This window comes from Caulobacter sp. KR2-114 (assembly GCF_049446115.1).
In the GTDB taxonomy this organism is placed as follows: Bacteria; Pseudomonadota; Alphaproteobacteria; order Caulobacterales; family Caulobacteraceae; genus Acaudatibacter.
On the sequence record NZ_JBMSEC010000002.1, the window covers coordinates 1,100,566 to 1,208,307 of the forward strand.

The 107,742-nt window shown below is 71.5% G+C and carries 114 protein-coding genes (2 of these 114 cut by a window edge); 55 read left to right on the plus strand and 59 right to left on the minus strand.

The window, feature by feature from the left end; all coding sequences use genetic code 11:
* On the minus strand, positions 1-621 hold the 5' portion of the coding sequence (locus tag ACO2Q3_RS11415) for a TetR/AcrR family transcriptional regulator (protein ID WP_423306708.1). It extends 42 nt beyond the left edge of the window; the window shows 621 of its 663 coding nt (coding positions 1-621); the start codon lies at positions 619-621; its stop codon lies beyond the left edge, outside the window.
* A 255-nt stretch (positions 622-876) separates the two neighbouring features.
* On the opposite strand from ACO2Q3_RS11415, the gene ACO2Q3_RS11420 reads away from it, so the two are divergent.
* The 4 genes from ACO2Q3_RS11420 to ACO2Q3_RS11435 all read left to right on the plus strand — a co-directional run bounded on the left by ACO2Q3_RS11420 (position 877) and on the right by ACO2Q3_RS11435 (position 7,316).
* A complete protein-coding gene (locus ACO2Q3_RS11420) occupies positions 877-2,004 on the plus strand; it encodes an efflux RND transporter periplasmic adaptor subunit (protein WP_423306941.1) in 1,128 nt (375 codons plus the stop codon).
* 11 nt (positions 2,005-2,015) lie between these two features.
* Positions 2,016-5,186: an efflux RND transporter permease subunit gene (locus ACO2Q3_RS11425; RefSeq protein ID WP_423306709.1), complete on the plus strand. Its 3,171-nt coding sequence runs from the start codon at positions 2,016-2,018 to the stop codon at positions 5,184-5,186.
* Positions 5,183-6,586 carry an efflux transporter outer membrane subunit gene (locus ACO2Q3_RS11430; protein ID WP_423306942.1) on the plus strand — a complete coding sequence of 468 codons (1,404 nt, stop codon included), beginning with the start codon at positions 5,183-5,185 and terminating at the stop codon, positions 6,584-6,586. Before ACO2Q3_RS11425 ends, ACO2Q3_RS11430 begins: the two co-directional genes overlap by 4 nt.
* A gap of 79 nt (positions 6,587-6,665) precedes the next feature.
* Positions 6,666-7,316, plus strand: coding sequence for a glutathione S-transferase family protein (locus tag ACO2Q3_RS11435; RefSeq protein WP_423306710.1), 651 nt, complete (start codon positions 6,666-6,668; stop codon positions 7,314-7,316).
* On the opposite strand, the gene ACO2Q3_RS11440 is transcribed toward ACO2Q3_RS11435, so the two are convergent.
* Positions 7,291-7,773: a MarR family winged helix-turn-helix transcriptional regulator gene (locus ACO2Q3_RS11440; protein ID WP_423306711.1), complete on the minus strand. Its 483-nt coding sequence runs from the start codon at positions 7,771-7,773 to the stop codon at positions 7,291-7,293. The genes ACO2Q3_RS11435 and ACO2Q3_RS11440 overlap by 26 nt on opposite strands.
* Before the next feature lie 56 nt (positions 7,774-7,829).
* Between ACO2Q3_RS11440 and ACO2Q3_RS11445 the strand changes: the two genes are divergently transcribed.
* The 4 genes from ACO2Q3_RS11445 to ACO2Q3_RS11460 all read left to right on the plus strand — a co-directional run bounded on the left by ACO2Q3_RS11445 (position 7,830) and on the right by ACO2Q3_RS11460 (position 12,218).
* Entirely contained in the window at positions 7,830-8,948 is a 1,119-nt protein-coding gene (locus ACO2Q3_RS11445) for an FAD-dependent oxidoreductase (protein ID WP_423306712.1), read from the plus strand.
* Between the two features lie 370 nt (positions 8,949-9,318).
* On the plus strand, positions 9,319-9,867 hold the full coding sequence (locus ACO2Q3_RS11450) for a hypothetical protein (RefSeq protein ID WP_423306713.1): 549 nt from the start codon (positions 9,319-9,321) through the stop codon (positions 9,865-9,867).
* Positions 9,868-9,877: 10 nt separating this feature from the next.
* A complete protein-coding gene (locus ACO2Q3_RS11455; protein WP_423306714.1) occupies positions 9,878-10,468 on the plus strand; it encodes a FlgO family outer membrane protein in 591 nt (196 codons plus the stop codon).
* Between the two features lie 115 nt (positions 10,469-10,583).
* Positions 10,584-12,218, plus strand: a complete 1,635-nt coding sequence (locus tag ACO2Q3_RS11460; protein WP_423306715.1) for an NAD(P)/FAD-dependent oxidoreductase — start codon at positions 10,584-10,586, stop codon at positions 12,216-12,218.
* 10 nt (positions 12,219-12,228) lie between these two features.
* Here the strand turns inward: ACO2Q3_RS11460 and ACO2Q3_RS11465 are convergent, their stop codons facing one another.
* Positions 12,229-12,672 carry a hypothetical protein gene (locus ACO2Q3_RS11465; RefSeq protein WP_423306716.1) on the minus strand — a complete coding sequence of 148 codons (444 nt, stop codon included), beginning with the start codon at positions 12,670-12,672 and terminating at the stop codon, positions 12,229-12,231.
* Between the two features lie 383 nt (positions 12,673-13,055).
* On the opposite strand from ACO2Q3_RS11465, the gene phnD reads away from it, so the two are divergent.
* From phnD to phnE (ACO2Q3_RS11485), 4 genes are read left to right on the plus strand one after another with little or no spacing between them, the layout of a single operon-like run.
* Positions 13,056-13,979 carry a phosphate/phosphite/phosphonate ABC transporter substrate-binding protein gene (gene phnD / locus ACO2Q3_RS11470; RefSeq protein ID WP_423306717.1) on the plus strand — a complete coding sequence of 308 codons (924 nt, stop codon included), beginning with the start codon at positions 13,056-13,058 and terminating at the stop codon, positions 13,977-13,979.
* Positions 13,980-13,981: 2 nt separating this feature from the next.
* Complete coding sequence (locus tag ACO2Q3_RS11475; protein WP_423306718.1) at positions 13,982-14,848, plus strand: PhnD/SsuA/transferrin family substrate-binding protein; 867 nt, start codon at positions 13,982-13,984, stop codon at positions 14,846-14,848.
* Positions 14,845-15,747 carry a phosphonate ABC transporter, permease protein PhnE gene (gene phnE / locus ACO2Q3_RS11480; RefSeq protein ID WP_423306719.1) on the plus strand — a complete coding sequence of 301 codons (903 nt, stop codon included), beginning with the start codon at positions 14,845-14,847 and terminating at the stop codon, positions 15,745-15,747. The genes ACO2Q3_RS11475 and phnE (ACO2Q3_RS11480) overlap by 4 nt, the downstream gene beginning before the upstream one ends.
* Entirely contained in the window at positions 15,744-16,568 is an 825-nt protein-coding gene (gene phnE, locus ACO2Q3_RS11485; protein ID WP_423306720.1) for a phosphonate ABC transporter, permease protein PhnE, read from the plus strand. The genes phnE (ACO2Q3_RS11480) and phnE (ACO2Q3_RS11485) overlap by 4 nt, the downstream gene beginning before the upstream one ends.
* Positions 16,569-16,615: 47 nt before the next feature.
* On the opposite strand, the gene ACO2Q3_RS11490 is transcribed toward phnE (ACO2Q3_RS11485), so the two are convergent.
* On the minus strand, positions 16,616-17,491 hold the full coding sequence (locus ACO2Q3_RS11490; protein ID WP_423306721.1) for a PfkB family carbohydrate kinase: 876 nt from the start codon (positions 17,489-17,491) through the stop codon (positions 16,616-16,618).
* A gap of 157 nt (positions 17,492-17,648) precedes the next feature.
* Between ACO2Q3_RS11490 and phnC the strand changes: the two genes are divergently transcribed.
* Genes phnC through phnN form a run of 3 tightly spaced genes read left to right on the plus strand, consistent with a single transcriptional unit; the run spans position 17,649 to position 19,669 of the window.
* The gene (phnC, locus tag ACO2Q3_RS11495; RefSeq protein WP_423306722.1) at positions 17,649-18,428 is read left to right on the plus strand and encodes a phosphonate ABC transporter ATP-binding protein; all 780 of its coding nucleotides are present in this window, start codon (positions 17,649-17,651) and stop codon (positions 18,426-18,428) included.
* 1 nt (position 18,429) lies between these two features.
* Complete coding sequence (locus ACO2Q3_RS11500; RefSeq protein WP_423306723.1) at positions 18,430-19,122, plus strand: DapH/DapD/GlmU-related protein; 693 nt, start codon at positions 18,430-18,432, stop codon at positions 19,120-19,122.
* A complete protein-coding gene (phnN, locus tag ACO2Q3_RS11505) occupies positions 19,091-19,669 on the plus strand; it encodes a phosphonate metabolism protein/1,5-bisphosphokinase (PRPP-forming) PhnN (protein WP_423306724.1) in 579 nt (192 codons plus the stop codon). Before ACO2Q3_RS11500 ends, phnN begins: the two co-directional genes overlap by 32 nt.
* 169 nt (positions 19,670-19,838) lie before the next feature.
* On the opposite strand, the gene ACO2Q3_RS11510 is transcribed toward phnN, so the two are convergent.
* From ACO2Q3_RS11510 to phnG, 8 genes are read right to left on the minus strand one after another with little or no spacing between them, the layout of a single operon-like run.
* Positions 19,839-20,540: a DUF1045 domain-containing protein gene (locus ACO2Q3_RS11510; RefSeq protein WP_423306725.1), complete on the minus strand. Its 702-nt coding sequence runs from the start codon at positions 20,538-20,540 to the stop codon at positions 19,839-19,841.
* Positions 20,537-21,679, minus strand: a complete 1,143-nt coding sequence (locus ACO2Q3_RS11515) for an alpha-D-ribose 1-methylphosphonate 5-triphosphate diphosphatase (RefSeq protein WP_423306726.1) — start codon at positions 21,677-21,679, stop codon at positions 20,537-20,539. The genes ACO2Q3_RS11510 and ACO2Q3_RS11515 overlap by 4 nt, the downstream gene beginning before the upstream one ends.
* Positions 21,680-21,696: 17 nt before the next feature.
* Positions 21,697-22,410, minus strand: coding sequence for a phosphonate C-P lyase system protein PhnL (gene phnL / locus ACO2Q3_RS11520; protein ID WP_423306727.1), 714 nt, complete (start codon positions 22,408-22,410; stop codon positions 21,697-21,699).
* 9 nt (positions 22,411-22,419) lie between these two features.
* A complete protein-coding gene (phnK, locus tag ACO2Q3_RS11525) occupies positions 22,420-23,229 on the minus strand; it encodes a phosphonate C-P lyase system protein PhnK (RefSeq protein ID WP_423306728.1) in 810 nt (269 codons plus the stop codon).
* On the minus strand, positions 23,229-24,146 hold the full coding sequence (locus tag ACO2Q3_RS11530; RefSeq protein ID WP_423306729.1) for an alpha-D-ribose 1-methylphosphonate 5-phosphate C-P-lyase PhnJ: 918 nt from the start codon (positions 24,144-24,146) through the stop codon (positions 23,229-23,231). Before ACO2Q3_RS11530 ends, phnK begins: the two co-directional genes overlap by 1 nt.
* Complete coding sequence (locus ACO2Q3_RS11535; protein WP_423306730.1) at positions 24,143-25,246, minus strand: carbon-phosphorus lyase complex subunit PhnI; 1,104 nt, start codon at positions 25,244-25,246, stop codon at positions 24,143-24,145. The genes ACO2Q3_RS11530 and ACO2Q3_RS11535 overlap by 4 nt, the downstream gene beginning before the upstream one ends.
* A 2-nt stretch (positions 25,247-25,248) precedes the next feature.
* Positions 25,249-25,863 carry a phosphonate C-P lyase system protein PhnH gene (phnH, locus tag ACO2Q3_RS11540; protein WP_423306731.1) on the minus strand — a complete coding sequence of 205 codons (615 nt, stop codon included), beginning with the start codon at positions 25,861-25,863 and terminating at the stop codon, positions 25,249-25,251.
* Positions 25,863-26,336: a phosphonate C-P lyase system protein PhnG gene (gene phnG / locus ACO2Q3_RS11545; protein WP_423306732.1), complete on the minus strand. Its 474-nt coding sequence runs from the start codon at positions 26,334-26,336 to the stop codon at positions 25,863-25,865. Before phnG ends, phnH begins: the two co-directional genes overlap by 1 nt.
* A gap of 160 nt (positions 26,337-26,496) precedes the next feature.
* Here phnG and phnF point away from each other — a divergent pair, with 160 nt between their 5' ends.
* Both phnF and ACO2Q3_RS11555 read left to right on the plus strand, forming a co-directional pair.
* The gene (gene phnF, locus ACO2Q3_RS11550; RefSeq protein ID WP_423306733.1) at positions 26,497-27,210 is read left to right on the plus strand and encodes a phosphonate metabolism transcriptional regulator PhnF; all 714 of its coding nucleotides are present in this window, start codon (positions 26,497-26,499) and stop codon (positions 27,208-27,210) included.
* Between the two features lie 20 nt (positions 27,211-27,230).
* Positions 27,231-28,364, plus strand: a complete 1,134-nt coding sequence (locus ACO2Q3_RS11555; protein WP_423306734.1) for an alpha-D-ribose 1-methylphosphonate 5-triphosphate diphosphatase — start codon at positions 27,231-27,233, stop codon at positions 28,362-28,364.
* 479 nt (positions 28,365-28,843) lie between these two features.
* Here the strand turns inward: ACO2Q3_RS11555 and ACO2Q3_RS11560 are convergent, their stop codons facing one another.
* The 6 genes from ACO2Q3_RS11560 to ACO2Q3_RS11585 all read right to left on the minus strand — a co-directional run bounded on the left by ACO2Q3_RS11560 (position 28,844) and on the right by ACO2Q3_RS11585 (position 35,273).
* Positions 28,844-31,426 carry a TonB-dependent receptor gene (locus tag ACO2Q3_RS11560; RefSeq protein ID WP_423306735.1) on the minus strand — a complete coding sequence of 861 codons (2,583 nt, stop codon included), beginning with the start codon at positions 31,424-31,426 and terminating at the stop codon, positions 28,844-28,846.
* A 307-nt stretch (positions 31,427-31,733) separates the two neighbouring features.
* Positions 31,734-33,035, minus strand: coding sequence for a cytochrome P450 (locus tag ACO2Q3_RS11565; RefSeq protein WP_423306736.1), 1,302 nt, complete (start codon positions 33,033-33,035; stop codon positions 31,734-31,736).
* A 185-nt stretch (positions 33,036-33,220) separates the two neighbouring features.
* Complete coding sequence (locus ACO2Q3_RS11570) at positions 33,221-33,736, minus strand: SRPBCC family protein (RefSeq protein WP_423306737.1); 516 nt, start codon at positions 33,734-33,736, stop codon at positions 33,221-33,223.
* Complete coding sequence (locus tag ACO2Q3_RS11575) at positions 33,733-34,116, minus strand: ArsR/SmtB family transcription factor (RefSeq protein ID WP_423306738.1); 384 nt, start codon at positions 34,114-34,116, stop codon at positions 33,733-33,735. Before ACO2Q3_RS11575 ends, ACO2Q3_RS11570 begins: the two co-directional genes overlap by 4 nt.
* Before the next feature lie 72 nt (positions 34,117-34,188).
* On the minus strand, positions 34,189-35,025 hold the full coding sequence (locus tag ACO2Q3_RS11580; protein WP_423306739.1) for a DUF2461 domain-containing protein: 837 nt from the start codon (positions 35,023-35,025) through the stop codon (positions 34,189-34,191).
* A gap of 77 nt (positions 35,026-35,102) precedes the next feature.
* Entirely contained in the window at positions 35,103-35,273 is a 171-nt protein-coding gene (locus tag ACO2Q3_RS11585; RefSeq protein ID WP_423306740.1) for a hypothetical protein, read from the minus strand.
* 50 nt (positions 35,274-35,323) lie between these two features.
* Between ACO2Q3_RS11585 and ACO2Q3_RS11590 the strand changes: the two genes are divergently transcribed.
* A complete protein-coding gene (locus ACO2Q3_RS11590) occupies positions 35,324-36,082 on the plus strand; it encodes a hypothetical protein (protein WP_423306741.1) in 759 nt (252 codons plus the stop codon).
* A 15-nt stretch (positions 36,083-36,097) separates the two neighbouring features.
* Here the strand turns inward: ACO2Q3_RS11590 and ACO2Q3_RS11595 are convergent, their stop codons facing one another.
* Positions 36,098-36,295, minus strand: a complete 198-nt coding sequence (locus ACO2Q3_RS11595; RefSeq protein WP_423306742.1) for a hypothetical protein — start codon at positions 36,293-36,295, stop codon at positions 36,098-36,100.
* Positions 36,296-36,717: 422 nt separating this feature from the next.
* Here ACO2Q3_RS11595 and ACO2Q3_RS11600 point away from each other — a divergent pair, with 422 nt between their 5' ends.
* Complete coding sequence (locus tag ACO2Q3_RS11600; RefSeq protein ID WP_423306743.1) at positions 36,718-37,335, plus strand: hypothetical protein; 618 nt, start codon at positions 36,718-36,720, stop codon at positions 37,333-37,335.
* Between the two features lie 160 nt (positions 37,336-37,495).
* On the opposite strand, the gene ACO2Q3_RS11605 is transcribed toward ACO2Q3_RS11600, so the two are convergent.
* A complete protein-coding gene (locus ACO2Q3_RS11605) occupies positions 37,496-37,762 on the minus strand; it encodes a hypothetical protein (RefSeq protein ID WP_423306744.1) in 267 nt (88 codons plus the stop codon).
* A gap of 655 nt (positions 37,763-38,417) precedes the next feature.
* On the opposite strand from ACO2Q3_RS11605, the gene ACO2Q3_RS11610 reads away from it, so the two are divergent.
* Complete coding sequence (locus tag ACO2Q3_RS11610) at positions 38,418-39,188, plus strand: hypothetical protein (RefSeq protein ID WP_423306745.1); 771 nt, start codon at positions 38,418-38,420, stop codon at positions 39,186-39,188.
* A gap of 41 nt (positions 39,189-39,229) precedes the next feature.
* Here ACO2Q3_RS11610 and ACO2Q3_RS11615 read toward each other — a convergent pair whose 3' ends face one another.
* Together ACO2Q3_RS11615 and ACO2Q3_RS11620 are read right to left on the minus strand one after the other, a co-directional pair.
* Positions 39,230-40,405, minus strand: a complete 1,176-nt coding sequence (locus ACO2Q3_RS11615; RefSeq protein WP_423306746.1) for a glycosyltransferase — start codon at positions 40,403-40,405, stop codon at positions 39,230-39,232.
* Positions 40,406-40,607: 202 nt separating this feature from the next.
* The gene (locus tag ACO2Q3_RS11620) at positions 40,608-41,096 is read right to left on the minus strand and encodes a DMP19 family protein (protein WP_423306747.1); all 489 of its coding nucleotides are present in this window, start codon (positions 41,094-41,096) and stop codon (positions 40,608-40,610) included.
* Positions 41,097-41,244: 148 nt separating this feature from the next.
* Between ACO2Q3_RS11620 and ACO2Q3_RS11625 the strand changes: the two genes are divergently transcribed.
* A complete protein-coding gene (locus ACO2Q3_RS11625; protein ID WP_423306748.1) occupies positions 41,245-42,078 on the plus strand; it encodes a class I SAM-dependent methyltransferase in 834 nt (277 codons plus the stop codon).
* A gap of 79 nt (positions 42,079-42,157) precedes the next feature.
* Here ACO2Q3_RS11625 and ACO2Q3_RS11630 read toward each other — a convergent pair whose 3' ends face one another.
* Positions 42,158-43,324, minus strand: coding sequence for a hypothetical protein (locus ACO2Q3_RS11630; RefSeq protein ID WP_423306749.1), 1,167 nt, complete (start codon positions 43,322-43,324; stop codon positions 42,158-42,160).
* A gap of 237 nt (positions 43,325-43,561) precedes the next feature.
* On the minus strand, positions 43,562-43,771 hold the full coding sequence (locus tag ACO2Q3_RS11635) for a hypothetical protein (RefSeq protein ID WP_423306750.1): 210 nt from the start codon (positions 43,769-43,771) through the stop codon (positions 43,562-43,564).
* Positions 43,772-43,948: 177 nt separating this feature from the next.
* On the opposite strand from ACO2Q3_RS11635, the gene ACO2Q3_RS11640 reads away from it, so the two are divergent.
* On the plus strand, positions 43,949-44,422 hold the full coding sequence (locus ACO2Q3_RS11640; RefSeq protein WP_423306751.1) for a DUF4908 domain-containing protein: 474 nt from the start codon (positions 43,949-43,951) through the stop codon (positions 44,420-44,422).
* Positions 44,423-44,718: 296 nt separating this feature from the next.
* Positions 44,719-45,162, plus strand: coding sequence for a hypothetical protein (locus ACO2Q3_RS11645; RefSeq protein ID WP_423306752.1), 444 nt, complete (start codon positions 44,719-44,721; stop codon positions 45,160-45,162).
* Between the two features lie 136 nt (positions 45,163-45,298).
* Here ACO2Q3_RS11645 and ACO2Q3_RS11650 read toward each other — a convergent pair whose 3' ends face one another.
* From ACO2Q3_RS11650 to ACO2Q3_RS11680, 7 genes are all read right to left on the minus strand, one after another.
* Complete coding sequence (locus ACO2Q3_RS11650) at positions 45,299-45,718, minus strand: hypothetical protein (protein WP_423306753.1); 420 nt, start codon at positions 45,716-45,718, stop codon at positions 45,299-45,301.
* 96 nt (positions 45,719-45,814) lie between these two features.
* On the minus strand, positions 45,815-45,964 hold the full coding sequence (locus ACO2Q3_RS11655; protein ID WP_423306754.1) for a hypothetical protein: 150 nt from the start codon (positions 45,962-45,964) through the stop codon (positions 45,815-45,817).
* 36 nt (positions 45,965-46,000) lie between these two features.
* Positions 46,001-47,158 (minus strand): hypothetical protein, encoded by a 1,158-nt coding sequence (locus tag ACO2Q3_RS11660; protein WP_423306755.1) that lies wholly within the window; start codon positions 47,156-47,158, stop codon positions 46,001-46,003.
* 353 nt (positions 47,159-47,511) lie between these two features.
* On the minus strand, positions 47,512-48,960 hold the full coding sequence (locus ACO2Q3_RS11665) for an alpha/beta hydrolase domain-containing protein (protein ID WP_423306756.1): 1,449 nt from the start codon (positions 48,958-48,960) through the stop codon (positions 47,512-47,514).
* A gap of 110 nt (positions 48,961-49,070) precedes the next feature.
* Positions 49,071-49,331, minus strand: a complete 261-nt coding sequence (locus tag ACO2Q3_RS11670; protein WP_423306757.1) for a hypothetical protein — start codon at positions 49,329-49,331, stop codon at positions 49,071-49,073.
* A 10-nt stretch (positions 49,332-49,341) separates the two neighbouring features.
* Entirely contained in the window at positions 49,342-49,482 is a 141-nt protein-coding gene (locus ACO2Q3_RS11675) for a hypothetical protein (protein WP_423306758.1), read from the minus strand.
* Positions 49,483-49,499: 17 nt separating this feature from the next.
* On the minus strand, positions 49,500-49,859 hold the full coding sequence (locus ACO2Q3_RS11680) for a DUF6481 family protein (RefSeq protein WP_423306759.1): 360 nt from the start codon (positions 49,857-49,859) through the stop codon (positions 49,500-49,502).
* Between ACO2Q3_RS11680 and ACO2Q3_RS11685 the strand changes: the two genes are divergently transcribed.
* Together ACO2Q3_RS11685 and ACO2Q3_RS11690 are read left to right on the plus strand one after the other, a co-directional pair.
* Positions 49,858-50,070 (plus strand): hypothetical protein, encoded by a 213-nt coding sequence (locus ACO2Q3_RS11685; protein ID WP_423306760.1) that lies wholly within the window; start codon positions 49,858-49,860, stop codon positions 50,068-50,070. The two genes, ACO2Q3_RS11680 and ACO2Q3_RS11685, sit on opposite strands and share 2 nt — an antisense overlap.
* Positions 50,071-50,208: 138 nt before the next feature.
* Positions 50,209-50,418 carry a hypothetical protein gene (locus ACO2Q3_RS11690; RefSeq protein WP_423306761.1) on the plus strand — a complete coding sequence of 70 codons (210 nt, stop codon included), beginning with the start codon at positions 50,209-50,211 and terminating at the stop codon, positions 50,416-50,418.
* Positions 50,419-50,427: 9 nt separating this feature from the next.
* Here ACO2Q3_RS11690 and ACO2Q3_RS11695 read toward each other — a convergent pair whose 3' ends face one another.
* From ACO2Q3_RS11695 to ACO2Q3_RS11705, 3 genes are all read right to left on the minus strand, one after another.
* Positions 50,428-52,389, minus strand: coding sequence for a CocE/NonD family hydrolase (locus ACO2Q3_RS11695; RefSeq protein WP_423306762.1), 1,962 nt, complete (start codon positions 52,387-52,389; stop codon positions 50,428-50,430).
* Between the two features lie 340 nt (positions 52,390-52,729).
* The gene (locus ACO2Q3_RS11700; RefSeq protein WP_423306763.1) at positions 52,730-52,993 is read right to left on the minus strand and encodes a MoaD/ThiS family protein; all 264 of its coding nucleotides are present in this window, start codon (positions 52,991-52,993) and stop codon (positions 52,730-52,732) included.
* Positions 52,993-54,114 carry a WD40/YVTN/BNR-like repeat-containing protein gene (locus tag ACO2Q3_RS11705; protein ID WP_423306764.1) on the minus strand — a complete coding sequence of 374 codons (1,122 nt, stop codon included), beginning with the start codon at positions 54,112-54,114 and terminating at the stop codon, positions 52,993-52,995. Before ACO2Q3_RS11705 ends, ACO2Q3_RS11700 begins: the two co-directional genes overlap by 1 nt.
* A 200-nt stretch (positions 54,115-54,314) precedes the next feature.
* Here ACO2Q3_RS11705 and ACO2Q3_RS11710 point away from each other — a divergent pair, with 200 nt between their 5' ends.
* From ACO2Q3_RS11710 to purB, 4 genes are all read left to right on the plus strand, one after another.
* Positions 54,315-55,613, plus strand: coding sequence for an O-acetylhomoserine aminocarboxypropyltransferase/cysteine synthase family protein (locus ACO2Q3_RS11710; protein ID WP_423306765.1), 1,299 nt, complete (start codon positions 54,315-54,317; stop codon positions 55,611-55,613).
* A 74-nt stretch (positions 55,614-55,687) separates the two neighbouring features.
* Entirely contained in the window at positions 55,688-56,272 is a 585-nt protein-coding gene (locus ACO2Q3_RS11715) for a histidine phosphatase family protein (protein WP_423306766.1), read from the plus strand.
* Between the two features lie 57 nt (positions 56,273-56,329).
* Positions 56,330-56,509 (plus strand): hypothetical protein, encoded by a 180-nt coding sequence (locus ACO2Q3_RS11720; RefSeq protein ID WP_423306767.1) that lies wholly within the window; start codon positions 56,330-56,332, stop codon positions 56,507-56,509.
* Between the two features lie 184 nt (positions 56,510-56,693).
* Entirely contained in the window at positions 56,694-58,073 is a 1,380-nt protein-coding gene (gene purB, locus ACO2Q3_RS11725) for an adenylosuccinate lyase (protein WP_423306768.1), read from the plus strand.
* A gap of 157 nt (positions 58,074-58,230) precedes the next feature.
* Here the strand turns inward: purB and ACO2Q3_RS11730 are convergent, their stop codons facing one another.
* Positions 58,231-58,704 carry an Hsp20/alpha crystallin family protein gene (locus ACO2Q3_RS11730; RefSeq protein ID WP_423306769.1) on the minus strand — a complete coding sequence of 158 codons (474 nt, stop codon included), beginning with the start codon at positions 58,702-58,704 and terminating at the stop codon, positions 58,231-58,233.
* Between the two features lie 169 nt (positions 58,705-58,873).
* Between ACO2Q3_RS11730 and ACO2Q3_RS11735 the strand changes: the two genes are divergently transcribed.
* The 4 genes from ACO2Q3_RS11735 (at position 58,874) to ACO2Q3_RS11750 (ending at position 62,214) form a co-directional block, all read left to right on the plus strand.
* Positions 58,874-59,101, plus strand: coding sequence for a hypothetical protein (locus ACO2Q3_RS11735; RefSeq protein ID WP_423306770.1), 228 nt, complete (start codon positions 58,874-58,876; stop codon positions 59,099-59,101).
* Positions 59,102-59,283: 182 nt separating this feature from the next.
* Entirely contained in the window at positions 59,284-60,384 is a 1,101-nt protein-coding gene (locus tag ACO2Q3_RS11740) for a type III polyketide synthase (protein WP_423306771.1), read from the plus strand.
* A 4-nt stretch (positions 60,385-60,388) separates the two neighbouring features.
* Positions 60,389-61,099: a methyltransferase domain-containing protein gene (locus ACO2Q3_RS11745; RefSeq protein ID WP_423306772.1), complete on the plus strand. Its 711-nt coding sequence runs from the start codon at positions 60,389-60,391 to the stop codon at positions 61,097-61,099.
* Positions 61,096-62,214 carry an NAD(P)/FAD-dependent oxidoreductase gene (locus ACO2Q3_RS11750; protein WP_423306773.1) on the plus strand — a complete coding sequence of 373 codons (1,119 nt, stop codon included), beginning with the start codon at positions 61,096-61,098 and terminating at the stop codon, positions 62,212-62,214. The genes ACO2Q3_RS11745 and ACO2Q3_RS11750 overlap by 4 nt, the downstream gene beginning before the upstream one ends.
* 50 nt (positions 62,215-62,264) lie before the next feature.
* Here the strand turns inward: ACO2Q3_RS11750 and ACO2Q3_RS11755 are convergent, their stop codons facing one another.
* Positions 62,265-62,621 carry a hypothetical protein gene (locus tag ACO2Q3_RS11755; RefSeq protein WP_423306774.1) on the minus strand — a complete coding sequence of 119 codons (357 nt, stop codon included), beginning with the start codon at positions 62,619-62,621 and terminating at the stop codon, positions 62,265-62,267.
* 378 nt (positions 62,622-62,999) lie between these two features.
* Here ACO2Q3_RS11755 and ACO2Q3_RS11760 point away from each other — a divergent pair, with 378 nt between their 5' ends.
* Positions 63,000-64,919 carry an alpha/beta hydrolase family protein gene (locus tag ACO2Q3_RS11760; protein WP_423306775.1) on the plus strand — a complete coding sequence of 640 codons (1,920 nt, stop codon included), beginning with the start codon at positions 63,000-63,002 and terminating at the stop codon, positions 64,917-64,919.
* 34 nt (positions 64,920-64,953) lie between these two features.
* Here ACO2Q3_RS11760 and ACO2Q3_RS11765 read toward each other — a convergent pair whose 3' ends face one another.
* On the minus strand, positions 64,954-65,922 hold the full coding sequence (locus tag ACO2Q3_RS11765; protein WP_423306776.1) for a TIGR01777 family oxidoreductase: 969 nt from the start codon (positions 65,920-65,922) through the stop codon (positions 64,954-64,956).
* A 141-nt stretch (positions 65,923-66,063) separates the two neighbouring features.
* Here ACO2Q3_RS11765 and ACO2Q3_RS11770 point away from each other — a divergent pair, with 141 nt between their 5' ends.
* From ACO2Q3_RS11770 to ACO2Q3_RS11805, 8 genes are all read left to right on the plus strand, one after another.
* Positions 66,064-66,642, plus strand: coding sequence for a TetR/AcrR family transcriptional regulator (locus ACO2Q3_RS11770; protein WP_423306777.1), 579 nt, complete (start codon positions 66,064-66,066; stop codon positions 66,640-66,642).
* A 48-nt stretch (positions 66,643-66,690) separates the two neighbouring features.
* The gene (locus ACO2Q3_RS11775) at positions 66,691-67,077 is read left to right on the plus strand and encodes a VOC family protein (RefSeq protein ID WP_423306778.1); all 387 of its coding nucleotides are present in this window, start codon (positions 66,691-66,693) and stop codon (positions 67,075-67,077) included.
* 259 nt (positions 67,078-67,336) lie between these two features.
* The gene (locus ACO2Q3_RS11780; RefSeq protein WP_423306779.1) at positions 67,337-68,647 is read left to right on the plus strand and encodes a protein kinase domain-containing protein; all 1,311 of its coding nucleotides are present in this window, start codon (positions 67,337-67,339) and stop codon (positions 68,645-68,647) included.
* On the plus strand, positions 68,644-69,861 hold the full coding sequence (locus tag ACO2Q3_RS11785) for a PP2C family serine/threonine-protein phosphatase (protein ID WP_423306780.1): 1,218 nt from the start codon (positions 68,644-68,646) through the stop codon (positions 69,859-69,861). The genes ACO2Q3_RS11780 and ACO2Q3_RS11785 overlap by 4 nt, the downstream gene beginning before the upstream one ends.
* Positions 69,830-71,425, plus strand: a complete 1,596-nt coding sequence (locus ACO2Q3_RS11790) for a PrsW family glutamic-type intramembrane protease (RefSeq protein WP_423306781.1) — start codon at positions 69,830-69,832, stop codon at positions 71,423-71,425. The genes ACO2Q3_RS11785 and ACO2Q3_RS11790 overlap by 32 nt, the downstream gene beginning before the upstream one ends.
* A gap of 40 nt (positions 71,426-71,465) precedes the next feature.
* Positions 71,466-72,152 carry a vWA domain-containing protein gene (locus tag ACO2Q3_RS11795; RefSeq protein WP_423306782.1) on the plus strand — a complete coding sequence of 229 codons (687 nt, stop codon included), beginning with the start codon at positions 71,466-71,468 and terminating at the stop codon, positions 72,150-72,152.
* Positions 72,153-72,154: 2 nt separating this feature from the next.
* On the plus strand, positions 72,155-73,669 hold the full coding sequence (locus ACO2Q3_RS11800) for a tetratricopeptide repeat protein (RefSeq protein ID WP_423306783.1): 1,515 nt from the start codon (positions 72,155-72,157) through the stop codon (positions 73,667-73,669).
* A gap of 83 nt (positions 73,670-73,752) precedes the next feature.
* Positions 73,753-74,160 (plus strand): hypothetical protein, encoded by a 408-nt coding sequence (locus tag ACO2Q3_RS11805; protein WP_423306784.1) that lies wholly within the window; start codon positions 73,753-73,755, stop codon positions 74,158-74,160.
* Positions 74,161-74,497: 337 nt separating this feature from the next.
* On the opposite strand, the gene ACO2Q3_RS11810 is transcribed toward ACO2Q3_RS11805, so the two are convergent.
* The gene (locus ACO2Q3_RS11810) at positions 74,498-75,175 is read right to left on the minus strand and encodes a GNAT family N-acetyltransferase (RefSeq protein WP_423306785.1); all 678 of its coding nucleotides are present in this window, start codon (positions 75,173-75,175) and stop codon (positions 74,498-74,500) included.
* 108 nt (positions 75,176-75,283) lie between these two features.
* Entirely contained in the window at positions 75,284-76,039 is a 756-nt protein-coding gene (locus tag ACO2Q3_RS11815; protein ID WP_423306786.1) for an SDR family oxidoreductase, read from the minus strand.
* A gap of 137 nt (positions 76,040-76,176) precedes the next feature.
* Between ACO2Q3_RS11815 and ACO2Q3_RS11820 the strand changes: the two genes are divergently transcribed.
* The 3 genes from ACO2Q3_RS11820 (at position 76,177) to ACO2Q3_RS11830 (ending at position 79,200) form a co-directional block, all read left to right on the plus strand.
* Positions 76,177-77,067, plus strand: a complete 891-nt coding sequence (locus ACO2Q3_RS11820; protein ID WP_423306787.1) for a LysR family transcriptional regulator — start codon at positions 76,177-76,179, stop codon at positions 77,065-77,067.
* 214 nt (positions 77,068-77,281) lie between these two features.
* A complete protein-coding gene (locus tag ACO2Q3_RS11825; protein WP_423306788.1) occupies positions 77,282-77,770 on the plus strand; it encodes a cupin domain-containing protein in 489 nt (162 codons plus the stop codon).
* Positions 77,771-77,955: 185 nt separating this feature from the next.
* The gene (locus ACO2Q3_RS11830; RefSeq protein ID WP_423306789.1) at positions 77,956-79,200 is read left to right on the plus strand and encodes an MFS transporter; all 1,245 of its coding nucleotides are present in this window, start codon (positions 77,956-77,958) and stop codon (positions 79,198-79,200) included.
* Here the strand turns inward: ACO2Q3_RS11830 and ACO2Q3_RS11835 are convergent.
* The 10 genes from ACO2Q3_RS11835 to ACO2Q3_RS11880 all read right to left on the minus strand — a co-directional run bounded on the left by ACO2Q3_RS11835 (position 79,197) and on the right by ACO2Q3_RS11880 (position 87,811).
* Complete coding sequence (locus ACO2Q3_RS11835; RefSeq protein ID WP_423306790.1) at positions 79,197-79,517, minus strand: PAS domain-containing protein; 321 nt, start codon at positions 79,515-79,517, stop codon at positions 79,197-79,199. The two genes, ACO2Q3_RS11830 and ACO2Q3_RS11835, sit on opposite strands and share 4 nt — an antisense overlap.
* 116 nt (positions 79,518-79,633) lie before the next feature.
* Positions 79,634-80,560, minus strand: a complete 927-nt coding sequence (locus ACO2Q3_RS11840) for a LysR family transcriptional regulator (protein ID WP_423306943.1) — start codon at positions 80,558-80,560, stop codon at positions 79,634-79,636.
* Positions 80,561-80,659: 99 nt separating this feature from the next.
* Positions 80,660-82,009: an NAD(P)/FAD-dependent oxidoreductase gene (locus ACO2Q3_RS11845; RefSeq protein WP_423306791.1), complete on the minus strand. Its 1,350-nt coding sequence runs from the start codon at positions 82,007-82,009 to the stop codon at positions 80,660-80,662.
* A gap of 25 nt (positions 82,010-82,034) precedes the next feature.
* On the minus strand, positions 82,035-82,862 hold the full coding sequence (locus tag ACO2Q3_RS11850) for a 3-hydroxybutyrate dehydrogenase (RefSeq protein WP_423306792.1): 828 nt from the start codon (positions 82,860-82,862) through the stop codon (positions 82,035-82,037).
* Between the two features lie 84 nt (positions 82,863-82,946).
* Positions 82,947-83,858, minus strand: a complete 912-nt coding sequence (locus ACO2Q3_RS11855) for an MBL fold metallo-hydrolase (protein ID WP_423306793.1) — start codon at positions 83,856-83,858, stop codon at positions 82,947-82,949.
* The gene (locus ACO2Q3_RS11860; RefSeq protein WP_423306794.1) at positions 83,855-84,778 is read right to left on the minus strand and encodes a hypothetical protein; all 924 of its coding nucleotides are present in this window, start codon (positions 84,776-84,778) and stop codon (positions 83,855-83,857) included. Before ACO2Q3_RS11860 ends, ACO2Q3_RS11855 begins: the two co-directional genes overlap by 4 nt.
* A 29-nt stretch (positions 84,779-84,807) precedes the next feature.
* Complete coding sequence (locus ACO2Q3_RS11865) at positions 84,808-85,320, minus strand: hypothetical protein (RefSeq protein ID WP_423306795.1); 513 nt, start codon at positions 85,318-85,320, stop codon at positions 84,808-84,810.
* A 52-nt stretch (positions 85,321-85,372) separates the two neighbouring features.
* Entirely contained in the window at positions 85,373-85,846 is a 474-nt protein-coding gene (locus tag ACO2Q3_RS11870; RefSeq protein WP_423306796.1) for a YHS domain-containing (seleno)protein, read from the minus strand.
* 212 nt (positions 85,847-86,058) lie between these two features.
* Positions 86,059-86,628 (minus strand): DUF302 domain-containing protein, encoded by a 570-nt coding sequence (locus tag ACO2Q3_RS11875; RefSeq protein ID WP_423306797.1) that lies wholly within the window; start codon positions 86,626-86,628, stop codon positions 86,059-86,061.
* 37 nt (positions 86,629-86,665) lie between these two features.
* The gene (locus tag ACO2Q3_RS11880; protein WP_423306798.1) at positions 86,666-87,811 is read right to left on the minus strand and encodes a patatin-like phospholipase family protein; all 1,146 of its coding nucleotides are present in this window, start codon (positions 87,809-87,811) and stop codon (positions 86,666-86,668) included.
* 190 nt (positions 87,812-88,001) lie between these two features.
* On the opposite strand from ACO2Q3_RS11880, the gene ACO2Q3_RS11885 reads away from it, so the two are divergent.
* Entirely contained in the window at positions 88,002-89,354 is a 1,353-nt protein-coding gene (locus ACO2Q3_RS11885) for a chloride channel protein (RefSeq protein WP_423306799.1), read from the plus strand.
* Positions 89,355-89,464: 110 nt separating this feature from the next.
* The gene (locus ACO2Q3_RS11890) at positions 89,465-89,977 is read left to right on the plus strand and encodes a GNAT family N-acetyltransferase (RefSeq protein ID WP_423306800.1); all 513 of its coding nucleotides are present in this window, start codon (positions 89,465-89,467) and stop codon (positions 89,975-89,977) included.
* A gap of 16 nt (positions 89,978-89,993) precedes the next feature.
* Here ACO2Q3_RS11890 and ACO2Q3_RS11895 read toward each other — a convergent pair whose 3' ends face one another.
* Positions 89,994-90,875 carry an SDR family oxidoreductase gene (locus tag ACO2Q3_RS11895; protein WP_423306801.1) on the minus strand — a complete coding sequence of 294 codons (882 nt, stop codon included), beginning with the start codon at positions 90,873-90,875 and terminating at the stop codon, positions 89,994-89,996.
* Positions 90,876-90,979: 104 nt separating this feature from the next.
* Here ACO2Q3_RS11895 and ACO2Q3_RS11900 point away from each other — a divergent pair, with 104 nt between their 5' ends.
* From ACO2Q3_RS11900 to ACO2Q3_RS11915, 4 genes are all read left to right on the plus strand, one after another.
* Positions 90,980-91,966, plus strand: a complete 987-nt coding sequence (locus ACO2Q3_RS11900; RefSeq protein WP_423306802.1) for a LysR family transcriptional regulator — start codon at positions 90,980-90,982, stop codon at positions 91,964-91,966.
* Between the two features lie 354 nt (positions 91,967-92,320).
* Entirely contained in the window at positions 92,321-94,063 is a 1,743-nt protein-coding gene (locus tag ACO2Q3_RS11905) for an SIR2 family protein (RefSeq protein WP_423306803.1), read from the plus strand.
* Positions 94,060-94,695, plus strand: a complete 636-nt coding sequence (locus ACO2Q3_RS11910; protein ID WP_423306804.1) for a hypothetical protein — start codon at positions 94,060-94,062, stop codon at positions 94,693-94,695. Before ACO2Q3_RS11905 ends, ACO2Q3_RS11910 begins: the two co-directional genes overlap by 4 nt.
* Complete coding sequence (locus ACO2Q3_RS11915; protein WP_423306805.1) at positions 94,692-97,124, plus strand: AAA family ATPase; 2,433 nt, start codon at positions 94,692-94,694, stop codon at positions 97,122-97,124. Before ACO2Q3_RS11910 ends, ACO2Q3_RS11915 begins: the two co-directional genes overlap by 4 nt.
* Positions 97,125-97,543: 419 nt before the next feature.
* On the opposite strand, the gene ACO2Q3_RS11920 is transcribed toward ACO2Q3_RS11915, so the two are convergent.
* Entirely contained in the window at positions 97,544-97,999 is a 456-nt protein-coding gene (locus ACO2Q3_RS11920) for a VOC family protein (RefSeq protein ID WP_423306806.1), read from the minus strand.
* Positions 98,000-98,052: 53 nt separating this feature from the next.
* Entirely contained in the window at positions 98,053-98,625 is a 573-nt protein-coding gene (locus ACO2Q3_RS11925; RefSeq protein ID WP_423306807.1) for a TetR/AcrR family transcriptional regulator, read from the minus strand.
* A gap of 110 nt (positions 98,626-98,735) precedes the next feature.
* On the opposite strand from ACO2Q3_RS11925, the gene ACO2Q3_RS11930 reads away from it, so the two are divergent.
* Positions 98,736-99,113, plus strand: coding sequence for a VOC family protein (locus ACO2Q3_RS11930; protein WP_423306808.1), 378 nt, complete (start codon positions 98,736-98,738; stop codon positions 99,111-99,113).
* A gap of 29 nt (positions 99,114-99,142) precedes the next feature.
* Here ACO2Q3_RS11930 and ACO2Q3_RS11935 read toward each other — a convergent pair whose 3' ends face one another.
* The 6 genes from ACO2Q3_RS11935 to ACO2Q3_RS11960 form a co-directional block, all read right to left on the minus strand.
* Positions 99,143-99,868: a DUF4336 domain-containing protein gene (locus tag ACO2Q3_RS11935; RefSeq protein WP_423306809.1), complete on the minus strand. Its 726-nt coding sequence runs from the start codon at positions 99,866-99,868 to the stop codon at positions 99,143-99,145.
* 79 nt (positions 99,869-99,947) lie between these two features.
* Positions 99,948-100,193: a MoaD/ThiS family protein gene (locus ACO2Q3_RS11940; RefSeq protein WP_423306810.1), complete on the minus strand. Its 246-nt coding sequence runs from the start codon at positions 100,191-100,193 to the stop codon at positions 99,948-99,950.
* 213 nt (positions 100,194-100,406) lie between these two features.
* Positions 100,407-102,707 (minus strand): xanthine dehydrogenase family protein molybdopterin-binding subunit, encoded by a 2,301-nt coding sequence (locus tag ACO2Q3_RS11945; protein ID WP_423306811.1) that lies wholly within the window; start codon positions 102,705-102,707, stop codon positions 100,407-100,409.
* Positions 102,707-103,189, minus strand: coding sequence for a (2Fe-2S)-binding protein (locus ACO2Q3_RS11950; protein ID WP_423306812.1), 483 nt, complete (start codon positions 103,187-103,189; stop codon positions 102,707-102,709). Before ACO2Q3_RS11950 ends, ACO2Q3_RS11945 begins: the two co-directional genes overlap by 1 nt.
* Positions 103,186-104,052, minus strand: coding sequence for an FAD binding domain-containing protein (locus ACO2Q3_RS11955; protein WP_423306813.1), 867 nt, complete (start codon positions 104,050-104,052; stop codon positions 103,186-103,188). Before ACO2Q3_RS11955 ends, ACO2Q3_RS11950 begins: the two co-directional genes overlap by 4 nt.
* Before the next feature lie 389 nt (positions 104,053-104,441).
* Positions 104,442-104,831: a DUF1801 domain-containing protein gene (locus ACO2Q3_RS11960; protein ID WP_423306814.1), complete on the minus strand. Its 390-nt coding sequence runs from the start codon at positions 104,829-104,831 to the stop codon at positions 104,442-104,444.
* Positions 104,832-104,968: 137 nt separating this feature from the next.
* On the opposite strand from ACO2Q3_RS11960, the gene ACO2Q3_RS11965 reads away from it, so the two are divergent.
* A complete protein-coding gene (locus ACO2Q3_RS11965; RefSeq protein ID WP_423306815.1) occupies positions 104,969-105,667 on the plus strand; it encodes a hypothetical protein in 699 nt (232 codons plus the stop codon).
* Positions 105,668-105,878: 211 nt separating this feature from the next.
* Here the strand turns inward: ACO2Q3_RS11965 and ACO2Q3_RS11970 are convergent, their stop codons facing one another.
* Positions 105,879-106,301: a hypothetical protein gene (locus ACO2Q3_RS11970; protein ID WP_423306816.1), complete on the minus strand. Its 423-nt coding sequence runs from the start codon at positions 106,299-106,301 to the stop codon at positions 105,879-105,881.
* A gap of 271 nt (positions 106,302-106,572) precedes the next feature.
* Here ACO2Q3_RS11970 and ACO2Q3_RS11975 point away from each other — a divergent pair, with 271 nt between their 5' ends.
* Entirely contained in the window at positions 106,573-107,598 is a 1,026-nt protein-coding gene (locus tag ACO2Q3_RS11975) for an alpha/beta fold hydrolase (RefSeq protein WP_423306817.1), read from the plus strand.
* Positions 107,599-107,628: 30 nt separating this feature from the next.
* Positions 107,629-107,742: the start of a hypothetical protein gene (locus ACO2Q3_RS11980; RefSeq protein ID WP_423306818.1), read on the plus strand. It continues 699 nt past the right edge of the window; 114 of the gene's 813 nt are visible here — the first part of the coding sequence; it begins with the start codon at positions 107,629-107,631; its stop codon lies off the right edge, out of view.

The following is a 107,742-nucleotide window of genomic DNA, read 5'->3' on the forward strand; positions in this document are numbered from 1 at the left end:
CGCCTCCAGCGGCCCGCCGGTGAGCAGGAATCGCATCACCGCCTGCAGCACGCGGGCGATCTCGGCGTGGTCCACGTTGGGATTGTTGACCGCCCGCAGGGCCATGCCGTCGAACAGCATGCTCAGCACCTCGCCGCGCGCCAGGGTCTCGGCCTCGGTGCGGCCGGCGGGCGCGGCGGCGTCCAGCACCTGGCGGCCCAGCGCCCGCTCGGCGGTGTCGGCGGCCTGCACCACGGCGGCGACCTTCGGGTTGCGCGCCGCCTCGGCCATCACCTCCAGCATAAGTCCGGCGCGGCCCAGGTCGTAGTTGCGCTCCACCGCCTCGCCGCAGCGGTCGATCACCGCCTCGACCATGCCGCCGTCGGAGGTCTCGAACTCGGCGAACTTGTCGCGCATCTCGGCCAGGTCACGCTCGACGATGGCGGCGACGATGGCCTCCTTGTTGGCGAAGTAGCGGTAGATCTGGCCGACGCTGAGGCCCGCGGTGTGGGCGATCTCGGCCATGCTCGCGCCGTGGAACCCCGAGCGGCGCGCACATTCCGCCGCCGCGTCGACGATCTGCTGTCGGCGCGCCTCCACCTTGGACCGTCCTGGGTGCAGATCTTCGGCCGCGTCGCTCACGGACAAGACTCCTTGCCTATTGCAGTGCAGCATATTTTCGGGTCGGTGTTCTTGACGTAGCGCAAACCCGGACCTACCTAGCGCACAGCTTGAGAATGAACGTTCATTCTCAAGTCGTGCACATTCCCCCCCACGTCAAGGGCCTGCCACCGCGCCGGGTCCTGGACCGCTTGTCGCAGGTTGCCGATGCCCAGTCCCTCCCCCCGCGGACCCTCGCTCCGCGACGCGGTCGCCGTCTTGACCATTTGCCTTGCGATGGCGCTGGCGGCCTGCGGCGCCAAGCCCCAGGGCCAGGGCGGCGGCTTCGGCGGCCCGGCCGAGGTCGGGGTGGTGACGGTCAAGGCCCAGCCGGTGGCGCTGGACGTGGAGCTGTCCGGCCGCACCTCGGCCTTCCTGGTCTCGGATGTGCGCCCGCAGGTCAGCGGCATCATCCAGGCGCGCCTGTTCACCGAGGGCGCCAACGTGCGCAAGGGCCAGCCGCTCTACCAGATCGATCCGGCGACCTATCGCGCCGCCCTGGCCAGCGCCCAGGCGGGCCTGGCCCAGGCGCAGGCGACCCTGACCTCGGCCAGGCTGAAGGCCGACCGCTACAAGGACCTGGTGACCATCAACGCGGTGTCGCGCCAGGACAACGACGACGCCCAGGCCGCCTGGAAGCAGGCCGCCGCCAATGTCGCCGCCCAGCAGGCGGCCGTGGAGCAGGCCCGCATCAACCTCGGCTACACCCGGGTGCTGGCCCCGGTGTCCGGCCGCATCGGCAAGTCGACCGTGACCCCCGGCGCGCTGGTGACCGCCAGCCAGGCCACCGCCCTGGCCACCGTGCAGGACCTCAGCCAGATCTATGTGGACGTCACCCAGTCGGCCGCCGACCTGCTGCGCCTGCGCCGCCAGCTGGCCGCCGGCCAGCTGGACGCCTCGGGCAATCTGGACGTGACCCTGACCCTGGACGACGGCTCGACCTACCCGATCACCGGCAAGCTGCAGTTCTCGGACGTCACCGTTGATCCGGGCACCGGCTCGGTGACCCTGCGGGCGATCTTCCCCAATCCGAACAACACCCTGCTGCCGGGACTTTACGTCCGCGCCCACCTGGCCAAGGGCGTCGCCCCGGCCGGGCTGCTGGTCCCGCAGGCCGCGGTCAGCCGCAACACCAAGGGCGAGGCGACGCTCTATGTGGTCGGACCGAACAACAAGGCGGTGCAGAAGGTGGTCGGCGTCGGCCAGACGGTGGGCGACAACTGGCTGGTCACCGCCGGCCTCAACCCCGGTGAGCGGGTGATCGTCGAGGGCCTGCAGAAGGTCCATCCGGGCGCCGACCTGAAGCCGGTCCCGGCCGGCTCGCCGCCTGCGGCGCCCGCCGCCGGCGCCCAAGGCCAGCATTAGGACCGCCGCCCATGTTATCGCGTTTCTTCATCGACCGGCCGATCTTCGCCTGGGTGGTGGCCATCGTCATCATGCTGGCCGGCGCCCTGTCGATCACCCGCCTGCCCATCGCCCAGTACCCCGACATCGCCCTGCCGCAGATCTCGGTCCAGGCCGTCTATCCGGGCGCCTCGGCCAAGACCGTCGAGGACAGCGTCACCCAGGTGGTGGAGCAGAAGATGAAGGGCCTGGACGGCCTGCTGTACATGTCGTCCACCAGCGACTCGTCCGGCGCGGCCACGGTGACCCTGACCTTCAAGGCCGGCACCAACGTCGACATCGCCCAGGTGCAGGTGCAGAACAAGCTGCAGACGGCCCTCGCCCTCCTGCCTCAGGAGGTGCAGCAGCAGGGGCTGACGGTGGTCAAGTCCACCCGCAACTTCCTGATGGTGGTGGGCCTCTATTCCGAGGACGGCCGCTACTCCAACTCCGACCTGGCCGACTACATCGCCTCCAACCTGCAGGATCCGCTCAGCCGGGTGCAGGGCGTGGGCGACACCCAGCTGTTCGGCGCCCAGTACGCCATGCGCATCTGGCTCGATCCCAACAAGCTGGACGGCTATTCGATGACGCCGGCCGACGTCATCAACGCCATCAAGGCGCAGAACGCCCAGGTCTCCGCCGGCCAGCTGGGCGGCACGCCGGCGACGCCCGGCACGGCGCTGAACGCCACCATCACCGCCCAGTCGCGGCTGCAGCACCCCGAGGAATTCGAGAACATCGTGCTGAAGACCACGACCGAAGGCGCCGTGGTGCACTTGCGCGACGTGGCCCGGGTCGAGCTGGGCGCCGAGAACTACACCACCCTGGCCAAGTACAACGGCCAGCCCGCCGCCGGCCTGCCGATCAAGCTGGCGCCGGGGGCCAACGCCCTGGACACCGCCAAGGCGGTGAAGAAGCGGGTCGAGGAGCTGTCCAAGACCTTCCCGCCCGGCGTGAAATACGTGGTGCCGCTGGATTCCACCCCCTTCATCCAGAAGTCGATCGAGGAGGTGGTCAAGACCCTGGCCGAGGCCATCGTGCTGGTGTTCCTGGTGATGTTCCTGTTCCTGCAGAACTGGCGCGCCACCCTGATCCCGACCATCGCCGTGCCGGTGGTGCTGCTGGGCACCTTCGGGGTGCTGGCGGTGCTGGGCTATTCGATCAACACCCTGACCATGTTCGGCCTGGTGCTGGCCATCGGCCTCTTGGTCGACGACGCCATCGTCGTGGTGGAGAACGTCGAGCGGGTGATGAGCGAGGAGGGCCTGCCCCCCGTCGAGGCCACCCGCAAGTCGATGTCCGAGATCACCGGGGCGCTGGTCGGCATCGCCCTGGTGCTGGCCGCCGTGTTCGTGCCGATGGCCTTCTTCGGCGGCTCCCAGGGAGTGATCTACCGGCAGTTCTCGGTGACCATCGTCTCGGCCATGGCCCTGTCGGTGCTGGTCGCCCTGGTCCTGACGCCCGCCCTGTGCGCCACCCTGCTGAGGCCGCCCAAGGCGCACGCCACCCAGGCGCGGGGCTTCTTCGGCTGGTTCAACCGCAACTTCGACCACGCCAGCCAGCGGTACCAGGGCCGCGTGCGCAGCCTGGTGGGCCGCGGCGGACGGATGATGGCCATCTATGCCGCCATCGTCGTGGTCATGGGCCTGCTGTTCGTGCGCCTGCCCTCCTCCTTCCTGCCGGAAGAGGACCAGGGGATCATCTACAGCCTGGTGCAGCTGTCGCCGGGCGCCACGCAGGAGCGCACCCAGGCGGTGCTGAAACAGGTCGCCGACCACTTCCTGAAGGACGAGAAGGATGCAGTGAAGTCGGTGTTCACCGTCTCCGGCTTCTCGTTCGCCGGCGCCGGCCAGAACGCGGGCCTGGCCTTCGTGCGGATGAAGGACTTCAACGACCGTCCGGGCGGCAAGCTCACCGCCCAGGCGGTGGCCGGCCGCGCCATGGGCGCCTTCGGCCGCATCCGCGACGCCATGGTGTTCGCCATCACCCCGCCGGCCGTGCCGGAACTGGGCAACGCCGCCGGCTTCGACTTCGAGCTGGAGGACATCGGCGGGGTCGGCCATGACCAGCTGATCGCCGCGCGCGACCAGCTGCTGGGCATGGCCCGCAACGACCCGAACCTGGTGGGTGTGCGCCCGAACGGCCAGGACGACACCCCGCAGCTGTCGATCACCGTCGACCAGGCCAAGGCCGGCTCGATGGGCCTGACCACCGCCGACATCAACGCCACCCTGTCGACCGCGCTTGGCGGGACCTACGTCAACGACTTCGTCGACCGCGGCCGGGTGAAGAAGGTCTACGTCCAGGCCGACGCCCCCTACCGCATGACGCCCGAGGACCTGGGCCGCTGGTACGTGCGCGGCGCCAACGGCCAGATGGCCCCGTTCTCGTCGTTCGCCACCTCGTCCTGGACCGTCGGCTCGCCGCGCCTGGAGCGCTACAACGGCCTGTCGTCGATCGACATCCAGGGCTCGCCCGCCAAGGGCAAGAGCACCGGCGACGCCATGGCGGCGATGGAGCGGCTGGCGGCCAAGCTGCCGCCCGGCATCGGCTTCGAGTGGACCGGCCTGTCGCAGCAGGAACGCGAGGCGGGCGCCCAGGCGCCGGCGCTCTACGCCCTGTCGATCGTGGTGGTGTTTCTGCTGCTGGCGGCCCTCTACGAGAGCTGGACGATCCCGCTGGCGGTGATCCTGGTGATCCCTCTGGGGGTCATCGGCGCCCTGCTGGCCACCTCCCTGCGCGGGCTGAACAACGACATCTATTTCCAGGTCGGCCTGCTGACCACGATGGGCCTGGCGGCCAAGAACGCGATCCTGATCGTCGAGTTCGCCAAGGACCTGCAGAAGGCCGGCCGCTCGGTGATCGAGGCGACGGTGGAGGCCGTGCGCATCCGCCTGCGGCCGATCCTGATGACCTCGATGGCCTTCATCTTCGGCGTCATGCCGCTGGCCATCTCCACCGGCGCGGGCTCGGGCAGCCAGCACGCCATCGGCACCGGGGTGATCGGCGGCATGCTGTCGGCGACCGTCCTCGGCATCTTCTTCGTGCCGGTGTTCTTCGTGCTGGTGCGCCAGACCTTCAGCCGCAAGCCGGCGACCCGCGCCGCGCCCGACGGGCCCGACGCCGGCCCCGCGGCCCCCACCCCCAGCGAGGCCGTCTGATGCGCCGCCTGATCTCCATCCTGCTGGCCGGCGCGGCCCTGTCGGCCTGCACCCTGGCGCCGAAGTACGAGCGCCCGGCCCTGCCGGTGGCGAGCCACTGGCCCGCCGCCGTCACCCCCGCCAACGCCGGCGCCGCCCCGGCCGCCGACCTGGCCTGGCGCGAGGTCTACCTCGATCCCCGCCTGCAGACGGTGATCGCCCTGGCGCTGGAGCAGAACCGCGACCTGCGCGTGGCGATCGGCAACATCGAGAAGGCCCGCGCCCAGTACGGGGTGCAGCGCGCCGACCTCTTGCCGCATATCAACGCCGGCTTCGGCGGCACGCGCAGCCGCACCCCGGCCAGCCTGTCCGGAACCGGCGCGCCGCTGGACGTCACCCAGTACAGCGCCAGCGTCGGCCTGGCCTCCTACGAGGTGGACCTGTTCGGCCGCATCCGCAGCCTGAACGAGGCGGCGCTGCAGAGCTTCTTCGCCGCCGAGGAGAACCGCCGGGCCGCGCAGATCAGCCTGATCGACGAGGTGGCGACCGACTACCTGAGCCTGGCCGCCGACCAGGACCTGGCGAAGCTGGCGGGCACGACGCTGAAGAGCCGCGAGGACTCCGAGCGCCTGACCAACAGCCGCTTCCAGGCCGGCGCGGCGTCCGAGCTGGACCTGAACCAGGCCCAGACCCTCACCGAACAGGCCCGCACGGACCTGGCCACGGCCACCGCCCGGGTGAACCAGGACCTCGACGCCCTGCGCCTGGTGGTCGGCGCGGAGATCCCGCAGGACCAGCTGCCCGACGGCGACGTGGCCGGCGTGCGGCTGCGCCAGGACCTGCCCCCCGGCCTGCCGTCCGACGTGCTGACCCGCCGGCCCGACGTGCTGTCGGCCGAGCACACCCTGAGGGGCCAGAACGCCGACATCGGCGCCGCGCGCGCGGCCTTCTTCCCGAAGATCACCCTGACGGGCTCGGCCGGCACGGCCAGCCCCGACCTGTCGGGCCTGTTCGCCCCCGGCTCCGGCGCCTGGAGCTTCGCCCCGCAGATCAGCGTGCCGCTGTTCGCCGGCGGGGCCAACGTCGCCAACCTGAAGGCGGCCGAGGCCAGCCGCGACATCGCCGTCGCCCAGTACGAGAAGGCGGTGCAGACCGCGTTCCGCGACGTGGCCGACGCCCTGGCCGTGCAGGCCACCATCGACCAGCGGCTGGCTTCGCAGGAGCGGCTGGTCGCCGCCGCCGAGAACGCCCGCCGCCTGTCCCAGGCCCGCTACGAGCGCGGCGTCGACAACTACCTGACGCTGCTGGACGCCGAGCGCACCCTGTTCGCCGCCCAGCAGACCCTGATCTCCACCCGCCTGGCCCAGGCTGCCAACCGGGTCAGCCTGTACAGCGCCGTAGGCGGCGGCGCCGACCACTGATCAGCGGGGCGCGACCCCCTTGTCGGCGAACGGCTTCCTGCGGCGTCTTATAGCGGGACGACAAGCTTCGGAGCCGGCGATGATCACCCTCAGCATTTTCGAACGCTCTCCCGACCGTGGCCGCGGGCTGGCGCGGGACATGCGGGTGCGCTGGGCGCTGGAAGAGGTCGGCCAGCCGTACGTGGTGCGCCCACTGTCGTTCGAGGCGATGAAGCAGCCGGCGCACATCGCCCGCCACCCGTTCGGCCAGATCCCGACCTACGAGGAAGGCGAGCTGGTGCTGTTCGAGTCCGGGGCGATCGTGCTGCACATCGCCGAGCGCCACGCCGGACTGTTGCCGCAGGACGCGAACGCCCGGGCGCGGGCGATCGGCTGGCTGTTCGCCGCCCTCGACACGGTCGAGCCGCCGATCGTCGAGCTGAGCATGGCGTCGATGCTGGAACGGGACAAACCCTGGCACGCCGAGCGCCTGCCCATGCTGCAGGCGCGGGTGCGCGACCGGCTGGACCAACTCTCGGCCCGCCTCGGCGACGCCGACTGGCTGGACGGCGCCTTCAGCGTCGCCGACCTGATGATGGTCACGGTGCTGCGCCGGCTGGAAAGCTCGCGCCTGCTGGACGGCTACCCGAACCTGCTGGCCTACGTCGCCCGCGGCGAAGCGCGGCCGGCCTATCAGCGCGCCTTCGCCGACCAGCTGGCGGTGTTCACGGCAGCGCCGCCGGCGGGCTGACGGCCGGGGGCTCGCGCCCCTCCATCTCCTCGGCGTTGGCCAGCACCCGCTGCAGCAGGTCCAGCAAGGTGGCCACCTCGGCCTCGGACAGGCCGCGCATCGCCTCGCGATTGCCCGCCTCCAGCACGGCGCGGCCCGCCGGCAGCCGGGCGCGGGCCTCGTCGGTGAGCGCCACCAGGCTGCTGCGGCCGTCACGGGGGTCGGGCTCGCGGCGGATCAGGCCGTCGCGCTGCATCCGCGCCAGCAGCTGCGCCATGGTCGGCTGCTCCACCCGGGCCCAGCGCGCCAGTTCGGTCTGCGACAGCCGCGCCCCGTCCTTCAGCGCCGTCAGCACCGGCAGCTGCGCCGTGGCGAAGCCCAGCGGCCGCAGGCGCGCGTCGCCGATGCGGGCGAAGGCCCGGGCGATGCGGCTGAAATAGTGGCCGGGCGTGCGCATTGGATTCCACTCGGCGTCCATTGCATAGGCCCCTATGTTTAATATATAGGACCCTATGTAACTGATCGGAGGCCCCCATGGCAACATCACCACGCATCGCCATCGTCGGCGGCGGCCCTGGCGGGCTGATGCTGGCGCGCCTGCTGCAGGTCCGCGGGATGGGCGCGGACGTGTTCGAGCGCGACCCGCACGCGAGCTATCGGCCGCAAGGCGGCTCGTTGGACCTGCACGCCGACACCGGCCAGCGCGCCCTGCGCCTGGCGGGCCTGGAGGACGCCTTCCTCGCGCACGCCCGGCCGGAAGACCAGGGCGACCGGCTTTACGCCCCCTCCGGCGAGCTGCTGTTCGACCACGACGGCGACGGCTTCGAGCGCCCGGAAATCGACCGCACCGACCTACGCGGCCTGCTGCTCGACGCCCTGGCGCCGCAGACCGTGCGCTGGGACGCCCGGGTGACCGAGGTGCGGGCCGGACCGGGCGGCGCATACGAGGTGGTCACTGAGGCCGGTCCCCTCGCCTACGACATCGTCGTCGGGGCCGACGGCGCCTGGTCGCGGCTGCGGCCGCTGCTGTCGGACGCCGCGCCGATCTACGAGGGGGTCGTGTTCGTCGAGCTGGGCTTCGACGCCGCGCGGCATCCGTTCGTGGCCGGGCTGGCCGGCAGCGGCAAGATGTTCGCCGTCGGCGACGACCGCGCGCTGGTCGCGCAGCGCAACGGCCATGGCCACATCCGCGGCTACGCCGGCTGGCGAACCCCGGAAGCCGCCGCCGTGGCGCTGGCCGGTCAATCGGAGGACCAGGTGCGCGCGGCGGCTCTGGCGATGTTCGACGGCTGGGCCCCGGCCCTCACCGACATGGTGCGTCAGGGCGCGCTGCTGGGCGTTCGACCGCTCTACGCCCTGCCGATCGGCCACCGCTGGCCCAGCCGCCCCGGCCTCACCCTGATCGGCGACGCCGCCCATCTGATGTCGCCCTTCGCCGGCGAGGGCGTGAACCTGGCCCTGAGCGACGCCGCCGACCTGGCCGACGCCCTCACCGGGGGCCGCGGCTGGGACGCCGTCGCCGAGGCCGAGGCGCGGATCGCCGCGCGGGCCACGGCCGCCGCCGAGGACTCCGCCCAGGGCCTCAGGGCCGCCTTCTCACCGCAGGGCGCCGCGCGGGTGCTGGCGCACTACCGCGAGCGGGTGGCGGGATAGACGCGGCTACCGCGCGGGCCTGGCGACGAGGCAATTGGCATGGGGCAATTCCCAGTGAAGCGTCCGCGCATTCGACGAATTCCCGCCAAAGGCGACTTGCGAGATGAATTTGCGTGATGTCGCGCGAGCTCATGTGCTCACTTCCGCGAACAGGCGCAGAATCTCCGGTAGATCAATTGACTTGTTACAACTTATGAGTCTCCATTTCGCTTGAAAGTTGGGGGTCTACATGAAGTCCAGGTTGCTTTTGGTGACGGCGCTGGCTGCTGCGCTTGCCGGTTGCGCCGCGCCGCTTGTCAGGCCGAATGAACTGGCGTGGCAATCCAAGGTGGAACATGTCCACAATTGGCAGGCGCTGGCAGACCGGACAGTGGCCGATTTCGCCGCCACGCGGCACGCGCAGTTGCCGAACATCTATGTGGCGCCGGGTCCGGCGGACATGCCGTTCGCGACGATCTATCGCAAGAACCTGGAACAGGCGTTCGTGAGGCGCGGCTATCCCGTGGTGGAGAGCGCCTGGGATGCCGTGGTCGTCAACTACGACGTCCAGACCTTCCTCTATGGTCAAAGCAACAAGAAGCAGCTGGTCGACTACTGGAGCCTGTGGACCACGGCAGGGGCGGCCGGCACGCAACTGCGTCACATCTCCAGCGTCGACACCGGCGTGTTTGCAGGCTTGGTCACCGGCCCGGTGCTGGATTTCCTGGCGTCTGTGAACGACACCACCGAGGCGGAGGTGGCCGTCACCACCACCGTCACCGACAGCCGTCACCTCCACTACGTCAACACCGAGGCCTTCTACGTCCAGCCGACGGACCTGGTGTTCTACCTCACGCAGTTGCCGCCCACCGCGCCGCAGGCGCTGCCCGCCAGCATCGCCAGGACAGTCGTCCTGCCGGTTCGTGGCGACTACCGTTGAGGACCGTCACGTGAGACTGGAAGCTGCTCTTGCAACCGTGGTCGTCCTGACGATCCCCGCCACCGTCAACGCATGGCCCTGGACTGCGGCTCATCACGCGCCCACGCCGTCCGCCGCCACCCCATCGGCTCTAGGACCGCCCGGCGATCGAACCGACCTTGGCGACCTTGTCTATCTTGGCGCTCAGGCCCTGGTGGAACGGGCAGGCGTGCTGGACCGGGATCGACCGATCGTGGTCACGACCATGGTCTCCATCGACGACTTTTCGCGATCCTCCAGGTTCGGTCGGCTGGCCTCACAACTGGTCTCCAACCGCATCGCCCAGCGCGGCTATGCGGTGCGCGACGTGAACTACATGGGCGCGCTGATGGTGCGGCCGGAAACCGGTGAGCTGGCGCTGAGCCGGGACGCATCGCGGATCAGTTCACAGGTGAACGCGCAGGCGGTCGTGGCCGGGACGTACACCGTGGCCGGGCGCGAAATCTACTTGAGCATGCGCCTGATCAGGGCCGAGGACGGCATGGTGCTGTCATCGGCAGACGTGGTGATCCCGCTGGACCACAACACCGAGCCGCTGGTCATCGCCTCCGCCAGTCAGTGATCGCGGAAGGCGGCGCGCGGACGATCCCGACACACGCCCGACCTCCACGGGCGCCCCCGTGTTCCCGCCGCCAGCCCCCCATGCGCTTCGCCGCGCGAGCCGCTACATAGGCGCGATGCTGCGGATCTCGGAACTCAAGCTGCCCCTCGACCATGCGCCGGACGCCCTGCCGGCGGCGATCGCCGCGCGGCTGGGGGTGGCGGCGGGCGACCTGGTCGGCTGGTCGGTGTGGAAGCGGGCGCATGACGCCCGCCGGAAGTCGGCGATCCTGAAGGTCTACATCGTCGACGCCGAGGTGAAGGGCGAGGCGGCGGTGCTGACGAGGCTGGCCGGCGATCCGCACGTGCGGCCGACGCCGGACACCACCTACCGGCCGGTGGCGACGGCGCCGCGGGCCGGCGGGCGGCTGCGGCCGGTGGTGATCGGGGCCGGGCCGTGCGGCCTGTTCGCCGGGCTGATCCTGGCCGAAATGGGCTTTGCGCCGATCATCCTCGACCGCGGCAAGGTGGTGCGCGAGCGGACGAAGGACACCTGGGGCCTGTGGCGGCGCAGCGCGCTGAACCCGGAATCCAACGTGCAGTTCGGCGAGGGCGGCGCCGGCACCTTTTCCGACGGCAAGCTGTACAGCCAGATCAAGGACCCCCGGTTCCTGGGCCGCAAGGTGCTGACCGAGTTCGTCGAGGCCGGCGCCCCGCCGGAGATCCTCACCGAGGCCCATCCGCACATCGGCACCTTCCGGCTGGTGACGATGGTCGAGCGCCTGCGCGCCAAGATCGAGGCGCTGGGCGGGGAATACCGCTTCCAGACCCGGGTGACCGACGTCGAGCTGGACCGCGGGCCGGACGGCGGACGGCGGCTGCGCGGGCTGCACCTCGCCGGCGGCGACTTCCTGGAGGCGGACCAGGTGGTGCTGGCCGTCGGACACTCGTCGCGCGACACCTTCGAGGCGCTGTACGAACGTGGGGTGCACATCGAGGCCAAGCCGTTCTCGATCGGCTTTCGCATCGAGCACCCGCAGTCGTGGATCGACAAGGCGCTGTTCGGCCCGTGCGCGGGGCATCCGGACCTGGGCGCGGCGGCCTATTCCCTGTCGCACCACTGCGCCAACGGGCGCACCGCCTACAGCTTCTGCATGTGCCCGGGCGGCACGGTGGTGGCGGCGGCCTCCGAGCCCGGCCGGGTGGTCACCAACGGCATGAGCCAGTATTCGCGCAACGAGCGCAACGCCAACGCCGGCTTCGTGGTCGGCATCTCGCCGGCCGACTATCCCGGCGACCACCCCCTGGCCGGCGTCACCCTGCAGCGCGAACTGGAGAGCCGCGCCTTCGTCGCCGGGGGCGGCGACTATTGCGCGCCGGGGCAGACGGTGGGCGACTTCCTGGCCGGCCGCGCCTCCACCGCCCTGGGCGCCGTGGTCCCCAGCTATCGCCCCGGGGTCCGCCCGACCGACCTGGCGGCGATCATGCCGGACTATGTGGTCGAGGCGATGCGCGAGGCCCTGCCGGTGTTCGGCCGCAAGATCCCCCGCTACGACGACGCCGAGGCGCTACTGACCGGCGTCGAGACCCGCACCTCCTCGCCGATCCGCATCACCCGCGGTCAGGACCTGCAGAGCCTCAACGTGCGCGGCCTGTTTCCGGCCGGGGAAGGCGCGGGCTACGCCGGCGGCATCCTCTCGGCCGCCGTCGACGGCATCCGGGTGGCCGAGGCGGTGGCCCGGGCGATCGTCGGCGAGGCGGCGGCGGCCTGAGGCCGGGGGGCTATTTCGCCGGCGTCTTCGGTGGGCGGGTCGACTTGGCCGGCGGCCAGATCGCGTTCTCCGCCGCGCTGCGCAGCTCGATGAATTCCGCCACGGCGCTGCGGACATGGTTGCGCGTAACCCCGTCGGGGATGAAGTCCATGCGCGACAGCTCGATGTTGCGGCCATCGGTGTTCACGGTCGTATAGGCAAAGCTGATGTCCCTGGCCGCAGCCGTGGCGCGGGCCGCCGACTCCAGCGTCCACCGGGCCGAGATGCTGAATTCAGGACAGGCCTGGGCCTCGCCGTCGCCCTTGCAGTCCATGCCTTCCACCCAGACATGGCGCTCCCGGCCGAGGCTCGCGGTGATGTGGAAGCCATCCTTCGTGACCTCGACCTTGTCGACGGTCGCGCCGGCATCGGTGAGGAACTCGCGCATGTCCGCGACCTTGACCGCGGCGATCACGGGCGACGACGGCGCCTCCTTGGCGAGTGCGGTGGGGGCCGGCCCCGCCAGACCCGCACAGGTGAGACCCGCACAGGCCAAAAGACTGATCGCGGCGGACTGCAGGCGGGTCGGGAGACAGGGGCGCGTCAGATCGACTTCCTCTTGGCGGTGCGGCTTCGGGTGGCCGACACCCTAGCGGCGGCGCGGCGCCCTTGAAAAGACCACCCTGGCGCGAAGGCGGCATCCGCCGGCGATCTGCAGGCGACGGCCAGGACCGCCGTCCGACAAATGAACCGCCTGTCCCTGCGACCCCGTCCGCACCTTCACGACGGCGACACACGGCCCTGTCATCCCGTCGTCCCGCGTCGACGACCACCAGCACAGGGGCGAGCGAGCCGGTCATGTTCAAGCGTCCCTGCGCCGCCGTGCTGTTCGTCGCGGCGCTGATCCTCGGCGGCTGCGGCGGGCAAAAGCCGGGCGGCCAGATGCGCGAGGTGCGCATGGCGGTGATGAGCGGGGCCAGCGACCCGCGCCTGGCCAACCGCTGGACGGCGTTCAAGGCCCTGCTGCAGCGGGCCACCGGCCTGCCGGTGAAGCTGTACCAGAGCTCGGACTACAACGGGGTGATCCAGGCCTTCGCGTCGAACCAGGTGGACGTGGCCAACCTGGCGCCGGATTCCTACGCCAACGTCGACTCGCAGATCGGCAAGCTGGCCCAGCCGATCCTCGCCGCGCGCGATGCCGAGGGCGAGATGGGCTATTATTCGGCGGTCATCGTGAAGAGCGACAGCCCCTACCGCACCCTGGCGGACCTGAAGGGGCATTCGATGGTCTACCCGGACTTCAACTCCACCTCCGGCTACCTGTTTCCGCGCGCCAGGATGCGCGAGCAGGGGTTTGATCCGGACATGGCGTTCAGCAAGACCGGCTTTTCCGGCGGCCACACCCAGTCGGTCATGGCCCTGGAGAACGGCCAGTTCGACGCCGCCGTGGTCTACATGTCCGGCGGCACGCCGCAGACCGGCTTTTCCAGCGGCGCCGTCTACCGGCTAGCGCAACTGGGCCTGATCAAGGCCGGCGAATTTCGCATGATCTGGTCGGCGGGGCCGATCCCCAACACCGCCCTGGCGGTGCGCTCCGACCGGCCGCAGTGGTTCATCGACCAGGTGCGCGGCGCGGCCGCCGCCCTGCCCTATGACGATCCGAAGACCTGGAGCGACATCGGCCAGCTCGACGGGTCCACCTACGCGGCCGTCGACCGCAACTTCTATGCCGGCATCATCAAGCTTCGGGCCGAGGACATCGCCCGCCATCGGGGACAGTAGAGATGCGGCCCACGGCGGCGAAGCGTACGGTTCCGGCCCTGGGCCTGCTGGGCGCCGGCGCCCTCGGTCTGCTGGGCGCGGGCCCGCCCCCACCCTTCCGCATCGGCATCGTCGGCCCCTCCAGCGCGCCCTGCGCGGCGCCGGCGGCGTCGGTCCCGGCCGGGGAGCGCGCCTATTTCGACCTGCTGGCCCGGCGCCTGGACCGCGCGGTGCTGGCCTGTCCGGTGGCGAGCTATGCCGAGGGCGCCCAGGCCCTGGCCGCGGGGCGGCTGGACATGACGGCGATCGACGCGGCCAGCTATCCGCCGGTGCGCGGGGCGGTGCGCGCCGCGATGACCGTGCACGCCGACGGGACGCCGGTGCGCGTGCCGGTGGTGCTGGCGGTGAAGGCCGGCCAGGACGGCGGCCCGGCCACGCTGAAGGGCCGCACGGTGGCGTTCGGCGGCGCCAGCGCGGTGGCGCTGGCCCTGCCGCGCCAGGTGCTGGCCGAGCAGGGCTACGGCGCGCCGCATGAACTGCTCGCCCCGAACGAGGCCGCCGCAATGGCGGCCCTGCGCGCGGGCAAGGCCGACGCGGTCGCCTTGCAGGCCGCGGCGTGGCAGCGGCAGTGCCAGGCGCCCAGCCCCAAGGTGCGGCCCTGCGCCGACCTGAAGCTGGTGTGGCTTGCCCGGCCGCAGGCGCAGCGCGCCTTCGCCGTGCGGCGCGACCTGCCCGAGACGCTGCGCTTCCGGCTGCTGGGGGTGCACGTGGCGATGAACCTGGAGGACAGGCCCGCCTTCGCCTGGGCCGCCTCGCAGCTGGCCCCCGCCGGCGGCGCCGACTTCCAGCCCGCCGAGCCGCTGGCGCTCGAGGTCGCGCGGCTGCCATGAGCCTGGTCGACCCCAGCCGGCCCGAGATCGTCGCCACCTTCGAGGCCGAGCGGCGGCGCCTGCTGGCCCGCCATCGCCTGCAGAGCCTCGCCGGGCTGCTGCTTTTCAGCCTGCTGCTGGCGATCTCGCTGCAGCGGTCCGGCTTCCTGGACGCCAACATCGGCGGCGATCCCCTGGCGCGGATCGGCCTGTTCCTGCAGCGCATGACCCCGAAGCTGCGCGCCGACGCCCTGCTGGCCGACCGCCGCAGCACCGGCAGCCTGGCCGCCTGGTACTACGACCTGCCGCTGTGGCTGAAGGCGGCGTGGCAGACCTTCGAGATGGCGATGCTGGCGACCGTCCTCGGCGCCGTCGGCGCCGTTGGCGCGGGCCTGCTCAGCGCGCGCAACCTGATGCCGTGGTCGCCGGTGCGCTTCGCGGTGCGGCGCAGCCTCGAGGCGATCCGCACCCTGCCGGACCTGATCCTGGCGCTGATCCTGGTGGCCGCGTTCGGCGTCGGCCCCTTCGCCGGCGTGCTGGCGCTGATCGTCTCCACGGTGGGTGGCCTGGGCAAGCTGTTCGCCGAGATCAACGAGCAGATCGATCCGCGCCCGCTGGAGGCGATCGAGGCCACGGGCGCCAACCGCATCCGCCAGATCCGCTATGGCGTGCTGCCCCAGGTGCTGCCGGCCTACGCCTCCTACGCCCTGATCCGCCTGGAGGGGAACCTGGCCGCCGCGACGGCGCTGGGTATCGTCGGCGCCGGCGGCATCGGCATCGAGCTGCAGCGGGCGATCACCTTCACCGAGTTCGACACCTACCTGGCCATCCTGCTGCTGATCGTCGGCATGATCTTCGTCATCGACATCGTCTCCGAGCAGATCCGCCACCGGCTGATCGGGCTGGGGGCGCCGCGATGAGCCAGGACGCGCTGAGCGGGGACCCGACCCAGCCCTGGCGCGCGGCGGCGCGGCCAGGCTGGCGCGCGCGGATCATGCCGCCGCTGCTGACGCTGCTGGGCGTGGCGGTGCTGGTGAAAATGGCGGTGGACGTCGACTTCTCCCCCGCCCACCTGGCCAGCGGCCTCGAACGGCTCGGGCGGCTGCTCGGCGCCATGGTCCCGCCGACGCCTGGCGGCCAGCTGCTGCACATCCTGCACGCCCTGGGCGAGACCCTGGCGATGGCCTTCGTCGGCACGGTGCTGGCGGCGCTGCTGGCCCTGCCCCTGGGGGTGCTGGGCGCCAAGACGGTGGTCCCGCAGGTGTTCCTGCACTTCGGCCTGCGGCGCTGCCTGGACCTGTTCCGCGGCGTGCCGGCGCTGGTCTGGGCGCTGGTGCTGGTGTCGGCGTTCGGCCTTGGCCCGTTCGCCGGGGTCTGCGCCCTGGCGCTGGCGGACATTCCCCACCTCGCCAAGCTGTTCGCCGAGGCGATCGAGAACGTCGACGCCCGGCCGGTCGAGGGCGTGCGCTCCACCGGCGTCGCGCCGCTGGGCGTGGTCCGTTTCGGACTGCTGCCCCAGGTGGCGCCGGTGATGACCAGCCAGTGCCTGTACTACCTGGAGGCCAACTTCCGCCACGCGGCGATCCTGGGCATCGTCGGCGCGGGGGGGATCGGCTACGAGCTGGAAGAGCGGATCCGGGTGTTCGGCTTCGACACCGCCGCCTTCATCATCCTGCTGTACATGCTGTCGGTGGCCCTGCTGGACACCGTCTCGCGAGCGCTGCGCAAGCGGCTGGCCTAGGGCCTCCCCCCCTCCCTCGCCGGGATGACCGGAAGTGGGAATGCTGATCAGGGCGCCCACCGCCGGAACGCTCCCCGCGGCGGCGCGACCGGGGCCGAGCCGTCCAGCGTGGCGGCGATGGCCCCCCAGGCGCAGGCGTGGGCCAGGGCCTGGGGCATCGGCGCGCCGGCCGCCAGCGCTTCCAGGAGGCCCGCGGCGAACACGTCGCCGGCGCCGGTGGCGTCGCGGACGGCGACGGGCGGGGCCTGGGCGGCCAGGCGCGCGCCGTCGCGGGCGTGGGCGACCGCGCCGGCCGCGCCGTGGGTGACCACGATCCAGGCCAGGCGCTCGCCCAGCTGCGCCGCCGCCGTGGCGAACGGGCTGTCGGAAAGGCCCTCCGGCAGGTCCTCGGCGGAGGCGACGACCACGTCGGCCTCGCCGTCGTAGCCTGGCGCCGGCCAGTGCAGCACCACCGGCCCGCGCGCCGACCGCGCCCACTCGGCGGCGCCGCCGAAGGCCGCGCGGACGAACACCCCGTCGGCGGGCGGTCCGGGCCGGGCGGCGGGCGGATCGAGCTGGGGCGGCGTGGCCGGCAAGGCGCCGTCCAGGCCGATGATCGTCCGCTCGCCGGTCGGCTCCAGCAGCACCAGGGTCCGCGCGCTGGTCCCGGGTCGCCGGCGCACGCCCGTCAGGTCGAGGCCGGCCGCCAGCGCCAGGGCGTGCGTCCGCGCGCCATCGGCGTCGTCGGCGATCACCGAGGCCACCCGCACCGCGTGGCCGGCCGCCAGCAGCGCGCAGCCGGCGTTGGCCGCGCCGCCGCCCAGCCGGCCCTCCAGGGCGCCCTCCAGCGAGCGGCCGCGAAGCCGCGCGCCGGACTGCAGCGGCCGGTCCAGCCGGATCGGCCGGTCGAGCGCCAGGGCGCCGATGACGAGGAAGGTCGACATGATCGCCGCGAGCCTAGCGCGGACCGATGACGGAGGCATGCATCGCCGGGCGCCCGACCGGCGATAAATCGGCGGTTCGTCGCCTCCGCCCGTCCCGCCCTGTCACGGGCAGGTCACGCCCGGCCCCTAGATTTCCCGCCAGGTCCGGAGGACGGCGATGCTGGAACTGCAGAAGGTCCGCAAGTGCTTTGGCGACACCGTCGCCGTGGACGACGTGTCGCTGGCGTTCCGGCCGGGCGAGTTCGTCGGCATCCTGGGACGCTCCGGCGCCGGCAAGTCCACCCTGCTGCGGATGATCAACCGCCTCACCGACCCGACGTCCGGCGACATCCACATGCAGGGGCTGGACGTCACCGGGCTGAAGGGCGAGGCCCTGCGGCGCTGGCGGCGACGCTGCGCAATGATCTTCCAGCAGTTCAACCTGTGTCCCCGCCTGGACGTGATCACCAATGTGCTGATCGGCGTGGTGGCCGAGCGGCCCCTGGCCACCAGCCTGATCAAGCTGTTCCCCGCCGAGGACCGCGCCCGCGCCATCCTGGAGCTGGACGCGCTGGACATGGCCCAGGCCGCGCTGCAGCGCGCCGAGACCCTGTCCGGCGGTCAGCAGCAGCGGGTGGCCATCGCCCGCGCCATGATGCAGCAGCCGGACGTGCTGCTGGCCGACGAGCCGGTGGCCTCGCTGGACCCGGTCAACGCCGAGGTGGTGATGGACGCCCTGCACAAGGTCTGCCGTACACGGAACATCCCGGTGATCGTCAACCTGCACAGCCTCGACATCGCCCGCCGCTATTGCGACCGCGTGGTGGCCATGTCCCGCGGGCGGGTGGTGTTCGACGACGCCCCGCAGCGCCTGACCACCGAGGCCCTGGCGCAGATCTACGGCGGCTCGGGCAAGTGGAGCCGCGAGGCCGTCGTCGTCATGGAGAGCGCCGCCTAACATGTCCCTGCAGCTTGCCGACCGTCCGCTTGAGGATGATCACCGCTACGTCCAGCGTTTCCCCACCGGCCCCCGCCAAGGCGGCGACAACCACGGCCCCGAGCCGCTGATCCATGCCGACGCCCAGGTCAGCGACAGCATCCTCGGCCCCTGGACCCGGGTGGGCGCGCGCACCAGCCTGTCGGAAGTGTCGATGGGCGCCTACAGCTACATCGTCAACGACTCGTCGGCCGCCTATTCCGAGATCGGCCGGTTCTGCTCGATCGCCCGCGACGTGCGCATCAATCCCGGCAACCACCCGACCTGGCGCGCCGCCCAGCACCATTTCAGCTACCGCGCGGTGTCCTACGCCATGGGGCCAGAGGACGATGCGGAATTCTTCGAATGGCGGCGCTCGCACCGGGTGGTGATCGGCCACGACGTCTGGCTGGGCCACGGGGTGACCGTGCTGCCGGGGGTCACCATCGGCACCGGGGCGGTGGTCGGCGCGGGCGCGGTGGTCTCGCGCGACGTGCCGGACTTCACTATCGTGGCCGGCGTGCCGAACACCCCGATCCGCGAGCGCTTCCCCAAGCCCGTGCAGGAGGGGCTGAAGGCCATCGCCTGGTGGGACTGGGAGCACGAGCGCCTGGCCGCCGCCCTGGAGGACTTCCGCCGTCTCGATGCCGACGCCTTCGTCGAAAAGTACGCCTGACCTCGCCGCCCGCGGCCTGCTGGTGCTGGTGGTCGGCCCGTCCGGGGTCGGCAAGGACACGCTGATGCAGGCCGCCCGCGCCCGGCTGGGGGCCGACGTCGTCTTCGCCCGCCGCGAGATCACCCGCCCGGCCGACGCCGGCGGTGAGGATCACCTGGCGATCAACGAGGCGACCTTCGAGGCGCGCCGCGCGGCCGGCGACTATGCCCTCTCCTGGCGCGCCCACGGCCTGGGCTACGGCGTGCCGGCGACGATCGCGGAGGACCTGGGCCGGGGACGCACCGTGGTGGTCAACGTCTCGCGCGAGGTGCTGGACGAGGCGCGGCGACGCTTCGGCCGCGTGCGCGTGGTGTCGGTGCTGGCCGACCCCGACCGCCTGCGCGAACGGCTAATGCTGCGCGGCCGCGAAACGGCGGCCGACATCGACGAACGCGTCGCCCGCGCCGGCGCCTACCGGGTACAAGGCCCGGACGTGGTCGAGGTGCGCAACGACGGGGCGCTGGAGGCCGGCGTGGCGGCGTTCGTGGCGGCGGTGCGCGCGAACTAGAGGCCGGCGCGGCCCCTCACCTTCCCACGCCCTGACGGGCGCGGGCCCCTTCCTCTCCCTCGAGGGAGAGGAAAGCGCTTGGCGAGCCCAGATCAGTGACTCCTCTCCCTGCAGGGAGAGGAAGGGGCCCGATCGCATGGCGATCGGGAAGGTGAGGGGCCGCGCCGCCCTACCCCGCCGCCACGGCCTCGAACGCGAACCGCGCCAGCACCCGGAACGGCGCGTCGCGGGCGTCCTGTTTGAACAGCGCGACGCTGTCGAAGCGGTGCGGGCCTTCCAGGTCGGCGAAGTGGGCCTGCAGGGCGCGGACCAGCCGGTCGGAGACCTGCGGGTCGCGCACCGCGTCGGTCAGGGTCATGTGGAAGCGGAAGTCGTCGAACACGTAAGGATAGCCCCAGGCGAGCAGCCGCTGGTCCTGTTCGGGGCTCAGCGGCGCCTTGCGCCGGCGGGCCAGGTCGAAGTCGCTCAAGGGCGCGCGGAAGGCGTCGAAGTCGCGCACGCAGGCGCCGTGCAGGGCCTGCATGCCGGGGCTCTCGGCCGTCAGCCGCAGGGCGATGAAGCGGCCGAGGCCGGCTACCGCCAGCGCCGCCGTGAAGGCCGGCTGACGGGCGGCGAAGGCCCCGGCGAAGGCGACCAGCTCGGCCTCGCTGCGGTCCGCCGCCAGTTCGAAGGGGGCCTTCAGCGTGGCGTGGAAGCCGTAGCCGCGCGGCGAGGCGGTCAGGGCGTCGAGGTCGAGGCCTTCGAGCCCCGGCAGCGCCGGCCGCCGCAGCGCCTCGCCGGTGAAGGCGTCGCGCCCCAGCCAGGCCGCGGCGCGGCGGCCGAGCGGGTCGCCCTGATTCGGCGCGTAGTAGACGGTGTAGCGCGCGCTCATGCCACCCGCCGCGCCTCGCGCCAGACCTCCACCGGCGCGGGCCAGCCGCCGGCGCCGCGGAACACCCGCACCAGGTCGGCGCGCTGGCCGGCGGCGATCTCGCCGCGATCGGCCAGGCCGACGCTGCGGGCCGGGTTGGCGGCGACCACGGCCAAGGCCTTTTCCGGCGCCCAGCCGAAGTCGTCGATCAGCTGGAAGGCGGTGCGCAGCATGGAGAGGGGCACATAGTCCGAGGCGATGATGTCGAGCAGGTCGGCCGCGGCGGCCTCCCGGGCCGACAGATTGCCCGAATGCGACGCGCCGCGCACGAAGTTCGGCCCGCCCATGACAATCGACAGGCCCCGATCGCGCGACAGCCTGGCGGCCTCCAGGGTCACCGGGAACTCGGCGATCACGCAGCCGTCGGCGTGCGACTCGTCCACATGCGCGGCCGTGGCGTCGTCGTGGGCGGCCAGCGGCAGGCCATATTCCCGCGCCAGCGCGACGATGCTGCGGCGGTTGGGCGCGGCGGCCGAGGCGTCGCGCCAGGCGTTGTCGCCGCTGGTGATCTGCTTGATCTCGTCGGCGGAGCGACCGCTGGCGGACATCCGCTCGTGCATCTTGCCCATGTCGTGCAGCTGGCGCTGGCCCGGCGTGTGGTCGGTGACCGACATCAGCCTCAGCCGCGGATGGTCGAGGAACGGCTCGACCACGGTCAGCAGCTGCGGATTGGTCACCTCGCAGCGCAGGTGCAGCAGGTGATCGGCGCGCAGGGCGCCGTCGGCGTAGGCGGCGTCCATGGCCTGGATCATCGGCCCGACCGCGGCGCTGCGGTCCAGGCCGTCCTTGCGGCCGTGCAGGCTGAGGCTGTCGAATACGGTGGTGATCCCCGCCGCCGCGCACTGGCCGTCGTGCGCCAGGGCCGCGCCATAGGCGTCCCACAGCGCGCCTGGACGGGGCTGGTAGTGCTTCTCGAAGTTGTCGGTGTGGATGTCGACCAGGCCGGGAACCAGCCAGTCCGCCCCCCAGTCCAGGGCGCCGGCCGAGGCGGAGGCGCGCCGCTCGACGGCGGCGATCGTCCCATCCCGGAGCACGGCCTCGCCGCGCGCCAGGCCCTCGGGCGTGACGATGTTTTCGCTGAAGATGCGCAAGTCGCTCATGATCCTCTCACGGGTTGTCAGGCGGCGGCCTTGAAATCGGCGACCGGGAACAGGCGGGTCGCCACCGCGTCGCGCACGTCCTGGTCATGGAAGATGCCGATCATCGCCGCGCCGCGACCCAGGGCTTCGCGGATCAGCTCCACGACCACGGCGCGGTTCTCGCCGTCCAGCGAAGCTGTGGGCTCGTCCAGCAGCATCACCGGGTATTCGCGGATGAAGCTGCGCGCGATGTTCACCCGCTGCTGCTCGCCGCCCGAGAAGGTCGACGGCGGCAGGTCCCAGTGCCGGATGGGCAGGCGCAGCTTGGTCAGCAGCGTCTCGGCGCGGGCCCGCGCCTCGTCCTTGCCGACGCCGTTTTCCAGCAGCGGCTCCATGACCAGCTGCAGGGTCGGGATGCGGGGGATCACCCGCAGGAACTGGCTGACGTAGCCCAGGGTCCGGCGGCGCACCTCCAGCACCTGGTTCGGGCTGGCGGTGGTGATGTCGACGTAGTCGCCGTCGTGCAGCACCTTCACCGACCCGCCGGTGGGTAGGTAGTTGCCGTAGATCGAACGCATCAGCGACGACTTGCCCGCGCCGCTCTCGCCGGCCAGCACCAGGCATTCGCCTGGCAGAACCGCCATCCTCAGGCGCTCGAACACCGGGATGATCGCCTGGTCGGCGTTGTGCAGCACGAAGGTCTTGGCCAGGTCCTCGACGACGATCAGCGGCCTGGCTTGTTTGTCGGTCATGGCGGGGCCTCAGATCTGCAGGACGGAGGAGACGAGAATCTGGGTGTACGGGTGCTGCGGGTCGTCCAGCACCTGGTCGGTCAGGCCGGTCTCGACCACCTGACCGCCCTTCATCACCATCAGCCGGTCGGCCATCAGCCGGGCCACGGCCATGTCGTGGGTGACGATGATCACCGCCAGCTGCAGGTCGCGCACCAGTTCGCGCAGCAGGTCCAGCAGGCGGGCCTGCACCGAGACGTCCAGGCCGCCGGTGGGCTCGTCCATGAACACCAGCTTGGGCCCGTGGATCAGGTTGCGCGCCACCTGGATGCGCTGCTGCATGCCGCCGGAGAAGTTGGCCGGCCGGTCGTCGATGCGGCGGGTGTCGAGCTCGACCCGCTCCAGCCAGTCGATGGTCGCCTGGCGCATCGTGCCGTAGTGGCGGCTCCCCAGGTTCATCAGCGGCTCGGCGACGTTGGCGCCGCCGGAGACGCGCATGCGCAGGCCGTCGCGCGGGTTCTGGTGCACGAAGCCCCAGTCCTCGCGCTGCATGCGCCGCCGGTCCGGCTCGGACAGGGCGTAGATGTCGGTCATGCCGAAGCGGCTGGTGGCGAACTCGATCCGCCCGGCGCTGGGGGCCAGCTTGCCGGAGATGCAGTTCAGCAGGGTGGTCTTGCCCGAGCCGCTCTCGCCGACGATGCCCAGCACCTCGCCAGGGCGCATCTCGAACGAGACGTCCCGGCAGCCCAGGATGTGGCCGTACCACTTGGCCAGGTCCTGGACCTTCAGCAGCGGCGCGGCCTCGACGCGGGCGCGGTCGATACTCACCGGAGCGTTCATCAGGCGGGTTCCTTTTCGGTCTGGGCCAGCGCGTGGTCGGCCATCGGGCCGACGTGGCCGGCGGCCCGGCGCTCGGCGCAGTGGCTGCTGTCGGAACAGACGAACATCCTGGCGCCCTGGTCATCGAGGACGACCTCGTCGAGGTAGGCGTCCGTGGCGCCGCACAGGGCGCAGCGCTCGTCCCAGGTCTGCACCTCGAACGGGTAGTCCTCGAAGTCGAGGCTGCGGACCTTGGTGTAGGGCGGCACGGCGTAGATGCGCTTCTCGCGCCCGGCGCCCAGCAGGTAGATGGCCTCGCTGTGACCCATCTTCGGGTTGTCGAACTTGGGGATCGGCGAGGGCGACATCAGGTAGCGCTCCTGGACCATCACCGGGTGGTTGGCCCCCGAGGCGATGTGGCCGTGGCGCGAGACGCTCTCGTAGAGCGAGACGTACTGCAGGCCGTATTCCTCGTAGGCATGCATCGCCCGGGTCTCGGTCTCGCGCGGCTCCAGACCGCGCAGCGGCTCGGGCTGGGGCACCTGCAGGACCATGATCTGGCCGGCCTTCAGCGGCTTTTCCGGCACCCGGTGGCGGCTCTGCACGATGGTCGCCGCGGCGGTGTCCTCGGTGGTCTCGACGTCGGCCACCTTGGCGAAGAACTGGCGGATCGAGACCGCGTTGGTGGTGTCGTCGGCGCCCTGGTCGATGCACTTGTAGACATCGTCGGGGCCGATGATCGCCGCGGTCAGCTGGATGCCGCCGGTGCCCCAGCCGTAGGGGACCGGCATCTCGCGCGAGCCGAACGGCACCTGGTAGCCGGGGATGGCCAGGGCCTTCAGGATCGCCCGGCGGATCATCCGCTTGGTCTGCTCGTCCAGGTAGGCGTAGTTGTAGTAGCGCTCCGGCGCCTGGTTCGAACCGGTCTGGACGCTCATTCGGCGGCCTCCTTCAGGGCGCGGCGCTCGAAGAACTGCCTGCGCTGGCGGCGGATGGTCTGCAGGTCGGCCTGGAAGTCGACGTAGTGCGGCAGCTTCAGGTGCTGCACGAAGCCCGAGGCCTCGACATTGTCGGCGTGGTAGAGGACGAACTCCTCGTCCTGCACCGGCGCGACCTGACCGCTTTCGGCGGCGTTGTCGCGCAGCGCGCGGTCGACGATGGCCATGCTCATCGCCTTGCGCTCGGAGTGGCCGAACACCAGGCCATAGCCGCGCATGTACTGGGGCGGCTTGTCGCCGGAGGCCTTGGAGCCGCCCAGCATCTGGCATTCGGTGACGGTGATCTCGCCGATGTCGATGGCGAAGCCGAGCTCTTCCGGCACGAACTCGACCGCGACCTCGCCCATGCGGATCTCGCCGCACAGCGGGTGGGTGGCGCCCCAGCCGCGCTGCGAGGAATAGGCCAGGCTCAGCAGGAAGCCCTCGTCGCCGCGGGCCAGCGACTGCAGCCGCTGGTCGCGGCCGGCCGGGAAGCTCATCGGCTCCCGCGTCAGGTCGAACGGCTCGGGCGCGTCCGGGGTGCGCTCGTCGCTCTCCAGCAGGTCCTCGTGCGCGAACACCTGGCCGATGGTCGGCATCGGATAGGGCTGCGGCGCGTCGGCCAGCACCGCCGGAGCGGGGGCCTCGCCGTCGGCGACCAGGGCGAAGTCGATCAGCCGGTGGGTGTAGTCGAACGTCGGGCCCAGCACCTGGCCGCCGGGAATGTCCTTGAACGCGGCCGACACACGCCGTCGCACCGCCATATTCACCGTGTCCAGCGGCTCGGAGGCGCCGAAGCGCGGCAGGGTGGTGCGGTAGGCCCGCACCAGGAAGGTCGCTTCCGGCAGGTCGCCGCGGGCCTGCTTCACCGCCAGGGCGGCGAGGTCGCGGTCGTAGCAGGACCCCTCCCCCATCACCCGGTCCACGGCCAGCGACAGCTGTTCGCGGATCTGCGCGACCTCGATCTCGGCCACCGCCGGATCGCCGCGGCGCTCCTCGGCGAGCCACCTGTGGGCGTTGGTGATCGCCTTCTCACCGCCCTTAACCGCCACATAGGCCATGGTCAGACTCCCTGGATCTGGATTTGCGACGAGCGCGGCACGGCGATCAGGGCCGGGCCGCAGACGAGCAGGACGTCGACGCCGAACTGGAACCTGGCGTTGTTCTCCTGCATCTGGCCCCAGAAGCCCGCGGGCAGGCCGCGCGGGGCGACGATCACGTGGTCCTGGATGCCCGGCCCGCTCAGGGCGACAGCCTCGCCGCCGTCCAGCTCCTCGACCTGCAGGATCACCGTGGTCGAACGGTCCGGGTACTTGGCGTCGCCGGGGTTGAACGCGGCCAGCGGCGGCGCGGCGGCGATGTCGGTGACGACGGCGAAGGCCGCCTGGGCCGGATCGGGGGTCAGCGGGCAGCCGCAGTGGAAGCGCACCCAGGTCTGCGCCTCGCCGGCGCGCAGCGCCGGGTCGAGCCAGACCGGGGTCTCGAAGTCGAACAGGGTCAGGGCCAGCGTCGCGGCGGCCACGTCCAGGCCGGCCGGCGGCGCGGCGGCCAGGCCGAAGTCGGCGCGCGTTCCCGGGCGGGCGACGGCGTCCATGATCCTGCGGAACGCCAGCTGGCTTTCACGCACCGGATCGGCGAAGGCGGGGCGGATCTTGTCGAGATCGAGCGCGGCGGACATCAGGCGCCTCCCCGGCCGGTGACCATGGTGAAGAAGTCGACGGTGGTGGCCGCGGCCTTGCGCGCGGCCAGGGTGCGCCGGGCCTCCTGGGCGCGGTGCAGGCGGGCGACCACCGGGGCCTCCACCTGCGGCCGCAGCGCCGGCGACTGCATCATGGCGTCCACCGCCGCGGCGATCTCGGCGTGGCGGCGCTCGCGGCCGGCGACATAGGCCAGCCCGGTCTCGCCGCTCTCCAGCCGCACCGCGGCCCGGGTTACCGTCATCTCGCCGAGATTGAACGCATCGCCCAGGCCGCCCATGCGGCCGCGCACCAGCACCAGACCCAGCTCCGGCGCGCGCAGCGCCTGGTAGCCGGGCCGCGAGTCCAGCGCCTCCCAGGCCTCCACCAGCTCGGCGGCCCGCGCCTTCGCCAGCACCGAGAGCCATTCCTTGCGCCCATAGCAGGGCGGCTCAACAACTGGATCGACCAGCACCCTCACCTCCGACAAACCAACAACCTGTTGTATTCGATGAAGGTGATTGGTAGTGTATCCGCAGTTGGCTAGCAATATTCCAAGTATGAAGCTTATATTACTGTGGTAAAACTTGTCTAGTCGGCCGCGCGAACATCCTCCCCGGAGCTTCGTAATGACAATGAATATCCCCCTGTGGCGCGAAATTTCGAAGAATATCGAGCACCGCATTGAGATGAAGCAGCTTCGCCCCGGCGATAGACTGCCTACGGAATACGAGCTGTCCCACGAGTTCATGGTCAACCGGCACACGGTGCGCCGGGCTCTGTCCTACCTTCAGGAGAAGGGGATGGTGGAATCGACCCAGGGACGGGGCAGCTTTGTTCGGCGTCCGTCGTCGCCGATGACCCTGCACCGGCGCCCGCGGTTCAGCGACGCCGTGCGCCGCGACGGGCACGAGCCCTCGACCCGAACCCTGAAGCTGGACGTGCGCCAGGCCGAGCCCCGGGTGGCGCAGGAACTGGGCCTGAAGCCGGGCAAGCCGGTGGTCTACCTGTCGCGGCTGCGGCTGGTCGACGGCGAGCCCACGGGCCTGTCGACCCATTGCTTCAGCTTCGAGCGGTTCCCCACCTTCATCGAGATGTACCGGGTGCGCGGCAGCATCACCCAGACGCTGATCGACAGCGGCATCCCCGACTACACCCGCAAGCAGACGGTGATCAGCGCCCGCCTGCCGACCGTGCGCGAGGCGGAGCTGCTGCACCTGCCCCGCCACGTGGCCCTGCTGATCCGGCGCTATCTCAACGTCGACGGGCTCGGCCGGCCGCTGGAATGCGGCGAGTCGAGCGGCACCTCGGAGGTGGTCGTCGATTTCCCCGGCGTGATGAACGGCTAGAGCCCCCAAAGGAGCGTATCTTGGAACAGGCGTATCGCAACGCGCGCGTGGTCACGCGCGACGAGGACTTCATCGGCTCCGTGCTGGTGCGCGACGGCGTGATCGCCGCGGTGGACCCGGGGCCGGGCGCCGTCGGCGAGGATTTCGACGGCGACGTGCTGATGCCGGGGGTCGTCGACCTGCACACCGACGCCCTGGAGAAGCACTTCTTCCCCCGCCCGAACATCGACTGGAACCCGGTCTCGGCCGCCGTGACCCACGACGCGGCCTGCCTGTCGGTGGGGGTGACGACGGTGTTCGATTCCCTCAGCGTCGGCTCGTACAACGCCAGCGTGGCGCGCGACCGTGACAACATCGGCCGGCTGACGGACGGCCTGCTGGCGGCGCGGGACGGGGGCATGCTGAAGGCCGACCACCGCCTGCACTGGCGCTGCGAGACACCCTCGGACGAGCTGACCGAACGCCTGCCGCCGCTGGCCAGCCATCCGATGACGGCGCTGTTCTCGATGATGGACCACACCCCGGGCCAGCGGCAGTACCGCAACATCGAGCTGCACCTGAACAACTGGCGCGAGCGCGGCATGGACGAGGACGCCATCGCCCGCCGGCTGGACGAGATCCGCGACCGGCAGGCCCGCAACGCGGCGTCCAACGCCCGCTTCGTCGCCGAACTGGCGAAGGCGATGGGCGTGGCCCTGGCCAGCCACGACGACGAGGATGTCGAGCACGTCGACGAGGCCGCCGACCTCGGCGCCACGGTGGCGGAGTTCCCGGTCACGCGGCAGGCGGCCGAGCGAGCGCGGGCGCGCGGCATGACGGTGGTGATGGGTGGGCCGAACCTGATCCGCGGCGGCTCCTATTCCGGCAACGTGCCGGCCTCGGAGCTGGCCGACGCCGGACTGCTGGACGCCTTCGCCTCCGACTACGTGCCGCGCAGCCTGGTGGAGTGCGCCTTCGCCCTGGCGACCGCGCCGTTCGGCTGGTCCCTGCCCCGCGCGGTGGCCTCGGTGACCGCCACGGTGGCCGACGCCGTGGGCCTGAGCGATCGCGGCGCCGTGGCCGAGGGCCGCCGCGCCGACCTGCTGCGCGTGCGCCCGATCCGCGGCCTGCCGGTGCTGCGCGGCGCCTGGGTGGCCGGCGAGCGGGCGGCCTAGGGACGGAGCGGGTCGGGGCGACGCCGCCTCGACCTGCCTCCGCGAGTCCGCCACGTTCACAGGACCCGACCGGGCGCGCCTTTTTCCTTCTCCCCTTGCGGGAGAAGGTGTCTTGCGCAGCAAGACGGATGAGGGGTTGACGAGGCGTGGCCGATTGGCGCCGCCGAAGCGCCTACCGGCTGATCACGAAGGATCTTCAACCCCTCATCCGACCCGCTGACGCGGGCCACCTTCTCCCGCAAGGGGAGAAGGACCAGGCGCTTCGGCCAGGCCGGCGATCTATGAGTTTGCACACCCTGCCGGGGGGTCACCTCCGCAGGATCCGGCCCTCGAGCCAGCAAAAGTCCGCCCCCGATCGGGAGCGGCCCTCTTTGCATTCTTGTTCGACAGAGAGGCCGGCGGGCGCCGAGGGGATACGCGGGCGCCCGCCGGGCAGGGGATGCGGGGTCCCGCTTGGCGCGGGCCCCTGCCCCTGAACGCTAGAACTTCATCCCCACCGTGCCGCCGAAGGTGCGCGGATCGTTGAAGGCGCCGGAGATGCTGCTGGAGGCCAGGCTGTAGTTGCCGCTGCGGCTGGTCAGCAGGTTGGTGTTGAACAGGTTGCGCACCCAGAAGGCCACGGTCATCTGCGCCCCGTACTCGGCCACGTGGATGTTCCCGAGCGAGACGCGGGCGTTGAAGATGGCGCCGGCCTGGCTCTTCAGCTGCGGCAGGTAGATGGTGGCGCCGTTGGCGTCCTTCGTGCCGGTGCTGACGTCGCCGGTGGAGCTGTACTGCCCGTCGTTCCAGTTGCCGTCGAAGTGGATGCGGGCGACGGCGGCGTCGTTGAACACCGGACGCTCGTAGTCGATGGCGAAGGTGATCCGGTTCGTCGGCGTATAGAGCTGGTGGTACAGGGTCGGGGTGTTCAGCGCATAGCCCGTCACCACGCCGGCGCTGTTGATCTGCGGCCGGGGCACCGGGTCGGTGAACAGCGGCATCTTGACGTAGGCATAGGTGTAGGTGCCCGACAGCGTCAGGCCGGGCAGCGGGGCCACGTCGAACTCGGTCTCGACGCCGGAGACCTTGCCCACGCCCTTCATGTTGTAGGTGTCTTCGATGGTCCGGGTCGAGCCGGTGACCACCACGATCTGGCCGGTCGCGGGATTGGTGGCGAAAGTATTATAGTTCGCGCTGATGTTGTAATAGACGTTCTTGTAGTTGCCGTAGTAGCCGGTGATGTTGAAGCGCACCTTGTGGTCGAACCACTCGCTCTTCAGGCCGGCCTCGTACATCTGAATTTCTTCCGGATTGTAGGAAGAATAGGTGATCGAGCGCGAATTGAAGCCGCCGGCGCGATAGCCGGTGCTGTACTTGGCGTACAGCGAGGCGTCCGGCGTGACGTCGAAGGCGACGTTGACCATCGGATCGACCCGCTTCCAGCTCTTGTGGCGGTCGATCGGCCCTTGGGTGGTGGTCAGCTGGCCGTTGGCGTCGGGCAGGTACGGCAGGGCGTTGTTGACCACGTACAGCTCGCCGCGCTTGTCGTCGTCGTTCCAGCGCAGGCCGCCGGTCAGGTGCACCCGATCCTCGAAGATCGGCGGCGTCCAGGTGGCCTGGCCGTAGAGCCCGTAGCTGTCGGTCGAGGCGCGGCTGGCGCGGTCCACGCCGATATTCGGGTAGAGCCCGTGCACCAGGGTGGTCTGGCCGGGCTGGCCGTAGAAGTTGTTGTAGCTGCTGTTGCAGGCCGCCGGCGTGGTGATGCAGGCGTTCGGCCCCAGCACCGAGTTGCCGAACGGGGTGTAGGTGATCGGCGTGATGCCCGAGCCGACGCCGCTGGAGTCCCAGTGCAGGGTGTTGAAGGCCTGCGCCTGATCGTTGGTCGCCTCGTGGAAGTACATGAAGCCGGCGATGAAGGTCAGCCGGTTGACGTGGCCGATGGCCTGGAACTCCTCGCTGTACTGGTGCTGGTGGAACTCGGCGATGGAATAGCGCTCGAAGTTCTGCCCGGCGCCGAGGCTGTTGGTGACCGCCAGCCCCTCGGTGCCCCCGTTCTGGTACTGGTTCTGGTAGAGGTTGCGGTAGGCCGAGATCGACTTCAGCGTCAGCCAGGGGGTCACGTCGTACTTCAGCGTCAGGCTGTGGCCCCACTGGTCACCGAGGCTGGGCTGCAGGGGCGCGCCGATCGGCGCGGCGTCGATGCGCTGGGTCGCCACCAGCGACAGCGGCGAGATGGTGACGTTGTTCGCCGGGCGCAGCACGTAGCCGAAGATGGTGGTGTCGGCCGTATGGCCGATGTCGAAGGCGTAGTCGGCGGTGAAGTTGGTCGTCGGGGTCCAGCGGACCTGCAGGCGCACGCCGCGGCGCGAGGCCTCGTTCCAGTCATGCTGGCCGGGCATCGGGTTCTTCACCCAGCCGTCGTGCGACTGGATCATGCCGTCCAGCTTGACCGCGAAGTCGTGGTAAGCGGGCAGGTTCAGATGGAACTGGCCCTCGTAGCTGTTGTAGTTGCCGGCCCCGGCGAGCATCTCCATGCCGAACTTGCCGGTGGGCTTCTTGGTGGTGATGTTCAGCGCGCCGCCTTCGGTGTTGCGGCCGAACAGGGTGCCTTGCGGGCCCTTCAGCACCTCGATGGAATTCAGGTCATAGAGGCCGGCGTCGAGCCCCTGGGGACGGCCCAGGTAGACGCCGTCGACGTAGACGCCGATGCCCGATTCCCCCGACGGCTGGTTGGTGTCGGTCATCACGCCGACGCCGCGGATGTTGAGGATCACGTTGAACGGCCGGCTGGCGTAGGGGGTCACGGTCAGGCCGGGCGCCGAGCCGTCGTTGAGGTCGGTCAGCGAATAGACGTGCCGGTCCTCGACGGCCTTGGCGGTCACGACCGAGACCGAGATCGGCGTCTTCTGCGCATTCTCGGTGCGCCGCTGGGCGGTGACGATCACGGCGTCCAGGCCCGCCGTGGAATCAGCATCGGCCGTGGCGGTCGCCTCGGCGGCGAGGCTGGGCGAGGCCAGGAGCGTCATCCCGAGCGCGCAGACGCTGGCGCCGCCCAGGGCCCAGGCTTTGAAACCGATTGTCATGTAATCCCCGCGTGAACAGCTGTGAGCTTTCGTCAGCGGGGTCGGCAATAGAGCCGGGCGTTGTCAGCCCGGATTCGCTTCCGTGAATACTGCGTATCTCCTGAGGGATTTGTCGAATGGACAAATCCCGGAGTTCGGACGGTCGGGGCCGCAACGATCGCGCGCGCTATTGAGGGATGGACGTTTCTCTTCCCCCTCCGGCAAGCCCCAGGTGGCGCGCGCCGGTTCTCCTCTGGAGCCCCCTATCCCCCGCTTGCCGGGGACTTCCCCGGAGGGGGACGAGGGACAGCGCCGCACCACGCGCCGGTCACGCCCGGCGCGGGATGATCACCTGCATGTCCTCGTAGCCCTTGATGAAGATCGAGTAGCTGCGGGTCGGCTCGCGCAGCAGGCGGATCTCCGGGAAGCGCTTGAGGATCTCTTCCCAGATGATGGTCAGCTGCAGCTCGGCCAGGCGGTTGCCGACGCAGCGGTGGATGCCGAAGCCGAATGACAGGTGCTGGCGCGGATGCGGCCGATCGATGATGTAGTCGTATGGCCGGTCGATCACCGTCTCGTCGCGGTTGCCGGAGATGTACCACATCACCACCCGGTCGCCCTCGCGGATGGTCTTGCCCTGGAACTCGAAGTCCCGGGTGGCGGTGCGCGCCATGTGCGCCAGCGGCGTCTGCCAGCGGATCGTCTCGGACACCATCGACGGGATCAGCGCCGGGTTGGCGCGGAGCTTGTCGTACTGGTCGGGGTTCTTGTTGAGGGCGTAGATGCTGCCCGAGATGGTGTTCCGCGTCGTGTCGTTGCCGCCAATGATCAAGAGGGTGACGTTGGAGAAGTACTGGTCCATCGACGAGCCGCGGGTGTCGGGCCCGTGCGCCAGCATCGAGATCAGGTCGCCCGCCGCCTCGGCGTTCACCCGCTGGTTCCACAGGTTGACGAAATAGGCGCGGCAGTCGGCCAGCAGCTGGCGGCGCTCGTCATAGGTGTTCCACGGGCCGTGGCCGGGGGCGGTGGTCATGGTGTCCGACCACATGGTCAGCTTGCGCCGCTCCTCGAACGGGAAGTCGAACAGGGTGGCCAGGGTCATGGTGGTCAGCTCTTTCGACACCAGGTCCACCCAGTCGAACGGCTCGCCGATCGGCAGCGAATCCAGGATCGCGCCGGCCCGCTCGCGGATCTGCGGCGCCATCAGCGCCAGGCTGGCCGGGGCGACCGCCGGGCTGACGGTCTTGCGCTGAATGTCGTGGCCCGGCGGGTCCATGTTGATGAAGCTGTTGGCGTCGTCGCTGGAGTCGCGCTCGATGATCGCGCCCGGCGGCAGGATGCTGGCCTTGGGCGGCAGGCCGATGCCGCGCGCCGACGAGAACACCTGGTGGTTGGTGTCGACGGCCATGATGTCGTTGTACCGGGTGATCGACCAGAACGCCCCGTAGTTGCTGTCCGGCGTCCAGTGCACCGGATCCTCGGCGCGCAGGCGCTCGAAATAGGGCCAGTGCGCATCGTCGCGGAACGCCGAGGCCCAGGCCGGGTTGAGCACCTCCAGCGGCGTCTCGTACGCCCGCTTGCGGGCCAGCGCCTGCTTGTCGGTCAGCGCGGTGTTCATGCCGTCGGCCATGGGGGCGACTCCTCCGATCCCTAAGTCATTCTGAAGCGACTTCTGCGCCGGAGAAGACGCCCTCGCTCGCCAATGCACAAGTCATCGTTGAGCCATCTGGCGAAAAGGTGCTGTGGCTGGCCCCGGAACGGCGGGCGTGCAAGGCCCCCTTGAGCGGGGAAAGGAGCGAGGGCGACGGACGCCGCTCAGCCCTGCGGCGTCCAGCCGAACCGGGCGTCCAGCTTGCCGAGCTGGCTGGTGAAGCCCTCGACGGACATCTGCGTCCAATGCGGGTCGAGATGCGGCTGGATGGTGACGGTCATCGTCGCCTGTCCTGGACCGTCCGGGCGGAAGTCCACCTCGATGGTCTGTTCGTAGACGGGGCTGCCGGGCACGAAGTCGATGACGTGGGTCAGCGCCAGGCGCTCAGGCGGCTGGAAGACGCTGAAGCGGCCACGCGTGCCGTGCGACACGGGCTGGCCCATCTCGCGCATCGCGGCGATCGCCTCGGGGGCGTCGGCGATCATGTCGTAGTCCAGCGCCCCGCCCAGGCGCGCCTCCATCGCGTGCACCTCGACGCGAAAGCCGTCCGGCCCCCACCAGGACTCGAAGCCCGCCTTGGTGGTCCACAGCGCCCACAGCGCCTCCACCGGCGCGCGATAGGTCCGCGTGATAACCACCGCCGCCTGAGCTCCGCGGGCCGCCTCGCCGATCGTCGTCATGATGTCTCTCCCGGTGTCGCCGCCCCGCCCGATGCCTTCATCCCGTCCGGCGCCGTCATCCCGTCTCCGGGTGCGCCCGCCGCCTCCAGCGCCGCGCCGAAACGGTCCAGCCGCGCCTCCCACACTCGCCGATAGTCCGCCAGCCAGGCCTCCAGCTCGGCGAACGGCTCGCGTCGAAGGGAATAGAGCCGCCGCTGGCCCTGCGCCCGCACCGAGACGAACCCGGAGGCGTGCAGGATGCCCAGGTGCCGCGAGACGCCCGACTGGTGCACGCCGGCCTGGCGGACGATTTCGCCAACCGGCCGCTCGCCCGCCCGCAGCGTCGCCAGGATCCGGCGGCGCGTGGGCTCGGCCAGGGTCTCGAAGGGATCATAATGCATCTTCATGTATATACATACCGATGCATTCTATGTGCAAGCCTCCCTCTGCGGTCGGAGACTTCACATCGCCTCTCACCGCCGCCGGGCCGGCTCCACGACGACGCCGTGCAGGGCCCGCCAGCCGAAGTCCAGCAGCGGGCGGGCGCCGGCGGCGACGTCGGCGATCAGGTCCGGCAGGCCGGGGCTGGCCAGGTCCGCGGCGGTCAGTTGGCGGCGCACCAGCCAGTGCGTCCGCTTCAGCGCCGGCGCCAGCGGGCCGTCGGCCTGGCCCTCGTAGCCCTTGGGCATGCGCTTGACCGGCGCGCCGGTCTCCAGCGCCAGGCCGGTCTTTTCGAGCGCGGTCTCGACCGCGCGCCAGGCCTTCGGATCGCGGACGATCTGCCGGCGGAAGGCGTCGATCAGCGGACGATCCCAGAGGTAGAAGCCCACCGCCACGAAGGGCCCCGAGCCGGCGTAGTCATCCTGGGCCCCCTGGGCGGACGGCAGGGTGGAGGGGTCGAGCGGGTCGATGGTCTGCGGATCGAAAGCCGCCGCCTGAGGCTCCGGCTCGACATGCACATAGACCATGCCCGGCGCCATCTTGTCGCCCTCGCGCGTCAGGCTCGCCGAGACGTGGGTCTTGTACGGCCGCTTGTCCTTGGAGAAGCGGACGTCACGGTGGATGCGGAAGATGTTCTTCCTCGCCTCGCCCTCGAACGGCAGGCCCCGCGCCGCGAACGCGCTGTTGAGCGCCGCGATCAGCGCCCCCATCGCCGGCTTCAGCCCGTCGTCGTAGGCGGCGCGATGCGCGGTGAACCAGACCTTGTCGTTGTTGGCGGCCAGGCCCGTCAGGAAGTCCAGGTCCCGGGCCGAGAAGCCGGCGAAGGCGGGGACGGGCGCGTGGGCGGGCGAAGCGGCGGTGTTCGTCATGCCCGCAAGCTAGCGACTTACCGCGGCGATTGGGAAGCCGGCGAGAGCGGCCAGCCCTCCCTGGCGGCCTTCTGGGATCACCAGGCCCCCTGGCCCGGCGGCAGGACCTCGGCGGCCGTGGCGCGTACGGCGGCGGCGAGCTGGTCGAGGAGTCGCGCGGCGAGACGTTGCGGGGCGATCGCCCAGCCGAGCCCCAGCTGGCGCGCCCCCTGTTCGCCCGCCCCGCCGCCGCGCGCTGCGGTGATCATCGTGCGCCCCCCCAGACAGCCTGCGCCCAGTCTAGCGGAGGTCGGGACGCGTGGGGATTCCCTCGCTGGGCCGGCTTGATGGCGGCACGGCCTTCAGACACCTTCCGGTGATGAAACCGCGCCAGCAGGCCCCCTCGCTTGCCGTAACGCCGACATCGGCGGCGTTCTTCGCGATCGCGGTCCTCGTCGCCGGAACGGCGCTCGCGGGCCGAATGCTGACCGCGTGGGAACCCTATGAGCCACGCCCAGGTCTGGTGTGCCCCAACGATGGCCGCGTCGACTTCTCCCAACTCGCCGGACACCCGCCAGCCTGGCGATCGCGTGACCCGGAGAGACAGGCGTTTCTTGAGAAGGCCCGCCTGGCGCTCGCCGCCCGGCCCTGGCAGGGCGCGCCCGGCGTCCGGATCCAGGTGCGGGGAACGTTGGCGCCCTCCCAGAGCACCATTTCGGCGTCCAGGGCGTCGACCGGCGCCTGGATACTGACCCTCGACCAGGACAATCAGCGCCTGGGCGGCGCGGATGCGCACGCCCGGGTCGCGCTCTCCAAGACCCAGGGCGAGGACCTTGAGCGGATGCTGGCCGATCCGTGCCTCTATGCCGAGCCGGAGCTGATCGGCACGGACTTCCCCACGGCCAGCGGCGGACCTGGAAGCTGCTTCGATGGCGCGGACACCTCCCTCGACATCCGCTGGGCCGGCCGCAGACGAACCGCCGTGCAAGTGTGCCAAACCTACGGGCTGACCGGCGACCTGGCGCACTTCCTCTACGGCGCGCTGGACGAAGCGGAGGCCGCGAAGCGGACGGCGTGATGGCGCGTCGGGTGGCTAGCGGGCATTCCAGAACGGCGTGTCCACGCCTCTGGCCCAAGCCGCCTCAAACTCGTCGGCCGACATCTCTTCCAGTTCAGCGCCGCCAAGACCCTGGGCAAGGGAGAGATCGATCAAGGAAGGACAAGGCTGCCCATTCCGCTCCTCGATTTCGATACTGGCCCTGAGAACTTTCCCGTCATCGAAGATATCCACTGAGCGTGTGACCGCATCAGCCTGATCATCAATTTCGTAGAGCAGCCATGACGGCTCTCCCTCGGGAACCTCAGGTTCGGGCCAGCGCCCTCGAAGATGTCGTAGACCGCTCACAGGCAGACCGTAGCGTCTGCGGAAAGGTCCGCAACGGGTGTCGGGAACCGCCGTCGGCGTCGTGACGGAAACTGGCCCTCGTCAGAGGCAGCCCGTGGAAGAGATTCTTTTCGCATCGGAAATTCTGTGGGCGTGGGGACCGTTCAAATACAACCGTAGCAGTGCTTCGACGGATTCGGGCATGGAGAGCTTTGCAAGGCCTTTGAGAGCCAGAAGCGGGCGAACGGTATCGATGTGATGCCGCAGGCTCGCGCCGCCGAAACCCGAGAGGCCGCCAACAACGCCGATAATCCCCAGGAGGAAACCAGATGGGTCGCACCCTCTTCGCCTTTGCGCTGGCTGCTGCCGCCAGCCTTGCCCCATCCCTGGCGGGCGCCGCCGAGACCGACGCGGCCGACAAGGGCTGGATCGTGATGTCCGTGGCGGGCTGCGCGAACGACGATCCGCTTCACATGCGATTTCTCGTGAAGCGTGACCACCCGTACAAGAGCTTCCGGGTCTCAGAATCCCCGAACAACATCATCCTCCATCACGACTTCAAGGGCCCGCGCCTGAACGCGGACAGTTCCGCGCACCAGGACAACTGCGGCCCAAAGGGCATCAGCGGCCAGGTCCTGGTCTTCGAGGCTCCTTCGGGGATCTATGAGGTCGACCGTATCACGGTGGATGGCTTCATGAACGCCGGACACGTCCGCAACCCCATTGAGCCCTTCGAGGTGAAGCCAGGGCGCACGAGCTATGTTGGCGAGGTCTTCGTCCCCGGCGGGGTGGAGATCGGTCTGAGGTTTCACGAACGGGAAAGCCTGGTCGTCTCCGATCAGAGCGCGCGCGATATGCCCATCGCCCAGAAGAAGAACGCCAACGTCGCCGCTCTCTCCCACGGTGACAACCTCGCCGCTCCTGGCGCCGTCCGCGTGAGGCAGTAGTGTTGACCCGTCTCGTCGCGGTCCGCTTCGCCAGGGCCAAGGGGGAGTCGGCCTTCGCAGCGTCGGATTAGGGTCGAAGCCGGTCGGCGCCTTCGTGCCGACAACTCGAGCTTCGCCCGGTCCGCCAGAGGCGGACGTCGGGAATGTCTGCAATGGGTGGTCAGCAGCCCTTCCCGTCATCCTCCGCAAGACTGTCGGCGTCGAGGTCTTCCGCCAGTAACTCCGGATCAAAGCATGCGGCCTTCGGCATGCGTTCCGAAATGCATTCCGCGTGGGCGAAAGCCCCATGCCACAATGTTGTGGGGGAGGCTTCGTCCTTATGCAGGTTCGTGAACTTCACACGAAGTGCAAAGGGATCGTGCAGGGGCGTGATGGCGAAACCGCACAGCCAGCATTTCCAGCGTCCGGGACGGTAATGGTCGCTCATGATGGGAGGTGCGAGCGTCGGCCTGCACCGGTGGCCAGAAGGCGCAACCATCGCAAGAACGCTCTGGTCCTGACGCCGTGGCTCAAGGCGGAAGTGGCCTTCAAACGCGCCCAAGTCAATGTCCGAGAAGGGTCGAAAGCGGTCCTTGGCATCGCGCCAACAACAAGTCGGGAGGTGGCGTAGGATGACATGGCGGGCTTTGGGCGTCGCTTTTCTGGCTCTCATCGGCCTCGTGGCGTCCGGCGTGTGGAGGAACCATCGGCTAGAAACTTCTCTTAGCCGCCTCCGGCCGGGAATGACGGAGGCTCAGGCCCTGGCGATGGTTGGCACGCCGGCTTGGCGCGCCCGGTGTGGTGGCGAAGTTCCCTATGGGTTCAGCGGCGAGTGCAAGGGCGAGTTGGGGTACCGTGACTCCTTCGCGCCGCTCATCCCGACTTATTTCGTCGTCCAAATTGACCGCCAAGGGCGCGTGATTTCCGCCGACCCAATCTACAGTCCCTGACTTTCGCGAAGGGTCGTAAGCGCTCCTCGGCATCGCGCCTGCAACTGGCCCCTGAGAGCCCTCAGCGCACCCCGCAGAAAAATAGTTCGGTCTCGCGTGTCCCGTTTTCCGGCTTCGCCGCGCTTCAGGTTCGATAGGCAGCGGAGTGGGACAATGCGCGATCATAGACTTCAGCCGGTCGGGGCTGGCCGGGCGGCTTTGGGAACCCTGGCGTGCGGGTCGGGCCAGGGCGGCCGACGCGGACGTGGGCGACTTGTCCCGGCGCTGTTGGGCACGACGGTGCTGCTGGGGACCGGGCACGCCCTGGCGCAGGCGGCGCAGATTTCCACGTCGCCGACCCCGTCCGGAGGCGCCAATGCCGAGGGGCTGGCGATCAATGGCGACGGCACGGTCGCGGTCGGCGACTCGTCCGCGCCGGGCGGCGGGTTGGCGCCGGTGATCTACACCCCCGGCGGCGCCATCACCTTCCTCGGGACCATCGGCGACCCCAACACGCTGGATCTCGGCAAGGCCCTTGGCGTGAGCGCCGACGGGCGCATCGTCGTCGGCTACGTGAACAACAGCCACAACGGCGGCCAGCTGACGGCCTTCAGGTGGACCCAGGCCGGCGGCGTGGTGGCGCTGCCGTTTCTCGTCAGTTCGTCGTCGCTGGGACCGGGCATCGGCAACGCGGCGATCGCCTATGGCACAAGCCGCGACGGTTCGGTGATCGTCGGCGCCGCGCAGGCCTCCACGGGCGCCTGCTGCCAGCGTGACGCCGTCAAGTGGACCGGATCGGGGGTCGTGGATCTGGGCTACCTCCCCGGGAACTACGCCGCCGCCGGCGCGCCGTTCGGCAGCGAGGCGCACGCCGTCAGCGACGACGGCGCCATCGTGGTGGGCCAGTCCTTCGATGTCGGCGTCGCCGTCCGCATCCGGTTCTGACCGCTGCGCGGCGCAACAGGCCCCTCACGCCGCCGCTCAGCCTACGCGGACCGCCCGCCCTCGACGACGATACGCGCGGCGGTGTCGGCGCCGGTGGTCGAGACCTGTCCGGCGGCGGCGCTCGCGCGGGCGGTCACCGCCGGCCGGAGCGCCGCGTCGAGGGCGCGGGCCAGTTCGTAGCTGTCCAGGGCGGAGGGGGCCACGGCGCCCAGGCCGAGCTCGGCCACCCGGCTGGCCCAGTAGAACTGGTCGCTGAACAGCGGCGCGACCACCTGGGGCGCGCCGGCCAGGGCCGCGGCGGTGGTCGTGCCCGCGCCCCCATGGTGAACCACCGCCGCCACGCGCGGGAACAGCGCCTGGTGGTTCACGTCCTCGATCACCAGGCCGTCCGGGGCATCGTCGATCCGCGCGAAACCGGCCCATCCGGCCGACAGCACCATGCGCCGGCCGACGGCGCGCACGGCCTCGACGAGGGCGAGATTGGTCTCGTAGGGCGCCGGCATGCTGCCAAAGCCGAGGTAGACCGGCGCCTCGCCCGCCGCGAGGAAGGCGTCCAGCGCCGGCGGCAGCGCCGCCGTGTCCGGCAGGAGCCAGGCGCCCGTCTGCACGACCTCCACATCGGCCGCCCGGGGAGCCGGACCCAGCCAGGCATCGCAGGCCAGCAGGGGGCGCGCACCCAGGATATGGTCCAGCAGGTCGTCCACCGGCGCCAGGCCCAGCCGCCCGCGGTTGAGGTTCACGCGCCCGAGCGAACGGTCGTTCCAGCCGCGGCGCGCGGCCTGCCAGCGGCGCTGGATCTCCGCGGGCTCCTGCTGCGCAACCGCGCGCCCCGCGGGCGCCAGGTCGGCCGAGGGCAGCGAGACGGGGGCATAGGCGGCGATCAGATAGCGGGCGCCGTTGCGCTCCGCCACCGAGCGGGCGGCGTACTGGTGCACGCCGGCGCCGACGACGGCGTCGCAGCCCTCGGCGGCGGCCTGCAGCGTCTCGAACTGGTCGGTGATCAGGTCCGGCACGGGCGGCGGGGCGACGCCCGGCCGCGGCGCGCGCATCTCGACGCCCAGGGGCCGCGCGGCAAAGCCCAGGCCCTGCGCCCAGGCGACGAAGTTCGGCGGCACGCACAGGCGCGCCTCGCAGCCCAGGTCGCGCAGCCGCTGCGCCAGGGCCAGGGCGGGCTGCACGTCGCCCCGCGTGCCCACCGACGAGATCAGAACCCGCATGCCCCAGCCCCCGGTTGCCGAAGGCTCCGAAGACTATGCAGATATTCCCGCCCGCCAATTCTTGAATACAGATCGCTTCGCCCCACCTCCAAGGTATGGGGAGGCATTCAGCGCGGCGTCCGGGCACGCGCCACCGGCGGCGCGCCATCGAGGGACACGATCCCGCCTCCCAACCCCGCGGCCCGACATATCTGTTACCGTCTCAGAAATCGGCCGGATGTGCGGCGACAAACTTGTAGAGCAGGGCGCTCAGCGGATCAGGATAGGCAAGAAAGCGCGCGTCCAGATCGTCGAACGTGTCGTCTTCGAACGTGTTCAAGGCCTCTCGACGCTTAATGACGTCCGCCCAGTCAAGGTCAGGTCGGCCGAACCGATGGACAGCTTCAGCGACGATCTGGGCGCACTTGCGCGCGCCAATCGTCCTCAGGGCCGCAACCGCTCTAGGCGCATCACGGCCGGAGGAATTGAAGAAATACTGGTCGAAGCCGCCGTTGTTCACCTCGGCTTCCAGCTCCCAGACGATCTTGAATGTCCGCTGTGCAGGCGAAAGCGTCTGGGTAGGCCTGAGAGCAATCGTCTCGGAGATGGCAATCAGGCGGTCTTCTTCGGCCCCGCCCGGCGATGCGTGGGCCGCCCACGGAAGCGCCGCCAGAGTCAGGATGCTTGCGAGGAGGGGGCGCCGGCCGAACATAAGCCAGCATCTCAGGCGACCCCGGACCGCGCAACGGGGGACACGATTTCCCCGCCCGACCGGCCGACGCTTCCGCGAGCGCGGCGTCGGGGGAGCGCGTATCATCGCGCCCCTGTACGAAACGACGGCGGCGTGGGGCGACCAGCGCATGAGCACGGCTTCGAACCTGGCCCCGGACGCCTTCGTCGGGACGGCCGCGGCGTATCTGCGCTACCGGCCGCCCTATCCCCGCGCGCTGCTGGACGATCTGCTGGCGCGCACCGGAGCGCGCGGCGCGGGGGTGCTGCTGGACCTGGCCTGCGGTCCCGGACGGGTGGCGCTGGACCTGGCGCCGGCGTTCGCGGCGGTCTGGGCGGTGGACCTGGAGCCGGAGATGGTCGCGCTGGGCCAGCAAGAGGCCGCGCGGCGCGGCCTCGGCCACGTGGTCTGGCAGGTCGGGCGCGCCGAGGACCTGGACCTGCCGGCCGGGTCCGTCGACCTGATCACCGTCGGCGAGGCCTTCCACCGGCTGGACCAGCGCCTGATCGCGCGCAAGGCGTTGCACTGGCTGAGGCCCGGCGGCTGGCTGGCGACGCTGGGCATGGACGGTATCTTCGCCGGGCGGGAGGCCTGGCAGCAGGCCGCGGCGGCGGTGGCGCGGCGCTGGTCGGAGCGGGCGTCCGGCGCCGGCATCGCCCAGGCGCGGCCCGGCAACGCCGTCGGCCCGGGCGCCGACGCCAGGGCGCTGCAGGCGGCCGGCTTCGCCGACGTCCAGAGCCACGCGTTCGCCGAGCCGCGCGCCTGGTCGCCGGACGCGATCGTCGGCTATCTGCGATCGACCTCGGTGTGCTCCGCCCGGGCCCTGGGCGAGCATTCCGCCCCCTTCGAGGCCGAGCTGCGCGCCGTGCTGGCGGACGAGGCGCAGGCCGAGGCGGCGGCGGAGGCTGGCGCGTTCCACGAAACCCTCCGCAGCGGCTACACGATCGGCCGCCGGCCGGACTGAGCGGGCGGCGGGGTTCGACAGTCTGATCCCGCCGCTGGCCGGGCTGTTCCGTCTCTATGCAAGCGCGCCGCGGGCAGCCCTAGCGCGCCACGCCGTCCGGCGCCCCGTGAATGGCCCTCCAGGCCGCCCCTTCGTCTGGTTTGCCCGCGATCTGGTCCATCCAGCCTCGGCCGTCTCCCGTCGCCCAGGCGCCCGTCACCGCCCGGCCGTCGCGGCTCAGCACCAGGGCCTGCGTCCAGAACGGCAGGATCGCGCGCCCGTCGGTCCCGAAGGATTGGCGGCCCCGCCAGATGAGCACGGGCAGCTTGTCCGGCTGTGACACCCAGGCCGCCAGGACGACACCGTCGTCATCCACCCGCTCCACCTTCAGCTCCAGGGCTAGAGGTCCCAGCGCGTCCTGGTCGTCCGGCGCGAGAACGATCGGGGTGCGCAACACCGGCCGCGGCAACTCCTGGATGGCGTTGACGAGCCAGCCGTTGCTTTCCCGGACGGCCAGAAATCCATCGTAGCCGTCGCTACCGGCGCGGACGCACCACGCCCATTGAACGACGGCCAGCAGTCCGGTGGTCGTCGATTTCGGCGCGGGCAGGCACCACGCGGCGGTGGCCGGGCCAAGATCGGGATCCCACGACATCGGTGCGGCGAAGGCGAAGAACTCGGTCCCCTCCGCCAGACGCCGGTTGAGGATCTTGAACGGCGTCTTCAGCCGCGCTGTCCGCCGATAGTGCGCCTGGCCGGTCACGATGGCGTCGCCACCGCGCACCGCGCCCTGGGCCAGCGCCAGTCCATCCGGTTCGAGCCGGACGGCGCCGACGTAGAACGGACCATGCGGGACCTCAGGCAGCGGCGCCACAGTGGCCTGCAGCCGCGCCGGCGCAGCTTTGCGCGCGAAGGCTTCGAGCCAGGCCCCCTGCCCGCCCGCCGCGTGCCGGAAGCCATAGTTTTCCGCCTGATTCAGCGCGATCAGGGCATAGCCGCGGGTCCGCATGCAGCGGATCTGATTCAGGCCGACGTTCTGTTTCTCCAACGCGGCCTCCAGCGGGATCGCCAGCAGGCTCGCGGCCACCGCCTGCCCAGGCTTTAGCACGCCAACGGTGTTATAGCCGAGCTTGTAGGCGTCGGTGATGGGTGCGGCGCCGATCGGGGGCGGCAGTCCGGTGTTGCCGTCGCCGGGCCAGGCCTTCGCACGCTGCAGGCAGGCGTCCAGGTCGGCCTGATAGCCGGCCGCGGTCTGTCCCACCTTCACCGGCGCTTCCCACCCCGCGCCCCACGCCGATCCAGCTGCCAGGCACAGGCTCACAAGCGCGGCGCCGAACACTATACGCTTCAAATCCGAGCCCCCCAGCTCCCGGCAGCAGGCGCGCCCCGCGCCTGATCTGCGACGGCCTTCCTTCTAGGGGACAGCTCGCCGCGTCGCCACCGGGTCGAGCGAAATTCGCGGCGACACACGCCGGGCGTTGCATGATGAGCCAAGCGCCGCGGCTCAGTTGTGGATGACGCCCAGCCAGAACAGCGCCAGGAATGCATCGAACCCGGCAAGGATCAGGATGAACCCCCAGTACTGGATCGGATCGTCGCTGCGGGCGACCATCCTGGTGCTGTAGCGACCTGCATCGGGCGCCTCGCCCCTGTACAGACAGAAGCCGAGAACGATCACCACCGCCAGGGCCGATAGGCCTGCAAGATCCCTCAAGTCACCTCCGGCAATTGAATCAGGTGAACCCTGGCAGACACGATACCTGTTCCCCGCCGACCGAGCGACGCTCCCGCGGACGATGGGCGGGCGATCGGTATCGCGACTCCAGCATCACCCCGGCATCACACCCCAACCTGCCGTCAGTTCGCCACAAGGTGGCGCCATGGCTTGACCATGGCAAAGCTCGCAGGCGTGCTTCGGGTGCTGGTGGCTTCCTGCGTGATGGCGACGTCCGGGGTCGCCATCGCCGGGTCGACGCCCCTCGGCGCGGCGCGCTCCGATCCGGCCGCCGCCCTCTATGCGAAGCTCTTCCAGGCGGCGCTGCGCGCCAGCCGCGCCGCCCACCACATCGTGTCGTTCGACACCCCGGACGCCGACGCCGGCGTCGACCAGCTCTATCCGTTGGCCGCGGCCAGGGTCAGCGACGCGATCGTGGCCATGGCCGCTGCGCCGGGCGGCCGGCGCCTGCTGACGCAGGTGGACGCCGTGCGCCTGGAGCAGGGGCCCGCCGGCGGCGTGCGGGTCGAGGGCCGCACCGTGGTGATCACGGTCAACCCGTCCATGGGCGAGTCCAGCTGCCCGTCCACCGCAGCCATCGAACGGACACTCTGGCGCTCGCTGTCGTCCCCAGCGGCAACCCGTTCCTGAGCCGATCCCGCCCCTGAACCCCGGGCCGGCGGCTCCATGGACCTCCCGGCGCCTTTTTCCGGGGGTGCAAAAGGCGCCCAGGCGGAACCGGGTCATCGCCCGCCGCGCCGGCCGCCGGTTAACCAGATAGGGTCCTGAAACCCCTGCCACTTCACCGAAGCGACAGCGCGCGGCAGATTTCTTGCCCCGCGTGCATCCTGTGCAAGGTCAGTGAGGACAGCATGCAAGGCGTTGGTGGCGTGAACTATTCGAGCTTCGGGACTGCGTGGACACGATCGGCGGACCCGACGCCCGGCTTGACCGGAGCCGCGAGCACCGCGGGGGCGGCCAGTGACGGTGCGCCCGCCGGATCGTCGGCGGGCGCCAAGCCGCCGACGCCGCCCTCATTCGGCTCCCTGCTTGGCGGCGAACAGGTCACGGGCGGCGTCACCGCCACCCTGCCCGACGGGATTACCATCGGCGTCTGGAGCCTGGCCCCGACCGGCGCGGCCCAGGACGTCTCGGGCGCGACGGACGCTGCGGGCGCTTCGGACGGTCCGGGCGACACATCGGCCGCGGGCGGCGCGGCCAACCGGCCGGACTTCGCCTACATGGCCTCCGCCCTGGAACAGATGGTCGACCAGTTCATGGCCTCGGGCTTCGGGACCGCGGGCTACGGGACCGCGTCAGCGGCCGCCGCGGCGACCCAGGCCTACGGCGGCCAATCCAGCCCGACCGCTGGCCAGGGCGCCGTCGCCTGAGCCTCGTCGGAGAGGGTCTGCTCCTCGGCTGCGCGCGGCTGCACGCCGGCGCGGCGGTCGACGCCCCCGAGAGCGCCGAGGTGTTCACCGACATCGCCGCCTTCTTCGAGCGGCATCTGTCGGCGGGCTAGAGCGATCAGCCGCGCTGCGGAAATCCGTAGCGCAGCGCGTCCGCCACGCTGCTCACGGTGATCGCGACGATCAGGAGCGTCCACGCGAGACTGAACACCGCCGCCGGCGCGATGCCGAGCCCAAGGGCAAGGCCCTCTGGACGGTCGAGCCGCGCCTCCATCCGGTTCCAGTCCCGCAGGAGAGACCACAGGAACAGCGCGCGGACGACAAAGATCAGAAGCGTGGCGGCCAGCACTTCACGCAGGAGGCCGCGCCACGCCGCCTGGTCCCCGCAGACGATCGAGGTGGCGACCATCAGGCCTTCGGCGGCGGCGATGGCGAGCGCCCAGCGCACCGGCGCCCGGATCAGCCACGGTTTGCGCCCCGGTGCGGGCGCGTCCTCCACGGGCCTCGGCCGCCGCCAGGCGCGCTCGATCTCTTCCAACGTCGGGTCGCGTCGATCCACAGCCGGGAGGCTATCACGGGATCGACGGCCCGTATCCGGCCCCGCTTTTCAGGATAGGCGTGCCGACGACCCGTCTCAGAAGTACACCGCGTCTACGTACAGGCCCCGGGTCTCCACCCCCTCCGGAACGGCCACGCCGGGCGTCCACATGAAGAAGCCGCCCACGTCGCGGGCCAGGCGGCGGATCAGGTCACCGCCGGGCGAGGCTGGAGAGGTGTAGATCACAAGGTCGTCGAAGCCCTCCGCGGCCAGGCGGGCGCATCAGGCGCGCAGCAGGGCCTCGAACTGGTCCTCCGCCCCAGGCGCGAACGCGTAGTCCAGCACCACCCCGCGGGTGGAGACGGTGGTCGTCCCGGCCGTGACCGTGACGGTGCGCAGGGCGGCGCCATGCGCCCAGGCGCCGACCACGGCCGCCTCCGTCAGCCACACCCGGTCCCAGCCGTAAAGATCGGGCGCGCGCGCCATGCGGGCAGCGAAGCGCTCGACCGAGTACGGAACAAACATCTCCTCCGCGTCGTGGAAGGCGTTCAGCCGTTGCACGATGTCCGGCGCGTCCGCCGGGGTCGCCGCTCGCCCCGGGATGGCCTTCAGCGGCGCGCCGGCCAGCGCCCGGCAATCCAGGCTCGCCCGGTCGATGGTCTGACTCCACTTGTCCGGGGTGCCCGAGAAGCCGTGCTGCATGCCTAGGTTGTCGACCGCGATATAGGCGTTGGTGCCGTCGATATGGCCCCGGTACTTGTCGAGCACCTTGTTGGCGGCCCCCCACAGCCCCTTGCGCTGGTGCTCCGGCAGCACGCGCAGGTGCGAGACGGTGACGATGGTCTTCAGCGCCCCGCCGACGCGCACCACATGCTGGGCGCCGCAGCTGACCGCCGCCGGCTCGCCGTCCACCGAGGCCAGGCCGATGCTGCAGTCCTCCATCAGCCGGGTGGCGTCCATGTAGTCCTCGCCCCGGTCGAAGTGCACGGCGACATCGCCCATCACGATGGGGCAGCGGCGTTCCACGTCGGCCAGGATCGCCGCGTCAGCGGCGGTCGCCTCGCGAAAGCCGAGCTGGAAGTCGTAGCGCCGCTCGATGCGGAAGGCGCTGAAACGGTGTGGCGGGTCGGCCTCGACCGCCGCGGCCAGCAGCCAGCGCCGGTTCTTGTCCGTGCTCACCTCCACCTGGATCTCGTCATCGCCGTCCGCCTCGACCTTGACCGCGACGACCCGGCCGATGCGGGCCGCGTTCGCCCGCCAGGCGGCCTGCTGCGCCTCGGCGTCCGGCATCGGTCCCAGCTGGGCGCGGAACGCCGGAGCGTAGTGGTCCCAGTCGCCGGGGCCGGCGCCCTGCCCCTGCTGGTTCAGCATGCCGATCCACCAGTCCAGCCGGCGGCCGGCGGGCGTATCGGGCAAGGCGAGGCTGGCGGTGTCGGTCACGGCGCGCTCCATCGGTCAGGCCACACGGATCAGTAGCATACCGCAGCGCTTCGCGGCGCGTCAGCCGGCATGCTGCGCAAGGGCGATGGCAGGGTGGCCACAGCATCGGCCGGAGGGGTGCGCGCCTTCTCCCCTTGCGGGAGAAGGTGGCCCGCGTCAGCCGGATGAGGGGTTGATGAGCCTTCGCGACTAGCCTGCGGAGGCTTGGCGCGGGCGCCAACCGGAGCCGCCTCGTCCACCCCTCATCCGTCTTGCTGCGCAAGACACCTTCTCCCGCAAGGGGAGAAGGAAGAGGGCAACGCTTCATCGGGACGTGTGAGCTGGTCAGGCGCGAGGGGGAGGGACGATGGCGTTCACTCCGCGGCGGCGGGGGCTTGGGCCATGGCGTGGGCGCGGCGGTATTCCTGGGCGGCTTCGGCGAGGGCCGGCGCGACGTCGCGGGGCATCAGCACCCCGGCCGCCACCGCCGCCTCGGCGGCCGCGCGGAAGCGGGTCAGGTAGCCCGCCTCGTCGCCATAGAGGGCGTCCAGGGTGGCGGCGTCGAACGGGCGGTTGGAGCCGCGCAGGCGGCCGGCGAAGTCGTCGCTGACGGGGGTGGAGCTGTTCATCGCCACGGGAGCGTCGGCCTGGGGCAGGCGCGCCCCGCCGGTGGCGATGCCGTGGCGGTCGCGCACCACCTGGCCCTCGGCGTCGAAGTCGATCGGCGGCTGGCCGGGGGGCGGCGCGCCGCCGTTCACCCAGCGGTTCAGGTGGTGCAGGGCGGCGTCGTAGAACGGCTGCAGGTAGATGCGGTTCATCTGTTCCGACGGCGCCGGCGGCGCGACGCCGAAGTCGCGCCGGTACTTCTCGTTGCGGGTCAGCTGGGCCTGGTAGGACACGTGGGTCAGGGCCGCGGCCTCCCAGGTGCAAAAGCGCGCGGTGTCCGGCTGGCGCACGCTGAGGCAGGCGATGGCCTCCAGCTCGGTGTTGACGATCATCGCCGGCACGTCGAGATCCTCGCGGATCAGGCTCTGGCCGCGCGGCAGGCGCACGGCGGCGCCGGCGGCGTTGGGATTCACCGGCCGGTCGGACGCCTCCAGCGGCGTGCCGCTGCCGAAGTAGATCTGCAGCATGTAGCCGTCGAAGGCGTGGCCGCCCTGGTCCGGCGCCAGCGGATGGATGGCGTTGACGTAGGTGGCCAGCCGCCCGGCCGACTGCGAGGCGCCCAGGCCGATCACCTTGCGCACGTCCAGGCCGCCCAGCGGATCGACGGTGCGGTCGCGGCCGGGCCCGACCGCCCGGGCGACCTGCGAGAAGATGTCGTAGGAGGCGTCGTCGGTGGGGATGCTCAAGCTGCCATAGCGCTCGGGGTCCCAGGCCGCCAGGCCCTGCGGGTTCTCGGCGAAGCCGTGCACGCCCACCCGCTGCACCGTGGCGCAGACATAGGCGTAGCCTTCCTCCAGCACCTCGGGCCCCTCGCCGAAGAACAGCTCGTAGCCGGCGGTGACGTTGTTCCAGCAGACCACCGCCGTGCCGTTGAAGCGGGCCGGGTCGGCGGGGCGATAGACCAGGAAGCGGGTCTTGAAGGGAACCTTGCCCCGCGGCCGCGCGGGCCAGCGGCCGTCGCGGCTCATCTGCGCGCCCGGCGCCAGGGCGTAGGTGGTCGCCTCGCCGGAGAGGAAGAACTCCGCCTCGACATAGCCCTTGTCGGCCAGGTCGATCAGCGGCCGGTTGAACGCCCAGCCGTGGCGCCCGCCGGTAACGGGGCCTTCGACGGTGGATGGCTGGGCGGTTGAGGCCTCGGTGGGCGATTTCTGGGTCATGTGGCGACTCCCTGGGCGGTCCAGCCGTGTGCCCGGCCGTGTCCCGCATGCGCCTACCCTAGCGTCCCGGCGACGGCGCCGTCACCCCGCTTGCGCCCGTCCGAAGTCGGTCAGCGGGCCTCGCGGGTGATCTCCTTGATCATCAGTTGCACGGCGGACTTGCCGCCGGCGGTCCACACCCGCTTCAGCAGCGCCAGGGTGCGCGCGGCGGCGTCCTCGAACTTCCAGTCGCACTGTTCGAACTGGCAGCCGTCGAAGTGCGGGACCTCGCCGCCGCGGTAGATCAGGCGGCAGTTGCGGAATTCGCAGTCGGCGAAGTGCTCGCCGTCCAGGACGACGGTCTCTTGATTGAAGATGGTGGCGGTCTGCACGGACGGACTCCTAATCGTTGTTGGTCGGATCGAGCGGCGCCGGGCGGTCGCGTTCGCGCTGTTCGCGCTTGGCGGCGGCCTTCTCGGCGGTCTTGATGGCCTTGATCCGCTCGCGCTCGGCGCGCTCGAAATTGTAGTTCGGCTTTCGCATCTGGGGCCTCCTGGCGGCTAGCGGCGCGCCTTGCGGGCGGCGTAGCGGGCGTCGCGCTTGGCCTGCGCCTCGGCGTTGGTGAGCGCCTTGCGCGCCTTGCGTTCGCCGCGCTTGGCCTCCAGGGCCTCTGCGTCCAGCTGGGCCTGCGCCTGGCGGGCGGCCTCCTCGGCGTCCAGCACCGCCTGGCGGGCGTCGGCCTTGGCCGCGGCGCGGTCCGCGCGAACCTGCGCGCGCTCCGCCGTCTTCAGCGCCGCGCGCTGGTCGTGCAGCGGATCGGTGATCGTGGGCCGGGCCTGGAACTTGGCCAGCCGGGCCTTTTTCGCTTCGGCGGCGGCCTTGAGCCGATCCGAGAAGCCGATGTTGTGAAGGTCTGACATGTTGCTTTCGGCTGTGGCCGCGGCAGCGGAAGGCCGCCACGACGCCATGGACCTTCGCGGCGCGCTGTGCGGCGCTCACGCGAAGAGATTTGATCAAATTTTCGGAGAGGATCGCGGCGAATTCGGCCGCCAGATCCTGCAGATCAGTCGGCGAAGTTCGTCGCACCAAAGCGATATTCGATGCGCTATTCTATACGCAGCAGCCGAATAATTCCACACAAATCTTGTGCGGATCGATCCTCGGCGACAGAGAATTGCCGCCCTGCAAAGTCTTCATCTGCGGCGCTTTACGATGAAGGCCCGCCTCCGCCTGCCGCACCGGCCGGGCGACGCGGGCCGGAGTGCGGCCATGAAGCTCGTCGAACTGACCGCCGTGAAGGGCGGCCCGCTGTGGGTCAACGCCGCCCTGGTGCTGTACGTCGCCGGCGCCGAGGCGGCCGGCGCCAGCCTGTACGGTGACAACAACGTGCGCACCTCCAGCCGCCTGTGGTTCGCCCAGGGCGTCAGCCTGGAGGTCAAGGAAAGCGTCGGCGAGATCGTCGAGCGCTTCGCGGGCTGAGGGGTCGCCTCACCGCGCCGGCGGATGGTCCGCGCCCGGACCTGCGGCGCCGGCGGGGATCACCGGCAGGATCACGGCCGACGGGTGGTCGATGTCGTGCAGGATGGTCTGCACCGCGACGGCCTGGGTCGATGTGGCGCCGAAGGGCTCGCCGGTGTTGGGGTTGGGCGCGAACTGCGGGAAGTCGCTGGACGAGATCTCCAGCCGGATGCGGTGGCCCGCGGCGAACAGGTTGCTCGTCGGCCAGACGTTGATCCGGTAGCGATAGACCTGTCCGGGGACGATCGGCGTGGGATGGCTGAGCGAGTCGCGGAAGCTGGCCCGCTGGATGCCGTTGCTGAGGTTCACCGCCGTGCCGTCCGGGAACACGTCCACCAGCTTGGCGGTGAAGTCGGTGTCGGGCGCCGTGCTGCGGGCATAGAGGATCACCGTCACCGGCCCGGTGACCTCCAGCGGCTGGGCCAGGGGCGCGCTGGAGAACACCAGGATGTCCGGACGCTGCTCGATCGCCGACTGGTCGAACTGGCCCTGCGGGCCGGAGCTCCAGGCGCAGCACGAATGGCCGCCGATGCTGGGGACGGGATTGGCCGGATCGTAGGTGAACTGGTCACTGGGCGCGGCGGCCGCCGCGGCGGCGACGGGGACGCCGCCCTCGGTGGTCGGGTGGGCCACCGCCTCGCCCCTCGCCTGGAGCGGCGGCGCGGGGCTGAGGACGCCGTCGCCCATCACCGAATTGGCGTGGCCGCCGCTGGCCAGGGTCCAGGTCTGGTAGTCCGTCGACGGCAGCGGCCACTGGTCGGCCACATGCCAGCGGTTCTCGCCCATGACGAAATAGTCGACCTGCGGCCCGCCGGCGACGCCGTTGTCCTGGCCCTTCAGGACGTGGTCGAACCAGGCGATGGTCAGGGCGTTGACGGGGCTGTCGGCCACCGGCCCGATCGCCTTCAGCCGCGGGCTGACCGGGCTTTCCGGACGGCCCCAGCCGAGGTGCTCCCAAGGCCCGATGACGATCCGCTGGTTGCGCCGCGCCAGCTCGGAGCCGCCCTCGCGGCGCATGCCGTCGAAGTTGCGCAGCGCGCCGTTGACGAAGGCGTCGTACCAGCCCTCGAACGCCAGCACCGGCACGGTCACCTGGCTATAGCGGGTCTGGATGCTGAACGCGCGCCAGTAGGCGTCGTCGGCCGGATGGCGGATGGCGTCGAAGAAATACGGCGCGACCACAGGATTGTCCGGCTGCAGGGTGGGCAGGCGCGAATAGGGCGTGAAGCGCAGCCACACGGCGACGGACCTGGCCGCCGCCTTGAGCCCGGCCAGGGCCTGGGCGTCCTTGCGGTTGGCCGCGGCGGTGGTGGCGATGGTGTCGGTCATCCACGGCTCGATGAACCCCAGCCGGAAGGCGCCGTCCTCGTAGGTCCAGCCGTCGTAGTAGTCCGACGCGGTGTTGGAGGGCACGATGGCCTTCAGCGACGGCGGCGCGGCGGTCGCCGCCAGCCACTGGGTGGCGCCGACATAGGACGAGCCGTACATGCCGACCCGCCCGTTCGCCCCGGGCAGGCGCGCCGCCCACTCGACGCTGTCATAGCCGTCGTCGCGGTCGTGGGCGTACTCGTAGAACACCCCGTCCGAGGCGCCCTGGCCGCGGATGTCCTGCACCACCACGATGTAGCAGTGCGAGGCGTACCAGCCGGGGGTCTCGAACCGCGCCGGCTGCACCTGCGCGGCCTCCTTGCCGTACTGGGTGCGCATCAGGATCACCGGGACCGGCGCGGGGCTGTCGGGGCGATAGACGTCGGCGCGCAGCACCACCCCGTCGCGCATCCGCGCCTCGACATTGCTCTGTTTGCTCACCGCGCAGGGGCCGCGCCCGGCGTCGGAAGGCCAGGCGGCCCAGGCCGCGGCCGGGGCCAGCAAGACCAGCGTCGTCGCCAGGGTCAGCAATGCCCGCCCCGCCGCCCGTCGAAGTCGGCTCAACACACGCAACGCCCCCCAAAGCGGCCCATCCCCGCCAGCGTCGCCGGATGCGCGCCGCAAGTCCAGGGGACGCGCGCCGCCGGACGCGGGAAGGCCTCGGCCTGCCCCCTGGGCCGCGCGGGCGCTCGTCAGGGTAACGCCTCCCTTCCGTCACCCCGGGCGGCGCGCAGCGTCGACCCGGGGCCGGCCGGGACGTCGCCCAGACAGCGGCGATGAGGCGCCGACTGAGCTGGCTGGAGATCGTCTCGGTGGCGGGCCGGCTGGCCCCGGATCGGCGGGCGCTGACACGCCCTGGTCCGGGGTGACGAAGCGAGGAGGCTGCAGGGCTGCCGCCCGCCCCCTACCCGCCCGAGAGCGCGCCGAAGATCAGCAGCTCGTCGTCGGGGGCCAGGGGGTGGGCGATGCTGCGGGTCTCGGCCTGGCCGATGAACAGGCGCATGTGGCGGCGCACGCGGTCCTGTTCGTCGACCACCCGGAACTTCAGCCCGGGAAAGCGGCGATCGAGGTCGTCGAGCACCGCGCCCACCGTGGCGCCGGAGGCCGCCACGCGGGTGGCGCCGTCGGTATAGGCGCTCAGCTGCGAGGGGATCAGCACCTGCGCCATCAGAGCGCCGGGGCCACCGTCACGGAATAGATCTCCGGCAGGTGGGCGGCGATCTGACGCCAGCTCTCGCCCTCGTCCTCGCTGGCCCAGACCTCGCCGCTGGTGGTGCCGAGGTAGAGGCCCATCGGCGCGCCGGCGTCGCCGCACATGGCCTGGCGCTTGACCGTGAACCAGCCCTGCTCGCGCGGGAAGCCGTTGTCCTGCCGCTCCCACGAGGCGCCGCCGTCGCGGGTGCGATAGACGGCCGGGCGCCCGCCCGGGCTGACCCGTGGCCAGACGTCGGTGCCGTCCATCGGGAACACCCAGGCGGTCTGGTCGCAGCGCACGTGCGGCACGATGGAAAAGCCGATGTCGCCGATCTCGCGCGGCATCGCCTCGCCGATCCGGTCCCAGCGGCGGCCCGGCCGGTCCAGCCGGTAGATGCCGCAATGGTTCTGCTGCCAGAGGCGATCGGGGTTGGTGGGCGCCAGGGCGATCTGGTGGGCGTCCTGGCCGAACTCCGGATAGGGGTCGGGCAGGAAGTCGCAGCGCACGTTCTCGTTCAGCGGGGCCCAGCTGGCGCCCTGGTCGGTGGTCTCCAGCACGCCCGCCGTCGGGGTGGCCAGGTACATGTGCCGGGCGTCGCGCGGGTCGATGACGATGCCGGCGACCATCGGCCCGTCCGGCGTGCCCTCGTCGGTGGGCGGAAACCAGTCCATCACCCGCGGATGCTCGTTCAGCCCGGCGACGCCCTCCCAGGTGTCGCCGCCGTCGGCGCTGCGGAACAGCGACTGCGGCGAGGCGCCGGCCCACCAGACCCCCGGCTCGCTGGCGTGCCCGGGCTCGAGCCAGAAGGTGTGATGCACCGAGCGGCCGTGCGGCTCGCCGCTGGCGAAAGCCGGCGGACGGGCGGCCTCGGCCCAGGTGGCGCCGCCGTCGGTGGAGCGCTGGATGGTGGGGCCGAGGTGGCCGGTGGTGGCGGCCGCCAGCAACACCTGCGGGTCGCGCGGGTCCATCACCAGATGGTTGATGATCTGTCCCAGGAACAGCGGCCCGGTCAGCCGCCAGTCACCGCCTCCCCGCTCGCCATCCAGGAACCAGGCCCCCTTGCGGGCGCCGATCAGCAGCCGGGTTTGCGCCATGTCCGTGTCCTCCCGCCCCTAGGACGTCCCATATCACGCCATCCCGACAGGGGGCGACGGGAGGGTGTGCGGGGGGCTCTGGGGGAATGTCGCGGAACCTATCGCGGGACCTTGGATCGCCCTGTCCCCGGAACCGCGCAGCGCGGGCTTTGACCTGCGGCGGCGGCTTTGGCACTAGGGCGGGCAAAACGGAGGCGATGATGGACGCGTCGAAGCTGCGAGCGGAAACCCTGGCGGTGCATGCGGGGTGGCGGGCCGATCCCTCCACCGGCTCGGTGGCGGTGCCGATCCACCAGACCACCTCGTACCAGTTCCGCGACACCGAGCACGCCTCGGCCCTGTTCGCGCTGCAGGAACTGGGCAACATCTATACGCGGATCATGAACCCCACCACCGACGTGCTGGAAAAGCGCGTGGCGGCGCTGGAGGGCGGCGTGGCGGCCCTGGCGGTGGCGTCGGGCCAGGCGGCCTCGGCGTTCGCGATCCAGAACCTGGCCCGGGCCGGCGACAATGTGGTCAGCTCCACCGACCTCTACGGCGGCACCTGGAACCTGTTCGCCAACACCCTGCGCGACCAGGGCGTCGAGGTGCGCTTCGTCGATCCGGCCGACCCGGAGGCGTTCCGCCGCGCCACCGACGGCCGCACCCGCGCCTATTACGCCGAGACCCTGCCGAACCCGAAGCTGGAGGTGTTCCCGATCGCCCCGGTGGCGGCCATCGGCCGCGAGGCTGGCGTGCCGCTGATCATGGACAACACCGCCGCGCCCCTGCTGTGCCGGCCGCTGGAGCACGGGGCGGCGATCGTCGTCTATTCGGCGACCAAGTACCTGGGCGGCCACGGCACCTCGATCGGCGGCCTGATCGTCGACGGCGGGAGCTTCGACTGGGAGGCGGCGGGCGAGCGCCAGCCGTTCCTCAACAGCCCCGACCCCTCGTACCACGGGGCGGTGTGGACCCAGGCCGTCAAGCCGCTGGGCCCGATCGCCTATATCCTGCGCGCCCGGACGGTGCTGCTGCGCGACCTCGGCGCGGCGATGTCGCCGTTCAACGCCTTCCAGATCATCCAGGGGGTCGAGACCCTGCCGCTGCGCATGCCGCGCCACGCCGAGAACGCCGCCCAGGTCGCCGCCTGGCTGGCCGCCCGGGCGGACGTCACCCGGGTGATCCACCCCGGCCAGCAGTCCGGCGAGGCCCGCGCCCGCGCCGACCGCTACCTCAGCGGCGGCTATGGCGGGCTGGTAGGCTTCGAGCTGGCCGGCGGCGTGGCGGCCGGCCGCCGCTTCATCGACAGCCTGCAGCTGCTCTACCACGTGGCCAACATCGGCGACGCGCGCAGCCTGGCCATCCACCCGGCCTCCACCACCCACTCGCAGCTGTCTGAGGCCGAACAGGCCGCCACCGGCGTCACCCCCGGCTATGTGCGCCTGTCGCTGGGCCTGGAGCACATCGACGACATCCTCGCCGACCTCGACCAGGCGCTGGCCGCCGCGGCGGGCTGAGCGCCCTAGAACTACGGTCGCCGGCCCCTGCGGCACGGCTTGACGCCCTGCCGGCGCTCGCGCAGTGGGGAGGCATGCCGCGCCGGATCCTGCTCGTTCGACATTGCCAGTCCGAGGCCAACGCCGCCGGACGCCTGGAGGGCAAGGGGGATTCGCCGCTGAGCGAGGCCGGCCAGGCGCAGGCCGCCCGCGTGGCCGCCTTCATCGCCGCCCAGGCGATCGGCGAGGCGACCCTGATCGCCAGCCCCCAAGCCCGCGCCCGCGCCACCGCCGAGGCGATCGCCGCGCTGTGCGGCTGGACCGCGGCGCACGACCACCGCATCCGCGAGGGCGAGTTCGGCTGGATGGAGGACCGCTCCTACGCCGAGGTCGGCCGGCACATGGCGGAGAACCAGCTCAGCACGCTGGACGCCGCGGCGTTCGGCGGCGAGACCCGCGAAATCATCGCCGGGCGCTTCTGGGAGGCGCTCAGCGAGGCGCTGGCCGCCAGCGAGGGGCCGCTGGTCGCCGTCACCCACGGCTACGCCATCCACGCCCTGGTGGAGCACCGCTTCGGCCACCCGCTGGCCCTGGCCCACATCGCCAACGGCGACGTCATCGAACTGTGGCTCGACGGCGAGGCCGTCCCCGAGCCGCCGCGCCGACACCCGCTGGGCTGAGCGGCGGCATCGGGTCAGATCATTCCATCTGGCCCTGAGAGGCTCTAGGCTGGCGCGATGTCAGAGTCAGACCGCGAGCTCCGCGAAGAGCTTACCCAAGCCATCGACAAGGTCCGCCGGGAGCTCGAGATCCTGCAGGCGCCCTCCAGCATCGGCGGCTCGCCCGCCAACGGCAGCGTCATCGCCGAGCTGGAGGACGAGCTTCGCCGCCTGGAAGAGGCCAAGGCCGACCTTTAGGTGGGCCGACCTTTAGGTGGGCCGACCTCTGGGCGGGCCGACCCCAAGATGAGCGGGTCGCGGCCCGCAACGGCGCCTTTCCGGCCCGGCGAGCGCGGGCGCCTTCGCGATGGGGCTTGACCTCAAGGGGCTGTATGCTGTCCCCAGCGTGCCGAACGCCCCACCGCCGACTTCCGGAGTTCCCGTGACCGCTCTGCCCTCTCAGCCGCTCAGCCCGCTGGACGGCCGCTATCTGCCGGCCGTGGCCGCCCTGGCGGACTATCTGTCGGAGGCCGGGCTCAACCGCGCCCGCGTCGAGGTCGAGGTGGAGTGGCTGATCGCCCTGACCGACCGCGGCCTGTTCGGCGCCGCGCCTTTGGACGCCGCCGGCAAGGCGCGGCTCCGCTCGCTGTACGCCGACTTCGGCCAGGCCGAGATCGACTGGCTGGCCGAGCGCGAGGCGATCACCCGCCACGACGTCAAGGCGGTGGAGTATCTGGTGCGCGACCGGCTGGAGGCCATGGGCCTGGGGGCCGTGGCCGAGCTGACCCACTTCGCCTGCACCAGCGAGGACATCAACTCCACCGCCTACGCCCTGACGGTGCAGCGCGCGGTGACCCGGGTGTGGCTGCCCAAGCTGCGCGCGGTGATCGACACCCTGGCGACGATGGCGGCGGCGCACCGCGACGCGGCGATGCTGTCGCGCACCCACGGCCAGCCGGCCACGCCGACGACCATGGGCAAGGAAATCGGGGTGTTCGCCTGGCGGCTGCAGCGCATCGCCCGGCAGATCGAAGGCTCGGAGTACCTGGCCAAGTTCTCCGGCGCCACCGGCACCTGGTCGGCGCACCTGGCGGCCGAGCCCGACGTGGACTGGCTGGCGCTGGCCCGCGACTTCATCGAGGGGCTGGGCATCGGCTTCAACCCGGTGACCACCCAGATCGAGTCGCACGACTGGCAGGTGGAGCTGTACGATCGCGTGCGGCACGCCGGCGGGGTGCTGCACAACCTGGCCACCGACATGTGGAGCTATATCTCGCTGGGCTATTTCGCCCAGATCCCGGTGGCCGGGGCCACCGGCTCGTCGACCATGCCGCACAAGATCAACCCGATCCGCTTCGAGAACGCCGAGGCCAACCTGGAAATCTCCGGCGGGCTGCTGGCCACCCTGGCGCAGACCCTGGTCACCTCGCGGCTGCAGCGCGACCTCACCGACTCCACCACCCAGCGCAACATCGGCGTCGCGCTCGGCCATTCGCTGCTGGCGCTCGACAACCTGCAGCGCGGCCTGGGCGAGGTGTCGCTGGCGCAGCCGGTGCTGGACGCCGACCTGGAGGCGAACTGGGAGGTGCTGGCCGAGGCGATCCAGACCGTGGTGCGCGCCGAGATCACCGCCGGCCGCTCGCAGATCAGCGACCCCTACGCCCTGCTCAAGGACCTGACCCGCGGCCGCCGCGTCGGCGCGGCCGAGCTGGCCGAGTTCGTGCGCGGCCTCGATGTGGGCGAGGCCGCCAGGGCCCGCCTGCTGGCGCTGACCCCCGCCACCTACACCGGCCTCGCCGCCGGCCTCGTCGACCTGATCTGACGACGCCGGCCGCACTGCGGCGGCAGTCTCATAGGTGCTGAAACGGCCGGCAGGCCTGCCGCCGGCGCAGCCGCCGCCCCCGCGATGGCGGAGGCGGCGGCCAGCGCGACGGGGATCCGGGGGAAGGGTCGGGCCGCCGCGCGCCGTCGCCCAGCCGTCAGCCGGCCTGGACGGCGATCTTCTTGGGCTCGGTCTTCGCCGGCGTCGGGATGGTGACCTTCAACACGCCCTTGGCGAGGCTGGCCTTGATCTGGTCCGGCTGCACGCCCTCGGGCACGGCGATCGAACGCGAGAACGAGCCGTAGCCCCGTTCGACGAAGTGATAGTTCTTGTCCTTCTGTTCGGACTCGACATTTTTCTCGCCGCTGACGGTCAGCACGCCGTCGGCGACGCTGACGTTCACGTCCTTTTCCTCCAGTCCCGGCAGCTCGACGGTCAGCTCCAGGCCATCCTTGGTCTCGGCCAGGTCCATCTTGCAGCGGACGTCGGCGCCGGCGCGCCCGACGGGAAAGCCGGGACTGAAGTCCTCGAACAGGCGATCGATCTCGCGCTGGAGCGAGCCGAACACGTTGGCGAAGGGGGTCGCGGCGACGGCGGCCTGCTTCACGGGAACGTTGGCGGGAGCGTTCATGGCGGTGTCTCCGGAATGTCGTCCCTCTCGGGACCGGGCCAACAAAGCGCCGCCCGCAGGCCGGCGCCTTGACCTGCGTCAATCCGCCTCGCACCCGGCCGACGCTCGCCGCGGCGACGCGTCAGGACCGAAGCGGCGGCGACCGCCCGATCGGTGCTATAGGCCGCGCATGAGCCCGCTGACCGCCTTTGGCCTTGTCGCCGTGACGGCGATGCTGGTCTGCTATGCGATGGAACGCCGGTCGCCCTGGTGGGTGCTGGGGTTCGCCGCCTCGTGCTGGCTGGGCTCGGCCTATGGCTTTCTGCAGGGCGCGTGGCCGTTCGGCCTGGTGGAAGCGATCTGGGGCGGGGTGGCGCTGGCGCGGTGGCTGAAGCTGCGGGCTGCGCCGCGCCTCTGAAATGCCCAGTAAAATAAGGGCTCGCCGGCGCCCGGCGGCCCTTTTCGCGCCATCCGGTTGTGTGCAATCATTCGCCGGTCAGCCTGGAACGCGCCTCCGTCCTGCCCGTTACGCCTGCGCGCCGCCGATCGGCTGTCGCTTAGAGCCGCGCCTCCCGCGCGGCGTCAGTACGGAAGGCCTGGATGGCGCGCGCCCATATCAACCGGATCGGGACGGCGACGCCGCCCCACGACGTGCATTCCGCCTTCCTCAAGCTGATCGACCAGTCGCTGGCCGACCCGCGCGAGCGGCGGCTGTTCGGCAAGATGGCCGAGCGGGCCGCCATCGAGCACCGCTTCTCCGACTTCGAGCCGGCCAGCGACGGCGGCCGGATGATCGGCGACGCCGAGGGGTTCTACACCCTGGACGCCTCGCCCTCGACCGGTGCGCGGATGGCCCGCTTCGAGGCCGCCGCGCCGCGCCTGGCGCTGAGCGCCATCGACGCCCTGGGCCTGGGCGACGAGCGCGAGCGGATCACCCACCTGGTGGTGGCCTCGTGCACCGGCTTCGTGGCGCCGGGCCTGGACCAGATGATCGTCCGCGCCGCCGGGCTGGACCCGGGCGTCGAGCGCACCGTGGTCGGCTTCATGGGCTGCTACGCGGCGGTCAACGCGCTGCGGCTGGCGCACCACATGGTGCGCTCCGAGCCCGAGGCGCGGGTGCTGGTGGTCAACCTCGAGCTCTGCACCCTGCACTTCCAGCAGACTGCCCGGCTGCAGGAGATCCTGTCGATGATGCTGTTCGGCGACGGCTGCTCGGCGGCGCTGGTGACGGCGGACGAGACCGGCGTGGCGCTGGTCGACTTCCGCGCCGCCACCATCGAGGACAGCGCCGAGGCGATCACCTGGCGCATCGGCGACCATGGCTTCGACATGACCCTGTCGGGCGAGGTGCCGGGGCGCATCCTGCGCGCCCTGGCCGCCGAGCGCGAACGCAACGACGACGGCGGCCTGCTGCGCGGACGCCGGCCCGAGGACTTCGACGTCTGGGCGGTGCACGCCGGCGGGCGCACCATCCTGGACGCGGTGGAGGCCGGCTTCCAGCTGGCGCCGACGGCGCTGGACTGGTCGCGCGGGGTGCTGCGCGACTTCGGCAACATGTCCTCGGCGACGCTGATGTTCGTGCTGCAGCGGATCCTGGCCGGCGCCCGCAGCGCCGCGCCCGCCAGCCCGCCGAAGGATGGCTTCGCCGTGGCGTTCGGCCCGGGGCTCGCCGCCGAGAGCTTCCGCTTCCAGCTGGTCTAGGCCGGTGCGCAGCTTCGCCCAGCGCTCCGCCGAGGCCGAATGGATGGACGCCGACGACGTCTCGCCGGAGGTCCTCACCGGCTGCCTGGCGGACCTGGCCAAGGTCAACACCGTCACCCTGGCGCGGCCGCCGACCCTGGCCTGGCTGGCGAAGGCCACCCGCGGCCTGGCCCCCGGCTCGACCATCAGCGTGCTCGACGTGGGCTATGGCCAGGGCGACATGCTGCGCGCCGTGCACCGCTGGGCGACCAGGGCCGGCTTCCGGCCGCGCCTGACCGGCATCGACCTCAGCCCCTGGAGCGCGCCGGCGGCCAAGGCGGCCACGCCGGCCGACATGCGCATCGACTTTCGCACCGGGGACGTGTTCGCCTTTCAGCCGGATGAGCCGCTGGACTTCGTGATCAGCTCCCTGGTCACCCACCACCTGCCCGACGAGATGGTGGTGCGCTTCATCGACTGGATGGAGGCCAGCGCCCAACGCGGCTGGTTCATCAACGACCTGCACCGCCACCCGCTGGCCTTCTATGGCTTCACCGCCCTGTCGACGGTGGCCGGCTGGCACCCGTTCGTTCGCCACGACGGGCCGGTGTCGGTGGCGCGGGCCTTCCAGCGGCGCGACTGGGAGCGGCTGCTGGCCGCCTCTGCCGTGGATCGCCAGGCCGTGCGCGTGGACTGGCGCTTTCCCTTCCGGCTATGCGTGGGGCGGGTGAAGTGAGCGATCCGGTCATCGTCGGCGGCGGGCTGGCCGGGGGCGCGGCCGCCGCGCTGCTGGCGGCCGCAGGGCGGCGGCCGCTGGTGCTGGAGCGCGAGCGAGAACCGAAGGACAAGATCTGCGGCGAGTTCCTGTCGACCGAGGCGCAGGCGCACCTGGCGGCCCTCGGCCTGGACCTGGCCCGCCTGGGCGGAGCGCCGATCGGCGGCGTGCGGATGGTGGCCGGCGGGCGATCGGTGGAGCGGCCCCTGCCGTTCCGCGCCCTGGGCCTGACCCGCAAGCGGCTGGACGAGGCCCTGCTGGAGCACGCCGGAGCATTGGGCGCGCAGGTCCGCCGCGGCGTCTCGGCCCGCGCGGTCGGCGAGGGCCGGCTGGAGACCAGCGAGGGCGCCCTGACGGCCCCCCGGCTGCTGCTGGCCAGCGGCAAGCACGACGTGCGCGGCGCGCGGCGCGAGCCGTCGGCCGGGACCCTGCGCGGCATGGTGGGCTTCAAGAGCTATTTCCGCCTGGAACCGCGCCAGGCCGCCGCCCTCGCCGGCTTCGTCGAGGTGGTGCTGTTCGACGGCGGCTATGCCGGCCTGCAGCCGGTGGAGGATGGCCTGGCCAACCTGTGCCTGGTGATCCGCCAGGGCGCCTTCGAGGCCCTGGGCAAGACCTGGCCGGCGCTGCAGGCGCGGCTGGTGGACGAGCCGCATCTGGCGCGGCGGCTGGAGGGGGCCCAGGCCGTCTCGCCGCGGCCGCTGACGGTGGCCGACATCCCGTACGGCCATGTGCATCGCGGCGGTGGTCCGGACGGGCTCTATCGTCTCGGCGACCAGGCGGCGGTGATCCCCTCGTTCAGCGGCGACGGCATGGCCATCGCCCTGCACAGCGCCCGGCTGGCGGCGCAGGCGGTGCTGCAGGGCGCGGGCGCGGGCGCCTACCACCGGCGCCTCGCCGACGACGTCGGGCGGCAGATCCGCCTGGCCGTCTGGCTGCAGCGCCGCGCCGAGGGCTGGCCGGGCCGCCACGCCGCGGTCGGCGCCCTGGGCCTTGTCCCCGCCGCCCTGCCCCGCCTGGCGGCCTGGACCCGCGTCCCCGAGGCCGCGCTGCGGCGCGCCGGCCTGGGCGTGGCCTGACCGCGGTCGCCCGCCGGAGGTCCGCCGCCAAGGCGCCGCGGCCGCTCAGGTCAGCTGGGCTTGGTGCACTTCTTTCCGGCGGCGATGTAGCTGTTGCCGCACTTGACTCCCTTGCCCGGGCCGCCGGCCGGCTTGGCGGCGCACAGTTTGGAGTCGACGAAGCGCTTGGTGACGCTGTCGACGCACTTGCCCTGGGCGTTCAGCACCGGGGTCCCCTTGCTGGCCGTCACCGCCGGCGCGGGCGTCGCGGCCGCCGCGGGGCTGGCGGCGGGCTTTGCCGGCTTGGCGGGCTTGGCCGCCGCCGGCTTGGCCGCGCTGGAGGCGCCACTGGACGTTGCAGCCATGGGCGATGAAGACAATCCCACGGCGATCAGCATCGAGGCAAGCATAGTGACAGCGGTGCGCATGATCTTTCTCCCAGATTGACCATCGACCGTGGCGCCACGTTTGGCACGAAGCAAAGCTTTCCGCGTGCTCGATTCGAGTAAATCGATTCTTCTACTATTCTATGCAGAATCTGATTCTTCCATGACTCGTAGAATACTGATCGGTAGCCGCGCAATATGCACGCATGTCGGCCAATTTTGATTGTCTGGGAGCCCTCCCTGAAGCGATCCGGCAGGGGACCGTGCGCGGCGAGGAAGGCCGCCCCGTCTGCCTCCCCGGCGACGGCGGCCAGCCCAAGTTCCCGGCAGGTCGCCGCCAAGGCGACGCTTGCCGCCGACGCCCGTTGACGGTTCGCGCGGCGGCTGCAACGCCCGGGGTCCACGCCCCCGGAGAGCGCCTTGCCCCCTCGCCCGTCCACCGTCCTGGCCGTCCTGGCCGCGTTCGCGGCGCTGACCGCGGCGTCGCCCGCCGCCCACGCCGAGGCGCCGCCGTCGCCACCGCCGGTGGAGGCCTATGGCCGGCTGCCGGACGTAGAGATGATGCAGCTGTCGCCGTCGGGCGAACGGCTCGCCTATGTGCGGGTCAAGGGCGACGCGCGCGAGCTGGTGATCAAGACCGTAGCCGGCGAGGCGGTGCTGGTGGCCCCCGTCGGGCTGTCGAAGATCCGCGGCCTGGACTGGGCGGGGGAGGACCGGCTGGTGATCACCGCCAGCAGCGCCATGACCCTGGCGTTCAACGACTTCGCCCAGGGCGAACGCTTCCAGTCGCTGGTGATCAACCTGAAGAGCCAGAAGGTGCTCAAGGTGTTCGACGGCAAGGCCGACATGTACCCGATGACCTTCGGCTTCAACGGCGCGGTGCAGCGCGGCGACCGCTGGTTCGGCTACTTCCTGGGCATCGCGCGGCGCAGCACCGGCTATGCCGAGCTCTACCGGGTCGACCTGGACTCCGGCGATGAACAGCGCGCGGCGGCCGGCTATCAGCGGCCGCACGCCTGGGCGCAGGACGACACCGGCGCGATCGTCGCCACCACCGAGTTCAACGAGAGCGCCGGCGACTGGACCCTGCGCGCCGGCGGCGAGGGCGCCCCGGTGGTCGCCACCCTGCACGACAGCCTCGGCGGGATGGCCCTGGCGGGCCTCGGCCGGGGCCCGGGCTCGGTGGTGATCGACGCCGACATCCCCGAGGAATGGTCGCTGGCCGACGGCGCGCACAAGCCGCTGGTGGAGACGGGGCGGGTCGAGGGCGAGATCTTCGATCCGCGCAGCCACCGGCTGGTCGGGGCGTGGATGGCCGAGGACCGCGCGACGCAGCGCTTCTTCGAGCCGGCGCTGGCGGGACGGCAGGCGGCCCTGGCCAAGGCCCTGGGCAGTCCGCCGATCCTGCTGACCTGGAGCGCCGACTATCGCCGCATCGTCGCCTTCACCGAGGGCGACCGCGACGCGGGCACCTATTGGCTGGTGGACGGCGGCTCGGTGAAGCCGATCGCCTACGCCTATCCGGCGATCCCGGACGCCGCCGTGGGCGAGACCCGGATGATCGCCTACAAGGCCGCCGACGGCCTGGACCTGAGAGGCGTGCTGACCCTGCCGCCGGGGCGCGAGCCGCACAACCTGCCGGTCGTGGTGATCCCGCACGGGGGGCCGGAGGCGCGCGACACGGTGCGCTTCGACTATTGGGCGCAGGCCTTCGCGGCCCGCGGCTATGCGGTGTTCCAGCCCAACTTCCGCGGCTCCAGCGGCTATGGCGCCGCCTTCCGCGACGCAGGCTTCGGCCAGTGGGGGCGCAAGATGCAGACCGACATCTCCGACGGCCTGGCCGACCTCGCGCGGCACGGCGTCGTCGACCCGAAGCGCGCCTGCATCTTCGGCGGCAGCTACGGTGGCTACGCGGCCCTGGCCGGAGTCACCGTGCAGCAGGGGCTGTACCGCTGCGCCGTGTCGTACGGCGGCATTTCAGACCTGGGCGCGCTGCTGCAGCAGGAGGCGCCGGCCGACGCCGACAATCGCAACGCCTCGGTGCGCTATCTGCGCAGGTTCCTGGGCGTGGGCCTGGACGCCTCCCTGAAGGACCTCTCGCCCGCGCAGCTGGCCGGGCGGGCGGACGCGCCGATCCTGCTGATCCACGGCGCAGACGACACCGTCGTGCCGATCAGCCACGCGCGGGAGATGGAGAGCGCCCTGCGCAAGGCCGGCAAGCCGGTGGAGTTCGTGCTGCTGAAGAGCGAGGACCACTGGCTGTCGCGCCAGGCCACGCGCGAGGCGATGCTGAGCGCCGCCGTCGACTTCGTGATGCGCAACAACCCGCCGGACCGCTGACGCCCGCCCTTCCCCGCGGCCGGCCACGCGCCGGTCAGAAGCTGACTTCGACCAGGTCCGTCAGCGCCGCGTCGATCTCGGCGAAGCGGAAACGGTAGCCGGCCTCCAGCGTGCGGCGCGGCCGCACCAGCTGGCCCTCCAGCAGGATCGACGAGCGCTCGGCGCCGACCAGCCGGCGCACCAGCCAGGCCGGCGCGCGCCAGGTCACCGGCCGGCGCAGGTGGCGGGCAAAGGCGCGTATGAAGGTCTCGTGCGGCACGATGCCGGGCGCGACGGCGTTGAACCGGCCGGCCAGGTCCGGGCGATCGATCAGGTGCAGCAGGATGCCGGTCATGTCGTTGACGTGGATCCACGGGAACGGCTGGCGGCCGCTGCCGATCACGGCGCCCAGGCCAAGGCAGAACGGCAGCCGGATGATCGGCAGGAAGCCGCGCCCCTCGCCGATGCGCCACAGCCGGCCGAGGAACCCCTCGCGGCGCACCGCGCCCAGCACGATGCCGATGCGCACCTGCACGTGCCGCACGCGGGTGGCGTCGACGCCGCGGGCCGCCGCCTCCCACAGGGCGACCAGCTCGGCGGGGAAGTCGACGCCCATCGGCTGGGAGTCCTCGTCGAGTTCCGGATAGTCCGCCGCCCCGCCCAGTTCCGCCGTGCCGTAGAAGCACTTGCCCGCGGTCGAGACGAACACCGCCGGCGGCCGCGCGCTGCCGTTGATCGCGGCGACCAGGGTGCGGGTGGTCTCCACGCGCGAGCCGATCACCTCCGCGCGATAGGCGTCATTCCAGCGCCGCCGCGGATTGAGGATGTGCTGTCCGGCGAGGTTCACCACCGCGTCGCACGGCGGCAGGCCGTCCTGCGCCAGGTCCTCCCAGGTGATGCGGCCCGGCCCGGGCTGGCGCGAGATCCAGGTCACCCGGTCGCCCCGCCGGCGAAGCGCCTCGCTCAGCGCCTGCCCGATGAAGCCGGACCCGCCGCCGATGACCACATGCAGGCTGTCGCTCATGCAACCCGACTATCCACCCAGCATTGCAGAAGGGTTACGGTACACCGAGGGGCGGCGGCGTCAGCCTATCGGTTGGCGCCTCGCGACTTGACACTGACCGCCAGTCAGTAGCTAATGACCCCGGGTCAATAGGAAACGCCCATGGACCGGCCACGCCGCCGGCGCCTCTCGCCCGAGGCGCGCAAACGCGAGATCGTCGAGGTCGCCGAGCGGCTCATCGCCGCCCAGGGCGCCAGCGTGCGCGCCGAGGACGTGGCGCGCGAGGCGGGGGTGGCCAAGGGCACGCTGTTCTTCCACTTTCCCACCTGGGACGACCTGCTGGAGACCGTCCGCCAGCGGCTGGTGGGCGCCTTCGATGCGGCCCATCCCCTGCCGGCAGGCGGCGTGGACGAGGGTCCCACCGACTGGCCGGCGCTGGTGGAGACCCAGGCCGAGGCCTTCATCGACTTCACCCTGTCGCGGCGCGGCTTCGGCGAGGCGGTGTTCCATTCCGACTTCGCAGAGCGCCGGCCCCTGGCCGACAACGGCATCCAGCGCCTGTCCGGGGTGATCCGCGCGGGCCAGGCCGACGGCGCCTTCGGCCCGGTGGACCCGGCGCCCACCGCGCGCCTGCTGTTTGCGGCGATCCACGAGTCCGCCGACGCCCTGGCCGCGGGCGCCGACCGCGCCGCCACCCTGGCCGCTCTGCGCGCCCTGCTGCGCCGCGCCCTGGCGCCCTGAGCGGCCGGCCCGCCCCATTCAAGCCCCACACCAAGACAGGAGGACCCCATGAGCGAAATCCAGGTGAACGTCCGGTACATGGTCGACGACGTGCCCCCCTGCGTGGACTGGTATGTGAAGCATTTCGGCTTCGAGCCGGTCGGCCCCGCCTCCCCCGCCTTCGCGGCGGTGCAGAAGGGCCCCCTGCGGCTGCTGATCAGCGGCCCGATGAGTTCGGCCGGACGGCCGATGCCCGACGGCCGCAAGCCCGAGCCGGGCGGCTGGAACCGCTTCCAGGTGATCACAGAGGACATCGCCGCCGACGTCGCCCGCCTGACCGCCGAGGGCGTCGCCTTCCGCAACGCCATCCTCACCGGCCCCGGCGGCTCCCAGGTGCTGGCCGAGGACCCCGCCGGCAATGTGGTGGAGATCTTCCAGCCGGCGACATGGGGCTGAGCCCGGCTCGCCGGTCTCCCTGGTCCCGTCCAAGCCGGGATGGGGGCTCCTGCGAAGCGCCGCGCCCGGCCGGAGCCCCCGCCCCCCTTTCGCAATAGCGCCGCGCCCGGGGCGGAGCACAGGCGGCCGCCCAAGCGCGAAAACTCAGCGGCCTGACGGTCTCGCCGCGTGCAGGCGGGCAAATACTCGCGACTGTTCTGAAGAACAGCGTTCACGATCGGTCGAGGGAGTGGTTAACTGCCCCCAGGGGGCTGAAGACGTGAGCGACACCTTTCGCGTCATACCTGCGGGCTCGAGACTTCGCGTCGGTCGCACCGGCCGCGAGTGCCAGATTCGCGCCTATCTGGACTCCGGCTCGCAAGGGGCGGTGTACGAGGCGGGCATGGACGGGGCGTCCTATGCCCTGAAGTGGTACCACCCGGGCATCGCCGCCGACCCGCGGCTGCGCGCGCGCATCACCCGGGCGGTGGACCGCGGCGCGCCGGACGCCCGTTTCCTGTGGCCGCTGGCCGCGGTGGAGGCCGGCGCCGGGTTCGGCTACCTGATGCGGCTGCGGCCGGAGGCCTGCGCCAAGTTCTCGCGGCTGTTCTCGCCGCGCCCCGCCGAGCGGCTGGTGCTGTCGCTGCGCGACCGCGCGGCCCTGGGGGCGGAGATCGCCGGGGCCTTCTTCAGCCTGCACGCCAAGGGGCTGTGCTACCAGGACATCAATTTCGGCGCGATCTTCGTCGATCCGCAGCGGCTGTCGGTGCTGATCTGCGACAACGACAACGTCGACGTCGACGGCCAGCCGGCCACCGTGACGGGCACGCCGCGGTTCATGGCCCCGGAGATCGTCCGCGGCCAGGCCGAGCCGTCGGCGGACAGCGACCTGCACTCGCTGGCGGTGCTGCTGTTCTACCTGCTGTTCTTCCACCATCCGCTGGAGGATCTGGCGGCCTCGCAGCGGCGCATGTTCGCCCAGAGCGACGAGCGCGAGGTGTTCGGCGACCGGCCGGCGTTCGTGTTCGGCCCGGACGCCAGCCAGGCGGCGCTGGAAGCGCATGGGCTGGGGCCGCAGTGGCGGCTGTGGCAGGTGCTGCCGACGGGCCTGCGCCGGCTGTTCGAGCGCACCTTCACCGCGGGCCTGGTCACGCCCCGCGCCCGCGCCATCGAGACCGAGTGGACCGACGCCCTGCGCGACCTGCGCGACAGCTGCGTCGCGTGTTCCAGCTGCGGCTTCGAGGAGCCCTGGCAGCCGGCCGAGGGGCGCGCCTGCGCCTGGTGCGGCGATCCCCTGGCCCCCGCCCCGCGCCTGCACGTCGGCCGCGCGCGCATCGTCCTGACCCCGGGGGCGCGGCTCTACAGCGCGCGGCTGGGGCTGGGGCCGCCGGCGCCCGACGATCCCCACGTGGCCGGGGTGGTCGAGGGCGGGCCGGCGGAGCTGCTGGTGCGCAACCTGTCACCGTCGACCTGGCGGCTGCTGTCCCCCGACGGGCGCGAGAGCGCCGCCTCGCCGGACGCCTCGATCCCGGTGACCGTCGGCGATGTGCTGGAGTTCGGCGGCGCGGCCCGCGGGATCATCGAAGGGTGAGCGGCCCGGACGCCCGCGTGATCGCCGCGAGCGTCCGCGGGGCCGGGCACGTCCGGCGCGGCCAGCCCAACCAGGATTTCGCCGCCGCCGAGCGGCTCGACGACGGCGCCTGGGCGATCGTGGTCAGCGACGGCCACGGGGCGGAGCTGCACGCGCGCAGCGAGACGGGCTCGCGGCTGGCGGTGGAGGCGGCCCTGGCGGAGCTGCGCCGGATCGACTGGCGCGCCGCGGCCGGCGGCGGCGCGGCCGCCGCGCCGGCGCTGATCGACGCCATCGTCGAGCTGTGGCGCGACAAGGTCGAGGCCGACATCGACGAGCGGCCCCTGGAACCCGAGACGCTGGCCGCGTCCGAGGCGGCGGGCCTGGGGCAGTACGGGCCCTACGGCGCTACCCTGGTGGCCGCCGCCGTCCGCGGCGAGGAGATGCTGCTGCTGCAGATCGGCGACGGCGACCTCTATGTCCGCGGCCGTGACGGGCGCGTGGAGCGGCCGCTGCCGGACGACCCGCGCCCGGGCGAGGAGACCGCCTCGCTGTGCATGCCCAGTCCCCAGGCCGAGGCGCGCTGGCGCATCGCGCCGCGCCCGGCGCAGGTGCTGGCGTCCACCGACGGGTTCAGCAAGTCGTTCCCCGAGCCGCAGGAGGCGGTCGAGGCGGCCGGCGCGCTGCTGGACCGCGCCCTGGCCGGGGTCGAGCCGGCGACCCTGCAGGGCGACCTGTCGGCGCTGTCCGCGCGCGGCAGCTCCGACGACATCAGCATCGCCGCCTGGCTGGAACAGGCCGCCGGCGCGGCGGCTCCGGCAAGCGTGCAGCGGACCGATCCGCCGACGCCGACCCCGTCGCGCTGGGGGCTGTGGGCGGCGCTGGCGGCGGCCGTGGCGGGGGCGGCGCTGGCCTGGCGGGCCGGCTGGCTCGCCCCGCCGCCGAAGCCGCCGCCCGTCAATCCGCCCGTCGGCCTGCCGAGCGGCCCGGGGACGAGCGCGCCGGCGCCGCCGGACGTCCGCGGCGCGCCCTCCGACCGGCGGCCCGGGGCGCGCCATGGCGGCGCGCCCGGCGAGAAGGGTTCGGGCGCGAAGGGTTCGGGCGTGAAGGGTTCGGGCGTTGGGGGCTCGGGCCGGAAGGGCCCGGGGGAAGACGTGCATTCGGACGGGCATTCGGACGGAAAGCAAGGGGGCGCGGTGAGCGATGAGCCAAGCGATCGAAAGCCGGGCCGGTGAGGGACTGACCCGCTACGAGCTGTTTCCGTGGCTGCAGGTGCGCGCCTCCCTGGCGGAGAGCCGCAGTTTCTGGCTGCTGGTCGGCATCGCCGTCCTGTCGGGCATCCTGTTCGCGGCCAACGACAATCCCGCGCTGCTGTTCGAGAGCGAGGCCGCGGTGATCCTGGTCGGCTACGTGATCGCCCTGCGGGTGTTCCTGCGCGCCAGCATGACCCTGGTGGCCCTGGCCGGGGTGTTCGTGCTGGTGGTGGCGCTGATGGGCCTGCCGCTGGTGCACGTGCCCGGCAGCCAGGCCGAGCCCGGGCAGAGCGGCCGCGAGCCGCTGATCTATCTGTGGCTGTGGTTCTGGAAGCACTTCATCCCCGGCGAGGCGATCGCCCAGAAGGGCCCCCTGCCCGTCGCCTGGATGAACGAATTCCTGTCCAACCTGATCGCCGTCGGCATCCCGGAGGACACCTTCAAGCTGGCCCCGGTGGGACTGTTCCTGGCGCTGGGCGCCTGGCTGCGCTCGCGGGCCGCCAAGGGCTCGGCCGCCGCCGCGCGCTGGGCGCAGCGCTTCGACATGAGCCGGCCGACCACCCTGCTGATGACCGCCTTCGCCTCGGCCGCGGCCTTCGTCTACATGGAGACCGTGCACCAGTACGTGGTGATCTCCGACGTCCAGGGCGGCGCGCAGGTCGCCCGGGTGTTCCAGGTGCTGATCAACACCTTCGGGGCCGACAACATCGCCAAGGCGCTGGCCGGGGTCGACCCGCCGATCGATCCCAACTTCCTGGGCGTGATCGTCAAGGACTACGGCGCCTACAAGGGCGCCGAGCTGCTGCTGCCGCGGCTGCTGAGCTTCATGATGGGCCACGGCGCCTATGCGGCGATCGTCGCCTACGGGGTGATCCTGGCGCAGCGCCATCCGCGGCAGTGGTGGCTGGCCCTGGGCAGCGCCATCCTGCTGTCGGCGGTGCTGCACGCGGGGTGGGACACCTTCGCCTCGGAGCTGGCCATGGTGCCCATCGCGCTGGCCACCGGCTTCATCCTGCTGAGCCTCTGCATCCGGGTGGCGAACCTCGACCTGGAGGCCGGCTACGCCCCCGCCCCGATCGTCGGCGAGTCGGTGGTGCCGCGCGCGGCCAGGGCGCCCGCGGCCACGCCGCCCGCTCCCCCCGCCCAGGCGCCGCCCGCCAGTCCGCCCCCGGCCGCCGTCGCGCCGCCGAAGCCCGCCGAACCGGCGCGGCTGGAGCCGCCGCCATCGAGCATCGTCGGCGCCCTGGCCGTGAACTGCGCCGGCGCGCCGCCGCGCACGGTGCTGCTGCGCCGCGCCGAGGTGGTGGCCTTCACCGAGGAAGCGAAACTGGACCCGGAGCTGGAGGGGGTCAGCGTCGACGTGGTGGCCAGCCCCAACGATCCGCGCCGGCTGGGCCTGCGCAACGCCGGCTCGAAGACCCTGCAGGTCGCCGCGCCGGACGGGCGCGAGGCGGCGCTGGAGCCGGGGCGGATCGTCAGCCTGGTGACCGGCGCGCGCTTCTCGATCGGCGCCCTGCAGGCCGAGGTCACGGCGGTGGACGCATGAGCCGGCCGTCGCAACCCCCAGCCGTCCCGGGAGCGGGCCATTGACCTCAGCGGACCCCAAGACCTTCGACTTCTTCGGCGTCCAGCGGCGGCGCCTGCACCTGTTCTTCCTGATCGACTGCTCGAACTCGATGCAGGGCGAGAAGATCAAGAGCCTGAACTACGCCATGCGCGGCGCCCTGCCGGCGATGCGCAAGGCGGCGGACGACAACCCCGAGGCCGACGTCTTCCTGCGCATCCTCACCTTCTCCGATGGCGCGGCCTGGCGCGGCCCGGCGGCGCCGTTGCACGAGGCGGTGTGGGAAGACCTCAGCGCCGGCGGCCTGACCGACTTCGGCGCGGCCCTGGCGCTGCTGGCCGAGGAGCTGGACCCCGAACGGCTGCCCGGCCGCATCCTGCCGCCGGTGCTGATCCTGGTCTCCGACGGCCAGCCCACCGACGACTTCCGCGCCGGCCTGGCGAAGCTGGAGGCCGCGCCGCTGTGCGCCGCCGGCGCCGTGCGCACCGCCATCGCCATCGGCCCCGACGCCGACCCGCAGATCCTGCAGCTGTTCACCGGACCCGAGGGTGGCCCGCCGCTGGACGCGCGCGACGCCGGCGAGCTGGCCAACCGCATCCGCTGGGCCTCGACGGTGACCATCCAGGCCGCCGCCCGCGGCGGCGCGCGCGAGGCGCTGCGCACCGGCATCGACGCCGACAAGCCCGATCCGTTCATCTGGGACCAGTGAGCATGGCCGACGACGTCACCGTGGAAGCGGCTCTCAAGGAGCTGCAGGACAAGGGCGGCGAGGCCGCGCTGTTCGACGACGTGCGCTGCCGCGGCGTGCTGGCCGACCGCCTGCCCGACCAGCGGGCCCGCACCACCTCGGCGGTCACCGCGCTGAAGGCGGGGGTGGCGCAGCGGCTGAAGGACACGCCGCGGGAACTGGCCCGCGAGGCGGTGGCGCGCGAGATCGCCATGCTGACCCGCGACCACGCCGTGGCCCCCGCCTTCGCCACCGAGGCGGTGACCGCCTGGGCCCGGGTGCTGGGCCACGATGTGCCCGCCGCCGGCGGCGGTGGGCGCGGCGGCGGCGGCGGTCCGCCCCTGGCCGAGCGGCTGAAGGCGCTGTGGGCGAACAACGCCGTCAAGGCCGGCGTCGGCGTGGCCGCCGTGGCGGCGGTCTGGCTGGCGTTCTTCTCGCACCCGCGCGAGGCCTACCCGTTCGAACACTATGGCCTGACCCGCGACGAGTTCGCCGAGGGCACGCTGTCGGACATCACCGCCAAGGTGTTCAGCCACGCCGGGGCCGACGCCATCCAGACCAAGGCCCGCAGCAAGGACGCCCAGGCCGAGGGGCTGATGTGCATGCACAGCTACTACACCACCGGCGAGAACCCGCAGGACACGGTGCAGCTGTGCAAGGCCGGGGCGGAGGACAAGGATTCCTACGCCCGCTACGTGCTGTACCTGATCTACTGGAGCGGCGACGGCACGGGGGCGAACGCGGTGGCCGCCGACAAGCCTACGGCCGTCCAGTACCTCAAGGACGCCGCCGCGGCGGGCAATCCGTTCGCCCAGGTCGCCCTGGGCCTCAGCTACCGCAATGGCGCCGACCCGATCCCCAAGGATCCCGAACAGGGCTTCAAGCTGCTGCAGGCGGCCGACCAGCAGGGCCGGCTGCTGGGGCGGCTGTACGTCGGCGTGGCCTACCTGAACGGCCTGGGCGTGGCGAAGGACAACGCCAAGGCGCTGGCGATCTTCCAGGCCCTCGACCAGAAGAACTTCGGCGACGCCTCGTTCTATCTCGGCTTCATGGAATACGCCGGCCTGGGCCTGCCGGCCCCCGACAAGACCGCCTCGGCCGCGGCCTTCGCCCGGGGGTGGGCGCGCGGCGACGGCTGGGCCGGCCTGCGGCTGGCCGAGCAGCAGCTGCAGGGCGACGGCGTCGCGCGCAACATCGGCGCCGCCTACGACATCCTGCACACCCTGGAGGGCAAGACCGGCGACGACACCGACTTCGCGCCGATCGCCAGCCGGCTGCTGGGCGACATCTATTTCAACGGCTGGGGCCTGAACGCCCCCGACAAGGCCGAGGCGGCCAGCCACTACCGCAAGGCCTCCAACCGCGGCGACGGCGAGGCCAGCTACAAGCTGGCCGGCATGTACCAGACCGGCGACGGGGTCGGCGCCGCCAACGTCTTCGAGGCCTTCCGCCTGCTGCAGCTGGCCGCCCAGCAGGGCTATCACGCCCCGGCATCGTGACGGTTCGGGCCACGCGTTCGCGTTGCTGACACCGTCCGGCGCGTGCGGCGGCTAACCATCGCGGCTGCGGCCCAGGGAGACCCATGCCCAACCCCGAACGCGACATCGCCGAGAATGTGTTGCGGAGCGCCGGCCTGAGCGTCTCGCAGCTGGGGCTGCGGTTCGACAGGGTGGTGCTGCGCGTGCTGGGGGCGCTGCGCGCCGACGCGGAGGCGGCGGCGCCCAGGGGCCACGCGGTGCTGCTGACGATGACCGCGCCGATCCGCCAGCCGGCCGACACCGCCCTGGCCCTGCGCCCGGCGATCGCGGCCCTGGCCGCCGCGGGCGACGGCGAACAGGCCCTTACCGTCAATGGCAACGCGGTGCGGCTGCGCGGCGTCGAAGGCGTCGGCCGGGCCGCGCCGACGCTGGTCGGCTTCGTGCACAATCCCCAGTCCGACCCGGCCCGGCTGCTGGATCTCGGCGAGCGGTGGCTGCGGGGCGACGGCTGAGGCCTCTGCGCGAGAGAACCGGTCTTCTCCCCACTGGGCTAGCCGCTTCAAATATCTCGATGAGGCGTGCGCTCGTCCTTCTCCCCTTGCGGGAGAAGGTGGCCCGCGCAGCGGGTCGGATGAGGGGTTGGTGATCCTTCGAGACTAGCCCGCAGAGGCTGGGCGCCTCGCCAACCGGAAACGTTGCGTCCACCCCTCATCCGTCTTGCTGCGCAAGACACCTTCTCCCGCAAGGGGAGAAGGGCGACCACGGGGCCGCATCGAGATATGTGAATTTTGCCGGGCCACAGCGCGAACCTCCCCGAAGGGACTGTAGGGTCCTCCCGACGCCCCCCCTTTACCCTCGGGTCAGGCGGGTCATCAGCACGGTGCGGCGCAGGCGAAAGCCGAGGGTCTCGTAGAGGCCGATGGCGCCGTGGTTGTTGGCGTAGGCGTGCAGGAACGGGGTCTCGCCGCGGTCCAGGATGCGGCCGGCGACCAGGCGCATCAGCGCGGCGGCATGGCCGCGGCCGCGGTGGTCGGGGTGGGTGCACACGCCGCTGACCTCGGTGAAGCCGTCCGGCTTCATGCGCTCGCCGGCCATCGCCACCAGCGCTCCGTCGACGCGCACGCCGAAGAAGTCGCCCAGCTGATGGGTGCGCGCGAAGAACGGGCCGGGCCGGGTCAGGGTGGCCAGGGCCAGCATCTCCGGCCCGTCGGCGTCGCCCAGCGGCAGGATCGCGGCGTCCGGCGCCGGACCGGCGGTCAGCCGCTCGGCTACCATCTGCACCCCCGGATCCTGCGAGGCGACGGCCACGCCGGGCGCGTCGGTGGGCGGATCGGCCTCAAGCAGCGCCACGTCGCCCTCGGCGACCAGGGCGCCCAGCGCCGCCAGGCTGGCCTGGGAACGGTCCCCCACCGCGGCGAACACGCCGTAGGCCGGGTCGTAGCGCCGCGCGCCGCCGCGCACGATGGCCAGGGACGCCTGGCGCCCGGTGAGCGCCGACCAGACCGGTTCGTCGAGGGGAGAAGCCATGCCGTTCCCATAGCCCGGCCAGCCCGCTGCGGCCAAGAATGGCTGAGGGCGATGGCGGGGTCGCAGGCCTACGCCCCGCCGCACTGCGCCCCACCCCGCCGCCCCGCCTCAGACCTGCGCCATGCCGCCGTCGGCGAACAGCTCGGTCCCGGCGATGAAGCTGGCGTCGTCCGAGGCCAGGAAGGTCACCGCCCGGGCGATCTCGGCCGGGTCGCCCACGCGGCCCAGCGGCACCTGGCTGGCCATGCCGTCCAGCAGCCCCTGCTGCTGCGCCGCGTCGGGGCCGGCCAGCTCCACCAGGCCGGGGGTGCGCACCGGGCCGGGGCTGATCACGTTCACCCGGATGCCGCGGTCCTTCAGGTCCAGGGTCCAGCTGCGCGCCAGGTTGCGCACCGCGGCCTTGGAAGCGCTGTACAGACTGAACGCGGCCGTTCCGGTGGCGCCGGCAGTCGAGCCGGTCAGGATCACCGCCGCCCCGTCGCGCAGCAGCGGCAGCGCCTTCTGCACGGTGAACACCACCCCCTTCACGTTGCGCCCGAAGGTGTCCTCGTACTGCGCCTCGGTGATCGCCCCCAGGGGCAGCATCGAGCCGCCGCCGGCGTTGGCGAACAGCACGTCGATCTGCGCGTGGCGCTGCTGCACGGCGTCGTACAGGCGGTCGATGTCCTCCAGGCTCGACATGTCGGCGCGCACGCCGACGGCGCCGTGGCCGATCGCCTTGACCGCCTTGTCCAGCTCGGCCTGCCGCCGTCCGGTGACGAACACCGCCGCCCCCTCGGCCGCGAACGCCTGCGCGGCCGCCAGGCCAATGCCGCTCGTGCCGCCGGTCACCACCACCACCTTGCCCTCGAACCTGTCGCTCATCGTCGTGCTCCGTGTGTCTCGTGAAGCGGCGTCTCCCGCCGCCCGCAACAGATGCCATCGGGACAATGCTGGCAGTAGACGGCCCTCATGCTACTCAGAGTTCCACAAATGGAACGATGAGCCGGGAGCGAAGGGTGATGCGCGACCTCAACGACTACGCCCTGTTCGCCGAGGTGGTGAGCCACGGCGGCTTCGCCCCCGCCGGCCGGGTGCTGAAGGCGCCCAAGTCGACCATCAGCCGGCGGATCGGCGCGCTGGAGGGCCGGCTGGGCGTGCGGCTGATCGAGCGGTCCACCCGCCGCTTCCGCGTCACCGAGGTCGGCCAGGCCTTCTACGAGCGCTGCCGCACCCTGCTGCTGGACGCCGAACAGGCCGAGGCGGTGGTGGCCGAGGCCAAGGCCGAGCCGCACGGGCGGGTGCGCTTCAGCTGTCCCACCGGCCTGGTGGACAGCCTGTCGGCCGGGCTGCCGGCGTTCCTGGCGCGCTATCCCAAGGTGCGGCTGCAGGTGCTGGCGATGGACCGGCCGGCCGACCTGATCGCCGAACGCATCGACGTGGCCCTTAGGGTGCGCACCGAGCTGGTGTCGGACGCCGCCCTGACCATGCGCAGCCTGGGCCGCTCCAGCCGCATCCTGGTCGCCGCGCCGCAGCTGGCCGCCGCCTGCCGCGACCAGCCGATCGACGCCCTCGCCCGCCTGCCGACGCTCAGCCCCACCGACGAGCCGGGCGAGATCGAATGGACCCTGCTGGGTCCAGGCGGCGCGCGCCACGTCGTGCGCCACGAGCCGCGCATGACCTGCGGCGACTTCCGCGCCCTGCTGGACGGCGCCCGCGCCGGCCTCGGCGTCGCCCTGATCCCCGACCACATCTGCGCCCCGGACATCGCCGCCGGGCGCCTGGCGCGGGTGTTCCCCGACTGGGGCACCGAGGCCGGCATCGTCCACCTGGTGTTCACCACCCGCCGCGGCCTGCCCCCGGCCGTGCGCGCCTTCATCGACCACCTGGCCGGCTCCATGAAACTCAGCTGAGGACCCAGGCAGGCGGCACGAGGCGGCCGGTCCGGCAAGGTCGACAGGCGCCCCTCGCCCCACTCTGCGCACGGGGCGCAGGTCATCGGCCCAGTGCATGGCAACCATAACCTAAAGCGAATTCAGTCCAAGACGGCCCCGCCCTAGGTTCGTCCCTGTCGAAACGCGCTTCGGTGTTCCCGAAGCCCCCGCCAAACCTCAGGGAATCCGAACCATGATCCGCCCCAACGCCCTCCTCAACCTCGGCGTCGCCGCCGCCAGCCTCGCCGGCGTCCTGGCGATGTCCACCGCCGCCCGCGCCGGGGACTGCCCCGCCGCGCAGATGCGCCCGGACGCGCGCGCCTCCGGCGAGACCATGCCCAAGGGCGTGACCGACACCGAACTGTCGTCGCTGCCGCTGGCCCAGCAGATCCAAGGGCTCGACGGCCGCCGCCTGCGCCTGCGCCGGCTGGTGGTGCAGCCCGGCGGCGTGGTGCCGTGGCACAGCCACGCCGACCGTCCGGCCCTGATCATGACCCTGTCCGGGTCGATCACCGAGTACCGCTCGACCTGCGCCGTCGGCATCGAGCATCCCAAGGGCGACGTCGCCCGGGAAGAGACCGGCTATTCCCACTGGTGGAAGAACAACGGCAAGGTCCCCGCCGTGCTGATCGCCGCCGACATCAAGAACGACGGCGCCGCGCCCGACGGCGACCACATGTAGCCCGCTCGGGCCGGCCTTGCCGACCCGCTCCCGGCGACGGTTCGCCCCCTCGTTCGAACCCCGCCGCCGCCCGCCGCGCCCTCAGCCCCCCGGCGCGGCGGTCCAGGAAGGCGTGCGGCGCCCGGCGTCCCCTCGGCCGGCGCGTCGCACGCCTTTTCCGTTCCGTCCCCTTCCCGGAGCCCGCCATGAACCTCGCCTCCTCGCGCGACATCCCGCGCCCGCGCCCGGCCCGCCGCGCGGCTGGCGGCCGCAACCTGGTGGTCGGCCTGATCGGCTTCCTGACGCTGGTCGACCTGTTCGCCACCCAGGCGCTGCTGCCGACCCTGGCCCGCACCTATGCGGTGACGCCCTCGGCCATGGGCGTGGCGGTCAATGCCGGAACCTTCGGCATGGCCGCCGCCGGCCTGCTCGTCGCCCTGGTCAGCCACCGCCTGCCGCGCCGCACGGGGGTCGCCGTGGCGCTGGCGGTGCTGGCGCTCCCCACCCTGGGCCTGGCGCTGGCGCCGGACCTGGCGACCTTCGCCGGCCTGCGCGTGCTGCAGGGACTGTGCATGTCGGCCGCCTTCACCCTGACCATGGCCTACCTGTCCGAGCACGCCGCGGCCGAGGAGACCGCCGCCGCCCTGGCGGCCTACGTCACCGGCGCGGTGGCCTCCAACCTGGTCGGCCGGCTGGTCGCCTCGCAGGTGGCCGGCTCGCTGGGCCTCGCCGCCAACTTCCAGGTGTTCGCCGCGCTGAACCTCGCCGGCGCGGTCCTGGCCTGGCGCAGCCTGGCCCCGGCCCGGCTGCCCGCCGCCGGCCAGGGCGCGACGGTCCGCCCCCCGGTGCAGCGGATCGCCGCCCACCTGGCGACCCCCTGCCTGCGGGCATGCTTCGGCATCGGCTTTTCGGTGCTGTTCGCCTTCATCGGCGCCTTCACCTACGTCAACTTCGTCCTCGCCCGCGCGCCCATCGGCTTGCCGGCCATGGCCCTGGGCCTGGTCTATCTGGTGTTCGCCCCGTCGATGATCACCACGCCCCTGGCGGGCCGGATCGCCAACCGCTTCGGGCCGCGGCCGGCGTTCTGGGGATCGCTGGGCCTGGCCGGGGCGGGCCTGCCGCTGCTGGTCACCGGCGCCCTGCCGGCGATCATCGTCGGCCTGACCCTGGTCGGCGTCGGGACCTTCTTCGCCCAGGCGGTGGCGACCGGCTTCGTCGGCCGGGCCGCCCGCGACGACCGGGCCGCGGCCAGCGGGCTCTATCTGGCGGCCTATTACCTGGGCGGCCTGGCGGGGGCGGCTATTCTGGGCCAGGTGTTCGACCGGCTGGGCTGGCCGGCCACGGTGGCCGGCGTGGGCCTGGCCCTGGCGGCGGCCGCCGCCTTCGCCGCGCGGCTGCGCCCCGAGACCGCCGGCCAAGCCGCCTCCGCAGCGCCCGAACGGGCGCTCTAGTCGAACACCACCATCGCCCCGATCGCGCCGCCGTCCGGCGCGCGCAACAGGGTCAGCCGGCCGGGCCGTTCGGCGATCACGCCGTCGGCCTGCTGCGCCGGAAACGGGGTGGCCTGGCCCTCGACCTCGGCATGGCCCGACTGCATGGCCGCGCGAAAGCCGCGCCAGTGCGCCTCGCGGAAGTCGGCCGGGACGATCAGATCCAGCGTCTGGCCCAGCGCCGCCGCCGCGCCATGCCCGAAGGCCCGTTCGGCCGCGGCGTTCCAGAACACGATCACGCCGTCGGCGTCGGCGATCAGGGCGGGATGCTTGTGCACGGGGAGCCTCCAGGGTTGCACGGGTCGGCGCAGGGCGCCTCTAGTTCGCGGCGGCGGGCCGGCCGGTTACAGGCCCGCGCGCCACGGGCGCAGGTTTTCGCAGAGGCCCGCGGGCGTCAGGCCGGCGCGTCGGCGAGCGGCCGGTCGTCCTCGGGCATCGGCTCGAAGCGGGTTTTCGGCCACGGGAAGGTGCGGGCCTGGCGCACGAAGGCGCCGACTGCCGGCGAGTGGGGCCGCCCCCGCACGGTGACCAGCATGATGGTGCGGATGAACTCGGGATCGACCAGGCGGCGCACGACCAGACCCGGGTCGGTGACGCACAGCTCCGGAAAGAAGCCGAAGCCCATGCCGGCGCGGATCATCCCCTGCACCCAGTCGTCACGCTCGGAGGTGAACACCTTGCGCAGGATCACCCCGCGCGAGCGGAACTCGCGCTTGGCGTAGTCGTAGAGCTCGCAGTTGGAGCGGTTGACGTAGGCCTCGTCGTGCAGGTCGGCGCTGCAGACGACGTTCTTCGCCGCCAGCCGATGGCCGGGCGGCACCGCCACAACGAAGCGCTCCTTGAACAGCGGCAGGCTGTGGAAGCGCACGTCGGGGCCCTCCGGCAGGCCGAACAGCGCCATCTCCAGCTCGCCGGAGGACAGCATGTCCAGCAGCTCGCCCGCGGCCTTGTCCTGCACTTCCAGGTCGACGTTGGGATGGGCCGCGCCGAACTGGATGAACAGGTCCGACAGGATCTGCGGGCCGATGGTGCACATCACCCCCATCTTCAGGGTGGCGGTCTCCAGCTTGCGCAGGCTCCTGGCATGGCTGCGCGCCGCCTCGCTCTGGGCCTGGATGGTCTCGAAATAGGGCAGCATGATCCGCCCCAGCTCGGACAGGTGGGTGCGGTTGCGCTCGCGGTGGAACAGCGGGCCGCCCATCTCGTGCTCGAGCTGCTGGATGGCGCGGGTCAGGGCCGGCTGGCTGACGTTGGACTGCTCGGCGGCGCGCGTGAAGTTCAGCGTCTGGCTGAGCGCCAGGAAATAGCGGACCTGCTGCATCTCCACGGCGATCTCTCCTCGTCGCTTCTGGGACACGGCCGGACGACCGTCTCGGACTCCCTATTCGAACGCTTACAGCGAAGGTTACTTCAGCACCCGTCAGAGCGACGGGCAATCGCAGGTTCCGGCCACGTGGCCGTTGATCGGCTCGCCGGCCCGGTCGTCGCCGGTGATCAGCCGCGCGCCCCGCTCGAAGGTCAGGTACGACCACAGCCAGTCCAGGCCGACCTGGATCCGGTTGCGGAAGCCTACCAGAAAATAGATGTGCGCCACGCACCAGAACAGCCAGGCCGGGGTGCGGGTCAGCCTCAGGCCGGGCAGCTGCGCCACGGCCGCGCGGCGGCCGATGGTGGCCAGGGCGCCGGCGTCGACATAGCGGTAGGGCCCCGGTCCAGGGCGGCCGGCGACGCGACTGCGGATCACGCGGGCGACATGCTCGCCCTGCTGCTTGGCGGCCGGCGCTGTCCCGGGGGACAGCCGGCCGGCGGCGTCGGTCACGCGGGCGACGTCGCCGATCACGAACACCTCCGGCGCGCCGGGGACCGACAGGTCGCCCGCCACCTCCACCCGCCCCGCCCGATCACCCGCGACGCCCAGCCACGCGGCTGCCGGCGAGGCGCGCACGCCCGCCGCCCAGATCACGGTCGAGGCCTCGATGCGCTCGCCGCCGGCGGTCAGGCCGCCGCGGTCCATGTCGGTCACCGCCGCGCCCACCCGCACCTCGACTCCCAGCCTGGCGAGGGCCGAGGCGGCATAGGCCGAGAGGGCGGGCTGGAAGGTGGGCAGCACCCGCTCGCCCGCCTCGATCAGCAGCACCCGGGCCATGGCCTCGCGCACGGCGCGGAAGTCGCGGGTCAGCGCGCGGTGCGCCAGCTCGGCGATGGCGCCGGCCATCTCCACCCCGGTCGGCCCGGCGCCGATCACGGCGAAGGTCAGCAGGCGCCGGCGCTCGGCCGGGTCGCAGGCGGTCTCGGCCGCCTCGAAGGCGGTCAGCACCCGTCGGCGCAAGGCCACCGCATCGTCGAGGGACTTCAGCCCCGGGGCGAAGGCGCTCCAGGCGTCGTGGCCGAAATAGGCGTGGGTGGCGCCCGTGGCCAGCACCAGCAGGTCGTAGGCCGTGCGTCGCCCGCCGGTGATCACCAGCCGGCGCGCGGTGTCGACGCCGGTGACCTCGGCCAGCACCACCCGGACGTTGGCCTGGTCGCGCAGGATCGTGCGGATCGGCGTGGCGATCTGGTTGGGCGCCAGGCCGGCGGTGGCCACCTGGTACAGCAGCGGCTGGAACAGATGGTGGTTGCGGCGGTCGATAAGGGTCACGTCGACCGGCGCCCCGGCCAGCGCCCGCGCGGCCGTCAGGCCGCCGAAGCCGGCGCCGACGATCACCACGTGCGGCCGCGCGCGCGTCGGGGCGGCGGCGGCGCTGGCCGCCAGATCCTGCAGGGTGCGCATGGTCGTCTGCCTCCGCCGGTCGACGTCAGTGGGCGGTCCAGCCGCCGTCCACCGCCAGGGCGGCGCCGGTGATCGACGCGCCGCCGGGACCGGCCAGGAAGGCGGTCAGGGCGCCGATCTCCTCCACCGTGGCGAAGCGCTTGTTCGGCTGCGACTGCAGCAGGATGTCGCTCACCACCCGCTCGGGCGGGATGTTGTGCGCCCGGGCCTGTTCCTCGATCTGCTTCTCGACCAGCGGGGTGTAGACGTAGCCGGGGCAGATGGCGTTGCAGGTCACCCCCGAGACCGCCGCCTCCAGCGCCACCGTCTTGGTCAGGCCGACGACGCCGTGCTTGGCGGCCACGTAGGCGCACTTGAACGGCGAGGCCACCAGGCCGTGGGCCGAGGCCACGTTGACGATCCGGCCAAAGCCGCGCTCCACCATCTCCGGCAGCACGGCGCGGATGGTGTGGAAGGCCGACGACAGGTTGATCGCCAGGATCGCGTCCCACTTGGCGGTGGGGAAGTCGGCGATCGGGGCCACGTGCTGGATGCCGGCGTTGTTGACCAGGATGTCCACCGGACCCAGCACGTCGCGGGCATAGGCCATCATCTCGGCGATGGCCTCCGGACACGACAGGTCGGCGCCGGAATAGGCGACCTCGACGTTGTGCTCCATGGCCAGGCGATCGCGGGTGCGCATGATGCTCTCGGCGTCGCCGAAGCCGTTCAGCAGCAGCTGGGCGCCCTGTTCGGCCAGGGCCTCGGCGATGCCCAGGCCGATCCCGCTGGTGGAGCCGGTGACCAGGGCGGTCCTGCCGGCGAGGGAGCGCTCGCGGGTGGCGGCGGCGGGCTGGGGGATGGTCAGTTGCATGGCAAGATCCGTTCTGGCGTGGAAGTCGAGGGGGGCGTTGAGGACAGGCGATGAGGCGTGGCGATGAGGCGTGGCGCGGGCGCCTCACGCGGCCTGGCGCAGGCGTGCGGGCCGGTAGACGGCGCCGATGGTCGGCAGGCCGGAGCAGGCGGCGCGCCCCTCCCCGACCAGCTTGATCAGGTGGGCCAGCACCGAGTGGGCCGCGGCCGGGTGCAGCCGGCGGTCGACATCGGCGTAGAGCATCGCCACCAGGCGGCGCACGGTGGCCGGCCCCACCGCGTCCAGCGCCGCCAGGATCTGGCGTTCGCGGTCGTGGCGGTGGTCGATGTAGGCCCCCAGGAAGGCGTCGACGTCGCGGATCGGCGGGCCGTGCGCCGGCCACAGGGTGTGGAAGCGCCGCCGGCGCACCTTCTCCAGGCTGGCCAGGTAGTCGGCCATGTCGCCATCCGGCGGGCTGACCACCGAGGTCGACCAGCCCATCACGCAGTCGCCGGGAAACAGGGCGTGCTCCTGGGCCAGCACATAGGCGAAGTGGTTGGCGGTATGGCCGGGCGTGGCCATGGCCTTGATCGTCCAGCCGGGGCCCTCGAACCGCGCCCCGTCGACCAGGGCGACGTCGGGCCGGAAGCCCAGATCGTCGCCCGCCTCCAGCCGGTCGGCCCCGTGCGACGCACGCCCCGGACCGCCGCCGGCGAAGATGGTGGCCCCGCTCGCCTGCGCCAGGGGCCGGGCCAGCGGCGAATGGTCCAGGTGGTTGTGGGTGACGAAGATGTGCGAGATGCGCTCGCCCCGGGTGGCCGCCAGGATGGCGTCCAGCTGGCTGGGCAGGTCCGGGCCCGGATCGATCACCGCCACCGTCCCGTGGCCGACGATGTGCGCGCCGGTGCCGGTGAAGGTGAACGGGCCGGGGTTGCGGGCCACCACCCGCCGGATCAGCGGCGAGACCTGCTCGCAGGCGCCGTAGTCGAAGGCGAACTGCCGGACGAAGGGGATCATGACCGGACCTCCGGCGCGGTGACCAGGGTGCGGAAGGCCGCGCCCAGGCGGGCGGTGGCGCGCAGCTTGTCGATCCAGGGCAGCGCCAGGGGCGGCATGTCGGTCTTGTTGACGTCGACCACGTACAGCCGGCCGTCCCGGGCGTCGCGCAGGATGTCCAGGCCGCCCCAGTCCAGCTTCATCGCCCGGGCGAAGGCGCTCAGCCGCTCGATCTCCTCGCGGGAGAACACGTCCTCGGGCAGGGCCAGGGTGACGCTGGCGTTCCAGTTGTCGAACCGCCGGGCGACCGGACGGCGCTTGATGAAGGTCAGCACCGGACGGCCGCCGACGAACGGCGTGCGCAGGTCCACTGCGTGGCCGTCCTCGACGTTGTCGACCAGGCGCTGGTAGACCCGGGCCGGCGTCGCGGCGCGCGGGCAACAGACGACGCGGCCGTCGTGCACCCCGTTGGCCTCGCTCTTTTCCACCACCAGGCCGGTCTCGGCGCGCGGATCGACCGCCAGCGGATAGCCGAACACCGCCTCGAACACCTTGGCCACGTGGCTCTTGGAGACGTCGACGCAGTCGAAGTTCAGGCAGCGAACCGCCCGCAGGGTCGGTGGGCGGCCGAGGGTGACATCGTCGAAATAGAAGGCGGCGTCGGCCTCGGCGGGGCTGCGGGCGATGGCGACGCCCGACCAGGCGGCTGCCGCCCACACCAGGTACCAGGGGCGCGGCCGGTCCGGCGCGAACCAGACCCTGGGCGCGGCCGGGTCCAGGGCGCCGATCGCCCCTTTCAGCCGCACCGGCAGGTACCAGGCCAGCCACCGGCCGAGCCCCTTGAGGGTCTCGCGGTCGATGGCCACTTCGGCGCCGGTCTTCTTCACCGTCACACGGCGGCCGGCGAAGCGGAAATCCGAGGTCCAGAGGGCGTCTGACATGGCGTTGGTCCTAGGGTCTTGGGGTGAGCTCAGGGGAGCGGCGCGAAGATCGCCAGCACGCGGCGGGCGAAGATCGCGATCTCGCGGCGGCGCAGGACGCCCAGCAGCAGCACGGCGAACGCCAGGTTCGTGCAGGCCGCCGCGAACAGGCCGCCGCCGTCGTGGTTGGGGTCGGTCCCCAGCGGCGTGAACAGGTGGAAGCTCACCGCCCCGCTCATCACCAGCAGCCCGGCCAGGGCGCCGGCCGCCTGCAGGTGGCGCAGCCGCGGCGCGATGCCCACCAGCAGCAGGGTGGAGGCCAGCAGCTCGATCGAGCCGATCACGTACTGCGAGAACAGGCCCGTGTGGGCGAACAGGCCCGGCAGCCCCAGCGAGGCGGCCCAGCCGTTCAGCAGGCCGAAGATCACCTGGGTCTTGGGGTGGTCGGTGAACTTGTAACGCAGCGAGTCCAGGAAGATCGCGCTCATGAACAGGGCCATGGCGTCGGGCGCGTGGCGCACGAGGCGGGCGGCGAGGTTCGGGCGGGCGAGCGTGGGGGACATGGGGCCTGTCCTTTCCGGTGAGGGGTTTTCGGGACGCGGCGGCGGCCGGGCGCTAGCGCAGCACCTGGGGCCAGTTGCGGTCGGCCCGGCCGATGTTGCCGGGGATGTCCTGCTGCCAGCGCTGCTGCACGGCGGCGTCGTAGTTGAGGTACAGCTTGCCCCCGACCAGCTTCCACACCGTCGGGTCGCCCTTGGCGGTGTGGCCCTGGGACACGGCCCAGGCGCAATAGCCGCCGTATTGCGGGGCGTAGGCGGCCGGATTGGCCTTGAACCGGGCCAGGTGGGCGGCGCTGACGAAGCGGAACTGCGCGCCCTTCCAGTCGGTGCTGAACTGGGCCAGGCCCATCACCGGCCGGCCCTGGTCGAAATAGGCGACCGCGTCGTAGCCCGACAGCGCCAGGTTCGAGAGCAGCGGGGTGTAGATCTCGGCCTGGCGGGCCTGGGCCGGCGGGGCCACGCCGGCGGCGGTCAGGGCGATGGCGGCGGCGGCGACGAGACCCTTCAGCATGTGCGGCTTGGCGTTCATTTCGGCGGTCCTCGCGTTGGCCGCCGTCGCCCTGTGCGTCGGCGTGGCCGACCTCCGATTTGCCGCATGCCGGGCCGCGGCGCTCATACCGAAAGGTTATGGATTCAAGTCGCCCGCGCGGGCCGGGGTGGCGGGCGGACGCGCGAAGGGCGGCGGCCCTTCCGGACCGCCGCCCCGCCAGGCGTCGTCGATGGTTGGCTGTGGGGCAGGCTCTAGCCGCCCGCCTTGCCGCTGACCGAGGCGGCGATCGAGGCCGAGACCTGGGTGGCCATGGCGAAGGCCGCATCGCGGTCGGTGATGGCGTAGCGCCGCGCCACCCAGGCGAAGTCGCTGTAGGCGACGAACACCCGGCCGTCGGGGTCCTGCACCACCAGCATCCGCACCGGCCAGTCCAGGCCCGCGTAGGGGTTGGAGGTGAGGAACTGCACCCCCAGCGGCGGGTTGCCGAACAGCAGCAGCCGCGAGGGTCTGAGGGCGATGTTGGCGCCGGCGCCCAGCTGCGACTGGTCGATCTCGTCGAAGAAGCGGATGCCCTTGGCGGCGATGTCGGCCTTCAGGCGCGTCACGGTCTCCTCGAAGCCATAGGCGCTGGCCACGCGGATCACGCCCTCGGCGGGGGCGAGCGCAGGGGCCGGCGCGGGGGTAGGCGACGGGGTCTGGCCGGCCGCCTGGGCGGACGCGGCGCCGGCGCAGGCCAGGCCGGCGACGGCAGCGGCCAGCGCGAGGCCGCGCAACAGGCTGGCGCGACGGCCAGGCGCCGCGCGGCGGGGAACGGAAGTCATGGACAAGTCTCCTTGGGGGCGGGTTTGAGCGGGAGGATCAGGCCACCTCGAGCATCCGGCCGGCCGCGGCCTCGTGCAGGATGAAGCCCTCGGTGGGGTCGCCCTGGCGGGTCCAGGGGGCCTGGGCCAGGACACGCACGGTGTCGGTGTAGCCGGCGTCCCAGCGGTTGCGGATGCCGTCGGGGCTGAAGTCGATGTCCTTGGCGTGGTCCTCGCCCTGCAGCGGCGGGGCGAGCAGCCGCACCACGTGCATGGTGGTCAGGCAGCCGTACGCGGCCAGCGCCTTGAGGTCGGCGCGCTGGCGGGTCTCCTCCGGCAGCGCCTGGGCCAGGGTGGCGATGATCCGGCGCAGGCGGTGGATCTGCTTCTGGCGCGCGATGTGGCTGGCCGCGCGGCTGGCGTACTGCAGGTCCTTCTGCCGGCTCATCACCTTGACGATGCTGTCCGGCTCGGGACCGTTCGGGCTCCAGACGTGCACCGCGAACACCAGGCCGCTGCGGCGGGGATTGTCGTCGAACACCGCCTCCACCGGCGTGTTCGACAGGATGCCGCCGTCCCAGTACAGCTCGCCGTCGATCCGCACGGCCGGGAACGCCGGCGGCAGGGCGCCGGAGGCCATCACGTGGCGCACCGACAGCTCGGTCTCGCGGCTGTCGAAATAGCGCATCTCGCCGGTCTGTACGTTGGCCGCGCCGACCGTCAGCCGGGGCGCGCCGCGGTTCAGCTTCTGCGGGTCGATCAGTTCGGTCAGCGTCCGCTCCAGCGGGCTGGTGGAATAGTAGCCGGCCGCCTCCGCGCCCAGCGGAACCTGCCCGCCCAGGAACGCCCAGAGGTTGGGCTGGAAGAACGCCGGCAGGCCGGTGGCGACGGTCAGGCCGTTGGCGGCCGCCGCGCCGAAGCCCGGCAGCGCGCCGGCCAGCTGGGTCAGGGCGCTGTGCTTCATCCGCCGCCAGAACTCGCGCAGGCGCGGCAGCCGGTCCTCCGGCGCGTTGCCGGCGATCAGGCTGGCGTTGATCGCGCCGATCGAGGTGCCGATCACCCAGTCCGGCTCGATGCCGGCCTCGTGCAGGGCCTGGTAGACCCCCGCCTGATAGGCGCCCAGCGCGCCGCCGCCCTGGAACACCAGGACCACCTGGCCCACCCGGGCCTTGTCGAATTCGATCGCAGCCACCTTGCCGGACATCACGGGTCTCCCTCGGGCGCCGCCGTCGGGGCGCGCCGCTGACCCGGAAGCTCTCATCGCCGGCCGCGCAGTTGAAATGTCGGCTGGGCAATCAATCCATGCGGTGAAGCTATCGCCAGGCGCCGGGCGGCAGCGGTCAGCGCGCCGTCGGCGATTGCCCCGCGGCGACGGCTTGGGGCATACCCGGCCGATGACGCCCCCCGCCCCCGCCCCTCGTCCCGCCCGCCGACGGCGCGACCAGCTGGCCAGTCGGCTGCACCTGCGCCGGCTCTGGCGCACGGCGGTGATCGTCGGGGTGGCGATCCTGGGCGGCCTGGCCGCCGCCGGCTTCGCCCGGCTGTGCGACGAGGCCATGCGGGCGCACGAGCGGCTCTACGCCCTCGCCCGCTGGCCCACCCTGCTGCTGTTGCCGGCCGGCTTCGCGGCCGCCGCCTGGCTGACCCGCCGGTTCGCGCCGGAGGCCGCCGGCAGCGGCATCCCCCAGGTCATCGCCGCGGCGGAACAGCGCTGGCGCGGGCGCTGGGGCGGCCAGCGGGTGACGCTGAAGACCGCCGCCTGGAAGGTGGCGCTGACCGGGCTGATGCTGGTCTGCGGCGCCTCCGTGGGCCGCGAGGGCCCCACCGTCCAGGTGGTCGCCGGCATCATCCGCACCCTGACGCGCGGCCTGAAGGGCGGGCCCGGCCGGCGGGCGATCATCATCGCCGGCGGCGCCGCCGGCGTCTCGGCGGCGTTCAACACGCCGATCGCCGGCGTGGTGTTCGCGCTCGAGGAACTGGCCAAGGGCTTCGAGCGGCGCACCCACACCACCGTCATCCTGGTGGTGGTGGTCGCCGGCTTCGCCAGCTATGCGCTGCAGGGGGACTACGCCTATTTCGGCGTGCTCGGCGGCGGCTCGGCCCTGGGCTCGGCCTGGCTCGCCGCGCCGCTGATCGGGGCGGTGGGCGGCCTGGCGGGCGGCCTCTTCTCGCGCACCCTGACGGCGGTGATCGGCCCGGGCGCCAACCCGGTCGCTGACTGGCGCCGGGCGCATCCGGTGGTGTTCGCCTTCGGCTGCGGCCTGGTGGCGCTGGCCGCCGCGGCGCTGTCGGGCGGCATCACCTTCGGCGCCGGCTACGACGAGGCCAAGTCGCTGCTGCAGGACCATCCGGGGCGCGGCCTGGGCCTGGCGGTCTCCAAGTTCGTCGCCAGCCTGGCGGCCTCGGCGTCGGGCGCGCCGGGCGGCATCTTCGCCCCGTCCCTGGCGACCGGCGCCGGCATCGGCGCGGCCTTCGCCCGCTCGGGCCTGGCCTTCGCGGGGCGCGACGCGGTGGTGCTGGGGATGACCAGCTATCTGTCCGGCGTGGTCCAGGCGCCGCTGACCAGCGCGGTGATCCTGATGGAGATGACCCGCGATCCCAGCCTGGTCGGGCCGCTGATGCTGGCGGCGCTGATCGCGCGCTGGACCTCCGGCCTGGTGATGCCCCGGCCGATCTACCACGTGCTGTCGGAGGCCTGGCGGGCCGCCCCGCCCGCCGCCCCCGCCCCGGCGGCGCCGACCGCCTAGGACGGCGGCGGGCGCCAGGGACAGCGCTGGCGCCGTCCTGGCTTCGATCGGCTCCGATATCCTGCGGCAAGCGAACTCTGTAGGCTGGGCGCAGCCGCGTTGAGGATGCCATGGCCGCAGACGTCGAAAAGCCCGATCCGCCGTCCCTCGTCGTGCGGGCGGCCCGGCCGGACGACGGCCCGGCCCTGGGACGGCTGGCGGCCATGCTGGTCGACCTGCACCACCGCTTCGACGCCGACCGCTTCATCGCCGCCGATGCCGGCACGGCCGCCGGCTATGGCGGCTATCTGGTCTCGCAGCTGAAGCGGCCGCAGGCGATGGTGCTGGTGGCCGAGGCGGGCGGCGCCGTGCTGGGCTATGCCTATGCCGGGATGGAGGGCCACGACTGGATGGCCCTGCGCGGGCCGGCCGGGGCGATCTACGACATCATCGTCGACCCCGAGCATCGCGGCCAGGGCGTCGGCCGGCGGCTGCTGGACCAGACCCTGGCCGCCCTCGCCGAGCGGGGCGCGCCGCGCGTGGTGCTCTCCACGGCGACGCGCAACGAGGGGGCGCAGCGGCTGTTCGCCCGCGCGGGCTTCCGACCGACCATGGTCGAGATGACCCGCGAACGGACAGACTAGCCGCCGCGCCGGGGCCTTAGCCCACCCCGCCGCCGCCCGCCGCCAGCTCGCGGACGAAGTCCCGGTAGGTGCGCAGCGGGCGGCCCAGCAGTTCGGTCAGCCGCTCGACGTCGCCCGGCTCCGGGATCATGCCGTCGCTGGCGAAGCGCTCGACCATCAGGCGCATCTCGTAGGCCATCCACCGGGGCATCGCGTTCGCCAGCCCCTGTTCGAAGCCGGTCGGATCGTCGCCGCCATAGACCACCGGGCGGCCCAGCACCTGCGACCAGACGGCGGCGGCGTCCGCCCCGGTCAGCGTGTCCGGGCCGACCAGGTTCAGCGTCAGGCTGGGCAGCGGGCCCGGCGCCTGGGCGCGGCGGACGAGCTCGATGGCGGCCGTCTCGGCGATGTCGCGGGCGTCGATCATCGCCAGGCCCTTGCCGCCGATCGGCATCGGATAGACCCCGTGGCCGGTGATGACGTCCTGGATCATCCGCTCGTTGTCGAAGAAGTACGCCGCGCGCAGGATCGTGGCGCCGAAGCCCATCTGCTCCAGCATCCGCTCGGCCCCCGACTTCACCGCGAAGTGCGGCACGTTGGCGAAGCGGTCGGCGTGGAACACCGACAGGTAGACGACCCGCTCCACGCCGGCCTGGCGCGCCACGTTCAGGGCGACGATCGCCTGGGTGAATTCGTCGGCCGCCACCGCGTTCAGCAGGAACAGGGTGTCGACGCCGACGAAGGCCGCCCGCAGGGCGTCGATGTCCAGCAGCTCGCCCTGGGCCACCTCGACCTGCGCCGGGAAGCGGGCCTTGGCGGGGTCGCGCACCAGCACGCGGACCTTGGCCCCGCGCTGGACGAGTTGCTGGACGAGGTGGCCACCGACACGGCCGGTGGCGCCGGTAACGAGAATGGTCATGGGAGGATCTCCGGTGTGCTTGAGGGAACACCCGGGAAAATATCGATCCACATTCGCGCCAATAGACGCTCTATTTGGACAGACCGTCTCGCTGGTGGAACACCATGGACCTGCTCGCCCTCGCCGACTTCAACCTCGTCGCCCGCCACGGCGGCTTCGGCCGCGCCGCCCGCGCCGCGGGGCGGCCCAAGGCGACCCTGTCGCGCCGCGTCGCGGAGTTGGAGGCAGCGCTGGACCTGCGCCTGTTCGAGCGCGGCGGCCGCACGCTGCGGCTCACCGAGGAAGGCCGCGCGCTGCACGCGCGCACCGCGGCGCTGCTGGCCGAGCTGGACGAGGCCGCCGGCGCCATCGCCGCGGGCGGCGACCGGCCGCGCGGGCGCCTGCGGATCAGCGCGCCGCTGCTGTTCTCCCAGACGGCGATGGGCCGCCTCGCCGCCAGCTTCGCCCTGAAGTTCCCGGACGTGCGCCTGGAGGTGACCACCGAGGACCGCCCCGTCGACATGGTCGAGGAGGGCTACGACCTGGTGATCCGCGTGAACCCGCCCGAGGGCGCCGGCCTGGTCGGCCGGGTGTTCCTGCGCGACCGCCTGGTGCTCGTCGCCAGCCCCGCCCTGCCGCGCCCGGCGCCGCCCCTGCCCGTCCCGGTGGTCGTCCGCGGCGCGGCCGAGCCCGGGTCCGAGGCCGACGCCCGGGCGCAGCCGGCCCACTGGACCCTGTCGGCCCCCGAAGGGCGCCCCGGCCCCGTCGTCACCGGCGGGGGCGCCGTCGCGGGGGCGGGCGCCGTCGCCGGCGCCGGCGCCGCCACCGTCGCCGTGCAGCCGGTGCTGCGCCTGTCATCGCTGCTGATGGTGCGCGACGCGGTGCGCCTGGGCGTCGGCGCCGCGGCCCTGCCGATCTCCCTGGTCAGCCACGACATCGCCGCCGGCCACCTGGCCCACTGGGGCGACATCGCCGCCTCCGACATTGCCCTCTGGGCCCTCTACCCCTCCCGCCGCCTCCTCAGCCCCCGCGTGTCTGCGTTCCTGGAGCATCTGCGGGCGGCGTTCCCCGCGGGGGCGCCGGAGGAGCTGGCGGGGTATCTGGAGGGGTGATGCGGGGCGGGGGGCGTGGCCGGCGTTACCCCTCCCCCCGACGCCGCTAGTTGGTCGCTGGCGACGGGTCAGGGAGTGCTGCGCCACGAGGGAGGACCGTCTGGGTTGGACTTATAGCCGCTGTTGCGAACGTCCCCTTCCTGACGCGCTGCCCAGGGCCAGCTGGTGGCCCTAGGCCAAGGTGCGTGCCACTGGGGACCTACGAGCCGCGCCCCTCGGCGTGCGCTCAACGTAACGATGGGACAGCGCGGCTCGGCGGTGATTTAAAAATCCAGGGTTTGACGCTCACCGGTCATCGCAACTACAGCTGGTATCAGCTGGGCGGCGAACAAGCGCCTTTCCAAGGGAGGAAGTGTGGCGCTAGGGCCGACAGCGACACAGATCACGGTACGTGAAGTCCTCGCCAAATTCGAAGGCAGCTTCGCGCCCGTCGCAACAGCTGTCGAAAACGGTGAATATGCGTTTTGGGTTGGCTCCGGCATATCGCGGAAGGCCCCGAGTCTCGGCGTTCTCGTGGAAGTGGCGTTCGACTATCTGCGTGACCGAGCAACGGCCGCTGCCACCGCCGCCGACTTTCTGCCAGCGCTAGAAGAGGCTTTGAGGCTGGCGGAGGTGGATCCGGCCACCGTGCAGGCGAGATATTCCGAGCCCCTCGCGAATTGGCCTGAGCACGATGCGATAGTAGACAAGCTGTGGAGAAAGTATTCCCGCCTCCTAGACATTCGCATTCCCGGCAAGCCCAGCGACTACATGCTTTGGGATGCCATCGATGTCAGGAAGGCGTTCGAGAATCCAAAACCTCCAGCGGCAGAACATCTGTGCATCGCGATCCTCATCCTTGAGGGTGCGATCCAAGCTGTAGCGTCGGCCAACTGGGACGGGTTCATAGAGGCCGCGGTGCAACGCTTAACCGGAAGCTTGCCGGGCGTGCTGCAGGTGATCGTAGATCCTGACCAGTTGCGATCGCCCGTTGGGCGCGCCCGCCTCCTGAAATTCCATGGCTGCATCGTCCATGCGACGCGAGAACCTACTGTTTTTCGACGATATTTGACGGGCAGCTACACGCAGATTATGGCGTGGCCTGAAGCGGCCGAATTTGCGGCGATGCGGAATGTCATCGTCAATTTGGCGACAACCCAGAAGACCTTGGTGCTGGGTCTATCCATCCAGGACAACAACCTCCAGACCATCTTCGCAAGGGCGAAGGAGGTGCACGCATGGCCGTGGCCCTGCGCGCCGCAGGCCCCGGGACACGTTTTCTGCGAAAATGAGATCCAGCAAGGACAACGGGATGTCCTCAGGCTCGCCTATGGCGAGGCCTACAATGCTAATCCACCAGATGTGCACGACGGCACTCTCCTGCGCGCCTGGGGCGAACAGGTCTTGATCGCGCTGGTCCTCAGGTTGTTGGTGGATAAGCTGGCTCGCCTCATGGAGCTGGGCTTGGCGTCAGTCGGAAAGGCCACGATTGCATCGGACCTCCGATCGTCGCTCATACAGCTCCGCAATCTCGTCGCTGACCAGGCGGTCGGGGATCGCACGGCTTTCGCCGACCGGGCCATTGGCTTGTGGTCTCGCGCGCTCTCGATATTCCGCCAGGGTGACCTGCCGACAATGTCGGAGGCCTACGAGGCGCTGAGCAATTCGTCACTGAATCTCATCGACGCCGACCAAAACGCCCGCGCAATGTCGCTCGATCGCTTTGCGATCGCCGTCGCGCTCCTCGGCCGCGGCCATGAGGAAGGGCGCTGGCTACTTGAACCGCCGGCTTCTAACGACCTTACAGCAGGCGTTCTCACCACCCGTGCGCCGCGGCCTGGAGGCGATGCCCGCCCGATCTTCGTCGTGCGATCGGCCACCGAAGCGATATCGCTTCAGAGCAAAGGAGCCTTCGCCAACGACACCGCCATTGTGATTCATGCGGACGAGACTTGGGACAAAATGGTGAGTGGCGGCGCTAGCGCCCGGCGCGTGCGATCGCCTCCGGGCCGCGTCGGCCGAATAGGCGAAACTCATGTTAGTCTCAACAGGCTCTTAGGCGGGTCAGCCGACGCGGCTACACTTCACGCCAACTTCGCCATGGAGGTGTTCCTATGACCGCCTCGCCCCTAGTCCAGGCTGTCGAGCGCCGGCTTGCCGATGTGGGCTATAGCATCCTGCCAACGCCCTTCCGCATTGCGGGAGTCGAGTTCGCGTTCACCGGAGCGATGCGCGGTCGAGACGGGCGCGCCCTTGACCTTGTTCTTTTGGTCGACACGACGACCGGCGATTTTGGAGATCGAGACGCAGCCCGGGTTAGGCAACGGATCGAGGCCTTAAGCCGCGCCCTTGACGTCACAGGCTCTCGCTATGTCGTGACCGCTATTCTCGCTGGTGCGGTTCTGGCGGAAGGGATTGATCTACTTTCCGAGACCTGCCGCGTGTTGCAGGTCGACGGTATCCACCTCGATCCTGGCGGGAACCTGCTCGATGAAGCAGCGAGACGTCAGCTCGATGACAGGATTCGTGTCCTATTGCCTTTGACTTTGCCGGTTGTAGAGACGACGGGCGGGGATTCTGGCGCCACGGCGCTTGAGCAACTGGTGCGCGCGCTCCCTGCGGAAACCGACAAGTCCCTAATCAACGCGGTGCTTGAAGCGTCTGACGCCGACGAGGAGGCGGTTACGGAGGCCGCCGCGCACGTCCTCGTAGCGGCGATCGAGGCGCGCGAGGGGGAATCTGCACCATGAGCGACTTAATGCTTCAATCGCTCGATGTGACGAACTTCCGGAGTATCCGTGGCCACATCCACGCGCCGCTAGACGCACAAGTCGTGCTAGTTCACGGCGAGAATGGCGCGGGCAAGACCAGCCTCCTATCCGCGCTAGAGTTGGCTTTGACGGGCGAAGTGCAATCGTTGCAACGAGCGGATCCTGGCTACGCCAGACAGCTGCTTCACCGCTCAGCTGAGGCCGGCAGCGTCGGACTGCGGTGTAGCGAGGGTTCAGCGACGAGGGAATTCGGGGCGATCCTGAGTAATATTGGTGCCGAGCTCACGTCAGTTTTGCCTCCGACCCTAGCCGCGTTCTTCCGTGAGCGGACCTTCCTTCCCCAATCCTTGTTGGGTCAGCTCCTTCAAATCTACCAAGACGCTGGCAATGAGGCAGACTCTCCCTTGGCGAGGTTCGTCGGCAAGCTTCTGGGCTTGGATCGCCTCGATAGGCTCGAAGCCGGCCTCAAACCCTTCAACGACGTGCGTAACGTGCGGAAGAACGTGGATGGGTGGCTCGCGGCAGAAAATGAGAAAATACGGCTCGAGCGGTTGCTGACCGACACTCGAAAGGCGAGGGCGGCGGCGGAAGAACAGGTAGTGGCCGGCCTTATTGAGCTCGCCAACGTGTGCACGAGCTTGGAGCTCCAAATCGTCGTCGATGAGGGCACGCTCGCGGCCGTAGATCGGCTGCTATTGGAGGACACCGACCAAGCATGGAATGCTCGTCTTGCCGATCAGCAACGGCGACTGGCTGCAATCCGTCGTGAGATCGCCGCCGCGCAGCAGGCCGCCGGCGCCGACGCATTGACTGCGCCCGGCCATGCCTCGGCTATCGGCCGCTCCTACCAAGACTGGGCCGCGGAGCATGGGCAGAGGCTTGTACTCTTGCGTCAGCGCGTCGGCGCGCTCCTTCCGACCGCAAGCCTGCCAAGCGATCCAGGGCGGTTCGCAAGCGAGGCGATATCCGGGCTTCGAACGGAGGCAGCTCAGCATTTACAGCGTGCAGAAGAGGGTAGGGCCGATGTCGAACGGGACGCTGCTGCACGGACTGAACGCGATACAGCCCTGCGGCAGAGGACAACGATCGACGATGAGGTCTCGCTCATATCGACCACTGCGGGCAGCCTAGGCTCGGCACTGTCCGAGCTGACAGCGCTCATCACAGACGAGGTCTGCCCCGTCTGTGACCGAGACTTCAGCGAGCTTCACGATGGCCCACTCAGCGACCACGTGCACGGCAAGGTTCGCCTCCTGTCGGCGTCTGCCGAGCGCCTTCTGACCTTGGGACGCTCGCGGACAGAGACCCAAGTGAAGATTGAAGCCCTTGACCGCGAGATAGAGGCCTTGGCCACGCGGATACCCACTCCTGAAGGGCTTGCGGATTTGGATAGACAAGCCGCCGCCGCCGCCGGGCTGCTCAGTGAACTTGAGGCCATCGCCCCCGCTTTGGCAGAGGGCGCAGTCCTCCTAGCTTTCGACGTCGCAGAACGGCGTCGCGTAACCGAGGCCCAATCGCGAAGCGTTGCGTTGGCCGCCGCGCGCGACACGCTTAGTGCGTTTGCGCTTGAAGTCGGTGCGCCAGAACTTGCTGACGGCGACGGACTGGAAACCGCAGCCGCACGGCTCGAAGGCTTTCTCTCGCAAGAGGCGGCCAGGCTTGAGACACGGCTGTCCCTGCGGCGACGCGGCGGCGACCACGTCGCAACAATTCGAAGCGCGCTAGACCGCCGCCAGACGGCTGACGCCGCCCTCGCTACAGATGGCAAGGCCTGGTCAAAGGCCGATGGCGCTCTCAATCGTGCTCAACGCCTGCGCGATCAAGCCAACGCTATCCGCGGCGCCGTTGACGACGTTCGCTCCGGGATAATTCGGCGAGAATTCAATGACCGTCTTAACCGGCTGTGGCGTGATCTCTTTGTTCGACTGGCGCCGAATGAGCCGTTTGTCCCTGCGTTCCGCATCCCGGCTGCCAGCACGCAGCGACTACAGCCGAAGTTGATCACGGAACATCGAGACGGCGGTGATGCTGGTGGCACACCGGGGGCAATGCTCAGCGCCGGAAATCTCAACACCGCAGCGCTCACACTCTTTATCGCGCTCCACCTCTCGGTGCCGCGAGAGCTTCCCTGGCTGGTCCTCGATGATCCGGTGCAATCGATGGATGACGTCCACATAGCTCATTTTGCGGCGCTGTTGCGCACCCTTTCAAAAGAGCACGGCCGACAAGTTTTCATTGCCGTGCACGATCGACAGCTGTTCGAGTACTTGAAACTCGAACTCAGCCCGGCCTTCCCCGAGGACAGCCTGCTCACCCTCGAGCTGTCACGTGGGCCCCGCCGCGACACGCTTTGTGTGCCTCGCCGGTTGTCCTTCAAAGAGGAGACTGCGTTGGCGACGGCTGCTTAGGTGGTCTCATTGGCTGGCCAGCCGAATAGTCGCATTCGATGCCCCGACATCAGGCACGAACTGGCAAGAATGCCAAGAATAAAGCTCCAATCGGCAGCCTCGGAACGTCGTTGTTCTGAAGAAAAATCCAACACTTACAACTAACGCGTCCTAGATTTCAATTGGCTGGCTCGGGGATTCGGGCCAGTGGACTTCAAGCACATCGATCATCTCGTCGGTGAGCGCCCGAAACCTATAGGCGTCGGGAGGGGCGGCTGATCTGTCAATGTCCGCAACTGGCGCATTGCCGCCGTCTGTACCATTGATCTGCGGCGGTACCTCTGGACCGCCCGCCCGGCGGAGGCCCCCTCCACCGCCTTCGGCGGTCCCCCTCCCCCAAGGGGGGAGGAGAATCGGGGTCTGCGGCTCGCGCCCCCCCCTCAACGCCCATCCGCCAGCGGCTCCGCCAGGCCGATGAGGATGCCTTCGGGGCCGCGGAGGTAGCAGAGGCGGTAGGCGTTTTCGTAGCGGACCACCTCGCCGACCAGCTGGGCGCCGTGGGGGGCGAGGCGGGCCAGGGTGTCGTCGAGGTCGCTGACGGCGAACATGGCGCGCAGGTAGCCCAGGGCGTTGACCGGGGCGGTGCGGTGGTCGGCGACCACCGGCGGGTGGGCGAAGCGCGACAGCTCCAGGCGGCTGTGGCCGTCGGGGGTGACCATCATGGCGATCTCGACGTGCTGGTCGCCCAGGCCGGTGACGCGTCCGGCCCACTCACCCGCGACCGACCCCCGCCCCTCCAGGGTCAGGCCCAGCTCGGTGAAGAAGGCCACGGCCGCGTCGAGCGACTGCACGACGATGCCGACGTTGTCCATGCGCAGCAGGCGGCTCTGGGTCATGGCGGGGTTCAGGCTCCTTGAAGTGGGGGCGCCGCGGGCCGCGGACGCCGGCGTCAGGCCGGTGAGACCGCCGAGCCGACGAGCATGTCGACGAACCGCTCGTCGATCGGCTCCTTGGAATACCAGCGGCGATAGAACAGCGGGCCGACGATGCAGGCCGCCAGATCGGCTGGGGACTTGCCGGCCGGCATGTCGCCTCGGGCGACGGCCCGCGCCGCGACGGCGTCGAAAGGCGACATCAGGCCCCTGTGCAGCGCCGATTGCATGGCGGCGATCTCCGGGTCGCGCTCGGCGGCGTCGATGATTGAGGGATAGACCGAGGTCCAGGCCGCCGCGCCCAGCTGGGCGCCGAGATGGCTCGCCAGGGCGTGCACGTCGCCCCGCAGCGTGCCGGTGTCGGGCGCCTCGCCCGCGTCGCTGAGCCGTGAGCAGGCGTCGATCAGCAGCGCCGTGCGCGAGGGCCAGTGGCGATAGATCGTCGTCTTGGAAACCCCGGAACGGCGCGACACCTCGTCGATGCTGAGCCCCCCCACCCCGCTCTGCGTCAGCTGGCGATAGGTCTCGGCCAGAACCGCCGCCTTGGAGCGCTCCACGCGCGGGTCGGCCGGCTTCGGCGTCTGCGCCACCCCACTCTCCCTTGCCCGCCACGATACGATACGCTACGGTATCGTATCGTTAGTACTGGACCGTAGCGTATCGTTGTAACGGCGCGGCTGCGGCAGGAAAGGTGCGAACCGTGAAATTCAGCTACACCCGCCTGGTCACCGAGGACGTGCCGCGCCTGGCCGCCTTCTACGAGCGGCTCCTCGGCGTCTCCCCTCATGGCGACGAGAGCTATGTCGAGTTGCGCCCGGACGGCGCCATCCTCGCCCTCGTCAGCCGCAAGGCGGCCGAGTATGCGCACGGCGGCCAATGGAGCGCCGGCGCCAACCGGTCCGCCATCCTGGAGTTCGCCGTCGAGGACGTCGACCGCGAGCGCGCCCGGCTGGACGGCCTGGTGACCGACTGGCTGCAGCAGCCCAAGGACATGCCCTGGGGCAACCGCTCCATGCTGTTCCGCGACCCGGACGGCAATCCGATCAACGTCTTCCAGCCGGCGGCCCGGCCGTCCTGAGGAAGGGGGGCGGTGGGGGCCTACAATCCCTATCCGGCGCGCGCCTGGCCGGCGGGATAGGGCCCGAGCCACCGGAAGGACTTTTGCAGATAGGCCTGGTCGATGGCGCCCGGCGGCTGGCCATGCGCCACGATCAGATTGCGGCCCCGCCAGCCCAGCACCTTGTCCCGGGCCTGGCGCGCGGGCGCGCGGTCGATGAACGACAGGCGCCATTCGCGAGGCGCGCTCGCCTGGTCCTCGGTCAGGCCATCCAGACGCGCGAGGAAGCCGAACCAACCCCAGTGCTTGCTGAGAAAGTCCCGGCTGAAGGTCTGGATCAGGTCGGCGACGATCACCGTCGCCGAGGCCCGGTGCAGGAACACGATCTCGTCCATGGCGAAGGAGCCCCGGAACCAGGCCTGATCGATGTCGGCCAGCCATTCGGCCGGCGGATCGCCTTCCAGCGCCGGCTGGAACGGCAGGTCGGGGCGCTTGCTGATCGTTGATCTGGGCCCCCAGAGGCGCGCCTCCGGGAAGGCCGTCTGCCATTCGGCGAGGTAGAGGTGATGCAGCTTGTTCGGGCTGACGAGGTGCCGGACGGGCCCCAGCCGGTCCACCGCCTGCCGCAGTTCCGCGGTCAGCTTGACCGGAGACCAGATCCACAGTCCGCCGTCCGCCAGCCGGACAACGGCGCAGCGGGTGGGATAGGCGGCCCCGAAGAAGCTGACGATCTCGCCTTCGGCGACCCACAGGGCATCGTGCGCCTGGTGAAGCATCTCTCCGCCACGACCTCCGCACGGTGATCAGCCCGAAGATGATGGCGGATATCCGGCGATGGGTCGAACGAGCCCCCCCTCACCCACCGCCGATCTTGGGGATGAAGTACACCTCGCTGTCGGGGGCCAGCGGCGTGGTCCAGGCGTCCTGGTGGATCTCGCCGTCGATGGCTATGGCCATGCGGCGGTCGATGAAGGCCCCGAGGCCCGGGAAGCGCTGGTCGAGGGCCTTGATCAGGCGCCGCACGGTGTCGGCCTCCACGTCGAACGCCTCCAGCCGCCCGGTGAAGGGGGTCAGTTCCGAGGAGGCGACGACGTGGACCATGCGCGGCTCCGGATGTGGGGGCGGCCCCCTCCACCGCCTTCGGCGGTCCCCCTCCCCCAGAGGGAGAGGAGAATGGTTCTCTTCCCCTCTGGGGGAAGTACGGCCGAAGGCCGGGATGGGGGCTCCAGCGCAGAACCGACTGCGCCAGGCTGGAGGCCCCCTCCACCGCCTTCGGCGGTCCCCCTCCCCCAGGGGGGGGGAGGAGAACGAAGCCTAGCCGCCCAGGGCCGCGACGATCTTCGGCGGGCTGAGGGGCAGGTCGGGCATGCGGTGGCCGATGGCGGCGGAGACGGCGTTGGCCACGGCGGCCAGCGGCGGCACGATCGGCGCCTCGCCGACGCCCTTGGCGCCGAACGGGTGGCGGGGGTTGGCGACCTCCACCAGGATCGCGTCGATCATCGGCAGGTCCGAGGCCACCGGCACGCGGTAGTCCAGGAAGCCGGCGTTCTCCATGCGGCCGTCGGCGCCGAAGATGTACTCCTCGTTCAGCGCCCAGCCGACCCCCTGGGCGACGCCGCCCTGGATCTGGCCCTCGACATAGGCCGGGTGGATCGCCTTGCCGACGTCCTGGGCGGCCGTGTAGCGCAGCACGGTGACGTGGCCGGTCTCCGGATCCACCTCGACGTCGCACAGGTGCACGGCGAAGCCGGGGCCGGCGCCCTGGGCGTTGAGCGAGGTCTGGCCGCTGATCGGCCCGCCGGTGCGCGCCGACTGGGCGGCGATGGCGGCCAGGCTGAGCGGCTTCTCGTCCTTGCCGGGGGCCAGACAGTGCGCCTCGCCCTCGCGCCAGACCACGTGCTCGGCGGCCACGTCCCAGATCAGGGCGGCGCGGCGCTTCAGGTCGGCGATCACCTTTTCCGCCGACTGCACCACCGCCATGCCGGTGGCGAAGGTGGTGCGGCTGCCGCCGGTGAGCATGGAAAAGCCGATCGAGGCGGTGTCGGCCACGATCGGGCGCACCCGCTCGACCGGGATGCCCAGGGTCTCGGCCGCCATCATCGCCATGGAGGCGCGCGAGCCGCCGATGTCCGGGTTGCCGGTGACCACCACCGCCGTGCCGTCCTCGCCGACGTTCACCGCCGCGGTGGATTCCCCGCCGACGTTGAACCAGAAGCCGACGGCGACGCCGCGGCCCTGGTTGGGGCCGAGCGGGGCCTTGTAGTGCTCGGTGTCGCGGATCGCCGCCAGGGTCTCGACGTAGCCGATGTTCTGGAAGGTGGGGCCATAGGCGGCCTTCATCCCGTCGCGCACGGCGTTCTTCTCGCGCAGGGCGATGGGATCCATGCCCAGCTTGAGGGCCAGCTCGTCGATGGCGCTCTCCACCCCGAAGGCCGAGATCGGCGCGCCGGGGGCGCGGTAGGCGGCGACCTTGGGCGTGTTGGTGACCACGTCCCAGCCGGTGATCCGGAAGGCCGGGATGTTGTAGCAGGCGAGCGCGGTCATGCTGCCCGCCCCCACCGGCGAGCCCGGGAAGGCGCCGGCCTGGTACTTCAGCTCCACGTCCGCGGCGGTCAGCGTGCCGTCGGCCTTGGCGCCAAGTTTCACGTGGATCACCCCGCCGGAGGTGGGCCCGGTGGCGCGGAAGCACTCGTCGCGGGTCATCACCATCTTCACCGGGTGCCCGGCCTGGCGCGACAGCGCCAGCGCCAGCGGCTCGAGATAGACCACCGTCTTGCCGCCGAAGCCGCCGCCGATCTCGGCGGGGGTGACGCGGATGTCGGAGATCTCGATGCCCAGCACCTTGGCGCAATAGGTGCGCACCATGAACTGGCCCTGGCTGGAGCTCCACACGCTGCACTGGCCGTCGGCCGCCCAGGCGGCGACGCAGGCGTGCGGCTCGATATAGCCCTGGTGCGTGGCCTTGGTGGTGTAGCGGCGCTCGACGATCACGTCGGCGGCGGCGAAGCCGGCGTCCAGGTCGCCGCGGGCGATGCGGTTGCGCTTGGCGATGTTGGAGGGCCGGTCCGGCCTCTCGTCCAGGCCCTCGGTGATCAGGTGCGCATGCAGCAGCGGCGCGTCCGGGGCCATGGCGGCCTCGACGTCCTGCACGTGCGGCAGCACCTCGTAGGTCACCTCGATCAGCGCCAGGGCCTCGTCGGCGATGGCGTTGGACATGGCGGCCACCGCGGCCACGGCGTGGCCCTCGTACAGCGCCTTGTCGCGGGCCATGACGTTCATCGCCATGTCGCGCAGGTTCGAGGCGGCCTCGCCGCCGTCGTGAAACTCGTCGGCCAGGTTGGGGAAGTCGGCGCCGGTGATCACCGCCTTCACCCCCGGCAGGGCGCGCGCCTTGCGGGTGTCGATGGAGACGATGCGGGCGTGGGCGTGCGGGCTGCGCAGCACCTTGCCCATCAGCTGGCCCGGCATGTTGAAGTCGGCGCCGTAGGCGGCCCGGCCGGTGACCTTGTCGGCCCCGTCGGGACGGATCGGGCGGGTGCCGACGATCTTCAGGCCGCCCTCTTCGTTGTGGCCGATGGCGGGGCCGGAACCCGGCCGGTCGAGAACATCGCTCATCACACGCGCTCCTGTCTCAGTTCGGCGGCCGCATCCAGCACCGCGCGGACGATCTTGTCGTAGCCGGTGCAGCGGCAGAGGTTGCCGGCCAGCCAGTAGCGGACCTCGCTCTCGCTGGGGTCCGGGTTGACGTCGAGCAGGGCCTTGGAGGCCATCAGGATGCCCGGCGTGCAGAAGCCGCACTGCAGGGCGGCGTGCTCAAGGAACTTCTGCTGCAGGGGGTGCAGCTGGCTGCCCTGGGCCAGGCCCTCGATGGTCTCCACCCGCCGGCCCTCGGCCTCGGGCGCCAGCACCAGGCACGAGCACACCAGCCGGCCATCGAGGATCACGCTGCAGGCGCCGCAGTCGCCCGAGCCGCAGCCCTCCTTGGTGCCGGTCAGGTCCAGCTCGTCGCGCAGGGCGTCCAGCAGGGTCATTCCCGGGTCGGCCAGGAACTCCACCGGATCGCCGTTCACCGTGGTGGAAATGTGCGTCTTGCTCATTGCGCGCCTCCGGCCCGCTGGAAGGCGATGCCCGCCGCGCGCCGGGCCAGCACGCCTGCGATCCGGGTTCGGTATTCGGCGGTGCCGCGCTTGTCGCTGATCGGCCGGCAGGCGGCGCGGGCGGCGGCGTCCAGCCGGTCCAGCGCCGCGGCGTCCAGCCGCGAGCCGACGATCGCCGCCCCGGCCTCGGCCACCAGCAGCGCCGTGGGGGCCACCGCGCCCAGGGCGACGTGCGCCTCGGCGATGGTTCCGTCGGCGGCCAGCGCCAGGCTGACGGCGGCGCCGACCACGGCGATGTCCATCTCGGTGCGCGGGATCAGCCGCAGATAGGCGTCGGAGGCCCGCGCCGGACGGGCCGGCAGGCGGATCTCCAGCACGAACTCGCCGGGCGCCAGGCTGGTGCGGCCGGGGGCGGTGCAGATCGCCTCCACCGGAACCTCGCGCCGGCCGGCCGGGCCGGCCACCACGCACACGGCGCGCGCGGCGATCATCGCCGGCACGCTGTCGGCGGCGGGCGAGGCGTTGCACAGGTTGCCGGCCAGGGTGGCGCGGCCCTGCACCTGGGTCGAGCCGATCAGGTTGGCGGCCTCGACCACGCCGGGCCACGCCTTGCTGAGCGCGGCGTGCTCGCCGAGGATCGCGCCGGGCGTGGCCGCGCCGACCACGAAGGCGCCGGCCTCCTGGCGTACGCCGATGGCGCCGGCGATGCGCTTGAGGTCGACGATCACGTCCGGCTTCACCCGGCCGGCGCGCAGCTGCACCAGCAGGTCGGTGCCCCCGCCCATCGGCCGGGCCCCGGCGGCGCCGAGGGCCTGCACGGCCTCCTCGGCCGTCGCGGGCGCAAGATAATCCAGCTTCGACAAGCGACCTCCCGGTGTTGGCGTTGCGCGGCATGGGCCGCGGTAAGGACTGGCCGACGATCGCGTCGGTCCGGCGCGGCAAGGCCAGCGGGCCGGCAAGAGGCTGCGCGATCGGGCGCACCCCTACGATGCGACGCCCACGGCTGGCCGGTCAAGGGGTTGGGTTTCCGGCGGCGCCAGACTGCACCCCCCTCGGCGGAACCCCTCACCTTCCCGCTCGCGATGCGATCGGGCCCCTTCCTCTCCCTGTGGGAGAGGAGAAATAGGCGTGGGAGCGGCGAGAATTCACACCTCTCCCGTGGGGAGAGGGAGGGGCCCATGGCGCAGCCATGGGAGGGTGAGGGGTTCCGCCCGCGCCCGGTCGCCCTCAGCCCAGGGGGCCTCCCCCTTCGTCAGCGCTTCTTCTTCGCGCGGTTGCGGGCGACGGCGGCGGCGATCAGGGCCTTGAGGGCGGGGGCGTCGAGGGTTTCGCCTTCGCGCAGGTCGATGGCGCGGCGGACGTTGCCGTCCAGGCTGGAATTGAACAGGCCCGCGGGGTCGGGCAGCTCGGCGCCGTTGGCGAAGGTGAGCTTGACCACCGCCTTGTAGGTCTCGCCGGTGCACAGGATGCCGTGGTCGGACCACACCGGCACGCCGCGCCACTTCCACTCCTCGACCACGTCGGGCGCCGCCTCGTGGATCAGGGCGCGCACCTGGGCCAGGGTCTGGCCGCGCCAGTCGCCCAGCTCGGCGATGCGGCCATCGATCAGGGCGGAAGCGTCTGCTGTCTTCGTCGGGGTCATCGGCGGGGCTCTCCTGGCGCCATGGTGGCGAGGGCGAGGCGGGGTGTCGAGGGCTCGGCCTTCTCCGTTCCTGCTATTGTGCCGCCGCCGCGGCGCGACGACTCGCAAGGGCGGCGCGCCGGGATGGAGACGCATGCATGGCCGGGCCGCTGCGCGAGTTCGCCCCCGACCTGTGGCTGGCCGACGGGCCGGTGGTCAGCGCCATCGCCGGCTTCCGCTATCCGACGCGGATGGCGGTGATGCGCCTGGGCGACGGCGGGCTGGCGCTCTGGTCGCCGGTGGCGATGGACGCCGACCTGCGCGCGGCGGTGGAGGCGCTGGGGCCGGTGCGGTGGCTGATCGCCCCCAACGCCCTGCACGACAGCTTCATCGGCGAGGTGATGGCCGCCTGGCCGGACGCCCAGGCCCTGGCCCCGCCCGGGCTGCAGGCGCGGCGGCCGGAGCTGGCCTTCGCCGGGGCCCTGGCCGACGCGCCGCCCGCCGCGTGGGCGGGGGCGCTGGAGCGGGTGATCGTGCCCAACAGCATCGCCAGCGAGGCGGTGTTCTTCCACCGCCCCAGCGGCGCGGTGATCTTCACCGACCTTCTGCAGCACTTCCGCCCCGGCTGGTTCACCGGCTGGCGGGCGCTGGTGGCGCGGCTGGACCTGATGACCGGCCCCGAGCCCGCCGTGCCGCGCAAGTTCCGCGCCGCCGTCCGCGACCGTCAGGCCGCACGCGCGGCCGTCGAGGCGATCCTCGACTGGCCGGCCCAGCGGGTGCTGATGGCGCACGGCGAGCCGGTGACGAGCGATGCGCCGGCCTTCCTGCGCCGGGCGTTCCGCTGGCTGACGGGCTGAGGTTGCGCCGGGGGTGGCGGGGGCGGGGGCGGCGGAACCCCTCACCTTCCCACTCGCGATGCGAGCGGGCCCCTTCCTCTCCCTGTGGGAGAGGAGAAATATGCGTGGGAGCGGAGAGAATTTACACCTCTCCCATAGGGAGAGGGAGGGGCCCATGGCGTAGCCATGGGAGGGTGAGGGGTTCCGCCCGCGCCGCTTCGCCCGCCCGCCGTTAGTCCCCCGCGGCGTCGGGGTCGATCGCGCGGTCGACCAGGTCGCGCCAGGTGGGGTCGGTATCGTCGACCAGGTCGACGTCCTCCAGCAGCGCCACCACGCCCTCGCCGTCCGGCAGGATCAGGCCCAGCACCTCCATCACCTCGCCCTCGGCGCTGGTGTGGCGTTCGGCCTGCACGGCGATGGCGGCCTGTTCGCCGTCATCGTCCCACCAGATCACCGGCTGGGGCAGCTCCATGTCCAGCGGCCGGCCGTCCGCCGTGTCGCTCATGGCGAACACCGCGCGGCGGGCCTGCACGTCGTCCAGGGTGGCCAGCCGCCCGGCGAACGGCGCCAGCCGCGCCCAGTCGTCGACGTCGAACCCCTCGCCGTCGATCGGGCTTTCCGAGGGGTCGTCGGGGTCGTGCGTGGGATCGCTCATGCGGCCTTATAGGGGGCCGCGGGCCGCGGCCGAAACCCCCGACGGTCCAGCGCCAAGCTGGAGCCCCCTCCACCGCCTTCGGCGGTCCCCCTCCCCCAGGGGGGGAGGAGAACGGGTCTCTTCCCCCACTGGGGGAAGTACGGCCGAAGGCCGGGATGGGGGCTCCAGCGGAGAACCGGCCGGCGCGGCGGCTGCGTGCAATCCTCGGCGCGCGGCGGGGCGCACATCCCCGGCGCGAACGCCCCGGCCGAAGGGGAAGAGGAGCCTGACCATGTCCGACACCCTGGAAACCCGCCGCCGCGACCTGCTGGCCCTCGGCGCGGCCGGCCTGGCCGCGGCGCCGCTGCTGGCGGGCGCCGGCGCGCAGGCGCAGACGGCGTCCCCGGCCGCCGCCGGCCTGCCGCCGCTGAAGCGCGTGCGCACCGCCGACCTGGAGGTCGCCTATGCCGAGCTCGGGCCGGCGGACGGCGCGCCGGTGCTGCTGCTGCACGGCTGGCCCTACGACATCCACGCCTTCGCCGAGGCCGCGCCGATCCTGGCCCAGGCGGGGCATCGGGTGATCGTCCCGCACCTGCGCGGCTATGGCGGCACCCGGTTCGTCTCCGACCAGGCGATGCGCAACGGTCAGCCGGCGGCCCTGGCGGTGGACGCCCGCGACCTGCTGGACGCCCTGTCGATCCGCCAGGCGGTGATCGGCGGCTTCGACTGGGGCGCGCGCACCGCCGACATCGTCGCCGCGCTCTGGCCGGCGCGCTGCAAGGCCCTGGTCTCGGTCAGCGGCTACCTGATCGGCAGCCAGGCGGCGGGCGCCAAGCCCCTGCCGCCGGCGGCCGAGCTGCAGTGGTGGTACCAGTTCTATTTCGCCACCGAGCGCGGCCGCGCCGGCTATGCGGCCAACACCCACGCCTTCGCCCGGCTGATCTGGCAGACCGCCTCGCCGCAGTGGCGGTTCGATGACGCCACCTTCGAGCGCAGCGCCGCCAGCCTCGACAATCCGGACCACGTGGCGATCACAATCCACAACTACCGCTGGCGGCTGGGCCTGGCGCCGGGCGAGGCGCGCTACGACGCCATCGAGGCGCAGCTGGCGCAGGCGCCGCCGATCGCCGTGCCGACCATCACCATGGAAGGCGACGCCAACGGCGCCCCGCACCCGCCGCCGGAGGCCTACCGCGCCCGCTTCACCGGCCCCTACCAGCATCGCACCGCCACCGGCGGCGTCGGCCACAACCTGCCGCAGGAGGCTCCCGCCGACTTCGCCCGCGCGGTGCTGGACGCGGCGCGGCTGGCCGGGTGATGCTGCGCGCGCAGTCCGGGGAGCGCGCGCATGATCGGCAGGGTGACGGTGGTGATCGGCCTGGCGCTGGCGGCGAGCGTCTGGGCGGCGCCGCTACGGGCCGAAGCGCCCTCGTCCGGGGCCGCGCCCGCGCAGGCTGGCCCG

Excerpts from the sequence above, each read along its gene's own strand:
- ACO2Q3_RS11535 (WP_423306730.1), bottom strand. The coding sequence starts at position 25,246 with ATGGCCTATGTGGCGGTTAAGGGCGGTGAGAAGGCGATCACCAACGCC.
- ACO2Q3_RS11820 (WP_423306787.1), top strand. The coding sequence starts at position 76,177 with ATGCGCGACCTCAACGACTACGCCCTGTTCGCCGAGGTGGTGAGCCAC.
- ACO2Q3_RS11850 (WP_423306792.1), bottom strand. The coding sequence starts at position 82,862 with ATGCAACTGACCATCCCCCAGCCCGCCGCCGCCACCCGCGAGCGCTCC.
- ACO2Q3_RS11610 (WP_423306745.1), top strand. The coding sequence starts at position 38,418 with ATGCGCGATCATAGACTTCAGCCGGTCGGGGCTGGCCGGGCGGCTTTG.
- ACO2Q3_RS11620 (WP_423306747.1), bottom strand. The coding sequence starts at position 41,096 with ATGTTCGGCCGGCGCCCCCTCCTCGCAAGCATCCTGACTCTGGCGGCG.
- ACO2Q3_RS11500 (WP_423306723.1), top strand. The coding sequence starts at position 18,430 with ATGTCCCTGCAGCTTGCCGACCGTCCGCTTGAGGATGATCACCGCTAC.
- phnE (WP_423306720.1), top strand. The coding sequence starts at position 15,744 with ATGAGCCAGGACGCGCTGAGCGGGGACCCGACCCAGCCCTGGCGCGCG.
- ACO2Q3_RS11890 (WP_423306800.1), top strand. The coding sequence starts at position 89,465 with ATGGCCGCAGACGTCGAAAAGCCCGATCCGCCGTCCCTCGTCGTGCGG.
- ACO2Q3_RS11855 (WP_423306793.1), bottom strand. The coding sequence starts at position 83,858 with ATGATCCCCTTCGTCCGGCAGTTCGCCTTCGACTACGGCGCCTGCGAG.
- ACO2Q3_RS11565 (WP_423306736.1), bottom strand. The coding sequence starts at position 33,035 with ATGGCCGACGGCATGAACACCGCGCTGACCGACAAGCAGGCGCTGGCC.
- ACO2Q3_RS11860 (WP_423306794.1), bottom strand. The coding sequence starts at position 84,778 with ATGTCAGACGCCCTCTGGACCTCGGATTTCCGCTTCGCCGGCCGCCGT.
- phnE (WP_423306719.1), top strand. The coding sequence starts at position 14,845 with ATGAGCCTGGTCGACCCCAGCCGGCCCGAGATCGTCGCCACCTTCGAG.
- phnC (WP_423306722.1), top strand. The coding sequence starts at position 17,649 with ATGCTGGAACTGCAGAAGGTCCGCAAGTGCTTTGGCGACACCGTCGCC.
- ACO2Q3_RS11675 (WP_423306758.1), bottom strand. The coding sequence starts at position 49,482 with ATGCGAAAGCCGAACTACAATTTCGAGCGCGCCGAGCGCGAGCGGATC.
- ACO2Q3_RS11970 (WP_423306816.1), bottom strand. The coding sequence starts at position 106,301 with ATGAGCGATCCCACGCACGACCCCGACGACCCCTCGGAAAGCCCGATC.
- ACO2Q3_RS11825 (WP_423306788.1), top strand. The coding sequence starts at position 77,282 with ATGATCCGCCCCAACGCCCTCCTCAACCTCGGCGTCGCCGCCGCCAGC.
- ACO2Q3_RS11440 (WP_423306711.1), bottom strand. The coding sequence starts at position 7,773 with ATGGACGCCGAGTGGAATCCAATGCGCACGCCCGGCCACTATTTCAGC.
- ACO2Q3_RS11870 (WP_423306796.1), bottom strand. The coding sequence starts at position 85,846 with ATGAACGCCAAGCCGCACATGCTGAAGGGTCTCGTCGCCGCCGCCGCC.
- phnN (WP_423306724.1), top strand. The coding sequence starts at position 19,091 with ATGCCGACGCCTTCGTCGAAAAGTACGCCTGACCTCGCCGCCCGCGGC.
- ACO2Q3_RS11690 (WP_423306761.1), top strand. The coding sequence starts at position 50,209 with ATGAAGCTCGTCGAACTGACCGCCGTGAAGGGCGGCCCGCTGTGGGTC.
- ACO2Q3_RS11425 (WP_423306709.1), top strand. The coding sequence starts at position 2,016 with ATGTTATCGCGTTTCTTCATCGACCGGCCGATCTTCGCCTGGGTGGTG.
- ACO2Q3_RS11915 (WP_423306805.1), top strand. The coding sequence starts at position 94,692 with ATGAGCGACTTAATGCTTCAATCGCTCGATGTGACGAACTTCCGGAGT.
- ACO2Q3_RS11965 (WP_423306815.1), top strand. The coding sequence starts at position 104,969 with ATGGCCGGGCCGCTGCGCGAGTTCGCCCCCGACCTGTGGCTGGCCGAC.
- ACO2Q3_RS11570 (WP_423306737.1), bottom strand. The coding sequence starts at position 33,736 with ATGACGACGATCGGCGAGGCGGCCCGCGGAGCTCAGGCGGCGGTGGTT.
- ACO2Q3_RS11575 (WP_423306738.1), bottom strand. The coding sequence starts at position 34,116 with ATGCATTATGATCCCTTCGAGACCCTGGCCGAGCCCACGCGCCGCCGG.
- ACO2Q3_RS11510 (WP_423306725.1), bottom strand. The coding sequence starts at position 20,540 with ATGAGCGCGCGCTACACCGTCTACTACGCGCCGAATCAGGGCGACCCG.
- ACO2Q3_RS11680 (WP_423306759.1), bottom strand. The coding sequence starts at position 49,859 with ATGTCAGACCTTCACAACATCGGCTTCTCGGATCGGCTCAAGGCCGCC.
- ACO2Q3_RS11830 (WP_423306789.1), top strand. The coding sequence starts at position 77,956 with ATGAACCTCGCCTCCTCGCGCGACATCCCGCGCCCGCGCCCGGCCCGC.
- ACO2Q3_RS11875 (WP_423306797.1), bottom strand. The coding sequence starts at position 86,628 with ATGACTTCCGTTCCCCGCCGCGCGGCGCCTGGCCGTCGCGCCAGCCTG.
- ACO2Q3_RS11770 (WP_423306777.1), top strand. The coding sequence starts at position 66,064 with ATGGACCGGCCACGCCGCCGGCGCCTCTCGCCCGAGGCGCGCAAACGC.
- ACO2Q3_RS11605 (WP_423306744.1), bottom strand. The coding sequence starts at position 37,762 with ATGAGCGACCATTACCGTCCCGGACGCTGGAAATGCTGGCTGTGCGGT.
- ACO2Q3_RS11775 (WP_423306778.1), top strand. The coding sequence starts at position 66,691 with ATGAGCGAAATCCAGGTGAACGTCCGGTACATGGTCGACGACGTGCCC.
- ACO2Q3_RS11895 (WP_423306801.1), bottom strand. The coding sequence starts at position 90,875 with ATGACCATTCTCGTTACCGGCGCCACCGGCCGTGTCGGTGGCCACCTC.
- ACO2Q3_RS11515 (WP_423306726.1), bottom strand. The coding sequence starts at position 21,679 with ATGAGCGACTTGCGCATCTTCAGCGAAAACATCGTCACGCCCGAGGGC.
- ACO2Q3_RS11845 (WP_423306791.1), bottom strand. The coding sequence starts at position 82,009 with ATGCGCACCCTGCAGGATCTGGCGGCCAGCGCCGCCGCCGCCCCGACG.
- ACO2Q3_RS11800 (WP_423306783.1), top strand. The coding sequence starts at position 72,155 with ATGGCCGACGACGTCACCGTGGAAGCGGCTCTCAAGGAGCTGCAGGAC.
- ACO2Q3_RS11815 (WP_423306786.1), bottom strand. The coding sequence starts at position 76,039 with ATGAGCGACAGGTTCGAGGGCAAGGTGGTGGTGGTGACCGGCGGCACG.
- ACO2Q3_RS11420 (WP_423306941.1), top strand. The coding sequence starts at position 877 with ATGGCGCTGGCGGCCTGCGGCGCCAAGCCCCAGGGCCAGGGCGGCGGC.
- ACO2Q3_RS11435 (WP_423306710.1), top strand. The coding sequence starts at position 6,666 with ATGATCACCCTCAGCATTTTCGAACGCTCTCCCGACCGTGGCCGCGGG.
- ACO2Q3_RS11560 (WP_423306735.1), bottom strand. The coding sequence starts at position 31,426 with ATGACAATCGGTTTCAAAGCCTGGGCCCTGGGCGGCGCCAGCGTCTGC.
- ACO2Q3_RS11585 (WP_423306740.1), bottom strand. The coding sequence starts at position 35,273 with ATGATCACCGCAGCGCGCGGCGGCGGGGCGGGCGAACAGGGGGCGCGC.
- ACO2Q3_RS11615 (WP_423306746.1), bottom strand. The coding sequence starts at position 40,405 with ATGCGGGTTCTGATCTCGTCGGTGGGCACGCGGGGCGACGTGCAGCCC.
- ACO2Q3_RS11730 (WP_423306769.1), bottom strand. The coding sequence starts at position 58,704 with ATGAACGCTCCCGCCAACGTTCCCGTGAAGCAGGCCGCCGTCGCCGCG.
- ACO2Q3_RS11950 (WP_423306812.1), bottom strand. The coding sequence starts at position 103,189 with ATGAGCAAGACGCACATTTCCACCACGGTGAACGGCGATCCGGTGGAG.
- ACO2Q3_RS11490 (WP_423306721.1), bottom strand. The coding sequence starts at position 17,491 with ATGTCGACCTTCCTCGTCATCGGCGCCCTGGCGCTCGACCGGCCGATC.
- ACO2Q3_RS11810 (WP_423306785.1), bottom strand. The coding sequence starts at position 75,175 with ATGGCTTCTCCCCTCGACGAACCGGTCTGGTCGGCGCTCACCGGGCGC.
- ACO2Q3_RS11720 (WP_423306767.1), top strand. The coding sequence starts at position 56,330 with ATGTCAGAGTCAGACCGCGAGCTCCGCGAAGAGCTTACCCAAGCCATC.
- ACO2Q3_RS11735 (WP_423306770.1), top strand. The coding sequence starts at position 58,874 with ATGAGCCCGCTGACCGCCTTTGGCCTTGTCGCCGTGACGGCGATGCTG.
- ACO2Q3_RS11885 (WP_423306799.1), top strand. The coding sequence starts at position 88,002 with ATGACGCCCCCCGCCCCCGCCCCTCGTCCCGCCCGCCGACGGCGCGAC.
- phnL (WP_423306727.1), bottom strand. The coding sequence starts at position 22,410 with ATGACCGACAAACAAGCCAGGCCGCTGATCGTCGTCGAGGACCTGGCC.
- ACO2Q3_RS11665 (WP_423306756.1), bottom strand. The coding sequence starts at position 48,960 with ATGACCCAGAAATCGCCCACCGAGGCCTCAACCGCCCAGCCATCCACC.
- ACO2Q3_RS11740 (WP_423306771.1), top strand. The coding sequence starts at position 59,284 with ATGGCGCGCGCCCATATCAACCGGATCGGGACGGCGACGCCGCCCCAC.
- ACO2Q3_RS11865 (WP_423306795.1), bottom strand. The coding sequence starts at position 85,320 with ATGTCCCCCACGCTCGCCCGCCCGAACCTCGCCGCCCGCCTCGTGCGC.
- ACO2Q3_RS11460 (WP_423306715.1), top strand. The coding sequence starts at position 10,584 with ATGCTGCGGATCTCGGAACTCAAGCTGCCCCTCGACCATGCGCCGGAC.
- ACO2Q3_RS11765 (WP_423306776.1), bottom strand. The coding sequence starts at position 65,922 with ATGAGCGACAGCCTGCATGTGGTCATCGGCGGCGGGTCCGGCTTCATC.
- ACO2Q3_RS11580 (WP_423306739.1), bottom strand. The coding sequence starts at position 35,025 with ATGACGAACACCGCCGCTTCGCCCGCCCACGCGCCCGTCCCCGCCTTC.
- ACO2Q3_RS11945 (WP_423306811.1), bottom strand. The coding sequence starts at position 102,707 with ATGAGCGATGTTCTCGACCGGCCGGGTTCCGGCCCCGCCATCGGCCAC.
- phnK (WP_423306728.1), bottom strand. The coding sequence starts at position 23,229 with ATGAACGCTCCGGTGAGTATCGACCGCGCCCGCGTCGAGGCCGCGCCG.
- ACO2Q3_RS11940 (WP_423306810.1), bottom strand. The coding sequence starts at position 100,193 with ATGGTCCACGTCGTCGCCTCCTCGGAACTGACCCCCTTCACCGGGCGG.
- ACO2Q3_RS11935 (WP_423306809.1), bottom strand. The coding sequence starts at position 99,868 with ATGCTTCACCAGGCGCACGATGCCCTGTGGGTCGCCGAAGGCGAGATC.
- ACO2Q3_RS11805 (WP_423306784.1), top strand. The coding sequence starts at position 73,753 with ATGCCCAACCCCGAACGCGACATCGCCGAGAATGTGTTGCGGAGCGCC.
- ACO2Q3_RS11975 (WP_423306817.1), top strand. The coding sequence starts at position 106,573 with ATGTCCGACACCCTGGAAACCCGCCGCCGCGACCTGCTGGCCCTCGGC.
- ACO2Q3_RS11840 (WP_423306943.1), bottom strand. The coding sequence starts at position 80,560 with ATGCAGCAGGTCCGCTATTTCCTGGCGCTCAGCCAGACGCTGAACTTC.
- ACO2Q3_RS11715 (WP_423306766.1), top strand. The coding sequence starts at position 55,688 with ATGCCGCGCCGGATCCTGCTCGTTCGACATTGCCAGTCCGAGGCCAAC.
- ACO2Q3_RS11685 (WP_423306760.1), top strand. The coding sequence starts at position 49,858 with ATGTTGCTTTCGGCTGTGGCCGCGGCAGCGGAAGGCCGCCACGACGCC.
- ACO2Q3_RS11790 (WP_423306781.1), top strand. The coding sequence starts at position 69,830 with ATGAGCCAAGCGATCGAAAGCCGGGCCGGTGAGGGACTGACCCGCTAC.
- ACO2Q3_RS11755 (WP_423306774.1), bottom strand. The coding sequence starts at position 62,621 with ATGCGCACCGCTGTCACTATGCTTGCCTCGATGCTGATCGCCGTGGGA.
- ACO2Q3_RS11900 (WP_423306802.1), top strand. The coding sequence starts at position 90,980 with ATGGACCTGCTCGCCCTCGCCGACTTCAACCTCGTCGCCCGCCACGGC.
- ACO2Q3_RS11960 (WP_423306814.1), bottom strand. The coding sequence starts at position 104,831 with ATGACCCCGACGAAGACAGCAGACGCTTCCGCCCTGATCGATGGCCGC.
- ACO2Q3_RS11910 (WP_423306804.1), top strand. The coding sequence starts at position 94,060 with ATGACCGCCTCGCCCCTAGTCCAGGCTGTCGAGCGCCGGCTTGCCGAT.
- ACO2Q3_RS11600 (WP_423306743.1), top strand. The coding sequence starts at position 36,718 with ATGGGTCGCACCCTCTTCGCCTTTGCGCTGGCTGCTGCCGCCAGCCTT.
- phnF (WP_423306733.1), top strand. The coding sequence starts at position 26,497 with ATGAATATCCCCCTGTGGCGCGAAATTTCGAAGAATATCGAGCACCGC.
- ACO2Q3_RS11475 (WP_423306718.1), top strand. The coding sequence starts at position 13,982 with ATGCGGCCCACGGCGGCGAAGCGTACGGTTCCGGCCCTGGGCCTGCTG.
- phnD (WP_423306717.1), top strand. The coding sequence starts at position 13,056 with ATGTTCAAGCGTCCCTGCGCCGCCGTGCTGTTCGTCGCGGCGCTGATC.
- ACO2Q3_RS11700 (WP_423306763.1), bottom strand. The coding sequence starts at position 52,993 with ATGGCGCAGGTGCTGATCCCCTCGCAGCTGAGCGCCTATACCGACGGC.
- phnH (WP_423306731.1), bottom strand. The coding sequence starts at position 25,863 with ATGTCCGCCGCGCTCGATCTCGACAAGATCCGCCCCGCCTTCGCCGAT.
- ACO2Q3_RS11640 (WP_423306751.1), top strand. The coding sequence starts at position 43,949 with ATGGCAAAGCTCGCAGGCGTGCTTCGGGTGCTGGTGGCTTCCTGCGTG.
- ACO2Q3_RS11445 (WP_423306712.1), top strand. The coding sequence starts at position 7,830 with ATGGCAACATCACCACGCATCGCCATCGTCGGCGGCGGCCCTGGCGGG.
- ACO2Q3_RS11880 (WP_423306798.1), bottom strand. The coding sequence starts at position 87,811 with ATGTCCGGCAAGGTGGCTGCGATCGAATTCGACAAGGCCCGGGTGGGC.
- ACO2Q3_RS11920 (WP_423306806.1), bottom strand. The coding sequence starts at position 97,999 with ATGACCCAGAGCCGCCTGCTGCGCATGGACAACGTCGGCATCGTCGTG.
- ACO2Q3_RS11625 (WP_423306748.1), top strand. The coding sequence starts at position 41,245 with ATGAGCACGGCTTCGAACCTGGCCCCGGACGCCTTCGTCGGGACGGCC.
- ACO2Q3_RS11710 (WP_423306765.1), top strand. The coding sequence starts at position 54,315 with ATGGACGCGTCGAAGCTGCGAGCGGAAACCCTGGCGGTGCATGCGGGG.
- ACO2Q3_RS11705 (WP_423306764.1), bottom strand. The coding sequence starts at position 54,114 with ATGGCGCAAACCCGGCTGCTGATCGGCGCCCGCAAGGGGGCCTGGTTC.
- ACO2Q3_RS11530 (WP_423306729.1), bottom strand. The coding sequence starts at position 24,146 with ATGAGCGTCCAGACCGGTTCGAACCAGGCGCCGGAGCGCTACTACAAC.